This is a genomic window from Aeromonas sp. R6-2, from assembly GCF_040908155.1.
GTDB classification, from domain to species: Bacteria; Pseudomonadota; Gammaproteobacteria; order Enterobacterales; family Aeromonadaceae; genus Aeromonas; species Aeromonas schubertii.
Genome location: NZ_JBFODE010000006.1, coordinates 1 through 114,730 on the forward strand (window position 1 = coordinate 1; position 114,730 = coordinate 114,730).

Annotated in this window: 102 protein-coding genes, 1 tRNA gene and 1 riboswitch (1 of these 104 cut by a window edge); of the genes, 68 read left to right on the top strand and 35 right to left on the bottom strand. The window is 60.5% G+C overall.

The features are described from left to right. Positions 1-7: 7 nt before the first annotated feature. Positions 8-84, bottom strand: a tRNA-Pro gene (locus AB5Y48_RS00325). A 98-nt stretch (positions 85-182) separates the two neighbouring features. Then, positions 183-1,532 (bottom strand): dihydroorotase, encoded by a 1,350-nt coding sequence (locus AB5Y48_RS00330; RefSeq protein ID WP_368163398.1) that lies wholly within the window; start codon positions 1,530-1,532, stop codon positions 183-185. A 78-nt stretch (positions 1,533-1,610) separates the two neighbouring features. Here AB5Y48_RS00330 and AB5Y48_RS00335 point away from each other — a divergent pair, with 78 nt between their 5' ends. After that, positions 1,611-2,486 (top strand): 6-carboxytetrahydropterin synthase, encoded by an 876-nt coding sequence (locus AB5Y48_RS00335; protein ID WP_050667605.1) that lies wholly within the window; start codon positions 1,611-1,613, stop codon positions 2,484-2,486. 266 nt (positions 2,487-2,752) lie between these two features. Here AB5Y48_RS00335 and AB5Y48_RS00340 read toward each other — a convergent pair whose 3' ends face one another. The 6 genes from AB5Y48_RS00340 to elyC form a co-directional block, all read right to left on the bottom strand. Next, entirely contained in the window at positions 2,753-3,064 is a 312-nt protein-coding gene (locus tag AB5Y48_RS00340; RefSeq protein ID WP_368163399.1) for an AzlD domain-containing protein, read from the bottom strand. Beyond that, entirely contained in the window at positions 3,061-3,747 is a 687-nt protein-coding gene (locus AB5Y48_RS00345; protein ID WP_368163400.1) for an AzlC family ABC transporter permease, read from the bottom strand. Before AB5Y48_RS00345 ends, AB5Y48_RS00340 begins: the two co-directional genes overlap by 4 nt. A 31-nt stretch (positions 3,748-3,778) precedes the next feature. Then, positions 3,779-4,672: an AraC family transcriptional regulator gene (locus AB5Y48_RS00350; protein WP_368163401.1), complete on the bottom strand. Its 894-nt coding sequence runs from the start codon at positions 4,670-4,672 to the stop codon at positions 3,779-3,781. Positions 4,673-4,803: 131 nt separating this feature from the next. Then, complete coding sequence (pfkA, locus tag AB5Y48_RS00355; protein ID WP_050666942.1) at positions 4,804-5,775, bottom strand: 6-phosphofructokinase; 972 nt, start codon at positions 5,773-5,775, stop codon at positions 4,804-4,806. Between the two features lie 133 nt (positions 5,776-5,908). Beyond that, positions 5,909-6,664: a triose-phosphate isomerase gene (gene tpiA / locus AB5Y48_RS00360; RefSeq protein WP_060585990.1), complete on the bottom strand. Its 756-nt coding sequence runs from the start codon at positions 6,662-6,664 to the stop codon at positions 5,909-5,911. 137 nt (positions 6,665-6,801) lie between these two features. Further along, positions 6,802-7,572, bottom strand: coding sequence for an envelope biogenesis factor ElyC (elyC, locus tag AB5Y48_RS00365; RefSeq protein WP_058628309.1), 771 nt, complete (start codon positions 7,570-7,572; stop codon positions 6,802-6,804). Positions 7,573-7,668: 96 nt separating this feature from the next. Here elyC and cmoM point away from each other — a divergent pair, with 96 nt between their 5' ends. The 6 genes from cmoM to AB5Y48_RS00395 all read left to right on the top strand — a co-directional run bounded on the left by cmoM (position 7,669) and on the right by AB5Y48_RS00395 (position 15,999). Beyond that, positions 7,669-8,442: a tRNA uridine 5-oxyacetic acid(34) methyltransferase CmoM gene (cmoM, locus tag AB5Y48_RS00370; protein WP_058628308.1), complete on the top strand. Its 774-nt coding sequence runs from the start codon at positions 7,669-7,671 to the stop codon at positions 8,440-8,442. 36 nt (positions 8,443-8,478) lie between these two features. Then, on the top strand, positions 8,479-9,825 hold the full coding sequence (gene mukF, locus AB5Y48_RS00375) for a chromosome partition protein MukF (protein WP_058628307.1): 1,347 nt from the start codon (positions 8,479-8,481) through the stop codon (positions 9,823-9,825). Then, positions 9,806-10,525 (top strand): chromosome partition protein MukE, encoded by a 720-nt coding sequence (gene mukE / locus AB5Y48_RS00380; protein WP_058628306.1) that lies wholly within the window; start codon positions 9,806-9,808, stop codon positions 10,523-10,525. The genes mukF and mukE overlap by 20 nt, the downstream gene beginning before the upstream one ends. Positions 10,526-10,528: 3 nt before the next feature. Next, entirely contained in the window at positions 10,529-14,956 is a 4,428-nt protein-coding gene (gene mukB, locus AB5Y48_RS00385) for a chromosome partition protein MukB (RefSeq protein WP_368163404.1), read from the top strand. Between the two features lie 69 nt (positions 14,957-15,025). After that, a complete protein-coding gene (locus AB5Y48_RS00390) occupies positions 15,026-15,415 on the top strand; it encodes a septal ring lytic transglycosylase RlpA family protein (RefSeq protein WP_368163405.1) in 390 nt (129 codons plus the stop codon). A 122-nt stretch (positions 15,416-15,537) separates the two neighbouring features. Beyond that, entirely contained in the window at positions 15,538-15,999 is a 462-nt protein-coding gene (locus tag AB5Y48_RS00395; protein WP_368163406.1) for a hypothetical protein, read from the top strand. Between the two features lie 45 nt (positions 16,000-16,044). Here AB5Y48_RS00395 and AB5Y48_RS00400 read toward each other — a convergent pair whose 3' ends face one another. Beyond that, positions 16,045-18,051, bottom strand: a complete 2,007-nt coding sequence (locus AB5Y48_RS00400) for a methyl-accepting chemotaxis protein (protein WP_368163407.1) — start codon at positions 18,049-18,051, stop codon at positions 16,045-16,047. Between the two features lie 203 nt (positions 18,052-18,254). On the opposite strand from AB5Y48_RS00400, the gene hinT reads away from it, so the two are divergent. From hinT to secF, 7 genes are all read left to right on the top strand, one after another. Then, the gene (hinT, locus tag AB5Y48_RS00405) at positions 18,255-18,605 is read left to right on the top strand and encodes a purine nucleoside phosphoramidase (protein WP_050664790.1); all 351 of its coding nucleotides are present in this window, start codon (positions 18,255-18,257) and stop codon (positions 18,603-18,605) included. 121 nt (positions 18,606-18,726) lie between these two features. Then, entirely contained in the window at positions 18,727-19,305 is a 579-nt protein-coding gene (locus tag AB5Y48_RS00410) for a penicillin-binding protein activator LpoB (protein ID WP_060586005.1), read from the top strand. Next, positions 19,280-20,101 carry a choline/ethanolamine kinase family protein gene (locus AB5Y48_RS00415; RefSeq protein WP_368163408.1) on the top strand — a complete coding sequence of 274 codons (822 nt, stop codon included), beginning with the start codon at positions 19,280-19,282 and terminating at the stop codon, positions 20,099-20,101. Before AB5Y48_RS00410 ends, AB5Y48_RS00415 begins: the two co-directional genes overlap by 26 nt. Before the next feature lie 4 nt (positions 20,102-20,105). Further along, on the top strand, positions 20,106-20,945 hold the full coding sequence (locus AB5Y48_RS00420) for a DUF6279 family lipoprotein (protein ID WP_050664793.1): 840 nt from the start codon (positions 20,106-20,108) through the stop codon (positions 20,943-20,945). A gap of 73 nt (positions 20,946-21,018) precedes the next feature. Next, positions 21,019-21,441 (top strand): hypothetical protein, encoded by a 423-nt coding sequence (locus AB5Y48_RS00425; RefSeq protein WP_050664794.1) that lies wholly within the window; start codon positions 21,019-21,021, stop codon positions 21,439-21,441. 85 nt (positions 21,442-21,526) lie between these two features. Further along, positions 21,527-23,329, top strand: a complete 1,803-nt coding sequence (secD, locus tag AB5Y48_RS00430; RefSeq protein WP_368163409.1) for a protein translocase subunit SecD — start codon at positions 21,527-21,529, stop codon at positions 23,327-23,329. A gap of 3 nt (positions 23,330-23,332) precedes the next feature. Then, positions 23,333-24,241 (top strand): protein translocase subunit SecF, encoded by a 909-nt coding sequence (gene secF, locus AB5Y48_RS00435; RefSeq protein ID WP_060586011.1) that lies wholly within the window; start codon positions 23,333-23,335, stop codon positions 24,239-24,241. A gap of 40 nt (positions 24,242-24,281) precedes the next feature. Here secF and AB5Y48_RS00440 read toward each other — a convergent pair whose 3' ends face one another. Then, the gene (locus AB5Y48_RS00440; protein WP_050664797.1) at positions 24,282-24,872 is read right to left on the bottom strand and encodes a DUF924 family protein; all 591 of its coding nucleotides are present in this window, start codon (positions 24,870-24,872) and stop codon (positions 24,282-24,284) included. Positions 24,873-25,001: 129 nt separating this feature from the next. Between AB5Y48_RS00440 and AB5Y48_RS00445 the strand changes: the two genes are divergently transcribed. From AB5Y48_RS00445 to AB5Y48_RS00475, 7 genes are all read left to right on the top strand, one after another. Next, positions 25,002-25,910, top strand: a complete 909-nt coding sequence (locus AB5Y48_RS00445) for a DUF808 domain-containing protein (RefSeq protein WP_050664798.1) — start codon at positions 25,002-25,004, stop codon at positions 25,908-25,910. Between the two features lie 117 nt (positions 25,911-26,027). Then, positions 26,028-27,806, top strand: a complete 1,779-nt coding sequence (locus AB5Y48_RS00450; protein ID WP_368163412.1) for a M3 family oligoendopeptidase — start codon at positions 26,028-26,030, stop codon at positions 27,804-27,806. A 48-nt stretch (positions 27,807-27,854) separates the two neighbouring features. After that, positions 27,855-29,699, top strand: coding sequence for a M3 family oligoendopeptidase (locus AB5Y48_RS00455; RefSeq protein ID WP_368163414.1), 1,845 nt, complete (start codon positions 27,855-27,857; stop codon positions 29,697-29,699). 38 nt (positions 29,700-29,737) lie between these two features. Next, positions 29,738-30,277, top strand: coding sequence for an alpha/beta hydrolase YcfP (ycfP, locus tag AB5Y48_RS00460; protein ID WP_005358656.1), 540 nt, complete (start codon positions 29,738-29,740; stop codon positions 30,275-30,277). A gap of 79 nt (positions 30,278-30,356) precedes the next feature. Then, positions 30,357-31,649: an NAD(P)/FAD-dependent oxidoreductase gene (locus AB5Y48_RS00465; RefSeq protein ID WP_050664800.1), complete on the top strand. Its 1,293-nt coding sequence runs from the start codon at positions 30,357-30,359 to the stop codon at positions 31,647-31,649. Positions 31,650-31,778: 129 nt separating this feature from the next. Beyond that, positions 31,779-32,096 (top strand): heavy metal-binding domain-containing protein, encoded by a 318-nt coding sequence (locus tag AB5Y48_RS00470; RefSeq protein WP_050664801.1) that lies wholly within the window; start codon positions 31,779-31,781, stop codon positions 32,094-32,096. A 64-nt stretch (positions 32,097-32,160) separates the two neighbouring features. Next, positions 32,161-33,168, top strand: coding sequence for a S66 peptidase family protein (locus AB5Y48_RS00475; RefSeq protein ID WP_368163416.1), 1,008 nt, complete (start codon positions 32,161-32,163; stop codon positions 33,166-33,168). A 47-nt stretch (positions 33,169-33,215) separates the two neighbouring features. Here the strand turns inward: AB5Y48_RS00475 and AB5Y48_RS00480 are convergent, their stop codons facing one another. The 3 genes from AB5Y48_RS00480 to AB5Y48_RS00490 all read right to left on the bottom strand — a co-directional run bounded on the left by AB5Y48_RS00480 (position 33,216) and on the right by AB5Y48_RS00490 (position 35,895). Next, positions 33,216-34,193: an MDR family oxidoreductase gene (locus AB5Y48_RS00480; protein ID WP_368163417.1), complete on the bottom strand. Its 978-nt coding sequence runs from the start codon at positions 34,191-34,193 to the stop codon at positions 33,216-33,218. Positions 34,194-34,212: 19 nt separating this feature from the next. Beyond that, entirely contained in the window at positions 34,213-34,524 is a 312-nt protein-coding gene (locus tag AB5Y48_RS00485) for a DUF4377 domain-containing protein (RefSeq protein WP_082177858.1), read from the bottom strand. Between the two features lie 84 nt (positions 34,525-34,608). After that, positions 34,609-35,895 (bottom strand): citrate synthase, encoded by a 1,287-nt coding sequence (locus tag AB5Y48_RS00490; protein ID WP_050664805.1) that lies wholly within the window; start codon positions 35,893-35,895, stop codon positions 34,609-34,611. Between the two features lie 436 nt (positions 35,896-36,331). Here AB5Y48_RS00490 and sdhC point away from each other — a divergent pair, with 436 nt between their 5' ends. The 8 genes from sdhC (at position 36,332) to sucD (ending at position 45,818) form a co-directional block, all read left to right on the top strand. Continuing rightward, positions 36,332-36,721 carry a succinate dehydrogenase cytochrome b556 subunit gene (gene sdhC, locus AB5Y48_RS00495; protein WP_050664806.1) on the top strand — a complete coding sequence of 130 codons (390 nt, stop codon included), beginning with the start codon at positions 36,332-36,334 and terminating at the stop codon, positions 36,719-36,721. Next, on the top strand, positions 36,715-37,059 hold the full coding sequence (gene sdhD, locus AB5Y48_RS00500; RefSeq protein WP_005358676.1) for a succinate dehydrogenase, hydrophobic membrane anchor protein: 345 nt from the start codon (positions 36,715-36,717) through the stop codon (positions 37,057-37,059). The genes sdhC and sdhD overlap by 7 nt, the downstream gene beginning before the upstream one ends. Continuing rightward, positions 37,056-38,822: a succinate dehydrogenase flavoprotein subunit gene (gene sdhA, locus AB5Y48_RS00505; RefSeq protein ID WP_060586025.1), complete on the top strand. Its 1,767-nt coding sequence runs from the start codon at positions 37,056-37,058 to the stop codon at positions 38,820-38,822. The genes sdhD and sdhA overlap by 4 nt, the downstream gene beginning before the upstream one ends. 17 nt (positions 38,823-38,839) lie before the next feature. Next, positions 38,840-39,556 carry a succinate dehydrogenase iron-sulfur subunit gene (locus tag AB5Y48_RS00510; protein ID WP_050664808.1) on the top strand — a complete coding sequence of 239 codons (717 nt, stop codon included), beginning with the start codon at positions 38,840-38,842 and terminating at the stop codon, positions 39,554-39,556. Between the two features lie 106 nt (positions 39,557-39,662). After that, positions 39,663-42,473 (top strand): 2-oxoglutarate dehydrogenase E1 component, encoded by a 2,811-nt coding sequence (gene sucA, locus AB5Y48_RS00515; RefSeq protein WP_224163442.1) that lies wholly within the window; start codon positions 39,663-39,665, stop codon positions 42,471-42,473. Between the two features lie 32 nt (positions 42,474-42,505). Then, on the top strand, positions 42,506-43,687 hold the full coding sequence (odhB, locus tag AB5Y48_RS00520; RefSeq protein ID WP_050664810.1) for a 2-oxoglutarate dehydrogenase complex dihydrolipoyllysine-residue succinyltransferase: 1,182 nt from the start codon (positions 42,506-42,508) through the stop codon (positions 43,685-43,687). Between the two features lie 92 nt (positions 43,688-43,779). Beyond that, positions 43,780-44,946, top strand: a complete 1,167-nt coding sequence (gene sucC / locus AB5Y48_RS00525) for an ADP-forming succinate--CoA ligase subunit beta (RefSeq protein WP_050664811.1) — start codon at positions 43,780-43,782, stop codon at positions 44,944-44,946. Then, positions 44,946-45,818: a succinate--CoA ligase subunit alpha gene (gene sucD / locus AB5Y48_RS00530; RefSeq protein ID WP_042028888.1), complete on the top strand. Its 873-nt coding sequence runs from the start codon at positions 44,946-44,948 to the stop codon at positions 45,816-45,818. Before sucC ends, sucD begins: the two co-directional genes overlap by 1 nt. Before the next feature lie 79 nt (positions 45,819-45,897). Here the strand turns inward: sucD and AB5Y48_RS00535 are convergent, their stop codons facing one another. Next, complete coding sequence (locus AB5Y48_RS00535) at positions 45,898-46,803, bottom strand: DMT family transporter (protein WP_168929887.1); 906 nt, start codon at positions 46,801-46,803, stop codon at positions 45,898-45,900. Between the two features lie 524 nt (positions 46,804-47,327). Here AB5Y48_RS00535 and AB5Y48_RS00540 point away from each other — a divergent pair. The 3 genes from AB5Y48_RS00540 to AB5Y48_RS00550 all read left to right on the top strand — a co-directional run bounded on the left by AB5Y48_RS00540 (position 47,328) and on the right by AB5Y48_RS00550 (position 51,810). Then, on the top strand, positions 47,328-49,340 hold the full coding sequence (locus AB5Y48_RS00540) for an alkyl/aryl-sulfatase (protein ID WP_368163419.1): 2,013 nt from the start codon (positions 47,328-47,330) through the stop codon (positions 49,338-49,340). A 153-nt stretch (positions 49,341-49,493) separates the two neighbouring features. Next, a complete protein-coding gene (locus AB5Y48_RS00545) occupies positions 49,494-51,467 on the top strand; it encodes a methyl-accepting chemotaxis protein (protein WP_368163420.1) in 1,974 nt (657 codons plus the stop codon). 139 nt (positions 51,468-51,606) lie between these two features. Next, a complete protein-coding gene (locus tag AB5Y48_RS00550; RefSeq protein ID WP_136613487.1) occupies positions 51,607-51,810 on the top strand; it encodes a hypothetical protein in 204 nt (67 codons plus the stop codon). Between the two features lie 42 nt (positions 51,811-51,852). Here the strand turns inward: AB5Y48_RS00550 and AB5Y48_RS00555 are convergent, their stop codons facing one another. The 6 genes from AB5Y48_RS00555 to dcuC all read right to left on the bottom strand — a co-directional run bounded on the left by AB5Y48_RS00555 (position 51,853) and on the right by dcuC (position 59,596). Next, positions 51,853-53,223, bottom strand: a complete 1,371-nt coding sequence (locus tag AB5Y48_RS00555; protein ID WP_050664816.1) for an L-serine ammonia-lyase — start codon at positions 53,221-53,223, stop codon at positions 51,853-51,855. A gap of 261 nt (positions 53,224-53,484) precedes the next feature. After that, the gene (locus AB5Y48_RS00560; RefSeq protein ID WP_050664817.1) at positions 53,485-54,255 is read right to left on the bottom strand and encodes a DUF2927 domain-containing protein; all 771 of its coding nucleotides are present in this window, start codon (positions 54,253-54,255) and stop codon (positions 53,485-53,487) included. A gap of 3 nt (positions 54,256-54,258) precedes the next feature. Then, positions 54,259-54,753 (bottom strand): M48 family metallopeptidase, encoded by a 495-nt coding sequence (locus tag AB5Y48_RS00565; RefSeq protein ID WP_050664818.1) that lies wholly within the window; start codon positions 54,751-54,753, stop codon positions 54,259-54,261. A gap of 35 nt (positions 54,754-54,788) precedes the next feature. Next, on the bottom strand, positions 54,789-56,438 hold the full coding sequence (locus AB5Y48_RS00570; protein ID WP_368163422.1) for a hypothetical protein: 1,650 nt from the start codon (positions 56,436-56,438) through the stop codon (positions 54,789-54,791). Positions 56,439-56,524: 86 nt separating this feature from the next. Then, the gene (locus AB5Y48_RS00575) at positions 56,525-58,162 is read right to left on the bottom strand and encodes a bifunctional UDP-sugar hydrolase/5'-nucleotidase (RefSeq protein WP_368163423.1); all 1,638 of its coding nucleotides are present in this window, start codon (positions 58,160-58,162) and stop codon (positions 56,525-56,527) included. Positions 58,163-58,243: 81 nt separating this feature from the next. Next, positions 58,244-59,596, bottom strand: a complete 1,353-nt coding sequence (gene dcuC, locus AB5Y48_RS00580; RefSeq protein ID WP_136613491.1) for an anaerobic C4-dicarboxylate transporter DcuC — start codon at positions 59,594-59,596, stop codon at positions 58,244-58,246. Between the two features lie 205 nt (positions 59,597-59,801). Between dcuC and AB5Y48_RS00585 the strand changes: the two genes are divergently transcribed. Next, on the top strand, positions 59,802-60,395 hold the full coding sequence (locus tag AB5Y48_RS00585; protein ID WP_158453494.1) for a DUF922 domain-containing protein: 594 nt from the start codon (positions 59,802-59,804) through the stop codon (positions 60,393-60,395). A gap of 56 nt (positions 60,396-60,451) precedes the next feature. Here AB5Y48_RS00585 and mnmC read toward each other — a convergent pair whose 3' ends face one another. After that, a complete protein-coding gene (mnmC, locus tag AB5Y48_RS00590; protein WP_368163424.1) occupies positions 60,452-62,467 on the bottom strand; it encodes a bifunctional tRNA (5-methylaminomethyl-2-thiouridine)(34)-methyltransferase MnmD/FAD-dependent 5-carboxymethylaminomethyl-2-thiouridine(34) oxidoreductase MnmC in 2,016 nt (671 codons plus the stop codon). A 192-nt stretch (positions 62,468-62,659) separates the two neighbouring features. On the opposite strand from mnmC, the gene AB5Y48_RS00595 reads away from it, so the two are divergent. Both AB5Y48_RS00595 and AB5Y48_RS00600 read left to right on the top strand, forming a co-directional pair. Then, positions 62,660-63,904 carry a tyrosine-type recombinase/integrase gene (locus AB5Y48_RS00595; protein WP_362772017.1) on the top strand — a complete coding sequence of 415 codons (1,245 nt, stop codon included), beginning with the start codon at positions 62,660-62,662 and terminating at the stop codon, positions 63,902-63,904. A 334-nt stretch (positions 63,905-64,238) separates the two neighbouring features. Then, complete coding sequence (locus AB5Y48_RS00600) at positions 64,239-64,805, top strand: recombinase family protein (RefSeq protein WP_368163426.1); 567 nt, start codon at positions 64,239-64,241, stop codon at positions 64,803-64,805. Between the two features lie 130 nt (positions 64,806-64,935). Here AB5Y48_RS00600 and AB5Y48_RS00605 read toward each other — a convergent pair whose 3' ends face one another. Next, entirely contained in the window at positions 64,936-65,259 is a 324-nt protein-coding gene (locus tag AB5Y48_RS00605) for a hypothetical protein (protein ID WP_368163427.1), read from the bottom strand. Between the two features lie 1,086 nt (positions 65,260-66,345). Here AB5Y48_RS00605 and AB5Y48_RS00610 point away from each other — a divergent pair. From AB5Y48_RS00610 to fabB, 5 genes are all read left to right on the top strand, one after another. Next, a complete protein-coding gene (locus AB5Y48_RS00610; RefSeq protein WP_368163428.1) occupies positions 66,346-67,026 on the top strand; it encodes a Rha family transcriptional regulator in 681 nt (226 codons plus the stop codon). Positions 67,027-67,180: 154 nt separating this feature from the next. Next, positions 67,181-67,570, top strand: coding sequence for a hypothetical protein (locus AB5Y48_RS00615; RefSeq protein ID WP_368163429.1), 390 nt, complete (start codon positions 67,181-67,183; stop codon positions 67,568-67,570). Further along, the gene (locus AB5Y48_RS00620) at positions 67,567-68,010 is read left to right on the top strand and encodes a hypothetical protein (protein WP_368163431.1); all 444 of its coding nucleotides are present in this window, start codon (positions 67,567-67,569) and stop codon (positions 68,008-68,010) included. The genes AB5Y48_RS00615 and AB5Y48_RS00620 overlap by 4 nt, the downstream gene beginning before the upstream one ends. Before the next feature lie 76 nt (positions 68,011-68,086). After that, the gene (locus AB5Y48_RS00625) at positions 68,087-69,148 is read left to right on the top strand and encodes a hypothetical protein (protein ID WP_368163432.1); all 1,062 of its coding nucleotides are present in this window, start codon (positions 68,087-68,089) and stop codon (positions 69,146-69,148) included. Between the two features lie 241 nt (positions 69,149-69,389). After that, positions 69,390-70,601 (top strand): beta-ketoacyl-ACP synthase I, encoded by a 1,212-nt coding sequence (gene fabB / locus AB5Y48_RS00630; RefSeq protein WP_136613493.1) that lies wholly within the window; start codon positions 69,390-69,392, stop codon positions 70,599-70,601. A 48-nt stretch (positions 70,602-70,649) separates the two neighbouring features. Here the strand turns inward: fabB and AB5Y48_RS00635 are convergent, their stop codons facing one another. The 4 genes from AB5Y48_RS00635 to AB5Y48_RS00650 form a co-directional block, all read right to left on the bottom strand. Next, positions 70,650-71,090 carry a GNAT family N-acetyltransferase gene (locus AB5Y48_RS00635; RefSeq protein WP_082177861.1) on the bottom strand — a complete coding sequence of 147 codons (441 nt, stop codon included), beginning with the start codon at positions 71,088-71,090 and terminating at the stop codon, positions 70,650-70,652. Between the two features lie 144 nt (positions 71,091-71,234). After that, positions 71,235-71,519: a pyrimidine/purine nucleoside phosphorylase gene (locus AB5Y48_RS00640; protein WP_050664826.1), complete on the bottom strand. Its 285-nt coding sequence runs from the start codon at positions 71,517-71,519 to the stop codon at positions 71,235-71,237. Positions 71,520-71,645: 126 nt separating this feature from the next. Beyond that, complete coding sequence (locus tag AB5Y48_RS00645) at positions 71,646-72,839, bottom strand: class I SAM-dependent methyltransferase (protein ID WP_050664827.1); 1,194 nt, start codon at positions 72,837-72,839, stop codon at positions 71,646-71,648. 71 nt (positions 72,840-72,910) lie between these two features. Further along, a complete protein-coding gene (locus AB5Y48_RS00650) occupies positions 72,911-74,341 on the bottom strand; it encodes a methyl-accepting chemotaxis protein (protein WP_368163433.1) in 1,431 nt (476 codons plus the stop codon). Positions 74,342-74,428: 87 nt separating this feature from the next. Here AB5Y48_RS00650 and AB5Y48_RS00655 point away from each other — a divergent pair, with 87 nt between their 5' ends. Next, positions 74,429-74,701: an acylphosphatase gene (locus tag AB5Y48_RS00655; protein WP_060586060.1), complete on the top strand. Its 273-nt coding sequence runs from the start codon at positions 74,429-74,431 to the stop codon at positions 74,699-74,701. Positions 74,702-74,711: 10 nt separating this feature from the next. Continuing rightward, entirely contained in the window at positions 74,712-75,407 is a 696-nt protein-coding gene (locus AB5Y48_RS00660; protein WP_368163434.1) for a CHAD domain-containing protein, read from the top strand. Between the two features lie 34 nt (positions 75,408-75,441). Here AB5Y48_RS00660 and metG read toward each other — a convergent pair whose 3' ends face one another. Then, positions 75,442-77,475 carry a methionine--tRNA ligase gene (gene metG, locus AB5Y48_RS00665; RefSeq protein ID WP_368163435.1) on the bottom strand — a complete coding sequence of 678 codons (2,034 nt, stop codon included), beginning with the start codon at positions 77,473-77,475 and terminating at the stop codon, positions 75,442-75,444. Between the two features lie 166 nt (positions 77,476-77,641). On the opposite strand from metG, the gene apbC reads away from it, so the two are divergent. The 4 genes from apbC to AB5Y48_RS00685 all read left to right on the top strand — a co-directional run bounded on the left by apbC (position 77,642) and on the right by AB5Y48_RS00685 (position 81,694). Continuing rightward, the gene (apbC, locus tag AB5Y48_RS00670; RefSeq protein ID WP_224160060.1) at positions 77,642-78,721 is read left to right on the top strand and encodes an iron-sulfur cluster carrier protein ApbC; all 1,080 of its coding nucleotides are present in this window, start codon (positions 77,642-77,644) and stop codon (positions 78,719-78,721) included. Between the two features lie 110 nt (positions 78,722-78,831). Then, a complete protein-coding gene (gene udk, locus AB5Y48_RS00675; protein ID WP_050664833.1) occupies positions 78,832-79,476 on the top strand; it encodes a uridine kinase in 645 nt (214 codons plus the stop codon). A 17-nt stretch (positions 79,477-79,493) separates the two neighbouring features. Beyond that, a complete protein-coding gene (gene dcd, locus AB5Y48_RS00680; RefSeq protein ID WP_050664834.1) occupies positions 79,494-80,075 on the top strand; it encodes a dCTP deaminase in 582 nt (193 codons plus the stop codon). 149 nt (positions 80,076-80,224) lie between these two features. Continuing rightward, on the top strand, positions 80,225-81,694 hold the full coding sequence (locus AB5Y48_RS00685) for an inorganic phosphate transporter (RefSeq protein WP_224160061.1): 1,470 nt from the start codon (positions 80,225-80,227) through the stop codon (positions 81,692-81,694). Positions 81,695-82,225: 531 nt separating this feature from the next. On the opposite strand, the gene rne is transcribed toward AB5Y48_RS00685, so the two are convergent. Further along, positions 82,226-85,111, bottom strand: coding sequence for a ribonuclease E (gene rne, locus AB5Y48_RS00690; RefSeq protein WP_368163436.1), 2,886 nt, complete (start codon positions 85,109-85,111; stop codon positions 82,226-82,228). A 418-nt stretch (positions 85,112-85,529) separates the two neighbouring features. On the opposite strand from rne, the gene rluC reads away from it, so the two are divergent. After that, positions 85,530-86,474: a 23S rRNA pseudouridine(955/2504/2580) synthase RluC gene (gene rluC, locus AB5Y48_RS00695; protein WP_050664838.1), complete on the top strand. Its 945-nt coding sequence runs from the start codon at positions 85,530-85,532 to the stop codon at positions 86,472-86,474. A 246-nt stretch (positions 86,475-86,720) separates the two neighbouring features. Then, a riboswitch (cyclic di-GMP riboswitch) is annotated at positions 86,721-86,806 on the top strand. Positions 86,807-86,871: 65 nt separating this feature from the next. Further along, positions 86,872-88,287 (top strand): N-acetylglucosamine-binding protein GbpA, encoded by a 1,416-nt coding sequence (gene gbpA, locus AB5Y48_RS00700; protein ID WP_368163437.1) that lies wholly within the window; start codon positions 86,872-86,874, stop codon positions 88,285-88,287. Between the two features lie 81 nt (positions 88,288-88,368). On the opposite strand, the gene AB5Y48_RS00705 is transcribed toward gbpA, so the two are convergent. Then, positions 88,369-88,950, bottom strand: coding sequence for a nucleoside triphosphate pyrophosphatase (locus tag AB5Y48_RS00705; protein WP_368163438.1), 582 nt, complete (start codon positions 88,948-88,950; stop codon positions 88,369-88,371). 117 nt (positions 88,951-89,067) lie between these two features. Between AB5Y48_RS00705 and yceD the strand changes: the two genes are divergently transcribed. The 14 genes from yceD to AB5Y48_RS00775 all read left to right on the top strand — a co-directional run bounded on the left by yceD (position 89,068) and on the right by AB5Y48_RS00775 (position 100,711). Next, a complete protein-coding gene (gene yceD, locus AB5Y48_RS00710) occupies positions 89,068-89,589 on the top strand; it encodes a 23S rRNA accumulation protein YceD (protein WP_050664952.1) in 522 nt (173 codons plus the stop codon). 17 nt (positions 89,590-89,606) lie between these two features. Further along, positions 89,607-89,774 (top strand): 50S ribosomal protein L32, encoded by a 168-nt coding sequence (gene rpmF / locus AB5Y48_RS00715; protein WP_050664841.1) that lies wholly within the window; start codon positions 89,607-89,609, stop codon positions 89,772-89,774. A gap of 9 nt (positions 89,775-89,783) precedes the next feature. Further along, positions 89,784-90,803 carry a phosphate acyltransferase PlsX gene (plsX, locus tag AB5Y48_RS00720; RefSeq protein ID WP_050664842.1) on the top strand — a complete coding sequence of 340 codons (1,020 nt, stop codon included), beginning with the start codon at positions 89,784-89,786 and terminating at the stop codon, positions 90,801-90,803. An 8-nt stretch (positions 90,804-90,811) separates the two neighbouring features. Then, complete coding sequence (locus tag AB5Y48_RS00725) at positions 90,812-91,771, top strand: beta-ketoacyl-ACP synthase III (RefSeq protein WP_050664843.1); 960 nt, start codon at positions 90,812-90,814, stop codon at positions 91,769-91,771. A gap of 30 nt (positions 91,772-91,801) precedes the next feature. Continuing rightward, the gene (fabD, locus tag AB5Y48_RS00730) at positions 91,802-92,737 is read left to right on the top strand and encodes an ACP S-malonyltransferase (RefSeq protein WP_368163439.1); all 936 of its coding nucleotides are present in this window, start codon (positions 91,802-91,804) and stop codon (positions 92,735-92,737) included. Positions 92,738-92,751: 14 nt separating this feature from the next. After that, positions 92,752-93,486, top strand: coding sequence for a 3-oxoacyl-ACP reductase FabG (fabG, locus tag AB5Y48_RS00735; RefSeq protein WP_050664845.1), 735 nt, complete (start codon positions 92,752-92,754; stop codon positions 93,484-93,486). Between the two features lie 157 nt (positions 93,487-93,643). Then, positions 93,644-93,880, top strand: a complete 237-nt coding sequence (acpP, locus tag AB5Y48_RS00740) for an acyl carrier protein (RefSeq protein ID WP_005352645.1) — start codon at positions 93,644-93,646, stop codon at positions 93,878-93,880. 83 nt (positions 93,881-93,963) lie between these two features. Further along, the gene (fabF, locus tag AB5Y48_RS00745; RefSeq protein WP_136613504.1) at positions 93,964-95,205 is read left to right on the top strand and encodes a beta-ketoacyl-ACP synthase II; all 1,242 of its coding nucleotides are present in this window, start codon (positions 93,964-93,966) and stop codon (positions 95,203-95,205) included. A 65-nt stretch (positions 95,206-95,270) separates the two neighbouring features. Continuing rightward, complete coding sequence (gene pabC / locus AB5Y48_RS00750) at positions 95,271-96,080, top strand: aminodeoxychorismate lyase (protein WP_368163440.1); 810 nt, start codon at positions 95,271-95,273, stop codon at positions 96,078-96,080. Further along, on the top strand, positions 96,070-97,071 hold the full coding sequence (gene mltG / locus AB5Y48_RS00755; protein ID WP_368163441.1) for an endolytic transglycosylase MltG: 1,002 nt from the start codon (positions 96,070-96,072) through the stop codon (positions 97,069-97,071). Before pabC ends, mltG begins: the two co-directional genes overlap by 11 nt. Next, a complete protein-coding gene (gene tmk, locus AB5Y48_RS00760; RefSeq protein ID WP_060586096.1) occupies positions 97,071-97,697 on the top strand; it encodes a dTMP kinase in 627 nt (208 codons plus the stop codon). Before mltG ends, tmk begins: the two co-directional genes overlap by 1 nt. Continuing rightward, positions 97,682-98,629 carry a DNA polymerase III subunit delta' gene (gene holB, locus AB5Y48_RS00765; RefSeq protein WP_368163442.1) on the top strand — a complete coding sequence of 316 codons (948 nt, stop codon included), beginning with the start codon at positions 97,682-97,684 and terminating at the stop codon, positions 98,627-98,629. The genes tmk and holB overlap by 16 nt, the downstream gene beginning before the upstream one ends. 12 nt (positions 98,630-98,641) lie before the next feature. Then, positions 98,642-99,424 (top strand): TatD family hydrolase, encoded by a 783-nt coding sequence (locus AB5Y48_RS00770; RefSeq protein ID WP_368163443.1) that lies wholly within the window; start codon positions 98,642-98,644, stop codon positions 99,422-99,424. A gap of 258 nt (positions 99,425-99,682) precedes the next feature. Continuing rightward, positions 99,683-100,711 (top strand): site-specific integrase, encoded by a 1,029-nt coding sequence (locus AB5Y48_RS00775; RefSeq protein ID WP_050664852.1) that lies wholly within the window; start codon positions 99,683-99,685, stop codon positions 100,709-100,711. Here the strand turns inward: AB5Y48_RS00775 and AB5Y48_RS00780 are convergent. After that, positions 100,708-102,510: an amidohydrolase gene (locus AB5Y48_RS00780; RefSeq protein WP_368163444.1), complete on the bottom strand. Its 1,803-nt coding sequence runs from the start codon at positions 102,508-102,510 to the stop codon at positions 100,708-100,710. The two genes, AB5Y48_RS00775 and AB5Y48_RS00780, sit on opposite strands and share 4 nt — an antisense overlap. Before the next feature lie 226 nt (positions 102,511-102,736). On the opposite strand from AB5Y48_RS00780, the gene AB5Y48_RS00785 reads away from it, so the two are divergent. Further along, positions 102,737-102,985, top strand: coding sequence for a RepB family protein (locus AB5Y48_RS00785; protein WP_136614634.1), 249 nt, complete (start codon positions 102,737-102,739; stop codon positions 102,983-102,985). Between the two features lie 165 nt (positions 102,986-103,150). On the opposite strand, the gene rsmF is transcribed toward AB5Y48_RS00785, so the two are convergent. The 5 genes from rsmF to AB5Y48_RS00810 all read right to left on the bottom strand — a co-directional run bounded on the left by rsmF (position 103,151) and on the right by AB5Y48_RS00810 (position 109,271). Further along, positions 103,151-104,578: a 16S rRNA (cytosine(1407)-C(5))-methyltransferase RsmF gene (rsmF, locus tag AB5Y48_RS00790; protein WP_368163445.1), complete on the bottom strand. Its 1,428-nt coding sequence runs from the start codon at positions 104,576-104,578 to the stop codon at positions 103,151-103,153. Between the two features lie 86 nt (positions 104,579-104,664). Continuing rightward, the gene (locus AB5Y48_RS00795; protein ID WP_050664856.1) at positions 104,665-105,405 is read right to left on the bottom strand and encodes an ABC transporter substrate-binding protein; all 741 of its coding nucleotides are present in this window, start codon (positions 105,403-105,405) and stop codon (positions 104,665-104,667) included. A gap of 79 nt (positions 105,406-105,484) precedes the next feature. Further along, the gene (locus AB5Y48_RS00800) at positions 105,485-108,037 is read right to left on the bottom strand and encodes an MlaD family protein (RefSeq protein ID WP_368163447.1); all 2,553 of its coding nucleotides are present in this window, start codon (positions 108,035-108,037) and stop codon (positions 105,485-105,487) included. Positions 108,038-108,061: 24 nt separating this feature from the next. Next, on the bottom strand, positions 108,062-108,676 hold the full coding sequence (locus AB5Y48_RS00805; protein WP_050664858.1) for a paraquat-inducible protein A: 615 nt from the start codon (positions 108,674-108,676) through the stop codon (positions 108,062-108,064). After that, on the bottom strand, positions 108,669-109,271 hold the full coding sequence (locus AB5Y48_RS00810) for a paraquat-inducible protein A (protein WP_050664953.1): 603 nt from the start codon (positions 109,269-109,271) through the stop codon (positions 108,669-108,671). The genes AB5Y48_RS00805 and AB5Y48_RS00810 overlap by 8 nt, the downstream gene beginning before the upstream one ends. A gap of 151 nt (positions 109,272-109,422) precedes the next feature. Between AB5Y48_RS00810 and prpB the strand changes: the two genes are divergently transcribed. The 5 genes from prpB to AB5Y48_RS00835 all read left to right on the top strand — a co-directional run. After that, positions 109,423-110,316, top strand: a complete 894-nt coding sequence (gene prpB / locus AB5Y48_RS00815) for a methylisocitrate lyase (RefSeq protein ID WP_368163449.1) — start codon at positions 109,423-109,425, stop codon at positions 110,314-110,316. Between the two features lie 2 nt (positions 110,317-110,318). Further along, positions 110,319-111,443 carry a 2-methylcitrate synthase gene (gene prpC / locus AB5Y48_RS00820; protein ID WP_368163450.1) on the top strand — a complete coding sequence of 375 codons (1,125 nt, stop codon included), beginning with the start codon at positions 110,319-110,321 and terminating at the stop codon, positions 111,441-111,443. A 9-nt stretch (positions 111,444-111,452) separates the two neighbouring features. Continuing rightward, complete coding sequence (locus AB5Y48_RS00825) at positions 111,453-112,898, top strand: bifunctional 2-methylcitrate dehydratase/aconitate hydratase (protein WP_368163451.1); 1,446 nt, start codon at positions 111,453-111,455, stop codon at positions 112,896-112,898. A gap of 222 nt (positions 112,899-113,120) precedes the next feature. Next, entirely contained in the window at positions 113,121-113,846 is a 726-nt protein-coding gene (locus AB5Y48_RS00830; protein WP_224160075.1) for an ABC transporter substrate-binding protein, read from the top strand. Positions 113,847-113,870: 24 nt separating this feature from the next. Beyond that, on the top strand, positions 113,871-114,730 hold the 5' portion of the coding sequence (locus tag AB5Y48_RS00835) for a methyl-accepting chemotaxis protein (protein ID WP_050664863.1). It continues 667 nt past the right edge of the window; only the first 860 of its 1,527 coding nucleotides appear in the window; it begins with the start codon at positions 113,871-113,873; the stop codon falls past the right edge of the window.

Sequence of the window (114,730 nt, forward strand, 5' to 3'; positions counted from 1 at the left end):
GGAATGATGGTCGGCGTGAGAGGATTTGAACCTCCGACCCCTGACACCCCATGACAGTGCGCTACCTGGCTGCGCTACACGCCGACGTGGTCAGCTTGGCTGACGGGGGCAGAGTCTATGGGGATGGCCTCTGCCTGTCAACACGAAATCTGCCCCCTCGGTTCGTTTGCCTGCTTTGTGATCTATTGGCGATCAAAGGTTAATCGCTTGCCCAAAAGTGCATCGTTTACCTGGCCGCCCTGATAGGCGATCTGGCCGTTGACCAGGGTGGTGTCGATGCTGCTGTGGAAGCGATAACCGTTGAACGGGGTCCAGGCGCAGTGATAGAGGATGTTGTCATCGTTCACCACATAGGGCTTGCCCAGATCGAGCAGCACCAGATCGGCATAGTAGCCCTCGCGGATGTAGCCGCGGTCCTCGATTTCATAGCGCTCGGCCACCGCATGGGAGGTCTTTTGCACGATCTTCTCCAGGGTGAAGACCCCGTTGTGGTAGAGCTCGAGCAGGGCCAGCAGGGAGTGCTGTACCAGCGGCACTCCCGAGGGGGCCTTGAAGTAGCTCTGCTGCTTCTCCTCCCAGGTGTGGGGGGCGTGATCGGTGGCGATGATGTCGAGCAGATCATCGCGCACCGCGTCGAGCAGGGCGCGCTGATCGGCCACCATCTTGACCGAGGGATTGCACTTGATCTGGCTGCCCAGGGTCTCGTAGTCCTCCTCGTTGAAGAAGAGGTGATGAACACACACCTCGGCGGTGATCTGCTTGCTGCGCAGCTCTTTGACGTCGTGGCTCGGGGTGAACAGGGACAGCTCCTTGGCAGAGGTCAGGTGCAACACATGCAGCTTGGCCCCGTGCTCCTTGGCCAGCGCCACCGCCAGCGACGAGGAGCGATAGCAGGCCTCGTCACTGCGAATATGGGCGTGCTCGCGCATCGGCACCTGCTCGCCCCAGCGCTCGCGAGCGGCCTGCTCGTTGGCGGCGATGGTGGGCGTGTCTTCACAGTGAGTCACCAGCAGCACCGGGCTCTCGCGGAAGATGGCGGCCAGGGTCTCCTGATTGTCGACCAGCATGTTGCCGGTAGAGGAGCCCATAAAGATCTTCACGCCACAGTTGCGCTTGGGATCGAGGCGCTTGATCTCCTCGAGGTTATCGTTGGTGGCGCCCAGATAGAAGCTGTAGTTGGCCACGGAGGAGTGCTCGGCGATGGCGTACTTGGCCTCGAGCGCCTCGATGGTGGTGGTCTGGGGATTGACGTTGGGCATCTCCATGAAGCTGGTGGTGCCACCGGCGACGGCGGCGCGGGATTCGCTTCGAATGGTGCCCTTGTGGGTCAGGCCCGGCTCACGGAAGTGAACCTGATCATCGATCATGCCGGGGATGAGGTGCTTGCCCTTGGCGTCGATCACCACGGCGTCGGCGGGGGTCTCGATATGGGGGGCGATACGGACGATGCGCTCCCCTTCGATCAGGACGTCGGCGGCGTAGATCTTTCCTTCATTGACCAAAGTGGCCTGGGAGATAAGCAGCTTGTTCATGGGGGGTCCAGTTCCTTTGCAGAAGATCGCGCGTCATAATACCCGAAACCCGTTTACTGCTGTAGGCAAGAGATAGTGATGAAATTATTCGTAAGAGACCTCACCGTGATTGACTCCAGCTACCTGTGCGAGCGTCGTGGCATGGTAGGCGAGAGCTGGCTGGTGGATATAGAGCTCGGCGGTGAACTCAACGAGATGAGCATGCTGCTCGACTTTGGCCGGGTCAAAAAGCTGATCAAGGCGATCATCGATCGGGAGGTGGATCACAAGTTGCTGGTTCCTTCAGACAATGACCTGCTGCGCCGCGCCGAGGGTGCCCCGGGCGAGCTGACCGTCGACTGGCTGCGACCGGGGCGCTCTATCCACCTGCGTTGTCCCGAGCAGGCCTTTGCCTTCATCCCGGGTGATCAGGTCGACAGAGAGAGCCTGACGGCCTACCTGATGCAGATCCTGGCGCGAGAGTTGCCGGGTAACATCAAGGATCTCACTCTGACTCTGCGTCATGAGAAGATCGACGGCGCCTTCTACCACTACAGCCACGGGCTTAAAAAGCACGACGGCAACTGCCAGCGCATCGCTCATGGCCACCGCTCTCCCATCGAACTGCACGTGGACGGTGAGCGCGCCCCCGAACTGGAGGCCGCCTTCGCCGAGCGCTGGAGCGACATCTATCTGGGCACCGACGAGGACCGGGTGGCCCTCGAGAGCCTGACCCTGAGCCCTCATGCTGCCGTCGTGACGCCCGAGAGCCACATCGGTTTTGCCTATGAGGCGCCCCAGGGCCGTTTCGAGTTGGCCATGCCCCATGCCGAGGTGGAGATGATTGACACCGACACCACGGTCGAGTTGCTCGCCCACTACATCGCCCGTGAGGTGAAAAAAGAGGTGGGGGAGAAGTTTCTCAAGGTGGTCGCCTACGAGGGGGTCGGCAAGGGGGCCATCGCCTGGGCGTGACCCGGATTATTCAACGCTGGCCCAGGCGTTGGCCGCAACGTCATTTAGATAAGCACTATTTGACTGATTATTCATAAAGGCTACCTGAGTCGGGGAGAAAGGCTGTGCTAAGCCCAGCGTCTTCCAGTCCTTATAGGGGTGGCTTGTAATAGCAAGAGGGAGGCATCATGCCTCCCTCGTTTTTTAGCCCTGATGCAACGTGGGCTGGCACTCAACTTCCCTTAACTGAACAACGTTGCGGCCTTGGCCGGTTTTTTTCCGGGCCGCTAGAGGGCAACGTGCAGCAGCAGGAATAGAGAGAGGCTCGCCAGGGTCGCCAGTAGCACATGGCGGGTTCGCCAGGCGAGCAGTGCCGCACACAGGGCGCCCAGGAGATAGGGACTGGCCGGGCTTATGGCCAGCTCTCCCTCGGGCACAAACACGATCGGGCCCCACAGGGCGGTGAGTACCGCCGGCATGGCGTAGCCGAGCAACCGACGTGAGCGGGCTCCGAGGCGCACCGGCAGGGTTGGGGAGAGAAACAGGTAGCGGCTGGCAAACACCAGGGCGGTCATGGCGAGGATGGCCAGCAGGATCATGGACGTGCCTCCCCGGGCTCGGTGAGATAACCCACTACCATGGCGGCGGCGCTCGCCAGCATCATGGCCCCCTCCACTTGCCAGACGCTGAGCAGCACCGAGAGTACCAGGGCGGTGAGCATACACAGCAGCACTCCCCGATGCCTGATGGCGGGGACCGTGATGGCAATAAAGGTGGCGGCGACCACAAATTCCAGACCGAGATCCTTCATCCAGGGCAGCTGGCTGCCCGCCACCATGCCGAGCAGGGTAGCCAGGTTCCAGATGAGGTAGAAAGAGAGGCCGGCACCGAGGGCATACCAGCGATCGAAACGCTTGGGCCCATGGTGACCGCACAGGGCGAACAGCTCATCGGTGAGCAGAAAGCCGAGCGGCAGGCGCCAGCGCAGGGGCAGGGGGCTTATAGCCTCGCGCATGGCCAGGCTGTAGAGCAGGTGGCGTGAGGTAATAAAGAGGGTAGTGAGCAGCAGGGTGGCGATCCCGGCCCCTCCCTTGATAAGGCCCATGGCGGCGAGCTGGGCGGCGCCGGCAAACAGGATGGCCGACATGGCCTGGCCCTCCCAGGGGGTGAGGCCACACTCGATGGCAAACGAGCCGGCGAGGATCCCCCAGGGGAGCACGGCGACCGAGAGGGGGAGCATGGCCAGGGTGCCCTGGCGCAAGCGGATGGTGGGGTGGGTCATGATGGATCTCCTTGATAACCTCACCATCCTCTCAACCGCTGAGTCCCCTGCCTTGTACCTTATTGCTGGTGTGGATCGGCGCCCCCCGCAGCCCGTGCTGGGCCACATATTGGCCCGGGGTGATCCCCATGGCCTTCTTGAAATGCCGGTGCAGGTGGCTCTGATCGTGAAAACCGCATGCCTGAGCGGTATCGGCGATGGGCAGACCGGCGCGCAGCAAGCCGCGGGCTCGGCGCAATCGCACCTGGGTCTGATAGGCGTGAGGCGGCAACCCCACCTGCTTGCCAAAGCTGCGCACCAGGTGGTAGGGGCTGAGCCCCGCCAGCTCGGCGAGGCGCTGCAGGGCGATCTCCTCGGCCGGGTGGGCATCCAGATAGTCGCGCACCAGACGGATCTGGCGCTGGGCCTCGCTCTGGGGGGAGGGCCGGGCCCGGCCGTGGCGACACACCAGATTGACCAGAAAGCCATAGACAAGGCTCTCGCGCAGCAGCAGGGGCTGGCCCTCACCGGCCAGGGTGTCAAATACCAGGGTCAGTTGGGTGGCCAGGGCCGGATCGTGCACCACGGGTTCACGAAAGTAGGGGGGCATGCCATTGCCGAGTCCCAGGTCCCGGCCGATGGCGGCAAATTGCTCGGGCAGGGGGTACATGGCACGGTATGACCAGCCCCCTTCGCTCGCCGCATCCCCGGTGTGCACATCGTCGGCGTTGACCAATATGATGTGCCCTGTCGGTGCCAGGTGATCGGCGCCGCTGCGAAAGAAGCGCTGGGTGCCTCGCTCCACCACGCTGATGGTGTACTCCTCATGCACATGGCGCGAGAAGCACTGGGTCGCAAAACTGGCGTCGAGCAGGGGCAGGCCACCGAGTTCGTCGGTAACCCGATAGTGGGCGTGCTCGATGGGCGAGAGATCCTGATGGTGCATGGGAGTCGTGGCTGATTCGAAAATCACCACTCTATCAGCACAGAGGGGGCCGGGCTTGCACAAAATTGCGCTCCGGCCAAAAAGAAAACCACCGCCGAAGCGGTGGTTTATGAGGGTTCACATCACCTTGCTTAGAACAGGGTGGTGGAGAGGTTGTAGAGCTCCTGATCGAAGGGGCGCTTCATGTTCTCGATGCAGTCGATGATGTCGTGGTGCACCAGCTCGTTTTTCTGGATCCCGATGCAGCGGCCACCCTGGCCCTCTATCAGCAGCTCGACGGCATAGGCGCCCATACGGCTGGACATGATGCGATCGCGGGCAGTCGGGGCTCCGCCACGCTGGATGTGGCCCAGGATGGTAGCGCGGGTCTCGCGGCCGGTCATGGCCTCGATATCCTTGGCCAGGGCGTTCACATCGGTGACGTGCTCGCAGATGGTGATGATGGCGTGCTTTTTACCTTTGGCTTCACCGGCGCGGATCTGCTCGAGCAGCTGCTCCTTGTCGAAGGCCACTTCCGGCACGATCACATACTCGGCGCCACCGGCGACGGCGGCAGACATGGCCAGATCGCCGCAGTGGCGACCCATGATCTCGACCACGGAGATGCGATGGTGGGAGCTGCAGGTGTCACGCAGACGGTCGATGGCATCCACCACCACGTTCAGGGCGGTGTCAAAGCCGATGGTGAAGTCGGTACCGGCGATGTCGTTGTCGATGGTGCCGGGCAGACCGATGCAGGGGTAACCCATCTCGGTCAGCTTCTTGGCCCCCATGTAGGAGCCGTCACCGCCGATCACCACCAGGGCGTCGATACCGTGTTTTTTCAGGTTTTCGATCGCCTCGGCGCGCACTTTCTCCTCCTTGAAGGCGGGGAAGCGGGCGGAGCCGAGGAAGGTGCCGCCACGGTTCACCACGTCGGAGACGCTGTGGCGCTCGAGCTTGACGATGCGGTCCTGGTGCAGGCCCAGATATCCGTCCTGGATACCATAGACCTCGAGCCCGTGATGCAGGGCGGCGCGCACCACGGCGCGGATGGCTGCGTTCATACCCGGGGCGTCGCCACCGCTGGTCAGTACACCAATACGCTTGATCTGTTTGGTCATTGTCTGCCTCTGGATCTGAGTTTACGAATCAGGATAGCCTGTTTTTATTGGCTTCGGCTTTCCCATGGGTCAGTGGGGGAGGCCCATGGGGAAGCCGGCAAGAGGGGGCACAGGCCCCCTCTTTTATAGACGCTTACTTGGCAGCGCCGGCGATGATCTGGGAGAAGTCTTCCACCTTCAGGGAAGCGCCACCCACCAGGCCACCGTCGATGTCCGGCTGACCAAACAGGTCGGCGGCGGTTGCACCGGTTACGGAGCCACCGTAGAGGATCTGCACCTTGGCGGCGATGTCGGCGTCGAAACCGGCCAGGTATTGACGGATGTGGGCGTGCACGGACTGGGCGATCTCGGGGGTCGCGGTCTTGCCGGTGCCGATGGCCCATACCGGCTCATAGGCGATGACGGCGTTGGCGAAGGAGGCGATGCCGCAGCGATCGATGACGGCCTTGAGCTGGGTCTCGACGACGGTGTTGGTCACACCGGCTTCGAATTGCTCCAGGGTCTCACCGATGCAGAGTACCGGAACCAGGCCCGCTTTCTGGATGGCTTCGTACTTGGCGGCGACCACGGCATCGCTCTCGGCGTGCAGGGTGCGGCGCTCGCTGTGGCCAACCAGGGAGTAGGCGCAGCCAAACGCTTTGAGCATGACCGGGGAGTTCTCACCGGTGAAGGCGCCGGCTTCGTGAACGTCGGCATTCTGGGCGCCGTAGGCGATCTTGGTGCCGGCGGTCAGTTGCTCGACCTGGCCCAGGAAGATAACCGGGGGGCAGACGGCGACCTGAACGGAGGGGTGGGCGGCGGCGGCCGGGGCCAGACCCTTGATCAGGGCTTCTACAGAAGCCTTGGTGCCATTCAGTTTCCAGTTACCCATTACCAGATGCTGTCTCATTTCTTCTTCCTTCTGAGATGTTTGACTGCGGGCCATTATAAGAAGTGAACCGGAACCAAGATAGCCGCGTCGACGGCAATTGACGTAATTTTTTTTCGTTTTACCTGATCCAGGTCAGTTTCCAACCCCTTGATTGTTCACTCGTTGCTCTGTCCGCGCAGGCGGCTCCAGAGCTGACCGATCCACTCGTGCAGGGCCGCCTCCGAGTACATCAGATAGCGCCCCTTGGGGAGGTAACTATAGAGGGGAAGTGGCGCCTGGCTCTCCTTGGCGGTGAAGTCGGTGGGGGCGGGGATGGGGGTCATCCCCTCGGCCCGATAGAGGGCCAGGGCTCGGGGCATATGGGTCGCTGAGGTGACCAGTGCCACCTGCTGACCGGTCAGGGCGCGGGCGATGGAGACCGCCTCGTCGTGGGTGTCTTTGTTGTTTTCAAACAACTGCATTCGAGTGCGGGGTATCCCCAGACTCTCCGCCATACGGGCATTGACCTCGGCGTTGGAGAGGGGATCCCCTGCCGCATAACCCGAGAAGATGAGGGTTGCCTCGGGGTAAGCCTTGGCCAGACGCACCCCCTCCAGGGTGCGCGCCAGGGCGATATTGTTCTGCCAGCTGGTGAGGGGAATGGCCGGATCCGAGACATGGCCGTTGCCAAGCACCACGATGGCATCGATGCGGGGATGTTCGGCCACCGCGAAGGGAGGGTTGGCCTGCTCAAGGGGGCGGGCCAGCTCGACACTGACCGGGCGCAGGCCAAAGGTGGCGATCACCACCAGTGAGAGGGTCGCCAGCAGCTTGCCGCTCTTTTGAAAGCGGGTGAACCAGAGCAGCAGCAGGGCCAGCAGCAACAGGGAGAGGCCAAAGGGAAGCGGCATCAACAGATGACCTATCCATTTTTTGATGACGAACACGGGGTGGAGTCCTCGGGTTTTGACGAACCGCACGAGTATGCCAGAATAGCGGACTTTTGGAATTGGCCCGACCGGGCCCGTTTTCGAGTCAGTTTCTTGAAGCACGATCAGAGTTTCGACGGGCGCGCCGACAAGTTCGCCCGCAATATCTACGACTCCAGCAAGGGACGCATTCGCACCACAGTGGTGTGGAGCGATCTGGAGGCCTGTCTCGCTCGCCTTGGGGACCGCCCCCTGCGCATCCTCGATGCGGGCGGTGGCTTTGGTTTCTTTGCCCGCCGTCTGGCCGCCCTGGGTCATCAGGTGACCCTGTGCGATCTCTCCGCCGAGATGCTGGCTATGGCCCGCGTCGCCATCGAGGAGGAGGGGCTGACCGACAGGATTCGTCTCATTCACTGCCCCATTCAGGATCTCAAGAGCCAGGTGACCGGCCCCTTCGATCTGGTGCTCTGCCACGCCGTGCTCGAGTGGCTGGCCGAGCCGCGCCAGACCCTGCTCGGCCTGTTTCCATTCCTGGCGCCCGGGGGCATACTGTCGCTGCTTTTTTACAACCGCCACGGTCTCTTGTTTCAGAGCCTGGTGGTGGGGAATTTCGACTACGTGAAGGCGGGGCTTAGCAAGAAGCGCCAGACCGCCCTGACGCCCACCAATCCGCAAATCCCCGAGCAGGTCTATGACTGGGTCGGGCGCGGAGGCTTGAAGATCATCGGCAAGACCGGGGTGCGCGTCATTCACGATTACATGCGTCACAAGGAAGATCAGACCGGCAAGTTCGAGGACCTGCTGGCCATGGAGCAGCACTACTGCCGGCAGGAGCCTTTCGTCTCCCTCGGCCGCTACATCCATGTGATGGCCCAAAAGCCCCTGTGAGTGCGCATTGGCAAGATAACAACACGAGATGACCTCATGACCAGTACCACCCGCCTTTCGGCCGAGCCGGCTTACGCCGGTCGCTCCCTGCCCGACACGGTCGGCTGGGTGCGCCAGGAGGGGCTTGCGCTGCAGCTGCCGACCGACCGACTGGCCTTCCTCGTCGCCATCAAGACCCTCGCCGAGGAGGAGTCCGATCTCGGTGAAGCGGCCCTGCACGACGCCTTCGGCTATGTAAGCAGTGCCTTCGGCCAGATGGACGAGACCCTCTCGTCCCGGGCCAACAATGCCATCAACGATCTCATTCGCCAGCAACTGCTGTCGCGCTTCACCACGGATCCGGTGGCGGGCGAGAGCCTCTATCGCCTCTCACGCCTTGGGGTCGCCATCGTCGACTTCTTCCTGGAGAGCCGCCAGGTGGACTCCATCAAGCTCTCTATCTTGCTCGAGCACCTGGCCGCCGAGCTCGACAAGGCGCGCACCGCAGCGCTCGAGACCAACACCCGGGAGCAGTGGGAGGCCGAGGTGTTGCCGCGCCTGACCTTCTCGCTCGAGGAGACCATGGAGCGCATCGATCTCACCCAGCGCGCCATGGATGAGCAGCAAAGCAAGGTCAAGGAGGAGATCGCCGCCCTGTTGACCCAGGACTGGATGGACGCCATCCACAGCTGCGAGAAGTTGCTGCGTGAGACCGGCCAGACCCTGCGCGAGCTGCAAGACACCCTGGACGCCGCCGGCCACCGGCTGCAAGAGGGGCTGCTCAATATCCAGGAGGCGGCCCAGGGGCGCGACGATCTGTTCCATGTGGAGGAGCTGACCCACGCCCTGCAGGGGCGTTTGGACGTCATCACCAGCTGGGGCCAGCAGTGTATCGAGCTCTGGTCCCGCTATGACCGCCACGTGCACAAGTTTATCCGCACCGCCATCGACATGGACAAGAACCGCGCCTTCAGCCAGCGGCTGCGGGAATCCATCCGCCAGTTTGAGCAGCACAACTGGCTGCTGCGCATCGCCGAGGAGCCGCGCCTGCTGGAGCTGCGCGACGAGACCATCGCCATCCACGACGAGGAGGTGACCGGCGAGGTGCCTGCCGAGCTGGAGTTTCAGGAGGTGGTCGACATCAGCGCCGAGCTGGCCGAGCGTATCGGGCGCCATCTGGTGCGCTACAAGGCGTCGGGGCTGCCCCTCGATCTGGCCGAGGTGCTGCGCGAATACCTGGAGGAGTTCCCGGCTCACGCCCACTTCGATGTGACCCGCCTGCTGGTGGATCAGGCGGTGCGCCTCGGTCACAGCAGCGAGCTCACCCCCCATGCCCAGCCGGGCTGGAAACCCGTTAACCAACATGGATCCAAGGTTCAGGCCTATGTCATCGACCAATATTGATTTTCCCTTGCCGCTGCGACTGGCAGAGGCGATCGCCAACCCCTTGTTTCCGCGTATCGACACCGCCCTGCGCTCGGGCCGCCATATCAGTGCCGACGAGTTTGAGCAGCACAGCGTATTGATCGACTATCACCTGGAGTTCGAGCTCTTCTATGGCCGCTACCAGGTCGAGCTCATCAAGGCTCCCGAGGGCTTCTTCTACCTGCGCCCGCGCCCGAGCGCCGACATCGGCACCACGGTTCTCTCCGAGCTCGACATGCTGGTGGGCAAGGTGCTCTGTTACCTCTACTTGAGTCCCGAGCGGCTCGCCTCCGAGGGGGTCTTTGCCATGGCCGAGCTGCAGGAGGAGATCCTGACCCTCAGTGACGAGAAGCAGCTGCTGCGCATGGTGAGCAGCCGCACCGGCGGCACCGATCTCGACAAGAAGAAGCTACTCGAGAAGATCCGCACCTCCCTGCGTCGTCTGCGTCGTCTGGGCATGGTCACCGCCCTTGGCAACGGCGACAAGTTCAAGGTTAACGAGTCGGTGTTCCGCTTCGCCGCCGATGTGCGCAGCGACGAGGATCCGCGCGCCGTGCAACTGCGCATGATCCAGGAGGGGGAGGCCATCTTCCACGACGACGAGCTGCCCAGCAGCGAGAGTCTGTTTGAGGATGTCGAGGCGGATCTCGACGAAGAGCAACTGGATCTGGAGGTATAAGTCGTGCGCGGTAAGTTCAAATCCCTGACCATGGTCAACTGGAACGGCTTCTTCGCCCGAACCTTCGATCTCGACCAGCTGGTCACCACCCTCTCCGGCGGTAACGGGGCGGGCAAGTCCACCACCATGGCGGCCTTTATCACGGCCCTCATCCCGGACCAGACCCTGCTTCACTTCCGTAACACCACGGAAGCCGGCTCCAGCAGCGCCTCTCGCGACAAGGGACTCTACGGCAAGCTGCAGCGCGGCCACTGCTACTCCCTGCTCGAGGTGAGAAACAGCCGCGAGCAGCGTATCTGGGTTGGCGTGCACCTCGAGCAGGTGGCCAACCGGGACAACAAGGTCAATATCACCCCGTTCGCCCTGGTGGATGTGCCTGAAGGGCTGGCCCCGACCGATCTGCTGCTGGAAAAGCTCGAGGACGGCAAGGGGCGGGTGCGTGCCTTTGCCGATCTGAAAGGGGCTGCGGTGCAGCTGGGCTCCCTCAAGGTGGCCAAGTTCAATTCGGTGACCGATTATCACAACTTCATGTTCGAGTTCGGTATCACCCCGAAAAAACTGCGTGACCAGAAGGATCGCAGCAAGTTCTATCGCCTCATCGAGGCCTCCCTCTACGGCGGCATCTCGTCGTCGATCAGCCGATCCTTGCGTGAATACCTGCTGCCGGAGAACTCCGGCGTGCGCAAGGCGTTTCAGGACATGGAGGCGGCCATCTACGAGAACCGCCGCACCCTGGAGGCGATCAAGGAGACCCAGGGGCAGCGGGATCTGTTCAAGAACCTCATCACCGAGACCACCCACTATGTGGCCGCCGACTATGTGCGCAACGCCGCCGAGAAGGCCCGTCTCTCCGAGCTGGCCCTCAAGGCGAGATCCGAACTCTCGGACAAGCGCCGTCTGCTGGCCGAAGAGAAGCAGCGCGCCATCTATCTGGCCGACGAGGTGGATCAGCTCACCAACCGCGAGAAGCTCCTGACCGACGAGCTCGAGACCGCCGCCGAGCACCTGGGCAAGGTGATGGCCGCCGTGGCGCTCAAGAAGAAGATTGAGCTCTACCGCACCGATCTGCAGGAGCTGGTCGACAAACTCGAACAGCAAAGCGCCGTGGTCGAGGAGATCCAGGCCCGACTGCTCGATGCCGAGGAGCGCCGCGAGCGCGCCCTGGCCGAGGTGGACAGCCTCAAGACCCAGTTGGCGGACTACCAGCAGGCGTTGGATATCCAGCAGACCCGCGCCATCCAGTACCGCCAGGCGGTGCAGGCGATGGAGACCGCCCGCGAGCAGTGCGAGCTGGCCGATCTCGACGCCGGCAACGCCCATCAGCAGCTGGCCGCCCTGCGCGAGCGCGAGAGCCAGCTTACCCGCGCCGTGCTCGATGCCGAGCAGCAGCTGACCCTGGCCAAGACGGCCGCCAGCGACTACGAGCAGGCCCTGGAGCTGCTCCTTGGCGTGGCACCGGATACCGAGCGGGGCGACGCCTACGCCGTGGCCCAGCAGCTTGGCCGTCGCCTTATCGAGGAGCGTGCCCTGCTGGCGCAAGGGGAGGGGCTGCGCGCCGCCTTTGCCCGTCTCGAGAAGGAAGTGGCCGGCGCCGGGCAGCTCGGCAAGCTGGTGGCCCAGCTGGCCGAGAGCGGTGCCCGGGTGGAGGATGGCGACGAGCTGGCGCTGCTGCTCGAGGGGCTGCGCGCCCGCCGTGAGGAGCTCGACGACGAGGCCGAGGGGATCGCCCAGCGCCGCTCCGAGCGCCGCCACCAGAGCGAGCAGCTCGAGCGCGATATCAAGGCCCTCACCGCCCTGGCCCCGCGCTGGCTGCAGGCGAGCGACAAGCTCGAACAGCTGCGCGAGCAGAGCGGTCTGCCTCTTGCCTGTGCCGAGGAGATCTCCCTTGGCATGAGCCAGGTGCTGGCCGACGAGCGCCGCTTCGAGCAGGAGAGTCGCGACATACAGGGGCGCAAGCAGGCCATCGAGCGGCAGGTCAAAAACCTGCAACTGGGGGCCGGCGAGGCGGATTCGCGCCTGTCGCGCATCGCCGAGCAGGTGGGGGGCGTGCTGCTCTCCGATGTCTACGACGACATCTCCATCGACGACGCACCCTACTACTCCGCCCTCTATGGCCCGGCCCGCTGCGCCCTGGTGGTGCTGGATCTGGAGGGCGCCATCGAGCGTCTCAAGGCCCTCGACGACTGCCCCGAGGATATCTACCTCATCCAGGGCAATCCCGACTCATTCGATGAGGATCTGGTCGAGGCCGACGAGCTCGGCAACGCCGTGCTGGTGCGCACCAGCAAGCGCCAGGTGCGCTACTCCCGCTACCCCGAACTGCCCCTGTTTGGCCGTGCGGCGCGGGAGAAGCGCATCGAGCAGCTGGAGGTCGAGCGCGACGCCCTGATCGAGGCCTACGCCAAGGCGGCCTTCGAGCAGCAGAAATTTCACCGTCTCTATCAACACTTCAGCGACTTTGTCGGCGCGCACCTCGGCATCGCCTTCCAAGACGATCCCGAGCTCGAGATCGAGCAAAAGCAAGCCGCCCTACGCCAGCTGCAAGGGGTCGTGGGGGAGAGCGAGCGCGAGCTGCAATCCCTCAAGGGGGCCCAGGCCCAGGTCGCCCGTCAGCTGCAGTTGGCCCAGGCCATGCTGCCGCTGGCCCACCTGTTTGGCGAGCCGGTGGGTGAGAAGCTCGAGCAGGCGCGCGCCCAGATAGACCGTCTCGACGCCGCCCGCGACTTCGTGGCCCGCCACGGGGTTACCCTCGAAAAACTCGAGGCCCTGAGCCAGGCCCTGCGCCAGGATCCCCAGGGGCTCGCCGAGCTGCAGGCCATCTTCGATCGGGAGCACGGGGCGCTCTCCGAGCAGAAACGCCGCTGCTACCTGCTCGATCAGGTGGTGGCCCGCCTGCCGCACCTGGCCTATCAGGATGCCCAGGACCTGCTCGGCAAGGCCTCCGAGATGAGCGAGCATCTCAAGGCCAAGCTCAAGACCGCCGAGGTGGATGCCCGCGCCGCCGCTGAGCAGCACAAGCAAATCAGTGCCCAGCACACCGAGGCGCTGCAGGTGCGCACGGCCCTCAATTCCAGCGTCGAGGCCAAGGGCGAGACCCTGCGCGAGTTCGAGCAGGAGCTCGGCGCCATGGGGCTGACCCTGTCGGATGACATGGAAGAGAAGGCCCGCAGCCACAAGAAGGAGGTCGAGGAGTTGCTCATTCGCACCCGCTCCCGTCGCACCAGTGCCGAGGCCCAGCTGCAGGTGACCAAGCGCGAGATCGAATCCCTCGGCGGTCGCCTCAAGGTGGAGGGCAAGGACTACTTCGGTGCCCGCAAGGCCCTGGTCGGCCACAAGGCGAGCTGGTCGCGCGTGGTGCGCCTGGCCCGCGAGACCGACGTGGAGAAGCGCCTCAATCGCCGCGAGCTGGCCTATCTCGATGCCGACGACCTGCGCTCCATGTCGGACAAGGCCCTCGGCGCCCTGCGGGTGGCGGTGGCGCACGACGAGGACTTGCGCGACGCCCTGCGCCGCTCCGAGGGCAACCGCAGCACCGAGCAGAAGGTCGCCTTCTACGTGCAGGTCTACCGCTATCTCAAGGATCGCATCCGCAACGACATCATCCGCTCGGACGATCCGGTGGAGGCCATCGAGGAGATGGAGATCGAGCTGGCGCGCCTGGCCGACGAACTCAAGCAGCGGGAGAACCACCTGTCGCTCTCCTCCCATGAGGTGGCGGCCAAGATCACCAACATCATCCGCCGCGAGCAGAACCGCATCCGGGTGCTCAACCAGGGGCTGCAGAACATCGCCTTCGGTCTGGTGCGCGGGGTGCGCCTCAACGTCAACGTGCGTGAGGCTCACACCCGGTTGCTGACGGCACTCGCCGATCAGAGCGCCATGCACAACGATCTGTTCGCCGACAAGGAGCTCACCTTCTCCGAGGCGATGGCCAAGCTGTTCCAGCGCCTCAACCCGCAGGTGGAGCAGGGGGAGCGCAACTACCAGGTGATGGGGGATGTGCTGCTCGATTACCGCAACTACCTGGAGCTGGAGATCGAGGTGCTGCGCGGCGCCGACGGCTGGCTGCGCGCCGAGAGCGGCGCCCTCTCCACCGGCGAGGCGATCGGGACCGGTCAGGCCATTTTGCTGATGGTGCTCATCAGCTGGGAGGAGGAGTCCCGCCGCCTGCGTGCCAAGGACATCGCCCCCTGTCGCCTCCTGTTCCTCGACGAGGCGGCGCGCCTGGATGCCAAGTCCATCGCCACCCTGTTCGAGTTGTGCGAGCGCCAGGACATGCAGCTGCTTATCGCGGCGCCCGAGAACATCAGCCCCGAGAAGGGCACCACCTACAAGCTCATCCGCAAGGTACAGGGCAAGCACGAGCACGTGCACGTGGTGGGGCTGCGCGGGTTTGGTTTCACCGACGAGGCCGCCAGGCTCAGCGCCTGACGGGAAGTGAAATGATGCGGGGGGCCTTGGCCTCCCGCAGCGTTTGGGTAGCGCAACGAGGAGGAGAGGATGAGAGACGCGAGAGCCTGGCTATTGCTGGGCCTGTGTACGCTGCTGGCGGCCTGTAGCAGCAGCTACGACGAGGCCCACGGCGGCAGCTGGCGCGGTTATAGCGAGACCGGGCTGGCATCGTATTACGCCGATCGCTACCACAACCGGCGCACCGCCAGCGGTGAGCCCTACCGCAAGGAGCGCAGCACGGCGGCCCATCTGGTATTGCCCTTCGGCAGCCGGGTGAAGGTGACAAATCTGGCCAATGGCAAGAGTGTGCTGGTGCGCATCAACGACCGCGGGGCCTTCCCCGAGGGGCGTGTCATCGATCTCTCCCGCTCGGCCTTCTCTGCCATCGGCAACCCGGCGGACGGGCTGCTGCGGGTGCGTCTCGAGGTGATGGAGTAGGTTTCATTACAGGCCATTTCCGTTTGAATCAAGCATCCCATCGGGGGGAGAGGGGGGGAGTGGGGTTTGTTACCATGGGCAATACCCGCAGGATGGCGGGTAAGAATCCATAAGGAAGCCACATGCACCGTTTACTGCTCTACCCCCTCGCGGCCCTGTTGCTGGCCGCCTGTAGCTCGCCCGATCAGCGCTACGTCAGCCCCCCCCCCACCCTCAACGGGGAGCCTGTGGTCATCGAGGAGAGCGAGCTCGCCCGCTACTGGCTGGGTCAGACGCCCGATGTCTTCACTATCCCGACCAAGATGTTTCCCAAAGAGAAGATAATGACGAGCGGCAGGGTGATCATTCGCCCCCTGCTCGATGGGGCGGGGCAGCGACCGGCCGGCAACTACGTGGTGATCCGTCATCTCATCGACTCCAAAGGGGTGGCCTATAACCCCGAGTTTATCGACTCATCGGACAAGCGCCTGGAGTGGGTGGCCCTGAGCATGCTCTCCAAGCGCCACTATCAGGCGGCCAAGGAGAATCCCCGGGCCACACCGGTCATCGTCGATACCTGCTTCGAGATTGTCTACGACGAATGAAACGGGAGGCCTTGGCCTCCCGTCTGCTTCCTCCCCCCGGGTTTGTCAGGCAATGAGCCTGAAGCGGCTGACCAGCTCCTGCTGCCGCTCGGCCAGCTGATCGAGCTGCTGACTGGTTCCGGCCACCTGATCGATGCCCCGGTAGTTGAGATCCGAGATATCCGAGATGTGGTTGAGATTGGTCGCTATCTCGGCGCTGGTGGCCTGCTGCTGCTCGGCAGCGGCCGCAATCTGACTCGCCATGTCGTTGATCTGGGTGACGATCCCCTGGATCTCCTCCATGGCGCCGTTGGCATCGGAGCTCTGCTGCACACTCGCCTCCATCTCGCCGGAGCACTCTTCCATCTCCTTGACGGCGCGGGAGACCGCCTGTTGCAGCCCCTCGATCATGGCGTTGATCTCGCTGGTCGAGTCGCTGGTGCGCGAGGCCAGGTTGCGCACCTCGTCGGCCACCACCGCGAAGCCACGACCCTGCTCACCGGCCCGGGCGGCCTCGATGGCGGCGTTGAGGGCCAGCAGGTTGGTCTGCTCGGCGATACCCCGGATCACCTCGAGGATGTTGCCAATCTTGTTGCTCATGGTGCTCACCTCGGCGATCACCTGGCCCGCATGCTGAAGCTTCAGGGCCAGCTGGTGAGTGGTGGAGATGTTGCCGGCCATCACCTGACGCCCGATGCGCGAGGCGCGCTCGACCTCCTGCACCTGCTCCAGGCTCTGGTGCGCCGCCATGGCCACCTCGCGCACCGAGGCTTCCATCTGGGTCATGGCGGTGGCCACCGAGGCGGTCTCGGCGCGCTGGCGCTCGAGCTCGCCGCGCACCTTCTCGGCGGTGTGGCGGTTACTGTGGGCGGTGTCGGTGAGCTGGGTTGCGGCGCTCGCCAGCTGTCCCAGCACATCACCCATCTGGCTTATCAGCAGGTTCACCTGGCGGGCCAACTGGCCAAACTCGTTATGGCTCTGGAAGTGGACCCGGGCTGTCATCTCCCCCTGGGTGACGGCACCCAGGACGCTTAGCAGCTCTTGAAGCGGGCGGCGTATGGCCTTGCCAAGGCCCCAGGCGACCAGCAGGGCCAGCACAATGGCGGCGGCGATGGCCATCCCCTGGGTGATCCGGCTCTGGCTGAGAACCCCATCGGCGGCGGCGATACTCTGATCCATGATCTGGCGGCTCTCTCTGTCGACGCTGGCCAGGGTCTGCTGGACGGCGACCACCTGCTCCCCGGCGGCGCTGCGTTGGGCCTGCATGGCCGCCTGCTCGCGCATCAGGGCGAGGTATTGCACCAGCAGCCCCTCCTCGGCCGTGGTGTCACGCACGAAGGCGCGCACCTGGTGACCCAGATCGTTGTCGAAGTCGGGCAGCTCGTTTTCCAGATCCTTGACCGTGGCGTTAAACCCCTGGATCTGCATCTTGTTACGCTTGAGGGCGGCCTCGATGGCGCCGGTGGCGCTCTGGTTGAGGGCATCCATGGTGGAGAGTTCGATGGTCGAAAGCTGGGTGGTGAGCTTCTCGGCCAACATCTTGATGAAGCTGTCGTCGATAGTGATCATCATGTCGGCCAGGTTCTTCTTGAACTGGGGCAGGGTGACCTGAAACTGTCCCTTGGCCCGGTTCACCTTGGTCAGGCGCTCCAGCATGCTGCGGCGTTTCTCTGGCAAGGGGGCGGTCTGGCTCAGGTACTGCTCCAGCTGATTGGCAAGGGTCGCCAGGGGGGCGCCCAGTTGGGGATGGCTGGCGGCGGCCTGTTTAAGCTCGGCCAGAGCTGCCTGGGTGGCCTCGCGCTCCCGGGTGAGCCGGCTTATCTCCTCCTCAAGCACCTTGGGATCCGATTCGGAAAGGGTATCGCTCAGCCAGCGATGGGCCTCGAGCAGCACGATCTGGGTGCGAGCGCTGGCCTGCACCAGGGGCATGGATTGATCCGTGACCCGGGTCAGGGCGCCCTTGAGCTGCCCCTGGCTGAAGAAGGTGAGCGATGAGGCGCCGATCATCACCAGGATGAGGATGGCAAAGCCCAGATAGATGCGTTGCAAGATAGAAAGATTATTCAGTTTCATTATTGTGTTGTCCCGCTGTCACTGTGTCCCTGTCAGGGTTGTCGTTGCGACTATCGGCATTTTTAACAGTAAATCGAGCAGAAGTGACAAGGCTTGTCGCAGAAAGGGGGGCCAGGTCACACTTGCCCGAAAAGGTGGCGTCACAAGGCGCTTTCCTTTACCCTCACTGCACTGCCAACCCTTTGTTTTCAAGGAGTCTATCCATGGCCGAGGAAACCATTTTCAGCAAGATCATCCGCAAGGAGATCCCCGCCCAGATCCTCTATCAGGACGATCTGGTCACCGCCTTTCGTGACATCAGCCCCAAGGCACCGACCCATATCCTGATCGTGCCCAATGTCCTCATCCCCACCGTCAATGATGTGGAGCCCGAGCATGAGGCCGCCCTCGGCCGTCTCTTTACCGTCGCCCGCAAGCTGGCCGCCGAGGCTGGCATTGCCGAGGATGGCTATCGCCTGGTCATGAACTGCAACCGTCATGGCGGGCAAGAGGTCTATCACATCCATATGCACCTGCTGGGGGGCAAGTCCCTGGGAGCCCTGGTGAGCTGCTAAGGCAGCTCCTGTCGCCCCGCCTCTGGCAGGCGGTCGATCCTGTGCCGGCTTTTGCCCTAGCATAAGCACTCATGGCGGGGCAGTGGCTCCGCCATCTGTTTTTTACCAGGAGAGTAGGCAAATGAAGATGCGTCCCCTGATGCTGCTGACGGTCCTTCTGCTGGGGGGCTGTAGCGTCAACCCCTACAGCTGGCCCGGCAGCGAGAGTCAGCCACCGGCCCCGGTCAAGCCACTGCCCGGCAAGCCGCAACCCCCCGTTCAAAAGCCCGAGGTGAGCAAGCCCGCGCAGGCACCGACGGCTCTGGCACTGGCCATGGCCGACAGCTTTGTGCAGGCCCCCGAGGTGCAGCAGCTGGCACCGACCGCCCCTCTCTTGCTGCTTACGCCGCCCCAAAACGGTACCGGTGAGGCGGTCGATACCCGACTGATGGCCGACACCATGAGAAAACGGATCGCCAGCCGCACCGCTTTTCGCTTCGTCGATCCGGGGCAGGTGGCGGCCATCACGGGTCAGCTTGAGTATCAGCAGGGGGGGATGAATCCGGCCTCTCTGGTGCGTCTCGGGCGTCAGACCGGTGCCGGCTTCATGCTCTACGGGGACCTGGCCCGTGACGCAGGGCACTATCGCCTCACCATGAGCCTGATGGATCTGCGAAGTGGGGAGCTGCTCTGGAATGGCAGTCGTGCCGCCAGCCGCTGACTCTTTGCCGGCCGGACTGCCAGCCCCCTGGGATAAGGCCAGCGCCGCCCCCCTTGGCGGCGGGTTGACCAACCGTAACCTGTGCCTGCAGGCCGCCGATGGCCGCCGCGCCTTCTTGCGCATCGGTCACCCCTCGGCGGCGAACCTTGGCATAGATCGCCACCAAGAGTGGCGCCTCTATCGGCAGGCAGCCCAGGCGGGATTGGCGCCACCTTGCCTGTTTGCCGAACCCGGGAGGGGAATCCTCTTGCTCGAGTGGTGTGACGAGCCGAGCTGGGCCGAGTGCTCCCCGCAGCAGGCAGAGGCAACCGCTGCCCTGGCTCAACTGCTGGTGCGGCTGCATCGCCTGCCTCGGCCGAAGGTGCATATGGCCGTGCGTCCCCACGCCGAACGCTATCGCCATCAACTGCTTCGGATACCCGACTGGTTACTGGCCCTGGAGCGGCCACTATTGGCCTGCCACGAGCCCGATGAGTGCCGCTACGCCTGTCATCACGATCTCAACCCGGCCAATCTGCTTGGGCCGCGTCCCTGGGTGGTGGACTGGGAGTATGGCGCCGCGGGCCATCCGGGCTTCGAACTCGCCTCCATCTTGCGCACCCATGGCTGGAGCGAGGAGCGGGGCGACGAGCTGGAGGCTTGCTATCTGGCCGCCGGCGGGTCATGTTCTGAGCTCAGGTTTCGCCCCTTCTTGCCCTGGGTGGACTACATCGCCCTGCTCTGGGCTCTGGTGCGTCAGCAGCAGGGGGAGGCCATGAGCCACTGGATTGATAGCTATCGTCAACGACTGGAGTGATCCCATGACGCGAACCCGGGCCTGGCTACTTGGTCTGCTCTGCTTTCTGCTGGTCGGCTGCTCGACCCGTCTCATCTACTACTGGCTCGATTGGGCCATTGTCTGGCAACTGGATGATTACTTCTCCCTGACCCGGGATCAGCGCAATGCCCTTGATCGAGAGGTGCGTGGCCTGATGGCGTGGCATCGCAAGTCGGAGATCCCCGCCTACGGCGCCCAGCTCAAGGCCCTGAGCGAAGCAGTGGCGAGCCCCATGACCACCGCCCAGGTCGACAAGCACCTGGCCGCCCTGGAGGGGGATCTGGACCGCCTGATTGGTGATGCCTTGCCGAGGGCCGTGCGTCTGGGAGAGATCCTGAGCGATGCCCAATTCGAGCGTTTCCTCAAGGAGCGGCGACAAAAGCTGGCCCAAAAGCGGGAGGAATTTCGCCGCAGCCCTCGGGATAAGGAGCTCAGCGACTTCACCGAGAAGATGAACAAGCGCCTGTTGTTCTGGATTGGTGAGGTCAAGCCGGCCCAGGCGCCCCTGGTCGCCCGCTGGGTAGAGTGGCAATACGAGCTCTACGGCCCCTGGCTCGACTATCAACTGCACTGGTGGGATGAGCTCGAGCAGGTGTTAAGGCTCAAGGGCACCCCTGAGTTTGCGCCGGCTCTCGAGCGTCTGCTCGCCAGCGGCGATAACCTGATGGGGGGACGCTACACCGGGTACACGGCCCAATCTCGCCAGCGAACCGTGCAGTGGCTGTCGGACTTGAGCACGAGTCTCGATCTCTCCCAGCGGGCCCATCTCTATGGCTTGCTCAAGGGCTATGCCGATGATTTTATGGGGATGGCGCGCCGTTAAGGCGTGACCTGCCTTGTGAGGGGGGAGGGGCCATGGTATGGTTTGCCCCTCTTTACCGCCCATGAGACGACCCTTGCGCTTTTCCTGGCTGAAAACCCTGCTTCTGGGGAGTGTGCTCTCCCTTGTTCTGTGCTCCTCCCTGGGGGCCGGGATGGGGGTATCCGCCCATCAGAGCGGAGCCTCGGTTGTCAGTGTCAGCCAGCCACTGCAGGATAACCTCGAGGGGGCTCTGACCCACCAGAGCCACCTGCTGCGGCTCGAGCAGGGGCTGCGCAGCGATGACGAGCCGGCCGACGATATTCGGTTCCTGCTCGTCGAGTGGTCGCAGGGCGAGATCCTGTTGCTGCTCTGTGGCCTGCTGTTTTTCCCCGGCATGGCCTATCTCAGGTTCTCGTTTCGCGATCGCTTCAGCCGCGATGATCGGCGAAGACGAGTCCGCCCCCATCTTCTCTACCGCTTCCTCCAGCGCCGTCGCGCCTTGCCGCTGACGGCCTGACGCGCACTCGCGCAGACAGGCCCAACCTTCCGTAAAGTGGGCTTCACCCCGGTGAAGCTGCCGTTTTCTCTATTGGGGTTCTGTCATGACCAACCATACCCGCCGCCGTGCCAAGCATGGCGTAATGAACCGCATGAGCCGCTGGAGCTATGCCCTGCTGCTGCTCATGCTGGTCACCTTTACCTTCTACTCCCTGCCCACCTTCTTCGGTGAGCAACCCTCTATTGGGCTGCATGGCCAGACGGCCCTGAGCGATGCCCAGGCGCGTGCACTGGCCGAACGCCACATAGCCCCCAGGCTTGTTATCGCCGATGCCGATCGACTCGAGCTGGTGTTCGCCAGCCAGGATGAGCAGCAAGGTGCCAAGCAGGTGCTCGACGCCCTCGGGGCCAGCACCACCCTGGAGTTTCACGCCAATGCCCCGGCCTGGCTCAAGGCCCTGGGCGCGGCCCCCATCAAGCTGGGGCTGGACTTGCGCGGGGGCTCTCAGCTGCTGATCGCCGTCGATACCGACTTCGTGCTGGAGCGCCAGAGCAGTAATCTGGTCGATTCGCTGCGCGCGGCCCTGCGGGAGGCCCGCCTGCGCGGGGCTCAGGTGCAGCGTGACGGGCTAGACCAGGTGGTGGTGACCCTGCCGGCCGGGGAGCCGGCCGCATCCTATCTCGCTGTGGTACGTCACGAGCTCGGCCAGGGTCAGTGGCAGCTGACGCGAGGCGACGGGCGGCTCATCTTGACGCTCTCTGCCAAGGAGCGCAGCGAGCTCATCAACAATGCGGTGAGCCAAAACCAGAAGATCTTGCAAAAACGGATCAATGAACTTGGCATCGTCGAGGCGGCGGTCCAGCGTCAGGGCCAAGGCGCCATCCGTATCGAGCTGCCCGGGGTGCACAATCCCAAGCAGGCCAAGGAGGTACTGGGGGCTACCGCCTCCCTTGCCTTCTACGAGGTGGTGCCCGAGGGAAGCTTCAAGGTGGCCGATCGCAGTGGTCGCCCCATCGCGCTCGCCCGAAAGCCGGTGCTGACCGGTGAGCACATCGTCGATGCCCGTGCCAGCATGGGGGAGAGTGGCCAGCCCCAGGTGGGCATTGTGCTCGATGGGGCCGGTGGCAGCGTGATGAGCCGTTTTAGCCGTCAGCACGTGGGCAAGCCCATGGCCTCGCTCTTTACCGAGTACAAGAGCAATGGGGAGGGCAAGCTCAAGGCCCACAGCGAGGTGATCAACGTCGCCACTATTCAGACGGCGCTGGGCAGTCAGTTTCGTATCACGGGGCTTGCCAGCATGAGCGAGGCGCAAGATCTCGCCATGTTGCTGCGTGCCGGCGCCCTGACCGCCCCGCTCAAGATCCTCGAGGAGCGCTCGATAGGGCCGACCCTGGGGATGCAAAACATCGAGGCGGGCTTTAGCGCCCTGGCCTTTGGCATGGCCGGCATGGCCCTCTTTATGATCCTCTGGTATCGCAAGTTTGGCTGGGTGGCCATCACGGCTCTGGTGGCCAACCTGCTGATGCAGGTGGGCATGCTGGCGCTGCTTCCCGGCGCCGTGTTGACCCTTCCCGGCATCGCCGGTCTGGTGTTGACGGTGGGCATGGCGGTGGATACCCATGTGCTTATCTTCGAGCGTATCAAGGACAGGTTGCGGGAGGGGGGAAGCCTGGCCAATGCCATCGATTTTGGCTATCGCAGCGCGTTTCGCACGATTTTTGATGCCAATATCACCACGCTCATCAGCGCGGTGATCCTCTACTCGGTGGGCTCGGGTCCGCTGCAGGGTTTCTCCATCACCCTGATCCTCGGCCTTCTCTCCAGCATGATCACCGGGATCTGGGGGACGCGCGCCATCATCAACCCACTGTGGGGACAGAGTTCCCTGACGCTTTCGAGGGTATAAGTCATGATCAACCGTCTGATCGCCAATCTGACGCGCCTGCGCTATCTGGGGCTCTTTATCTCTGTGCTGCTCACCGGTTACTGTGTCTGGTTGCTGGCTCATCACGGGCTACAAATGGGGCTTGATTTCACCGGCGGCTCCCTGCTGGAGTTTCGCATCGACACCCTGCGCTCGGCTCAGGATCTCAATGCCTTGCTGACGCCGCCGTTAAAGGGGGCCATCGAGCTCCATTCGGCCGGCGCACCGGGGGAGTGGCTCATCAAGTTGCCCGAGCACGCCCTGGCCTGGAGCCCTCAGGAGCTCGGGGTTATGTTGGGCGAGCAGCTTGGTCTGCCAGTCGAATTGCTGCGCACCACCCAGGTGGGTCCCCAGGTGGGGGCCGAGCTGCTGGAGCAGGGGATGTTGGCCCTGCTGGCCGCGTCGCTGGCTATCAGCGCCTATCTCGCCTTTCGCTTCGAGTGGCGCCAGGCGCTGGGGGTACTCGCCTCGGTAGCCCACGATGCCCTGGTGGCGCTGGGGCTGATCGCCATGTTGGGGATCGAGTTTGATCTCAACGTGATCGCCGGGCTGATGGCGGTGATCGGCTATTCGCTCAACGACAGCATCGTCATCTCGGACAGGCTGCGGGATATCCTCTGCTCGCGTCAGCCCCCCTCGATCCATGAGTGTACCGACCGGGCCGTGGTGGCGACCTTCAGCCGCACCCTGATCACATCGGGTACCACCCTGTTTACCGTAGGGGCTCTGCTACTGCTCGGCGGAGAGGCGCTGCACGGCTTTGCCTTTACCCTGTTTGCAGGGGTGTTGACCGGAACTCTCTCCTCCATCACCATCGCTACCCCTGTTCAGGAGCTGCTGGGCTTGAGTCCTGCCGCTTATCAGAAGGAGATGGTGCTCCCGGAGGGGGCCTGATGGCCGGTCGGGCAGAGGGGAAACCCTCTGCCCGTCGCCGTCAGAATGAGGAGCCCGGCTCTTCGAGAAAGGCCAGCTCGCTCTCGCTGCTTTCGCGGCCGAGGATGGCGTTACGATGAGGGAATCGGCCGAAACGGGCGATGATATCCCGGTGACGGCGAGCAAAGTCGAGGTAATCCCCAAACGGAGCGTGGGGGTGGTGCTCAAAGAGGCGTTCAAACAGGGCGACACTGAGATCCTGCAGCTCCAGACTCTCCGCATGCTCCAGTGGCAGATAGAAAAAGAGGCGCTCAATGGGAAGGAGGTGGGTGTCATGGCCGTGGGCCAATCCCTCCAGGCAGAGCTGCTGGGCGCGGCCATCCTGGGCGAACGCAGCAGGCTCCCCCCGGCAGGTGTTGCGCGGCAGCTGATCGAGCAGCAGTAACAAAGCGAGGCAGCTTCTCGGTTGCCAGCACCAGTCGTCCAGCTCCCCCTCTGCGGCTTGCCTCTGCAGCGCTCCAAACCGCTCAGCGAGCTGCCTGTCTACCGCTTCATCCTTACTCCACCAGAGTGCAGCCTGGCGCCGGGCCAGGGTGGCGGCATCGGCCGGCTCACCAAACCAGGTGTCTAACAGGGGATTCCATGGATCCATCGGTGGCTCCTTTTAGCCGTTGAACTTCCCACTAGGGTAGCATTTGCCCCCCCATGCTGTGTATGGCGGTTGCCGTGCGGGTCACATGGGGTAGACTATTGCCTCTTTTTTACAGTTGGAGTGATCCGGATGGCCGGAACCAGTTTGCTGGCACTGCTCGATGATATCGCCGCCGTGCTCGATGATGTTGCCCTGATGACCAAGGTGGCCGCCAAGAAGACGGCGGGTGTGCTGGGGGATGATCTCGCCCTCAATGCCGAGCAGGTGAGCGGCGTGCGCGCCGAGCGTGAGCTGCCCGTGGTGTGGGCGGTGGCAAAGGGCTCCTTTCGCAACAAGCTGATCCTGGTGCCGGCCGCCCTGCTGATCAGCGCCCTGGTTCCCTGGCTTATCACGCCTCTGCTGATGCTGGGGGGCGCCTACCTCTGCTTCGAGGGGGCCGAGAAGCTGGCTCACAAGTTTATTGGCCATGAGACGCAGGATGAGCACGCGGCCGACCCCATTCCCGACGATCTGGTTGCCTACGAGAAGGAGAAGGTCAAGGGGGCCATTCGCACCGACTTTATCCTCTCGGCCGAGATCATCGTCATCGCCCTGGGCACGGTCCAGGGAAGCAGCTTCCCGGTACAGGTGAGCGTGGTGGCGGGGATCGCAGTGCTGATGACCATTGGGGTCTACGGCCTGGTGGGGCTCATCGTCAAGCTCGACGACATCGGTCTGCACCTGGTCAACAAGGGGGAGGGGGGAACCCTGGCTGCGCCGCGTCTGGCACTGGGCCGCGCCCTGGTGGTGGTGGCGCCCAAGCTGATGCATCTGCTGGCGCTGGTGGGCACCATCGCCATGTTCATGGTGGGGGGCGGCATACTGGTACACGGCCTGGCGCCCCTGCACCATCTCATCGAAGGGGTGGCCCAGAGCCTGGCGCCGCTCTCGGGCCTGCTCGCGGCCCTGGTGCCGAGCCTCTTGTCGGCCCTCTTCGGGGTCGTCGCCGGCCTGGTGCTGGTCGCGGCCATGAGTGCCATCGGGCGCCTGCGCGGCTAACCCTCAGCGGTACTGGAGAGTGCCATTCGGGAGTGGCAGAGGCTGGCCACTCCCGTCATACTGACCAACCCGCCCACCCCGGGCGCAGGAAGCAAACACCATAACAAGGAAGAACCCATGACCTATCAGACCATCTGGCGTGACGAGCACATCTTCACCGCCCCGGACGCCCCCGAGGTAGCCCGGACTCTGGCCCACTGCCGGGAAGGCATCGCCACCCTGGCCGAGGCGGCCAAGGGACTCGTCGCCGCTGATGAGGCCATGCTGGCCGAGCGGCTTGTCGCCCTGCGTGAGCAGGGGGATTCCCTTCACCACGCCATCGCCAACCTGGGTACCTACGCCTATAACCGTCTGAGCCGCAACGGTAAAGAGAGCGCATCCCGCGAGCTGCTGTCGCGTGCCATGCAGCTTGACGCCGAGCTTGCCATGGCCGAAAAACCCGTTGAGCTGTTTTGGGCCCGGGCCGATCAGGTCCTGGTCGACAAGCTGCTGGCTCATCCGGCCCTGCATACCCTCGCTTACCGCGTTTCCCATCAGCGGCTCCTCTCGGATCAGCTGCTCTCCCTCGAGAGCGAGCAACTGGTCGAGGGGCTGGGGGTCGACGGGCTGCAGGCCTGGGGCAATCTCTACGATACCCTGGTGGCCAAGCTGCAGGTACAGGTCGGTGACGAGACCACGGGGCTGGCCCAGGCGGCCAACCTACTGTCACACCCCGAGCGTGCCCGCCGCTACGACGCCTGGCACGGCATCTATCAGGCCTGGGGCTCTGAGCAGGAGACGGTGGCGGCCATTCTCAATGCCATCAACGGCTGGCGCATCGAACTGGCTCGTCAGCGCGGCACTGCGCGCCAGCTCGATGCCCTCGAGATCTCCTGCCATCAGTCCCACATCGAGCGTGAGACCCTGGATACCCTGATGGCCCAGGCGTTTGAGCACAAGGAGCTGGGGCGGCGCGCCCTGCGTGCCATGGCAAGGGTGCATGGGGTGAGCGACTTTGGCCCCTGGGATCTCTATGCCCCGGCCCCGGCCGAACAATCCCGCCACTATGGCTTCGATGAGGCCATCGAGCTGGTGGCCGAGGCCTTTGGCGGCTTCGATCCCGAGATGGGGGCCTTTGCCCGCATGATGGCCGAGAAGGGGTGGATCGATGCCGACCCCACCGAGGGGCGCCGCACCGGTGCTTACTGCACCGAGTATGCCGATCCCGCCGAGCCTCGGGTCTTTATCACCTTCGAAGGGACCATGGACAACGTCATCACCCTGGCTCATGAGCTGGGGCACGCCTGGCATAGCTGGCTGCTGCGCGATCAATGCCGTGAGCTGCGCAACTACCCCATGACCCTGGCCGAGACCGCCTCCATTTTTGCCGAAACCCTGGTGCGTGAGGCCCTGATGGGGCAGGCCCAGAGCCGTGAGGAGCGCCGCGCCATCGCCTGGATGGAGGCCGACAGCGCCGCCGCCATGTTGGTGGATATCCCGTCCCGCTATGACTTCGAGTGTCGTCTGGTCGCGGCCCGCCATCAGGGGCACGTGGGGGCCGAGCGGCTTCGTGAGCTGATGCAAGGGGCGATGGAGTGCTGGTATGGGGATACCCTCTGCCGTCACAATGATCTCTTCTGGGCCAGCAAGGGGCACTTCTCTATCGCCGAACTCGGCTTTTACAACTACCCCTATCTGTTTGGTTACCTCTTCAGCCTGGGTGTCTATGCCCAGCGCGCGCGCCTTGGCAGCGATTTTGCCGCCCGTTATCGGGCCTTGCTGGAAGATACCGGCGCCATGAGCGCCGAGGCCCTGGTGCAAAAACACCTGGGGGCCGATATTGGTCACCCCGACTTCTGGCGTGCCAGCCTCTCCCTGGTTGCGGGGCAGATCGAGCGCTTCGAGTCGCTCTTGTGATCCCGGGGCGGCATGGCCGCCCCACTTATTTGCTTAAACGGTAACCCCATGACGCACGCTGTCGGCAGTTGGGACTTCTCCCGATTCTACCCCTCCCTCGACGATGAGCAGCCGCAGGCCGATCTGGCGGCGGCCCGGGGGGAGCTTGTCCCCCTCGCCGAAGCGGTGGATGAGCTGCGCAAGGCGCAGCCCCTTTACCGCCTTGCCGAGTTGTTGAGTCAGATCCGCCATCGTGCGACCGGGATCCGTGAGCTGGGGTGGAATCTTTCGGTGCGCGCCGCCTGCGCCTTAAGCCAAGAGGGGGGGAATGGGAAGGCGCAGCACCTTGCCAGTCGCGCCCGTGCCCTCAACGTGGATCTTTTCAAGACCCTGGCGCCGGTAGAGGCGTTCTGGTTGTCGTTGCCACAGGCGTCGTTCGAACGACTGATGGCAGAGCCCCTGCTTGGGGAGGAGTGTTTTCGCCTGGAGCGGTTGCGGGCGCTCGCGGATCAGCGGCTCCCGCTGCAAGGAGAGCAACTGGTGACGGGGCTCGACGGGGCACACCCCTGGGGAGCCCTCTATCGTGACCTGGCGGCCCGGCTCAGGGTGGCGTTGTCCGGCCAGTCCCTGGGGCTGGCCGAGGCGATGTCCGAGCTCGAGAGTCAGGACCCTGATCGCCGCCGGGAGGCCTGGCAGGGGATCGCTCAGGCCTGGGGCCGTGAGGCAGAGACGGTGGCCGCTATCTTGTGCGCCATTCAGGGGTGGCGCCTCGAGCTGCTGCGTCAGCGGGGGGCCGTCAGGCGGCTCGAGCCCCTGGATCTCGCCTGCCATCAGGGGCACATAGCGCGCACCACCCTCGATACCCTGATGGCCACAGCCTACGAGTACCGTGGCCTGGGGCAGCAGTTGCTCACCCTGATGGCCCGCAGGCTCGGTCATGAGCGCATGCCCATGGCCGATCTCCAGGCTCCCCCCCCTGTACCAAGCCGGATGCACCATACCTTTGCCGAGGCGATAGGGCTTATCGCCGACGCGTTTGCCAGGCTCGACCCCGAGATGGGGGCGTTTGCCCGGATGGCGGCCGAGCGGGGATGGATCGACATCGGACCGGGCGCCGGACGCAGCAGCGGTGCCTATTGCACCAAGTTTGCCCGGCCCGCCGAGCCGAGGGTCTTTGTCAACTTCAGTGGCACCCCTGCCAGCGTCCTGACCCTGGCCCATGAGCTCGGCCACGCCTGGCACAACTGGCTGGTGCGCGACCTTCCGCTGTGTCAGCGTGCCTATCCCATGACCCTGGCCGAGAGTGCCTCCATCATGGGCGAAACCCTGGTGCGCGAGGCGCTGCTGGCTCGTTGTGACGGCGATGATGAACGCCTCGCCATCCTGTGGCAGGCCTCCCGGAGCGCCGTCACCTTCTTGCTCAATATTCCGGTGCGCTTCGAGTTTGAGTGTGCCCTGGTGGCCGGGCGTCGCCGTGGGTCACTCGATGCCGCCGAGCTTGACCGCCTGATGACATCGAGTTGGCAACGCTGGTACCAGGGGACGACCCGGGGGGCTGATACCCGGCTGTGGGCCAGCAAGGGACACTTTGCCAATCCGGCCCTGGGTTTTTACAACTACCCCTATCTGTTTGGCTACCTGTTTAGTCTGGGGTTGCTGGCCAGGCGCGAACAGTGGGGGGCGTCTTTTGTCCCCCGTTATCGCGCCCTGCTGCGCGACAGTGGCGTGATGAGTGTCGAAACCTTGGCCAGACGCCATCTGGATGTGAGTCTCGATGGCCCCGGCTTCTGGCGCCAAAGCCTGGGGGAAGTGGTCCGACTGGTCGCCGAGATGGCCCGTTTGTGCCCGGCTTTTGGTGATCCAAAGCAAGAAAGTATCAATCGGCAGTGGCAGGAGTCGTCGTCCCTGGGGTAGGGTCGACGGATGCACTGCCAGAAGTAAGGAAGCAAGCGATGATCATCTATCTGCATGGGTTTGACGCAACCAGCCCGGGCAACCATGAGAAGGTACTGCAGCTGCAGTATATCGACGACGATGTGCGCTTCGTGCACTACAGCACAGTGCATCCCCGTCACGACATGAGCCACCTCCTCAAGGAGGTGAAAAAACAGCTCGACATGAGTTCCGATCCCAAGCCCCTCATCTGCGGGGTTGGCCTCGGCGGCTACTGGAGCGAGCGGATCGGTTTTCTGTGCGGCATTCGTCAGGTGATCTTCAACCCCAACCTCCATCCGGAGGAGAACATGCAGGGGAAGATCGAGCGTCCCGAGGAGTATGTGGACATCGCCACCAAGTGTGTAACTGAATTTCGTAATAAAAATTCAGGAAACTGCCTGTGCATCCTTTCAGTCCAGGACGAAGTGCGAGATAATCGGGACACTGAACGTGAACTGAAGAACTATTACGACATCGTCTGGGATGAGCGAGAGACTCACAAGTTCAAGAACATCTCGCATCATCTGCAGCGGATGAAGGCCTTCAAGGAGGCCTGATCCCATATCACGCACGATTCGACTTTGGGGAGCCTCGGGCTCCCCTTTTTGCATTTAGAGAAACGTTAGGAAAAACAACATGATTAATATCGTCGTCGTAGGTGGTGGTGCCGGCGGTCTCGAGCTCGCGACCAGTCTGGGCCGCAAGCTGGGCAAGAAGAACAAGGCCAAGGTAACCCTGGTCGATCGCAACCGCACCCACCTCTGGAAGCCCCTGCTGCACGAGGTGGCCACCGGCTCCATGGATGCGGGCATCGATGCCCTGAGCTATCAGTCTCACGCCAAGAACCACGGTTTCGACTTCCAACTCGGCACCCTGACCGACATCAGGCGTGACGAGAAGCGCATCGTGCTGGCGCCCATCGTCGATGACAAGGGTGAGGTGGTGGTCCACGAGCGCGAGCTCCCCTATGACTATCTGGTGATGGCCATCGGCTCAGTCTCCAATGACTTCAACACCAAGGGGATCAAGGATCACTGCATCTTCCTCGACAGCCCCTCCCAGGCTCACCGCTTCCACAACAAGATGATGAACCGCTTCTTGCAGTTCGCCACCGAGTACAAGCCCGGTGACACGGTCAAGATCGCCATCGTGGGCGGCGGTGCCACCGGCGTCGAGCTCTCTGCCGAGCTCTATAATGCCGTGGAGCAGCTCTATGCCTATGGCTTTAAAAACCTGACCACCGACAGCCTCAAGGTGACCCTGGTGGAGGCGGGCCCCCGCATCCTGCCGGCCCTGCCGGAGCGCATCAGTGGCGCCGCCCATCAGGAGTTGGTCAAGCTGGGTGTGGACGTGCGCACCGGCACCATGATCACCGAGGCCACGGCCGAGGGGTTGCACACCAAGGATGGCGAGCTGATTGAAGCGGATCTCATGGTGTGGGCGGCCGGTATCAAGGCGCCGGACTTTATGAAGGATATCGCCGGGCTTGAGACCAACCGCATCAACCAGCTGGTGGTGAAAGAGACCCTGCAGAGCACCCGCGACGATCATATCTTCGTTATCGGTGACTGCGCCGCCTGCCCGCAGCCGGATGGCAAGTTCGTGCCGCCGCGCGCCCAATCCGCCCACCAGATGGCAACCCAGGCGTTCAAGAACATCCTGGCCATGATGAACGGTGGCGAGCTCAAGCCCTACCTCTACCATGACCACGGCTCGCTGGTATCCTTGAGCCGCTTCTCCACCGTGGGCAGCCTGATGGGCAACCTGATGCGCGGCTCCATGATGGTGGAGGGCTATATCGCCCGCCTGGTCTACATCTCCCTCTACCGGATGCACCAGATCGCCCTGCATGGCTACATCAAGACCGGCCTTATCATGCTTGTGGGCCGCATCAACCGGGTACTGCGCCCGACCCTGAAGCTCCACTAAGGGGGCAGGGTGATCAGCAAGGAGAGGCCAGTGCCTCTCCTTTCTTTTGGGCGCTCTTGCGCCGGCCCGGGGTGTTCCGTGCAGGGGCTTTGAGGTAGTCTGAAACCTGTTTTCACTCAAGGAGCCATCATGATCCTCTCAACGACCCCCACCCTGGAAGGCAAGACCATTCGCGAGTACCGCGGCATCGTGGTGGGTGAAGCCATCCTCGGCGCCAACGTCTTCAAGGATCTGTTTGCCGGGATCCGCGATATCATCGGCGGCCGCTCCGGTGCCTATGAAAAAGAGTTGGCCCGGGCCCGGGAGATCGCCTTCCAGGAGCTCAAAGATCGCGCCGCCGCCCTGGGGGCCAACGCCGTAGTCGGCATCGATATGGACTATGAGGTGGTGGGCCAAAACGGCAGTATGCTGATGGTGAGCATCAGCGGCACCGCCGTCGTCGTCTAACTTCTTGTTCCCGCAGGCACAATGCGGGTAGGGTAGGGGCATGGATCTGTTTCATGGAGCGTGCATGCCCCCACTTCTTCTTCCCCCTCTGCTCAGGCCCGGGCAGACCATCGGTTTTTTTTCCCCCTCGAGTGCGGCCACGGCCTGGGCGCCGACCCGCTTCGAGCGGGCGCGTACGTTTCTCGAGGGAAAGGGGTTCAGGCTAAGGGCCGGCTCTCTGACCGGCAAGCGGGACCACTGGCGCTCGGGCTCTATCGCCGAGCGTGCCGAAGAGCTCAATACCCTCATCCGCGATCCCGAAGTACGGGCCATCATGTCGGTCATCGGTGGTCACAACTCCAACTCCCTGCTGCCGTACCTCGATTACGAGGCGCTAAAGCGCGATCCCAAGATAGTCATCGGTTATTCGGACGTGACCGCCCTGCTGCTCGGGATCCACGCCAAGACCGGGTTGGTCACCTTCTACGGCCCGGCCCTGGTGGCCTCCTTCGGTGAGCTCGAGCCCCTGGTGGGACGTACCTTCGATTACTTCTCGCGCCTCTGCGTCAGTGGCTGCGCTCCGCATGTGCTGCCAACCCCGACCGAGTGGAGCGATGAGCGTCTCGACTGGGAGAGCCAGAGCCGGCCCAAGTCGTGCCTGGATAACCAACTGGTGAGCGTGGGACGGGGGAGGGTGAGCGGACGCCTTATCGGTGGCAATCTCAACACCATGGCGGGACTCTGGGGCTCCCCCTATATGCCGGCCATCGAGGCCGGGAACATCCTCTTTATCGAAGATTGCCTCAAGAGTGCCGAGGTGGTAGAGCGGTCGTTTGCACACCTCAAGCTATGTGGCGTGTTCGACCGAATTGGCGGGCTGGTGCTGGGCAAGCACGAGCAGTTCGACAGTCAGGGCAGCGGCAAGCGGCCCCTCGATATCCTGCTCGAGGTGGTGGGAGTGCCAACCTTCCCCATTCTGGCGGAGTTTGACTGCGCCCATACCCACCCCATGCTGACCCTGCCCATCGGCGTACAGGCCGAGCTGGATGTGGATCGCGCCACCCTGACCCTGCAGGAGCCCTGGTGGCAGTAACGAGCGGGCCCGCACAGTGGCGGGCCCGAGAGTCAAGTGCGACAGAGTCAGGCGATATTGACCACGACGCGACCTCTGAGCTTGCCCGCCATCAGGGCGTGGGCTGTCTCTATCACCTGATCCAGGGTGATATCCCGGGCGATGAGGCCAAGGAGTTCACCGTCTACCAGGCGTGAGAGCTTCTCCCAGGCCAGGATGCGGCGATCCCGCGGGCACATGACGCTGTCGACCCCGATGAGGCGTACCCCACGCAGAATAAAGGGGGCGACCGAGGCGGGCAGGTCGAGCCCCTGGGCCATGCCGCAGGCGGCCACGGCGCCACCGTAGTGCAAGCCGGCGCAGACGTTGGCCAGGGTATGGCTGCCGACCGTGTCGATGGCGGCCGCCCAGCACTCGCGGGCCAGCGGCTTGCCCGGCTCGCTCAGCGCCTTGCGATCGATCACCTCGCTCGCCCCCAGCGCCTTGAGATATTCCGCCTCCTCCTGCTTGCCGGTGGAGGCCACCACCTCATACCCCTTGCGCGCGAGCAGGGCCACCGCAAAGCTGCCGACGCCGCCGCTGGCGCCAGTGACCAGCACAGGACCTGCCTGGGGGCGAATGCCGGCTTCTTGCAGGGCCATGACGCAGAGCATGGCGGTGTAGCCGGCGGTGCCGATGGCCATGGCGTCGTGGGCGGTGAGCTCCTCTGGCAGCGGGATCAGCCAGTCTCCGTTTAGTCGACACTGCTCGGCCAGGGCTCCCCAGTGCTTCTCGCCCACCCCCCAGCCGTTGAGCAGAACCCTATCACCCACCCGGTAGGCGGGGTGATCGCTGTGGGTCACCACACCGGCGAGATCGATCCCCGGCACCATGGGAAAGCTGCGCACCACGGGGCCGCGCCCCGTGATGGCCAGGGCATCCTTGTAGTTGAGGGTTGAGCTGTGCACCGCGACGGTGACATTGCCTTCGGGCAGGGCGTGCTCGTCCACCTGGCTCAGGTTGGCCTGATAGTGTCCTTCGGGTTTGTCGATGAGAATGCAACGCATGAAGGGGCTCTCCGGGTGCTTAGCGCACCGGTTGTTTATCGATGACTCGCACCAGTTGATAGTGCAGTGAGGAGCCGTCGGCCGGCGGGTTGTCTACCTGACTGACCGCCACCTCGAGTCGATAACGGTAGCCTGGCTCAAACTCGAAGCCGTCGATCTTCTGATAGAAGAGCTGCCAGGGCGCATCGTCTTGCTCGCGCACCTGCATGCACTTCATGGGGGCGACCCCGACGCAGTGGGCCAGTTGACTGTTGACTTCCATCACCTTGTTGGCGGGACCTTGGGCACAGCCTGCCAGTAGCAGGGCACCCAGTAGCAGAGAGGATTTCATGAAGACTCCTTCTGAGAGAAAGGGGGTCATTAGAGCGCGAAAAAAAGGGGGCAGTCAATGACTGCCCCCGGCTTGTCGCTGTGATCAGCGTTGATCGATGGGGACGAATTCGCGCTGGGGCTCGCCGATATAGAGCTGGCGCGGACGACCGATCTTGCTGTCCGGATCGGAGTGGAACTCGTTCCAGTGGGCAATCCAGCCGATGGTACGGGCGATGGCGAAGAGCACGGTGAACATGTTCATCGGGATGCCGATCGCCTTCATGATGATGCCGGAGTAGAAATCCACGTTCGGGTAGAGCTTCTTCTCGACAAAGTAGGGGTCGGAGAGGGCGATACGCTCCAGCTCCATGGCCACATCCAGCAGCGGATCCTTGATCTGAAGCTCCTGCAGCACTTCGTGGCAGGTCTCGCGCATCACCTGGGCACGGGGGTCGTAGTTCTTGTAGACCCGGTGACCGAAGCCCATCAGACGGAACGAGTCGTTCTTGTCCTTGGCCCGGGCGATGTACTCGGGGATGCGATCCACAGAGCCGATCTCTTCGAGCATGCGCAGGCAGGCCTCGTTGGCACCACCGTGAGCCGGGCCCCACAGGGAGGCGATCCCTGCGGCGATACAGGCAAACGGGTTGGCGCCAGAAGAGCCGGCCAGACGCACCGTTGAGGTCGAGGCATTTTGCTCGTGATCCGCATGCAGGGTAAAGATGCGATCCATGGCGCGTTCAACCACGGGGTTGACCTTGTACTCCTCGGTCGGCACACCGAACATCATGTGCAGGAAGTTACCGGCGTAGGAGAGGTTGTTGCGCGGATACATGAAGGGCTGGCCGATGGAATACTTGTAACACATGGCCGCCAGGGTCGGCATCTTGGAGAGCAGGCGGAAGGCGCAGATCTCGCGATGCTGTTCGTTGTTGATGTCGAGGGCATCGTGGTAGAAGGCGGAGAGGGCGCCGACCACACCGCACATGATGGCCATGGGGTGGGAGTCACGACGGAAGCCGCGGAAGAAGAAGGCGATCTGCTCGTGCACCATGGTATGACGGGTCACGGTGCGCTGGAATTCGGCAAACTGGGCCTTGGTGGGGGCCTCACCGTAAAGCAGGATGTAGCAGACTTCGAGGTAGCTCGACTCCTTGGCCAGCTCGGCGATGGGGTAGCCGCGATGCAGCAGAACCCCTTGATCACCGTCGATATAGGTGATAGCCGACTTGCAGGAGCCGGTGGCCATAAAGCCGGGGTCGAACGTGAAGTAACCGTGGGCGCCGAGCTTGCGCACGTCGATCACGTCGGGTCCGATGGATCCGGAAAGGATGGGTAGTTCAACCGGATCCTGACCGGGTAGATGCAGGGTGGCTATCTTATCAGCCATAGCACGTCTCCTTTGCTCTTTATTTATATTTTGTGTCCAAGCCCCACTCTATCCCGAGAGAAGGGATACTGGCAAAGGGTGAAACACCCTGCCAGGGCAACCGGGCGGTTTGGAGTGCCCTATTTGAACCAGAACCCCCCTTCATTGTCAATTTTGCTGATTGTTGGTTAATGAAGTGTGAAATCGGTTATGGGATCTGGTTTGCGGTTTTTGTAAAAGTGTGTAGGCATTTGATTGTCATTGGTTAACAGCGCCGATATACTGCCGCTCGTGGGTGATGGACGTCGGTGTTTGAAACGCTTTCGGAAACTCTGGGATACACCCAATCTGCTGGATTTTGGCTTTATGACGCAGTTTAGTTACAAAAGCCTTACAAACCCGCCCAACGCCCATCAGCGATTGTCAAAACAATAACTAACGTGCTCAATGGAGCTGAGTGGGCAAAGCCGTGAAAAAGAAAGAGAGACCGGTCAACCTCGACCTGCAAACGATCAGCTTTCCTGTCACTGCCATCGCATCCATCCTGCATCGGGTGTCTGGGGTCATCACCTTCGTGGCCCTCTCCATCCTGCTGTGGATGCTTGGTACTTCACTCTCCTCGCCGGAAGGCTTCGAGCAGGTGATGTCCATTCTGGACAACTTCCTGGTCAAGCTGGTGGTCTGGGGGATCCTGACCGCGCTGGCTTACCACATCGTCGGTGGTATCCGTCACCTGATCATGGATCTTGGCTATTGTGAAGAGCTGGAATCCGGCAACCAGAGTGCCCGTGTGGCCTTTGTGATTACCGCTGTTCTGGCTGTGCTGGCGGGAGTGCTGGTATGGTAACCAATTCTGCAACCTTCGGGCGCAGCGGCGTTCACGATTTCATCCTGATCCGCGCCACCGCCCTCATCATGACCTTCTATACCCTCTATCTGGTGGGTTTCATCGCCTTTAACGACATCACCTATGAGGTGTGGGGTGAGTTCTTCGCCTCCACCTTTACCCGGGTGTTCACCCTGTTGGCTCTGCTGAGCGTGCTGATCCACGCCTGGATCGGCCTGTGGCAGGTGCTGACTGACTACATCAAGCCGGTTGGTCTGCGCGGTGCCCTGCAATTTGTGGTGGTAGTGGTTCTGCTGGCCTATCTGATGACCGGCTTCGTCGTGTTGTGGGGGGTATGATGATTCCTGTTCGTGAGTTTGACGCCGTCGTGATCGGCGCCGGCGGCGCCGGTATGCGCGCCGCCCTGCAGATCGCCCAGTCCGGCAAGAGCTGTGCACTGCTTTCCAAGGTTTTCCCGACCCGCTCCCATACCGTGTCCGCCCAGGGTGGTATTACGGTCGCCTTGGGCAACGCCCACGACGATAACTGGGAGTGGCACATGTACGATACCGTCAAGGGCTCCGACTACATCGGGGATCAGGACGCTATCGAATACATGTGCAAGACGGGCCCGGCCGCCATTCTCGAGCTCGAGAACATGGGGCTGCCCTTCTCCCGTTTCGATAACGGTCGCGTCTATCAGCGCCCGTTTGGCGGCCAGTCCAAGAACTTCGGTGGTGAGCAGGCGGCCCGTACCGCAGCCGCTGCCGACCGGACCGGTCACGCCCTGCTGCACACCTTGTACCAGCAGAACGTCAAGAACCAGACCACCGTCTTCTCCGAGTGGTATGCCCTGGATCTGGTAAAGAACCAGGATGGGCACGTGGTCGGCTGCACCGCCATCGACATGGAGAGCGGTGAGGTCGTCTACTTCAAGGCCAAGGCCACCGTGCTGGCCACCGGCGGCGCCGGTCGTATCTACCAGTCCACCACCAACGCCCACATCAATACCGGTGACGGCGTCGGCATGGCCCTGCGTGCCGGTGTCGGTGTACAAGACATGGAGATGTGGCAGTTCCACCCGACCGGCATCGCCGGGGCAGGGGTACTGGTGACCGAAGGGTGCCGTGGTGAAGGCGGCTATCTGCTCAACAAGGACGGCGAGCGCTTCATGGAGCGTTATGCGCCGAATGCCAAGGATCTGGCCGGCCGCGACGTAGTCGCCCGCTCCATCATGATCGAGATCCGCGAAGGGCGCGGCTGCGACGGTCCCTGGGGCCCGCACATCAAGCTCAAGCTCGATCACCTGGGTAAGGACGTGCTCGAATCCCGCCTGCCGGGCATCTGCGAGCTATCCCGTACCTTTGCCCACGTGGATCCGGTCAAGGAGCCCATCCCCATCATCCCGACCTGCCACTACATGATGGGCGGCGTGCCGACCAACGTGAACGGCCAGTGCCTGACCCAGGACAAGGACGGCAACGACGTCCCCGTGGTCGGCCTGTTTGCAGTGGGCGAGATCGCCTGTGTGTCGGTGCACGGCGCCAACCGTCTGGGCGGCAACTCGCTGCTGGATCTGGTGGTCTTCGGTCGTGCCGCCGGCATGCACCTGGTCAATACCCTGGGCGAGATGGAGCATGGCCGCGAGGCCTCCGAGTCTGATCTGGATGCCGCCCTGGCCCGCTTCAACCGCTGGGAGAACACCCGCAGTGGCGAAGATCCGGTGCAGATCCGCAAAGACCTGCAGCGCTGCATGCAGAACAACTTCTCCGTGTTCCGGGAAGGCAAGGCGATGGCCGAGGGGCTCGAAGAGCTTAAGGTCATCCGCGAGCGCCTCAAGTCTGCCCGCCTGGACGACACCTCCAGGGAGTTCAACACCCAGCGCATCGAGTGCCTGGAGCTGGATAACCTGATGGAGACCGCGTTTGCGACCGCCGTGGCAGCCAACTTCCGCACCGAGAGCCGTGGGGCCCACTGCCGCTTCGACTATCCGGACCGTGATGATGCCAACTGGCTGTGCCACAGCCTCTATCATCCGGACACCGAGTCCATGACCACGCGCAGCGTCAACATGACGCCCAAGACCCGTGAGGCGTTCCCGCCCAAGGTCCGGACCTACTGATTGCGGAGCAGCCCCAAATGAAAGTCACATTCTCGGTCTATCGCTACAACCCGGATATTGATAACGCACCGCACATGAAGGATTATCATCTTGATATTCCTGAAGGTTCCGACATGATGGTGCTCGATGCCCTGATCCTGCTCAAGGAGCAGGATCCCACCATCGCCTTCCGGCGCTCCTGCCGTGAAGGGGTCTGTGGTTCCGACGGTATCAACATGAACGGCAAGAATGGCCTGGCCTGTATCACCCCGCTCTCCGATCTGCTCGGCAAGGGGGAGAAGGTGGTGATCCGGCCGCTGCCAGGCCTGCCGGTCATCCGGGATCTGGTCATCGACATGACCCAGTTCTATACCCAGTGGGAGAAGGTCAAGCCCTTCCTCATCAACAACGATAAACAACCGCCCGTGCGTGAGCACCTGCAATCCCCCGAAGAGCGCGCCAAGCTGGACGGTCTGTACGAGTGCATACTCTGTGCCTGCTGCTCCACCTCTTGCCCCTCCTTCTGGTGGAATCCGGACAAGTTCATCGGTCCTGCCGGCCTCCTGGCCGCCTATCGCTGGCTCGCCGACAGCCGCGACAGCGCCACTGCCGAGCGTCTGGGCAATCTGGACGACGCCTTCAGCGTCTTCCGCTGCCACGGCATCATGAACTGCGTGAACGTCTGTCCCAAGGGCCTTAACCCGACCAAGGCCATCGGCCATATCAAGTCGATGCTCCTGAATCGGGCCGTGTAAGCCCAACGGGCTCTGGCCCAACCTCCGGATAGCCATCCGCCGTGTAGGATGGCTATCTGTTACACCCTACAAGCTGCTAGACAGAGAAGAAGTACAAGGGATCGAAATGCATAACGGCGTGATGAAGGCCTGGTTGGAGTCATCTCACCTGGCTGGTGCGAATGCAAGCTACATTGAGGATTTGTACGAATCCTTCCTCGAAAATCCCGACTCCGTTGCCGACGAGTGGCGCACCCTGTTTGCGGGGCTCCCTCAGGTCAATGGCCATGCAGTCGAACAACCCCACTCCCGCGTCAAGGATTACTTCCGTCGCCTCGCCAAGGATACCTCCCGCTTCAGTGCGCCCGTCTCTGACCCCGAGGTGGATGCCAAGCAGGTTCGCGTCCTGCAACTCATCAATGCCTACCGCTTCCGTGGTCACCAGAATGCCAACCTGGATCCGCTTGGTCTCTGGCAGCGTGACACCGTTGCCGAGCTGGATCCGGCGTTCCACAACCTGCAGGGGGCCGATCTCGACGCCACCTTCAACGTGGGCTCCTACGCCATTGGCCGTGAGACCATGGTGCTCTCCGATATCGTCTCCTCCCTCAAGAAGACCTACTGCGGCAGCATAGGCGCCGACTACATGCACATCACCTCGACCGAGGAGAAGCGCTGGTTGCAGCAGAGGCTCGAGTCTATCGAAGGGAAGGGGAGCTACACCCTCGAGGAGAAGACCCGTTTCCTCGAGAGCCTGACCGCCGCCGAAGGGCTGGAAAAATATCTGGGGGCCAAGTTCCCCGGTGCCAAGCGTTTCTCCCTGGAAGGGGGCGATGCCATGGTGCCCATGCTCAAAGAACTGATTCGCCGCGCCGGTGAGCAGGGTTGCAAAGAGGCCGTGATCGGTATGGCCCACCGTGGCCGCCTCAACGTGCTCATCAACGTGCTGGGCAAACGCGCCCAGGAGCTGTTTGATGAATTTGCCGGCAAGCACGGTGAGTCCTGGGGCACGGGGGACGTGAAGTACCACATGGGCTTCTCCTCCGACTTCGCCACCCCGGGTGGCAACGTCCACCTGGCGCTGGCGTTCAACCCCTCTCATCTCGAAATCGTCAACCCTGTGGTCATCGGCTCGGTCCGTGCCCGTATGGATCGTCGCGGTGACAAGGATGGCTCCAGTGTGTTGCCCATCACCATCCACGGTGACTCCGCCATCGCGGGTCAGGGGGTGGTGGCCGAGACCTTCAACATGTCCCTCACCCGTGCCTATGGCGTCGGCGGGACAGTGCGCATCGTCATCAACAACCAGGTAGGTTTCACCACCTCCTACCACAAGGATCTGCGCTCCACCGAATACTGTACCGACATCGCCAAGGCGGTGCAGGCGCCGGTGCTGCACGTCAACGGGGATGACCCGGAGGCCGTGGTACTGGTAACCCAGATTGCCCTGGATTACCGCAACACCTTCAAGCGTGACGTGGTGATCGAGTTGGTCTGCTATCGCCGTCACGGCCACAACGAGGCCGACGAACCCAACGCCACCCAGCCCTTGATGTATCAGAAGATCAAGCAGCACCCGACGCCGCGCAAGATCTACGCCGATCAGCTGGTGGCTGAGGGGGCCCTGAACCAGGAGGCAGCCACCGCCATGGTCAACGACTACCGCGACGCCCTGGATCGGGGTGAGCGTGTGGTCAACGAGTGGCGCCCCATGGAGCAGCACTCGGTCGACTGGACCCCTTATCTCGGTCACAGCTGGGATATGGCCTACGACCATAAGGTCCCCATGGAGACCCTCAAGCGCCTCGGCGAGCGGGTGACCCAGTATCCTGCCTCGCATGTGCTGCAGCGCCAGGTCGAAAAGATCTATGAAGACCGCCGCCTGATGGCCGCCGGTGAGAAGCTGGTCGACTGGGGCTTCGCCGAGACCCTGGCTTACGCCACCCTGGTGGACAAGGGATCCCGTATTCGCTTTACCGGGGAAGACTCGGGTCGTGGCACCTTCTTCCACCGTCACGCCGTGCTGCATAGCCAGAGTGACGGCAGCACCTATACCCCGCTTTGCAACATTCACGAGAAGCAGGGGCCGTTCGAAGTCTATGACTCTGTGCTGACCGAGAATGCGGTACTCGCGTTCGAATACGGTTACGCCAGCGCCGAGCCGGCTGGTCTCACCATTTGGGAGGCCCAGTTTGGTGACTTCGCCAACTGTGCCCAGGTGGTCGTGGATCAGTTCCTCTCCTCCGGTGAGCAGAAGTGGGGGCGTATGTGCGGCCTGACCATGCTGCTGCCCCACGGTTATGAGGGCCAGGGTCCCGAGCACTCCTCCGCCCGTCTCGAGCGCTATCTGCAGATGTGTGCCCAGCACAACATGCAGGTGGTGGTGCCCTCGACCCCGGCACAGGTGTTCCATATGCTGCGTCGTCAGGTCGTGCGTCCGATGCGCCGTCCGCTCATCGTGATGTCGCCCAAGTCTCTGCTGCGCCACCCCCTGGCGGTGAGCAAGCTCGACGAGCTGGCCGAAGGCACCTTCCAAAATGCCATCGGCGAGGTCGATCCTCTGGATCCGAAAGCGGTCAAGCGGGTGGTGTTCTGCTCTGGCAAGGTCTACTACGACCTGCTCGAAGCCCGTCGCAAGGCCGAGCAGAAGGATGTGGCCCTGGTGCGGATTGAGCAGCTCTACCCCTTCCCGGAGGCGGAAGTGCGCGCCATCCTGGCCGACTATGCCCACGTCACCGATTTCGTATGGTGTCAGGAAGAGCCGCAAAACCAGGGCGCCTGGTATAGCACCCGTCACCACTACGACGGCGTGCTGCCCGCTGGTGCCACTCTTAACTATGCTGGCCGTCCCGCCTCCGCCTCACCGGCGGTGGGTTATATCTCGGTTCATATGAAACAGCAGAAGGCGTTGGTAGATGACGCCCTGACCCTGGCCTAAGCCACAGGAAGAAGTAAAAGGAATCAAGCAAGATGACTATCGATATCAAGGTGCCCGACCTGCCGGAATCTGTGGCCGATGCCACCATCGCCACCTGGCACAAGAAGCCCGGTGACATGGTGACCCGTGACGAGGTCCTGGTGGACATCGAAACTGACAAGGTGGTACTGGAAGTGCCGGCGCCGGACTCCGGTGTGCTGGCCGAGATCCTCGAAGGGGAGGGAGCTACCGTGCTGGCCCGCCAGCTGATCGCCAAGATCAACCCGGCCGCCGTGGCAGGGGAAGAGACCAAGGCCAAACCGGCCGAGCCGGTCGAGAGCGATGAGGCCCTGAGCCCTTCGGTCCGTCGTCTGGTGGCCGAGCACGGCATCGATGTGAGCAAGGTGAGTGGCAGCGGCAAGGGCGGTCGTATCACCAAGGAAGACGTGGAAGCCTTCATCAAGGGTGGTGACAAGCCGGCAGCGGCCCCCGCGCCGGTCGCGGCCGCGACCGCGACGGTTGCCCCCCTGGCCGGCCGCAGTCAGAAGCGCGTGCCCATGACCCGTCTGCGCAAGCGTATTGCCGAGCGCCTGCTCGAGGCCAAGAACACCACGGCCATGCTGACCACCTTCAACGAGGTCAACATGAAACCCATCATGGAGCTGCGCAAGCAGTATGGCGAGATCTTCGAGAAGCGCCATGGCATCAAGCTCGGCTTCATGTCCTTCTACGTCAAGGCCGTGGTGGAAGCGCTCAAGCGCTATCCCGAGGTGAATGCCTCCATCGACGGGGACGATATCGTCTACCACAACTACTTCGACGTGAGCATCGCCGTCTCCACCCCCCGTGGACTGGTGACTCCGGTGCTGCGCGATGCCGACGTGCTGAGCCTGGCCGACATCGAGAAGGCCATCAAGGAGCTGGCGGGCAAGGGCCGCGACGGCAAGTTGACCGTCGAGGAGCTGACCGGTGGCAACTTCACCATCACCAACGGCGGCGTGTTTGGCTCTCTGATGTCGACCCCCATCATCAACCCGCCCCAGAGCGCCATCCTGGGCATGCACAAGATCCAGGACAGGCCCATGGCCGTCGACGGCAAGGTGGAAATCCTGCCGATGATGTACCTGGCCCTCTCCTACGATCACCGTCTCATCGACGGTCGCGAGTCGGTCGGCTTCCTGGTCTCCATCAAGGAGCTGCTGGAAGATCCGACCCGCCTGCTGCTGGACGTGTGAGCACAACGATAATGAGGGGCCGCCAAGGCCCCCTTCACGGGGATTGAGAAACACCCCATACGGAAATACCTACAAATACGGATAGAGCATCTATGAATCTGCATGAGTATCAGGCAAAACAGCTGTTTGCCGAATATGGCCTGCCGGTCTCCGAAGGCTACGCCTGCGCTACCCCGCAAGAAGCCGCCGAGGCTGCCGACAAGATTGGCGGCAATACCTGGGTCGTCAAATGCCAGGTCCACGCCGGTGGCCGTGGCAAGGCTGGTGGCGTCAAGCTGGCCAAGAGCAAGGACGAGATCCGTGCCTTCGCCCAGCAGTGGCTTGGCAAGAACCTGGTGACCTACCAGACCGACGCCAACGGTCAGCCGGTCACCAAGATCCTGGTCGAGTCCTGCACCGACATCGCCAAAGAGCTCTATCTGGGCGCCGTGGTCGACCGTGGCACCCGCCGTGTGGTCTTCATGGCCTCGACCGAGGGTGGCGTGGAGATTGAGAAAGTCGCCCACGAAACCCCGGAGCTCATTCACAAGGCGACGCTGGATCCCCTGGTGGGCCCACAGCCTTACCAGGCTCGCGAGCTGGCCTTCAAGCTGGGTCTGGTGGGCGATCAGATCAAGCAGTTCACCAAGATCTTCATGGGCCTGGGCCAGATGTTCCTGGATTGCGACTTCGCATTGCTGGAAATCAACCCCCTCGTCATCACCGACAAGGGCAACCTGCACTGCCTGGACGGCAAGATCAACATCGACGCCAACGCCCTCTATCGCCAGCCCAAGCTGCGCGAGATGCATGATCCCTCCCAGGATGACCCCCGCGAAGCGCACGCCGCCCAATGGGAGCTGAACTACGTGGCGCTGGATGGCAACATCGGCTGCATGGTCAACGGTGCGGGTCTGGCCATGGGTACCATGGACATCGTCAATCTGCACGGCGGCTCTCCCGCCAACTTCCTGGACGTCGGCGGTGGCGCCACCAAGGAGCGCGTGACCGAGGCGTTCAAGATCATCCTCTCCGACAGCAACGTCAAAGCCGTGCTGGTCAATATCTTCGGCGGTATCGTGCGCTGTGACATGATCGCCGAAGGCATCATAGGTGCCGTGAAGGAAGTGGGGGTCAAGGTCCCCGTGGTGGTTCGCCTTGAAGGCAACAACGCCGAGCTGGGCGGTATCAAGCTGGCCGAGAGTGGCCTCAACATCATTGCGGCCAAGAGTCTGACCGATGCCGCGCAGCAAGTCGTTAAAGCAGCGGAGGCCAACTGATGAGCGTTCTGATCAACAAAGATACCAAGGTGATCTGCCAGGGCTTTACCGGCGGCCAGGGTACCTTCCACTCCGAACAGGCCATCGCTTACGGCACCCAGATGGTCGGCGGCGTCTCCCCGGGCAAGGGTGGCACCACCCACCTGGGCCTGCCGGTGTTCAACACCGTCCGTGACGCCGTAGAAGCCACCGGCGCCACCGCCTCCGTCATCTATGTGCCGGCGCCGTTTTGCAAGGACGCCATCCTGGAAGCCATCGATGCCGGCATCAAGCTCATCGTCACCATCACCGAAGGCATCCCGACCCTGGACATGCTGGATGTGAAGGTGAAGCTGCAGGAAACCGGCGTGCGCATGATAGGGCCCAACTGCCCGGGCGTCATCACCCCGGGTGAGTGCAAGATCGGCATCATGCCTGGCCACATCCACAAGCCGGGCAAGGTGGGCATCGTGTCGCGCTCCGGCACCCTGACCTACGAAGCGGTCAAGCAGACCACCGACGAAGGTTTTGGCCAGTCGACCTGTGTCGGTATCGGTGGTGACCCCATCCCGGGCTCCAACTTCATCGACATCCTGGAGATGTTCCAAAACGATCCGCAGACCGAAGCGATCGTCATGATCGGCGAGATCGGCGGTAACGCCGAGGAAGACGCGGCGGCCTACATCAAGGCCCACGTCACCAAGCCGGTGGTCTCCTATATCGCGGGGGTCACCGCGCCTCCCGGCAAGCGTATGGGCCACGCCGGTGCCATCATCTCCGGTGGTAAGGGGACTGCCGCCGAGAAGTTTGCCGCTCTGGAAGATGCCGGTGTCAAAACCGTGCGCTCCCTGGCCGATATCGGCAAGGCCCTGCGCGAAGTGACCGGTTGGTAACTTGCTCCAGGTCTGAGTATGCCGCCCCTGTGGGCGGCATTTTTTTGTGTGATTAAGCGCAGGCACACTTGAACACGGCTCACTGCTTGCAAGCGTGCTTCTCGCCGCCAGGGCTCTGGCCCTGTGCCTTTGGTGGCTGGATCAAGTGATAGATACCTCCCGCCAGTGGCAGGGCGAAGAGCAGCGAGTAGGGGGAGAGGGCTCTCTCCATCAGCATGGCCTCGAGGGCTATTGCAATCACAGGAAAGATCAGAAAGCACAGTGAGGCTCGAAACGGGGAGACCAGAGCATTGAGCCTGAAGTAGGCGACGATGCCTCCGACACCGGCCACGCCGCCGAGATAGAGAACGGCGAACACAGAGGCAGGGCGAATATCGGCGATGACCGTCGATTCCATACTCAGCCCGGCGATAAGCAGCAAGATGGCAGCGATCCCGCTGGGAATGGCGCTAAAGGTAAGCACATGAACATCGCCGAGCCGCAGGGGCTTGATGATATAGATTGCTCCGTGCAATAACACGGCTCCCATCAACAGCGAGATGCCAAGCAGATAGTCACTGCCTGAGATATCCGATTCGATAGAAATGATTGCGACCAGGCTGAGCAGGGTTACCAGCAGGGCCGATATTTGTTTGACCGAAAATGGTTGTCTGGTAGTGAAATAGGTGAGGAGCATGATGGTGATAGGCATATAACCAAATAGGATGGCTGCCAATCCGGATGAAATATATTTTTCGCCCTCCAGCATAAACCAAAATGGAATGGCAAAATAGAAGATAGCGACCAGAGGCATGTAGTGTCGTTTCTCTTTTGGAAATAGCAGGGGTACCTTCTCCCTTCGAGCTATCAGGATCAGCAGGGGAGACATTACCAGAAAGCGAAAGGCCGTCGCCGTGAGTGAAGGAATCGTCTCTCCGGCGATTGCCATCGCCAGCCAGGTCGTTCCCCATATCAGACAGACGGAGACGAACAAGGTTTTTTTCATAAGGCATCTCTCCATGACATAACATAAATATTTGCAGGAGGAGGCTAAACCTTTATCCATACCCCAGGGTCAATCATGATGTTGTGACAAGTTGTGAGCGACTGTGTTAATTGTGTCGAGTCAGAGGAAGGGAGCTGCGTTTTAATTTTAATGCGGATATTTGCTGTGAAAGCACAGCCAGGTGGCTTGTATCAACCCATGATAAATGAAATAACACACCTCTGGTGTTGAGCATCGATCACAAGAGCGTGGCTGTGTGATGACAATCGATCCCCCTTATGGCCTCTTCCACCGATTTCCCTTGTGCATTCCCACTACTCGATGACGCCATCTGTGATCCTGCACACAGGATATAAAATCCATCGGCTGATAATAGAAATGTTTGTAATGGGCTTCGTTCCGGGCCTTGTGTGGTGCTGGCTGATCATCGCCTCATCCGCTTGTGCCTGCCCTGGAGGGGCTCATCCCGGCGGTAGCATTGAGCGGCTAACGCTTTCATAGTCGAACGACAAGGAGTCAGTGGAATGAAGATGGGAAACGGGTTTGCTAGAGTCAGCCTTATCGCAATGGCCGTCGCCTCACAGATGGCGATGGCCTATGACTACAACACCCAGGCCAAGGAGGCCACTGCCTTTACCAAGGCGGCGAATGAGAAGGTCTATCAGGAACTGGATTTTGACAACAAGAGCGCCTTCGAAGATGCGGATCGCGGCTTTATTGCCCCCTTGCTCAACCAGGGAGATATCGCCGGGGTTTTCAGTGCCACCGCCATGAACTATGTGCAAAACAGCAAGGCTCCGGCCTCGGTTAACCCCAGTCTGTGGCGCCACGCCCAGCTGGTCAACCGGGGGGGCCTCTACAAGGTCAGCGAGCATATCTATCAGGTGCGTGGTCAGGATCTCTCCAATCTCACCATCATAGAGACCGACAAGGGGATGGTCTTTTATGACGTGGAGTACTCTGGCAAGGCGCTCAAGGCCTCTATCGAGCTCTATGAGCAGCATCGTGGCAAACGGGCGCTGAAAGGGGTGATCATCTCCCACAGCCATGCGGATCACTTCGGTGGTTTTGGCGGTATTTATGAGGCGGGGCTGGCCACTCCCGAGGATGTGAGCAGTGGCAAGTTACCCGTGTTGGCCCCGGAGGGATTCGTGGAGGAGGCGGTCAGTGAGAACGTCATGGGGGGTAACATCATGGCCCGCCGTGCCGGCTATCAATATGGCAACGTACTCAAGGTCAACGAGAAGGGGATAGTCACCAGCGCCCTCGGCCCGGCCCTGGCCAACGATGCCTCTTCCTTGCCCATTCCGAACCACTTCATCACCAAGGAAAATGAGACGGTCACCATCGACGGCGTCGATTTTGTTTTCAATTTGGTCCCCCATACCGAGGCCCCCTCCGAGATGGTGATGTTTATCCCCAAGTGGGGGGCGCTCTCCATGGCCGAGGATGTGAACCACCTGCAGCACAACGTCTATACCCTGCGTGGGGCCCAGATCCGCGACTCCGCCGCCTGGGCGAAATATATCAACCAGGCACTGGGTCGCTGGGGTGAGAAGGCCCAGGTCCATTTTGGACCCCATACCTGGCCGGTCTGGGGTAATGAGAAGGTGGTGGAGTACCTCAAGAACCAGCGGGATCTTTACCAGTCCCTCTTCGATACCACCATGCGCTATGCCAACTACGGCTATGGCCCCGATGAGATTGCCGAAAATGCACTGCTGCCCAAGTCGGTGTTCAACAACTGGGACAATCGCCCCTACTACGGCAACCTGAAAAATAATCTCAAATCGACCTACATCCGCAATCTGGGTTGGTTTGATGGCAATGCGGCCAAGTTGGCGCAGTATCCCGATGATGAGCGTGGCAAGCGGTATGTGGAGGCGTTTGGTGGGGAGGATAAGGTACTGGAGGCCGCCTTAAACAGTGTCAACAAGGGGGACTACCGCTTCGCGGCCGAACTTCTCAACAATATCGTCGCCTCCAATCCCGCTAATCAGAAGGCCGTGCTGCTGATGGCCGATGCACTCGAGCAACTGGGCTATCAGGACGAGACGACGCTGACCCGTAACCTCTATCTGTCGGGGGCCCAGGAGCTTCGCATGGGGGGCAATGTCCCCAACCAGCTCTCCACCACCTCGCCGGAGGTGATAGCGGGTCTGCCTGGCGACATGCTGATGCCCTACCTCGGTATGGTGATGGATCAGGTCAAGGCCGAGCAGGTGGGTAACCATGTCATCAACCTAATCTTGCAAGGAGACAAGCCGTTCGGGATTGACCTTCATAACGGGGTATTCAACAGCCTGAGCGATTACCAGGCCAGTAAAGCCGACGTTACTCTGGAGATAGCCAAGCCCGAGCTGCTCGCCTTCCTCGCCGGCAAGGTCACCATGGATGCGCTGCTCAATGAGGGTAAGGCTAAGGTGAGCGGAGATGCCAAGGTGCTGGAGAAGCTTCCCGGCCTGTTTGATCTCACTATCAAAAACAACATGAACCTGGTGTTGCCGCTGCAACAGGAGAACCGGATCAAAGAATGATGTGATGATGAGTTTGTCACTTAGACCAAATGCCGGCGTTCTGCCGGCATTTTCTTATGGCTCCCCCCACTTGGTTAAGCACAATGAAAGATTCATATGGGCTTTCTATGCTCTGGTGTCGCCGATTGCGACCCAATCCAGCAGGAGAGCCCCATGGAGAAGCTTATCCCCTCGTCTCTTGTTCCCTGGTCCCGCCTCGGGATCCGAACCCGTCTCGTGGCAAGTATCACCTTGCTTCTGATCCTCAGTATCGCCGTTGTCACCCTGGTGCAGGAGCACCTCTCCCGGGATCAGGCCCAGGAGCGAATTGAGCGCTTCGAGTTACCCAGCAGTGTCGAGCGGATCGCCAACCAGCTCTCGGCAGATCTGGTGCGCTATCTGACCGAAGCCCAGGCCCTGGCCAGTAACCCCTACCTGGTGAGTTGGTTGGAGCAGGGGGCTCCCGAGCAGCAGTGGCCGTCTCTTGAGGCCTACCTGACCAGCGTACAGCAGCGACTGGGGGGAAATGTCTTCATCGCGCCCTTGCACAGTGCCACCCTGATCAACCTGAGCCAAAATGGGGCGGCGAGCAAGGCATTGAACCGTCAGGATCCCAAGGATGAGTGGTTCTACGGTTTTCTCGAGCGTGGCAAATCCTATGAACTCAATCTCGATATCTCGGATTTTGACCACAAGGCCTCCCTCTATATCAATACGGCCGTCACAGCGGCGGGACGTACAATCGGTGTTGCCGGCACCTCGGTGGATATGTCCCGCCTGGCAACCTTGATCGGCGGGTATCGCATCGGCAAGAGTGGCCGGGTCTATCTCGCGGACATGAGCGGCAAGATTGAGATCCACCCCGAGGGGAAAGAGGATCTCAAGGCGGCTCATCATCAGGCTGCCTTTGGGGATGAGGTGCAGCGTCTCATCCCGGCTTCTCGTGAGGGCGTCGCCATCGGTAATGTGACCCTGGGTGATCGCCATTTCCTGCTGGCGGTGCGCTATCTGCCGACCCTTGATCGGGTCTTGATCGGGGAAATTGATCAGGGGGAGCTGAACGAAGGGATGGCCGCTGCGCGCCAGCAGGTGATCCTGGTGTCGCTCGGGATTGGGGTGCTGGCCATGGGGATCGCCATCTGGCTGGCTCACACCATCAGTCGCCCGATCCGTCGTGCCGCCGACAGCATGCGTCACATCACGGCCGATCGGGACCTGGGTACCCGCCTCGAACATTATGACGGGGCCGAGCTCGGTAACATGGCCGATAACTTCAACCGCCTGATCCAGACCCTCAACCAGAGCTTTGCCCATTTTCAGCACTCGGGCTCGGCCCTCTCGGCACAATCCTCCCAGACCATGGCCCAGTCCGAGGCTTTGGCCGCCGAGGCGCAGCAGCAGGCGAGCAGCATTGTCGAGCTCACCCGGGTGATGGACAGCATAGATAATACCGCCCGGGCCATTGCCGAGCGTGCCGAAGGCGCTAACGAGCAGGCCCGCAGCGCTGCCCTCAGCATGCTGGGCATCGAGCAGGATGTGCAGCGCAGTGCCACCTGCCTCGACACCCTGAGCGGCAGCATCAACCGCTCCTCCACCATTCTCGATAAGTTGGTGGAGGAGACCCACAACATTACCCTCATTATGAACCTTATTCGCGAGGTGTCGGATCAGACCAACCTGCTGGCGCTCAATGCGGCCATCGAGGCGGCCAGGGCCGGTGAGCAGGGGCGCGGTTTTGCCGTGGTGGCCGACGAGGTGCGCCAGTTGGCGGTGCGCACCCAGAGGGCGACCCAGGAGGTGCAGGCGCTTGTCTCGCAACTGCAAAAGGGCTCTCAGGAGGCCAGCGAGGCGATGGCGGGGTCCCGCGCACTGGGCCAGGAGAGCCAGCAACTGATGCACAGTGCCACCGCCACCCTGCTTGCCACCAGCCGGCAGATGGGGGAGGGGGCAAACGGCATGAATGCAATGGCTGCCTTGGCCAGCAACCAGTGCTCACAGATGACGGCGGCGCGTCAGGCGCTCGATGAGCTTGCCGTGGTGGCGACGCATCAGGAGCAACACGCCAGACAGAGTCAGGAGGCGAGCCGGGAGCTGTTCGAGCTGGCCAGGGTCATCGAGGCGCAGATCCGTCAATACCGGATCCGCTGAGTGGCCATTGTGCGAGGCAAATTGGGAATGATCTCGGCGTCTATGGCCGAGCTATTCTCAACTCGTTGATTTAACAGTGAGGTGGGATTGGCTTGAGGCTTGCACTCTCTGGGAATGGTAAAGAGCAAAGGTGTATCCCATGAAGCAAACCGATAGCCTCTCTCTCTGCGTTCGGGAGGGATTAACGCTGATGATAGGTGCAAATCTGCTACTCCTGGCAACCCTGCTGTTTGCGGCCTCCCTCAGTGGTATGCCTTGGCCCTGGATGGCGCTGATTGCACTCCCTCCCTCATTGGCGGGAGCTCTGTTGTGTCAGTTGCGCCAGCGGGAGGGGAAGGAATAAAAAAAGGCGGGGATTTTCCCGCCTTTCTCATGTCGGCTTGCCTTATTCGCAGGCGACCTGCATCACCTTGATGGCCAGGCCACCGCGCGAGGTTTCGCGGTACTTGGAGTCCATGTCCTTGCCGGTCACGTACATGGTCTCGATGACCTTGTCCAGGGAGACGCGCGGCTTGGAGGTGCGGCGCAGGGCCATGCGAGAGGAGTTGACCGCCTTCATGGCAGCGATGGCGTTACGCTCGATGCAGGGCACCTGTACCTGGCCGGCGACAGGATCGCAGGTCAGACCCAGGTTGTGTTCCATGGCGATCTCGGCGGCCTCGCAGACGTGCTCGGGGCTGCCTCCCATCAGCTCGGTCAGACCGGCGGCGGCCATGGAGCAAGAGACACCGACCTCACCCTGACAACCCACTTCGGCGCCGGAGATGGAGGCGTTCATCTTGTAGAGGATGCCGACGGCACCGGCCGCCAGATAGAAGCGGGTGTAGTCGTCACGGCCTACCGGCTGGATGAACTTGTCGTAGTAGGCCAGCACGGCCGGGATGATACCCGCGGCGCCGTTGGTCGGTGCGGTGACCACGCGGCCACCGGCAGCGTTCTCTTCGCTCACGGCCAGGGCAAACATGTTGACCCAGTCCACGATGTTCATGGGATCGTTGGAGAGGTTCTCGTTGGTGGTCAGCTGGCGATAGAGAGGAGCCGCGCGACGGGGAACCCGCAGCGGGCCGGCCAGCACGCCTTCGGTGCGGCAGCCGCGCTCGATCCCTTCACGCATGGTGTTCCAGATCTTGCCGAATTTCTTGTAGATCTCTTCCGGTGTATTGAAGCACTTCTCGTTCTCCATCATCAGGGAGGAGATAGAGAGACCGGTCTGACTGCAGTGGGCCACCAGCTCGGCGGCGCTCTTGAAGGGGTAGCTCACCGGCATGTCGCCGCTGTCTGCCTTGCCAAAGTTCTCCTCATCGACGATGAAGCCACCACCGATGGAGTAGTAAGTCTTGGCATAGGCCAGCTGGTCTTCGATAAAGGCAGAGATTTTCATGCCGTTCTCGTGCAGGGGCAGGGCCTCATCGTGGAAGACCATGGCCTCGCGCGGGAAGCTGACGGTATGGCAGTGCAGCCCGATAGGCAGGCGGCCGGTCTGCTCGACCCGGGAGATAAAATCAGGAATGGCATCGATATCCACGGTCTCGGGCAAGTTACCGGCCAGACCCATGATGATGGCGGTATCGGTGTGGTGGCCCTTGCCGGTCCAGGAGAGGGAGCCATAGACATCCACCTGAATGCGGGTGATGTCGCGGATCTTGCCGCCGGCACGCAGTTCGTCCACAAACTGCTTGGCCGCCTTCATGGGTCCCACCGTGTGGGAGGAGGAGGGACCAACACCGATTTTGAAGATGTCAAAAACGCTGATCATGTATTCAATACCTCAGGGTAGGGGCAGGCGAGGGCCTGCTCACCGGTTCTGTTACGGGCGACCCGCATCGTTGGGCCGCACCGGTTTTTTTATCAACTGCGGCCCAGTGTAACCGTTCCAGACTTAAAAAAAGTTGAAATGGATCTATTTTTGTTGAGTTTGGGCGCGGAGTATAAAATTATTTTTGGCTCACCGCCAATTTGTTAAGGGACTATCAACAAAAGCGGGAGCAAAAGCCCGATGCCTGTGCCCAAGGGGGAACTAGAGGCCGGCCCACTCACGCAGGCTACCGGCTCTGGCCAGACGCGGAGCCTGGTTGATCGCTCCCTCGCGGGCCAGTCGCGTCACTATGGTCGGCAGTGTGGCGGCGACGTCTTCCCTGTGCATCCCGCTCTTGAGCTCGGGGGCATAGAGGATACGCAGCAGCAGGTAGTCAAGAGGGGTGATGAAGTGATCGACACTGTGGTCATTGAAGATGGAGGGAAAGACCCGATCCGAGTCGTTGGGGAGCCCCATCACCTGGGTCAGCTCCTCCACCACACAGTCGAGAAACTTCCCCTTGTCCCTGGCCCTGTCGGTGGGGATCAGGACGGCCGCCGTGTCGATGGCACCGCCCCGGGTGGTGAAGTTACCCAGGCACAGACCATCGGCGAGGGCGGCGGGCAGCTCCTCGCTCTTGCCTATCAGAGTGTGGGCCCAGCCTTCGAGCGCGCTCTGCCGGGTCATGACGATCACCAGATTGGCCTCCTGACGCGCCGCCACCCGCGTCGCCTTGACACCCGTGATATGGGAAAGGTGGCTCATCTGTACCCGGACCAGCTCCGTCTGGAGAGGGCGATCACCACTCTCGTTGATCAGATGATATCGGATGGGCTTCTCCCAGCGACTCAAGGGGAGCTTTTTACCCGGCGAATACTCCCGACGCAGGGCGATCTCGAGAAAGCTGCTGGTCAGGTAGTCGGTACGCTGCCAGGGCTCGGCCGCCCAGAGCAGGGGAGCAAACAGAAGCAGTAGCCATGCCAGTGGATGCAAGGGTCACTCCTTGGTGAGGTCACGCCAGGTGAGCCACAGACGCAGATCGAACTCCCATTGATGATAGTTGGGGCAGAGATGGCAGCAGAGTTGGTAAAACCCCTTGTTGTGTTCCTTCTCCTTCAGATGAGCCAGCTCGTGCACCACTATCATCTCGAGAAACTCCGGGGGGGCCTCCTTGAACAGGGCCGCGATGCGGATCTCGTTCTTGCTCTTGAGGCGGCTGCCTTGCACCCGACTGACATAGGTGTGCAGCCCAAGGGCATCGCGCACTATGTTGATCTTGCCGTCATAGACCACCTTGGAGAGGGGGGACGAGCTTTTGAGATAGCGGCTCTTGAGCCCCTGTACATAGTCGCGCAGGGCCCCGTCGCTCTGGATCTGATGGCGATCCGGATAACGTTTGGCCAGCAGGGGACCGAGACGCTCGCTGCGGATAAGGTCGCGGACCTGCTCCTTGAGAGAGTCTGGGTAGCCGTTGAGATAGGGTAATTGCATGGGATCCCGGATAGGGGCCCGAGGGCCCCGTCAGATTAACGCCGTTGATAGAGACCGTCGGCCACCTGCTCGTAGTGATCCAGCAGATAGAGGTAGAAGGCCTGGGTCGAGGGGGGCTGCTTTTGCAAGTTGGCTATCAGGTCGTTGATGCGCGCCTGCTTGCCGATGATGAAGCGGGGTTGCTTGGCCTTGAGGTCGGCCAGGGTACGCTCGCGCACGTCGTAGGGGGGATTGACGTTGGCAAAGAAGAGGTAGGCCGAGGCGGGGGGGCGATCGGTCCAGAGATAGTACTGAGGCCAGATCCCGTCGACCCAGATGGTGTCATCCGGCTTGCTCTTGGCGAGGATCTGCTCGACACGCACCGCGGCGGGCTCGTTGAAGGGGCGTCCCTTTTGGGTGCCGTCCCAGGCGTTGTCGAGCATCACCACCAGCATGGCTAACGAGGCTATCCAGGGGGTGACATTGCGCACGTCCCAGGCTCGCCACAGGGGCAGCAGCAACAGGATCGGCAGGGCCCAGAGCAGGCTCAGACCCAGCACTTCACGCACTCGCTCCAGGCTCCACTCCTTGTTGCTCCAGCCAAAGCCCAGCTGCTGGGCCAGCAGCCAGGCGGCGGTGAGGATCACGCTGCCAACGCAGAGCAGGGCGAGGTTGTCCCCCTGCTCCTTGCAGCGATCGAGCAGGCAGGCAAGGGGCAGCACGCCGAGCTGCAGATAGAGCACGTCGTAGTGATCGAACACGTGTCCCGATACCGAGTTGGCGACCAGGGTAAAGAGTACCCCCAGCAAGGTGGCAGCCAACACCGGCATGCTCCAGTACCAGCTGCGGCTTAACATCAGCAGTACAAAGGCCGGTAACAGCATGACAAGACCGGTGCGAAACAGTCCCACAGCCCCGACGGCCAGTGAGGTGCCATTGCCGTAGCTCCCCTCGAAGAAGATGGAGAAGGAGTAGTAGGTAAAGGCTTCCATCACCTGGTGGTACTGGAAGTAGGCCAGCAGTGGCCCCCCCACCAGCGTGAGGCCACCCAGGCTGGAGAGCAGCAGCAACAGGGCACTGCGCCACTGCCCCTGGGTCAGCCAGAGCAGGAACAGGGTCAGGTACCAGGCGCCCCACAGGGCGCCGTTGTTGAGCCGCATCCAGGCGATCAGGGCAAAGGTGAGGGCCGCCACCAATGCCGGAAAGAGGCGAAAGCGACCATCGAGCAGCAGGGTGATGAAGGCCCACTGACCGATGAGGGCGAGGTGGAAGGTCCAGTCCTCGGTCATGTTGCCGTAGTAGTAGCGGGTACCGTAGAGGGCCAGGATGGCGAGCAAACTGCCCAGCCGAGCCCGGGTAGAGAGCCCCAGCTGCTCCAGGGCATGCCAGCTCGCCAGCAGGCCCAACCAGCAGGCCAACCACTCCAGTCCCCAGATCCCGCGAAATCCGCCGAGCAGATAGCCCAGGGCATCGAAGGCGAAGATCATGGGCCCCTTGATGTCGATCATGTCGCGATAGAGGACACCCCCATCGGCCCACATCTTGCCCATCACGGCAAACAGCGAGGCATCAAAGCCCGGGGCCATGCCATAAAAGAGGGGGTTGCGCAGACAAAACAGCAGAGCCATCAGGGCGGTCAGCAGCACAATAGCGGGGGTGAGCTGCGGATGGTGACGGGGAGGCGCGAGGCGCATCGGACGATTCATGGGTATGGATAACTGAGGCTGAACAGGATGCGGGTATCTTGCCGATCCCGGCCCCTGCTGACAATGGGGCCGGTGTGATTTATGACTCAGGGATGCGGCTGCATCGTGATGCGCGGGGGCTGTACGACCAGCTCGGGCTGCTGACGGGCCCAGCGGATAAAGGCATCGGCCAGGGTAATGCCAAGTTCCCGGCGCTGGTGGTGCAGGGTACGGCGCAGCGCCGTGTATCCCTCCTTGCCCGAGGCCGTATAGGCACTCGAAACCCCGCGATAGAGGGCCTGGGGAGCAACCCGCTGCCAGCCCTGTGCGCTTTTTATCTCGAGGCGGGTGATGCGCCACCCGAGGGGGGCCGCGGCGTCATAGGTGTAACGCATACCCGCCACATAGGGGAAGCTGCCACTGCCATTACCCACCACACCGTTATCGGTGGCGTTGTTGATGGCGCCCTCCAGGGCATCGGCCAGCTCTTGCCCATACACCTCGTAGAGGATGAGCGGAATGGCGAACGGAAGCAGCCGCCCGGCCACATCCGCTTCTGTGATGGCGCCCGCCTCGAAGGAGCAGCGAACCCCACCTGCGTTATGCAGGGCAAAGTCCACCGGTCCGCACTGCTCCCGGGTGGTGTGCAGCATGGCGCTGGCTACCAGGGGAGCGAGCTCGCTGCCGTGTGGATAACGCTCATCCGGCAGGCGTTGGTGATGCAAGGGGGCGGGCAGGTGGGTCAGGGGATGGCGCCCCATCTCGCTCAGCACGCTGCGGTAGTGGTGGGCCAGGTGGTGCTCGATATGCGGGTCTGCGAACACGACGGGGAAGCGATCCAGACCGGGTAGCGGCTCCCATGGGAGCCATTGGGTCTCGCCTTTGGCCGCGATGACTCTGCCTTGTTCATCGAAGTCGAGGCGGCAGTGCCCCAGCGTTTGGGCGCTGTGTCCGGCGTGAAACAGGGGCACGCCATGGTGCCAGAGAGGGTAATGCTCGGCGTGCTCGATCCCCAGATGCTGCAGATCCCCGAGCAGGGTATGGGTGTGTCCACCGACGATGAGGCTGATCTGGGGAAAGCGCTCGGCGATGCGTTTGTCCTGCTCTATGCCCAAGTGGCTCAGGAGGATGATATGCACGATCCCGGCGGCTGCAATGTGTTCCAGTACGGCGCCGAGCGTCTCCATCACAGGATGAAAACGGGTACAGGGATCGGGGTTGGCGATATCGGCCATCTGGGAGAGTGTGATCCCGAGCAGGGCGAAACGCACCCCGCCCAGGCTCTTTTCGAGCCAGGGATGCTCGTGATCGAAGAGGTTGGGGTGGCCTCTGAGGGGAGCCTGGCAATCGGCCGGCTCGTGGCGGTTATCCATGTTGGCCGCCAGCACAGGAAAGGGGACGTGGCGAATAAAGTGGGAGAGGGCCTCGTTGCCGAGATCAAACTCATGGTTGCCGAGCACCATGGCGTCAGGGGCAAGCAGGGAGAGCAGCTCGGCGTTGGCCCGCTCGCGAAACCGGTTGAAGTAAAGAGAGCCCTGAAAGGTATCTCCCCCGTGGACGAAGAGCAGCGGCTCGCCCTGGCGGTTTGCCTCGGCACGCAGCTGGTCCAGCCGGGTACGAATACGCCCGTAGCCACCGCACTCGGTGACCTGGCTCTGGCCATCGGGGAGCTGGAAACGCAGGGGGGCGCCATCGAAGTGGGAGTGACAGTCACTCATATGAACAAGATGAAGGGCAACAGGCATAGGGCCTCCTTCGAAGCGGGAAAGGGAGAGTCTAGCGCAGGGGAAGAGGGAGGACCAGCCTTGCCGGTCCTCCAGATACTATCAGGCGGGAACCATGATCTGGGTGGCGATGATGACCACCAGCAGGCCGACGGCAACCGGCAGGCTGGTGCGTTTGACCACCTCAAACGGGGAGAGATTGGCCATGCCGGAGCAGGCCACCACCACCCCTGAGACCGGGGAGATGGTACGACCCAGGTTGGAGGCTTGCAGCATGGGGATCACCAGATAGGCCGGGTTGATCCCGAGACTGCTGGCCAGATTGGGGATCAGCTCCACGAACGCATAGAAGGGGGCATTACCCGAGCCGGTAGTGAAGGCCGCCAGCGTGGTGATCACCACCAGAGAGAGCATCATGATCATGCCGCCCGAGCCGAGATCCTGAGCGTGGGCCAGCAGGGTGTCGATAAAGCCGATGGTCATCAGTCCCTGGGCAAATACCCCGGCACCGACCAGCAGCATCACCACGCCGGCGAAGGCATCGGCCATGCTGCGCCAGCACACCTGCAGGCCATCAAGCAGCTGCTTGCCGTTGCGAATGCGCACCAGCTCGAGCAGCGTGGCCAGCACCATGCAGATGACGATGATGGTGACGATGTCGAGCTGGGGAGCCCATTTTCCGTCGAAGATCAGCACGCCGATGATGGGGGTAAAGGGGAGGATGGCATAGAAGGCCGGCGCCGTAGTCTTGAGCTCGCTCGGCGCGACCGGGGCGTTGTGCTCGCCCGCCTTGCGATCCAGATAACGCTGCCAGAAGAAGTGGGTCGCTGCCATGCAGGCGATCGCCACCAGTGAGATGGGCAGGGTCAGTTTGAAGGCAAAGTCGAGCAGGGGCATGTTGGCGGCCTGAGCGGCCATCACCACGTCACCCGAGGTGGGAGCCAGGATGATGGCGGCCGGAGAGGCGCACACGGCAGCGGCAGCGCCACGGGAGATGCCCATGTTGACCATCAGCGGGAACAGGGTGGCCATCAGCAATACCCCAAGACCGGTTGCCGAGCTGACCGCCAGGGACATGGCGCAGGCCACCAGATAGGCCGCGACCAGCAGCACATAGGGGGATTTGATGATCTTGAGCGGGCGACTGGCGAGCTTGACCAGTATGTCATTGGCACCGATATGGCTCATGTAGCCGGCGAAGCCGCACAGCACCATGATCAGCATCCCCAGTCCACCCCCGCGATCGTTGAGCAGGAAACGAACGTATTCGAAGATATCGGTCGCAATAAAGCCGGTGCTGGTGACCTTGGAGGGCAGAACCGGCTTGCCAAGCAGGGCCGTGATGGTGAGCAGCAACAGGCCACCGCCGAGCAACACACCGGTTGCCGAGTAGCCCTTGAAGATGGCGCGCCCGACCAGCAGGGTCACGAGCGTGCCGATAATCAGCTCTATCATGTTGAGTATCCTGTTATGAGTAAGTGCGGGGGGATTCTATTCCCAAGGTGGTAGTGGTACGAGCAAAAAGCGGACCGATTGTGACACAAAGCATTATTTGAATTTAATCATCGTATTGCGCAGGGTTGATCATGCACATAGGCTAGAGAGGATGGGGTTTTGCGGGTGGGTCATGGCAGAAAAGGTTCGGCGTATGAGGGGTTCGATGAAGCGATGGGGAGCAGGTTGCATGCTGTTGCTGCTCTCCCCACTTACCTATGGCTCGATGGCACGCCCGGCGGTGTTGCCCGAGACCGTCATCAATGTCAGGTTTTATGATGTGAGTGCCCCCGATATGGGGGCATTGCCGTCGGCGCTTGACCGGGTGGCGCCCCGGGATCAGGGAAAGGTGGCCCTGGGCAAGGCCAGCTATCGTCTCGACTGGCGCCTTGAGCTCGAGCAGGGAAAACAGGGGTGCGCCATTCGCCAGATCGTTGTCTCCACCGATGCGACCCTGCTTATCCCCCGTTGGCTGGAGAAGGGGAAGGCTTCTCGCCAGGAGCGCCTGCGCTGGGAGCGAATTACCGCAGGCCTGCTCGACTACGAGGCGCGTCACAAGGAGATGGTGCTGCAGAGTGCGACCCGGATCGGGATCGCCCTGGCCGACCTGCCTGCCGAGCCGAGCTGTGACGCCCTGCGTTACAGCGCCTGGAAGGCGGGTATGAAAGAGCTTGAGCAGGGGCAGAGGCGCATCGACTCGTTTCAGCGTCAGACCCGGCACGGGGAGATGTTGGGCCTGCGTTGGCCCGGTGAAGGGTAGTCAGCGTGCATTGAAAAGCAGGGCCGCCATCAGGCGGCCCTGCTCGTTACCGGGGACTAGAGGCCGAGGGGTTTTCCCTTGAGCAGCTTCCGGCTCCAGTAGCGGGCCGGATGGAGGGCATCGAGCAGCTCTCGATCCAGTCCGAGAGGCTCACCGCAGATCTCGGCGGCGAGCAGCTCGCCACACAGGGGGGCCGAGCACAGGCCCCGCGAGCCGAGGGCCCCGAGGACGAACAGTCCTGGCCAGGTCGGCAGTGACCACTGTGGATCGGCGTCATGATCGCGCCATCGTTGTTCCAGACTCTCCAAGACTGCTACCGGCCCCATGACGGGCAGGTGATCCCGACTCGCCGATCGCACCCCGACCCGGGCCTCCCGATCCGAGAGATCGACCCCGAGTGGCCACTCTTGCTCGGGCAGGCAGGCGATTAGCCGCTCCCGGTTGCTTGCCTGTTCCTCCTCGCGGTAGTCAAGCCCGGTTTGATTGCGGCCATAGCTGGCGCCGATGCAGTGACGACCCTGATGGCCAGGGGTGAGGTAGCCGTCGTAACAGAGTACCTGCTTGAGGCGCGATAGCGCCGGGTTGGTCCTGGCGTGGCTCACCTGGCCGCGCACCGGATAGAGGGGAAGGGCTGCAAACGGGATAAGCTCAGGCAGGCGATGGCCTGCGGCCACCACCAGATTCGGGGCTTGCCAGCGGCCGCTCGGCCCTTCGGCAACCCACAGCTCCCCGTGCTGCGACAGGTGGGTAACCTCGGCACCATAATGCTGGGTCAGCAGACCGCTGGTTGCCGCCTCTGCCAGCGCGGCGCGGGTGAGATCGGCCGGACAGAGCCAACCCCCCCGGGGGTAGGCAACACCGGCGCAGCCGGTAGGAAGACCTAGCTCCGACGCCATCTCGATGGCCGGGACGGCGTAAACCAGCTCGGCGGGGAAGGGACCGGTCAGCAGCTTGGCGATCTTCTGGGTCGATTTGTCGTCATAGGCGAGCTGGGTCACCCCACAGAGCTCGAAGGCCACCTCATGGCGGGCGGCCAGTTCGACAAGGCGTTCGCGAGCATAGGGAAAGGCCGCAGCATAGAAGCGTGACAGGGTGTCGTGTTCGCCCCCCAGCAGGGGATAGAGTGCCCCCTGGCGGTTACCCGAGGCGCCGCCGGCGGGCGCCGCATCGGCGCACAACAGGGTCACGGCGCGGCCACGGCGAACCAGGGAGAGGGCCGTCATGGCCGAGGCGATCCCCCCGCCGACAAGAAGCACTTCCCCTTCGCGTCCCGCCGGGCGTGGATACGCGCGCTGCAGGCCCGAGCAAGGCGTCTTGTCCCGGCGCGTTCCGGCCAGCATCTCGCGTTTGCTGCCGTATCCCTTCACCTTCTCCATGGCCCAGCCCGCCTCGATGAGGCCGCGGCGCACGAACCCGGCGCAGGTGAAGGTGGCCAGGGTCGCGTCGGCACGGGCCAGGCGGGCCAGTGCGGCAAAGAGTTCGGGAGTCCACATCTCGGGGTTCTTGGCCGGGGCGAAGCCGTCAAGAAACCAGGCGTCGACCAGACCGTCCTGACCATGGGGTACCCGGGGCAGGTTCTCCTTGATGTCGCCAAACCAGAGATCCAGGGTGACGTGCCCTTCATCAAACAGCAGTCGATGGCAGCCGGGCAGCGCCAGGGGCCACTGGGCGACCAACTGTTCGCTAAAGTCCGACAGCTCGGGCCAGGCGGCCAGGGCCTTGGCCAGATCGGGGCGGGTCAGGGGGAATTTTTCGAAACTGGTAAAGTGCAGGCGGCGTGTTCCCGTCTCGCGGGTGGCGAGATGAGCCGCGAAGGCTTGCCAGCTGGCCAGAAAGTTGAGGCCGGTGCCAAAGCCTGTCTCAGCAATCACGAACTGGTCGCGATCATGGCGGGAAAATCGCTCAGGTAGTCGGTTTTGCTGCAAAAAGACGTAGCGTGTTTCGTTTAGCCCATTATCATTGGAAAAGTAGACATCCCCGAACTCACTGGAGACCGGCGTGCCCGCCTCATTCCACTCCAATCGGGCATGATGTAGCGATGTTTGGCTCACGTTGACTTCAACTCCCGTCACAAAACGCGGGCATTCTACGTGAATTCCAATCCTCAGCGAATAGCCATTGACGTAACTACCCGCCGTTCTTCTACCGGAAAGTCCTTCGTTCGGATGCGATGCGGTTCAAAGTGGTCAGTCTCACAGGCCATCCCCAGTGGTGAAGATGTAGAGCTAGTACGTCAGTTCATCAATGAGAGAGTTAAACCCATCATGAAAGCCTATGCCGTCACAGTCTCCGATAAATGGGACGCTCTGACCCTGCTGAATCGTCTTCTCTTGGCTCGTGGTTATGGTGAAGACCGAGCCCTTGCCGTTATTGCTGAATGCGAACAAAGGGCACAGAGAGGCCCACAGCGTCAGACCTCTAGGGACTGGATGGACTTGATCACTGAGGTCGCCCCTGAGATTGAACCTGATGTGACCACTCCAGTTGAAGCCCTTGTAAAGACCTCGGGTAATAACACAGAGGAGGCAGCCGCTAGAGACCAAGGGCCGACAGTGGGTCAAGTCTATGAACGCTTCTTACAACTTCGTCTCCCTGACTGGAAGAAAAGCTCGGCAGGGGCTTATAGGACAAGCTTTACCAAGCTCAACTCTTTGGGCCTAGCGTCTTTACCAGTTGCTGACTTGAAGCGAGCCACATTGGATACAACCCGACAGGGTATGATTGATGATGGTATGAAAGCTGGGTCTATCAATCTTGTGTTCAGACATCTATGCCAAGCACTCCGAGAGGTTGAGCAGGTCTATGGGGAAGACGAGGGGCTCGATTTCACGAAAGCCATTAAGCATCTGACCGGATTGAAGCCTCTAAAGGATGAATCTAAGACGGTTGACCGAGCATGGCCCGCTGAGGCAATTACCGAGGTATCCGCTAAGTTAGCCGACAAGATGAACTCTCCGCACCTCTCCGAGGCTAACAGAGTCAGACGCTCAGGGGCCTATTGGCAACTCTGGTTGTCTCTCGCTACAGGTTGCCGAAAGGGTGAAGCCGAGGCCATGCGGAAAGGCGACATAGTGAGGGAAGGCTCATTGATGGGTATCCATATCAAGGGAACCAAATCAAAGGCAGCTGACAGAATGCTCCCGCTTGTGGATGGTCTGAATGGTTTCAACCTGTCAGAGTTCGAGGCATACCTTGAGACCCTGCCCAGTGATGACACTCTGCTATGTGGTGGCGGGTCATTGGAGAACCTCAGCAAGACCGAGAGAGCAGCCTTCCAGATGAGTAATGGTGATGGCCTGACCATTCATGGATTACGTCACACAGCGGCTACCACCTTGGCGACTTTGGGTTTAGACCCTGTGCTTCTCTCTCAGTTTATGGGGCATGCCCAAGCGGTAGCAGGCTCAGAGGTGACGCAGCGTTACATCACTGGGGCCATTGAGGCACGTAAAGGGGAATGGTTGAAGCTGCATCAGGCCATCTCTGAGTTGCTGCACAAGGACGGGTAAACAGTGGCATAAGGGGGTCTCGATTAGAAATTGTCATAAATTTATGAGACCCCATGTAATTGTATATACCTACAAAACACCCCCTCATGCCCTTCTGATTCAGTCACTTAGTCGCGTCCCTGTGTGAAAACATAGGGGCAGACATCTTGCTTGTTCTACTAATCTTGCGTAGCTGTGCGAACCATTCTCATTTTGTTGGTGTCATTAAACAACCGTTAGGTGATACCAGAGGGCAGGGTTATTTGTTGGTGTCATCAAAATAGGTTTTGACAATAGTTGATACCGTTAATTATGATGATACCAGTTTATGATACCACCGAGAGATTGAAGCATAATGTCCCGCACCTTCGCTTACTGCCGAGTGTCTACCGTTGAGCAGACCACCGAGAACCAAGTCCTTGAGATTGCCAAGCGGGGATACACTGTAGAGCCGCACAGGGTCGTCACTGAGACCATATCGGGGTCAACCCAAGCCAGTACACGTCCTGAGTTCAGGAAGCTGCTAGAGCGTATGGAAAGCGGTGATACCTTGGTTGTCTTGAAGTTGGACAGATTGGGTAGGGATAACATTGATGTGCAGACCACTATCACCAGCCTGACCGAGAGAGGGATCAAAGTGGTGTCTCTTGATTTGCCAGTGTCTGACTTAACATCACCAGAGGGTAAGCTCATGTTGCAACTCATGGGGGCATTCGCTGAGTTTGAACGTAATCGCATCAGGGAGCGTACACAGGAGGGGCTACAACGAGCTAAGGCCGAAGGTAAGGCGCTGGGTAGACCCGTTGCTGTAGACACCACTGAGGCCGTTCAGAGAGCCAAAGGGGAAGGGCTGAGTCAGAGCAAGGTAGCGGACAAGCTGGGAATCTCACTGGCTACCGTTAAGAGACATTGGAACAAGTAGATTTGCATCACGTTCAGTGAAAAGGGAGGCCATGTGTCTCCCTATCTGTATATGTCCGAGTGATAAACCTCATGGTATGAGCTATTTCATGGCCTCTCGTGATGCGCCTGATAACCACGTCAGATGAGACTTACAGCGATTCAACCACGCATTTGCGATATGCAAACTCTTGGGCTTTGGGTAATGCCTCTTGGAATTGAGATTTTTCTTTTTGGTCGGCCAAAAATTCATCAAGGCGAGGTTTGTGCTGCTTATAGCTGTATTCCGTTCTTTTGATATCTTCCTGACACAATTGAACTGTCGTGCCAAGAAACAGGGCACTTTCAACTCTTGCACAAGTCACCCGCTCAGAGACCATTTTACAATATTGATGAACATGCCATTTCTTGTAGCACCAAGGAACGGATATCACCAACACGGTTGCAGCCACAATACAACAGACCCATGCCTTCACAAAATCGCCCTCATTCAAAGAATACCGCGTAATAATACTCCTCCAAATCTCACAGTGAAATCTCAGAGCATCATAAATTGAGCTAATTCAATAAGTTTGTATGCCTGATAGCGTTCTGGATTTAACATTTATGAAATAACCCTGACTATAGGAGGAGGATGCTCCTCACCAATTCATTTATTCCATCACCAATCATCATCTGAACCCAGTGAGCCATCATGTCACCGAGCTACTACCTTAGTTGTTATCGTGACCTCTCATTGCTCAATCTCTGGGTTAACACTATGCACGTCTGAAAGGATACCCTTGGCGGGGTCTCTGGGGATGACTATTAGGCTGGGCAGAATGATAAATCATTAACGTACTCTTTGGGTTTCAGGCACCCATCATGGAGGAATTGACAATGGCTATGATTACGAAATAGCAAGTAGGAGACTACGATTATGGAGACCATTATTCATGGAGACCATTGGCTACGATTACAGGCCAGTCCTTGATAAACATTAAGATGAACTTTGAGATATTGCATCATGTTTCCTATGGTGTGAGCATTGAGACAATACTCAGTGTGAAGACCATAGGGATTGATGATGACCATTCTCATTGTTAAGGATGGATATTGTAATAATAAATATCATCCTATCTCAGTGTTAGACGTTAATGATGGTCATTAAGATAAGGCTTAGTGTCTCGCCTAATGCCCCCTCAATTTGAGGAGCTACAAAATCGAGACCCAAAAGGGGGGGGCGCAATACGCGATACCCTCTAAGATTTAACATTTATGAAATAACCCTTACTATAGGGAGAGAGGCCCACCGACACCACACTCAGGTAAAACTAGATGCTATCAACTACTGGGATTCCCTAGTGGTGTGTGTGTGTCTCCTCCCGCCTTTCACTCTGGTCTATCACCAAGACCATCAATCATCTGCAAATTTGCAGAAGGTCAATCAATCCAATCCAGCCGCTTATTGTCGGTGTCCTTTTGTCTTGCCTGTCCGGTTAACCGTTGGTTGTTTCTCGGGGCTGGAGGCTGAGACAGGGGGTGACCTGACAAGAGGGCATCGACAATAGGAGAAAACAATCATGAATATTAACCTGTCCAATATCTTGTCCACCATTAAGTTCAATCAGGGTTATATGCCGACCCATGAATTAGCGATGATGCTGGGTAAGCGTCACGATAACCTTGTGCGTACCCTTGAGTCTCAGATTCCAGATTGGCCCCTCAATGTGAGGAGCCAAAAAGTTGAGACATCTAGCGGCAAAGGCCGTGTCCAGACCTACGATTCCTACCTACTCAACGAGCGCCAAGCCGTAGCCCTTGCGATGTCCTATGACATGAAACTTGGGATGATGGTCTGGGATGCCTTCAAGGCTGCCCTAGAAGTAGTCGATGCGGTCAACGCTGGGGAAGACCCTGAGACCATCGCCAAGAAGGCCGAAGATGCCGCTTATGAGGCACTATCGAGCAGCGTTAAGCATCTGGTCTGCCCTACCTCCAAGATTACCACCAAGAAGCTCAAGGAGCTTATGGCGCTGTGTGTCAGGGTGGCGGCTGTTGAAATAGGTGGAGTGCATAGCGCATTGTCTAGTATCACCGAGTTTCACAAAGCATTCGCCATTCAGGCTGAACTCCGCGGTCTACCATTGCGGTCTCACTGGTCGAAGGAAGCCCAGCGGATTATCAATCCGGCGTTTGGCATTGAGGAAGACAGTAAACGTGCTCGCCTTGCCTTTGATAATAATTTCTCTAGCTGGGAATAACTCCCGTAGAGTTTAGCGCCGGAATTTTTTCCGTGGCTGAATCTGAAAGTTTGGTCTCCTAAATTTTTTAGACCATATCTTCTACCTATATCGACCGACTTCTATCACCACTATTAACAACCACCGCCAACCACCAACATAAGGAGGATTCACTATGTCCAATACTCACGCCCACTCATATACATCCCGCGGTCGAATCAACCAACCTAAATATCGTTTCTCTGAACAAATTCGAATTATGCGCAAGCAACAAGAGGTCTTGCGTAAATGGAGCGACCCAGCATCAATCGAAGCGCTCCAATGTATTGAACGTATTCTTCAAGGTGAACGAGGTGTTCGTTATTCCGCTGCGGCTAAAGGTAAACAAGAAACGTCATTTATCTTGGCTCGCAATATGGTCAAACAAGAAGATGCGGCCCTTGAACTAGAAAAGGCACAGGAGGCCATCGAATGGGACAATTATCAGAGCGCTACTTTATGCGCCCATGATGTAGCGCGTTATGTCAGTAAACATGGAATTAGCATCAAGGAGGTTATGGCATGAGTGTTACCAATATTTATGACATTGAAATCAACGCTGATAACAACACTGCTGTTTTCCTTGGTCAAACTGTCACTCTTGATTACCTTGCTCATTTCATCCTGCCATCACTCATAGAGCAAAACTGGTCTGTTTCCGCTCTGGTCGCCTCTATGGAACGGGCTGGGGTTCCCTCTCGTTATCCGGTATGGCGACACCCGAAGATTCAACGTTTCCTCATTGAGCGCCTAGAGGCCCAGCAGAAGGCTGAGCAAGAAGCCCGAGAGCATGAAGAACGCCGCCGCGCTATGTTCCCGACCCCCGAGGAAATCAAAGAAGACCAGCGCAAGCGAGCGGAACGCAGGGCCCAAGCTGAGAAGGTAGCCGCAGAGATTCGCCAGCAGCGAGCCTCATCTGGTCGCCGTAGGGATATCCCCGAAGGTCTGAACATTCTGGCCCTGTAATCGGGGCCATTTCACCACAGCTAGGTTACTGGCACAGGAGCAATCACCACCACCAAAACACAGGAGGAGCCTTTTTATGCAAACCGCAATGAACACCACCAACATCCAAATCATCGACCGTGGTAGCGAACCATGTTTCTCAGGCATCGTGTCTCATACCAACCCCGAGAATGGCCAAATTCATAACATGGAAGTGACCAACGCAGGCCCATCGACCAGTTATATCTCGATGCTGGCATCCCGTATCGACCGCATCATGAACAGTGTTGAGTACAAAGAGTGCATGGGTATGGAAGGTGAGGGGCTCTTTGCTTTCCACCGCGATACTGACGCCCCGACACCCATCATTGTCCCGAGCCTGACGAACCGCTCTGTGACCGTGAACATGAAAGACCCCTACAGCAACAACACCATGCCAAGCAAGCTGACCATCCTTCAAGGGGAGAGCATCGTGTCCAAGCCCGCTGCTGATGCCCTGCTGTTGTCCTTCGCGCTGGAGCGTGGTGATTCTGAGGTTGATGGCACACTGACCGAGCTGACACTGCATCAGGAGTTCATGCGCTTGGTTGAGTCTTTGAACTTCGAGACAACTAACGCCATTGTGAAAGCTGTCAAAGAGTCCCCGAAGAAAGCCGCCCTGATGGTATCTGAGACCGTCACCCTGAATGGCGGTGCAGGTGTTAACCCCAAGGTTGAAGCCGCTGAGGATGCACTAGACAAAGCGACAAAGGCTCTGGACATCATGGGTCAGTCTATCGAGGACTTTTCCGTATTGATGACCCCTGCACTACACAAGGCGTTTGCCCGAGTGGCTCGCCGTACTGGTGTCAGCAGTGTGAATCACTTTGTTGGTACTGAGGTCTCCCTCTACAACGACCCTGATGGCCTTGAGTTTGGCCTTATCGTTGCCCCCAAGCGGGCTATCTGCATCTCTTTTCGTGAGCGTGAGGATGGCGAGGTGTTCAAATGCATGGTCACTCGCAAGCCTGATACACAGAGCACAGCTTTGGAGATTGTGGCAGTAGCTGACCTTTTGATGGAAGGTTTCACCAAGGCCAAGCGTGAGGATGGCTCCATTGTTGAGGTGGCATTGCCGCTGATTCGGGAGTTTACCTTTACCGAGGGCACAGCACCTTAATCAGTCGTTGTCACGCTGTTGTCACTTGTCAGATGTAAATCAATCAAGGGTCGCCCTAGCGGGTGGCCTTTCTTTGCGATTTAACCCTGACTATGTGTTAACGCTGACACCAAGAAGTCACCATGATAAACTCACAGTTCAACCATAAAGGCACCATTTCTATGCTCTACGTGAAAGCAGACCAGTTTGGCAGCCGAAAGCGGGTAGACTCGGTGCCAGTTTTACCAGACGAGATGGATTAATGAGAAGAGCAGTGATCACCGGTATCGGCGTCATCTCCAGTATCGGCAACAATAAGGAAGAAGTACTGGCCTCCCTGAAAGCGGGCAAGTCCGGCATTACCTATTCCGAGCAGTTCGAGCAGTACAACCTGCGCAGCCGTGTCTGGGGCAACATCAAACTCGACCCGTCCGAGCTGATTGACCGCAAGGTCATGCGTTTCATGGGCAACGCCTCTGCGTATGCCTACCTCTCCATGCAGGAGGCGATCGCCGACGCCAAACTGACCGACGACATGGTGTCAAACGATCGTACCGGTATCGTGGCGGGCTCCGGTGGCGCCTCTGCCAAGAACCAGCTGGAAGCGTGTGACATCGCCCGTGAAAAGGGCGTCAAGCGTGTCGGTCCCTACATGGTGCCCCGTACCATGTCCTCTACCGTCTCTGCCTGCCTCGCCACTCCGTTCAAGATCCGTGGCGTTAACTACACCATCAGCTCGGCCTGTGCCACCTCTGCCCACTGCATCGGCCACGCGCTGGAGCTGATCCAGCTCGGCAAGCAAGACATCGTCTTTGCCGGCGGCGGCGAGGAGCTGGACTGGTCCATGACCACCCAGTTTGACGCCATGGGCGCCCTCTCGACCAAGTACAACGACACCCCGGAAAAGGCCTCCCGCACCTATGATGCGGATCGCGACGGTTTCGTCATCTCCGGTGGCGGCGGCATTGTGGTGGTCGAGGAGCTCGAGCACGCCCTGGCCCGCGGTGCCCACATCTATGCCGAGATCACCGGTTACGGTGCCACCTCAGACGGTTACGACATGGTCGCCCCGAGCGGTGAAGGCGCCATCCGCTGCATGAAGATGGCGATGGCCGGTGTGGAGAAAGTCGACTACATCAACACCCATGGCACCTCGACCCCGGTCGGTGACGTGAAGGAGCTGGAAGCGATCCAGACCCTGTTTGGTGCCAACGCGCCCAAGCTCTCCGCCACCAAGGCGATGACAGGTCACTCTCTGGGCGCCGCCGGCGTGCATGAGGCGGTCTACTCCCTGCTGATGCTGGAGCACGGTTTCATCGCGCCTAGTATCAACATCGAGACCCTGGACGAGAAAGCCATCGGTCTGCCCATCGTGCACGAGACCGAAGAGGCCTCCCTCGACACCGTCATGTCCAACAGCTTCGGCTTTGGCGGTACCAACGCCTCTCTGGTGTTCAGCAAGTTCAAAGGCTGAGCCGGATCCGGTTGAAAAGAGGGCGCCATCAGGGCGCCCTCTTCATTTCTAGCCCAGTCTGAGCTTCATAAACTGGGCATCCTGGCCATATTCGGCCAGACACTTGCCGGTAGGGCTGGCGACAAACCCCTGGCGGCGCCAATAAGCGGGCGCATCCTGTACCGCGATCAGTGCCACTTCATCGTAGCCATCTTCCCTGGCATGGCTGAGCGCCGTGTCGATGAGACGCTGTCCGACACCGAGACCACGGGCGCGATCCGAGATGGCGAGGTCATGCATATAGAAGAGATCATCCCCGTCCAGTTGTTCAATGGGGCGTGACAGCGAGGGGGGATGCCCATGGTGCCAGGGGTGGCAGAGCAGGTAGCCCAGCACCTCGCCACTGCGTTCGGCGACCCAACAGGTGTCGGGAGAGAGCTGCGCCTTCTGTTGCAGGATGGGCAAGGGCTCCGGGGTGACATCGTGGTAACACTGGGCCTGGATACGCATGATAGCGCACCAGTCATCATGGCGGATATTCCGTATCGAAACAGTCATAATTCCTGAGTTTTTGCTGCAAAAAACACCAAGTGCAACGCCATGCTAACAAAAAGCAGCAGAAAAGATAAGGGGCCTTTCGGCCCCTATTTATCATCAATCGAGAAACTCGCAGAGGTAGGCTGTCGCCAGTTTGACCTCCAGCCTGAAGCTGGAGTGACCGGGTACGGCAAACGCCTGGCCTGCCTCATAGGTGTGCCACTCGTCTTCATCCTTGAGTTGAATGATGAGGGCGCCCTTGATCACCGTCATACGCTCGGGGGCGGCGGTGTTGAACTCGTAGTGACCGGGGGCCATGACGCCGACAGTCGCCTTCTCACCCTTCTGCTCGAAGCCGATGGATTTGACATTACCGTCAAAATATTCATTGCTTTTCAACATCTTTACATCCTTGCATTGGCACAGTCCCTGGCACGTTAGCACGGGGGATTCTGGCTGTCATGAAGATTGTGAGCGGGGCAGGGAAGGGACGAAAAAGGCGCCCCGAAGGGCGCCGACGAAGAGGGGTTAGCGGGCTCTGACGACCAGCCCCTTGAGGTAAAACCCTTCCGGGTAGGCGGTGCCAATGGGGTGATCCGGGGCCTGGGAGAGGCGCTCGAGGATCTGGGCATCGCGACCTGCATCCAGTGCGGCATCGGCCACAATTTTCTGGAACAGATCCGCCGGCATCAGGCCGGAGCAGGAGTAGGTGAGCAGGATGCCGCCCGGGGCAAGCAACTGGAATGCCAGCAGGTTGATGTCCTTGTAGCCGCGGCAGGCGCCGTCAAGCTGGGCCTTGCTCTCGGCAAACTTGGGCGGATCGAGCACAATGACGTCAAACTTCTCACCCTTCTCCCGGTATTCGCGCAGCAGCTTGAACACATCCTGACGCAGGAAGTGGGCGCGGGAGAGATCCAGACCGTTGATCTCGGCGTTCTGACGGGCCGTGTCCAATGCCGGCTGGGAGACATCCACGTTGACCACTTCGCTGGCCCCGCCTTTGAGGGCGTAGACACCAAACCCGCCGGTGTAGCAGAAGCAGTTGAGTACCCGTTTGCCTGCGGTGTACTTGGTGGCGGCCTGGCGGTTGTCCCGTTGATCCAGGTAGAAGCCGGTCTTGTGGCCTCCCTGGATATCGACCAGGATCTTGACCCCCTGGTTCTCCTCGATCACCACAGGCTCTGCGGGGGCTTCACCATGGAGTACGCCCACAAACTCCTCAAGCCCCTCTTTCTTGCGCACCGCGACATCGGAGCGCTCGAAGATGTTACAGGCGGGGAAGAGGGTGCGCAGGGCCTCGACGATAAGCGGACGTTGATAGTCGGCACCGGCCGAGAGCAGCTGGCACACCAGGAAATCGCCGTAGCGATCGATGGTAACCCCGGGCAGGCCGTCGGATTCGGCGGCACACAGGCGATAGCCGGTGAGCCCCTGGCGGGCGATCAGATCGTCGCGAGCGGCCTGGGCATCGCCCAGGCGGCGCAGGAAGAAGGCCTGATCGACGGCTTCGTCCCGGTTGAAGGTCCAGATCCGCACCCGGATCTGGGAGCTGCCTGACCAGGCGCCGCGGCCGAGCCATTGACCGCTTTGGGCAAAGACATCGACCGTCTCACCGTTGACGGGTTTGCCCTTGACCTTGTCGATGGCCTTGGAGAAGACCCAGGGATGACGGCGAAGCAGGGATTTTTCCCGTCCGCCGACGAGGATGATGGATGCGCTCATGGTGACAGCCACTTAGCAGATATGAAAAAGGGGCCACATTTTAGGTGGCCCCTCGCTAAAAGACAAACCGCTCAGATCTTCAGCCCCTTGAGGGCGCCCGAGAGCTCGTCGGCCGTGGTCTTGAGACCCTGGGTGCCGGCGACCGAGGCAGAGGCCGACTCTTCCACCGAGCTTGCTTCACCACGAACCAGCTCGAGGTTGTGGGCGATGTCGGCCGCGACCGAGCTCTGCTGCTCGGAGGCGGTGGCTATCTGGGCGCTCATCTCGAAGACGCTGGCACTCACCTGGCTGATCCGCTCAATATCGGCGCCAACCTGAGTGATGAGCTCGCGGCTGTCGGCGGCACGGATCACCGTCTTTTCCATGATCTCGTTGAGGGTGGCGGTTCCCCCCTGCAGGGACTCGATCATCTGCTGGATCTCGACCGTGGCCTGTTGGGTGCGGCCGGCCAGGGTTCGTACCTCGTCAGCCACTACCGCAAAGCCACGCCCCTGCTCACCGGCGCGGGCCGCTTCGATGGCGGCGTTGAGCGCCAGCAGGTTGGTCTGCTGGGAGATGGCGTTGATGACGCTGACCACCTCGTTGATACGGTTGGCGTTGTCGGTGAGCTGCTCGACGGCGCTCGACGCATTGGCAATCTCGTCGGCCAGGGTACGGATGGAGTCGATGGTCTTGTGCACCCGGGCTGCCCCCTTGGCGGCCTCGTCGCTCGATGCGCGGGTCTGGCTCAGGGTATCGGCCGCATTGCGGGCCACCTCGCGGATGGCAGCCGACATCTGCTCCATGGCGGCGGCCAGTGAGTCCATGTGGCTGCGTTGGGAGAGGGCCAGTTGCTGACCCTGACGGGCGTGATCGCGAAACTCATCGGCGGCCATGTGGAGCGCCTCGGCAGACTCCTCTACCAGTTGCACTATCTTGTGTTGGCGATCGGTGAAGCGATCGATGCTGCCGGCCAGCACCGAAAACTCGTCCCGTACCGGAAAGAAGTTGAGGCGGAAGGTGAGATCGCCGTCAGCCACCTGTTGCAGCGCCTTGTTGGTGGAGTAGAGCGCCCCCGAGACGAAGGTCATCAGGTAGTGGGTGATGAGAGCCATCACGGCCGCCAGCAAGGCGATCAGCCCCAGCATGGGTCCCTGATCGTCCCACATGGAGTAGGCGGCGCGATCCAGGCTTCCCACGACCATACCCGCATCCCCGGCCCGGGCTGCGTAGAGGACCTTGTCTCCCTGCTCAGAGAGGCCTTCACTGGCGTAGGGCTGCAAGGAGAGGTGGGCAGGCAGGGGGAGTGCAGGCTCCTTGGCCACCAGGGCGGCAACCGTATCGACCTTCTCGCGCATCAGATCGAGTCGCAGGCTCATCTCCTGCTCGTGACTGGCGCGTAGCAGGCTAAACCCGAGCAGGGCGATCACCAGCAGGGGGAACCAGAAGGTGATCATGAACTTTTCGGTGATGGTGAGGTGAATGAGATAGCGGTCAACCCATCTGAACTTGACTTCTTTCATAATGATTAGTGTTCCTACAGCAATCCGTTGAGCGGGTGTCAGCATTATCGACGAGAGCCGGCCAATCTTAATGACAAGGGTGTAAAAATGGGAGAGCAATCGTTTGTCGTTCGCGTCTATGGTGTCGTTCAGGGGGTCGGGTTTCGCTATTTTACCCGGGAGCAGGCTATGCGCCTGAAGTTGCGGGGTCATGCCTATAACCTGGATGATGGCTCGGTCGAGGTGTGGATCGCCGGACCCGGCGCGCAGGTGCAGAGCATGCTGAGCTGGCTCGAACGGGGTCCACGTACCGCTCAGGTCTCGCGGATCGAGGTGTGTGAGACGAGTGAGCTGCCGCCGCCCGGTTTTCACACCAACTGAGGCCAGCTCCATGGAGCATGAGCTCAGTGTCATACGCGCCTTTATTAAGGCGGCCGGCGTCTTGCGCCAGGGGGCCGATGAGGCGGCGGTCCATGGTTACCGCATCGCGGCCAGGCGGGTGGAGTCGTTGCTCGCCTTGTGGCGACCTCTGGTTTATCAGCCCCGCCTCGAGAGGCGGCTGGCCTCGGCCATCAAGAGGCTCTCGCCCCTGCGGGATGCGCAGGTACACGCTCTCCATTTCGGCCATGGGACCGGGGCTGTGCCGAGAGTGCGGGTGGTTGAGCTCGAGCCTGCCCTGCTTGCCTGGTGGCAGCGGCGTGAGGAGTGGGGTGCGCAGCCCCAGTTGGCCAGACTCTATGCCATGAGCCTTGGGGCAAATCTGCTCGAGCGGCTCGATGTGGATGGGCCCATGACCCTTCATCAGTGGCATCGCTTGCGACTGGCCATCAAGGGGAGCCGCTATGGTGTTGAGCTGTTGCTGGCACAAGGGGAGGTGCCCATCGGCTGGCTGGCCGAGTTGACGCAGTGGCAGGAGCTGCTCGGGCAGTTGCAGGATCGCCGTCAGTGGCGCGAACGCTTCGAGCAGGAAGGGGAGAGCGGGGCGGTCGACAAGTTGAACACTCAGCTTGCACAGCGGCAGCGACAACTGGAGCGGCGGCGACCGGTGCTGCGCATGCTTGCCGTACGCATGGCACAACGGGCATGAAAAGAGAGAGGGACCCGAAGGTCCCTCTTGGTGCTTACTTGACTCGCATCCCTGGCTGAGCGCCCTCCTGGGGCTCCAGGATCCAGAGATCCTTGCCGCCGGGGCCGGCGGCCAGCACCATGCCTTCGGACATGCCAAAGCGCATCTTGCGCGGGGCCAGGTTGGCCACCATCACGGTCAGCTTGCCTTCCAGATCCTCCGGGTTGTAGGCGGACTTGATGCCGGCAAACACCTGACGGGTCTCGCCGCCGATGTCGAGCTGCAGTTTCAGCAGCTTCTCGGCTTCCGGTACCGCCTCGGCCTTCTTGATGAGGGCCACGCGCAGGTCAATCTTGGCGAAGTCGTCATAAGTGATGGTCTCGCCGATGGGGTCATCAGCCAGCGGGCCGGTCACTTTCGGTGCCTGCTCCTTGGCCAAGTCTTCCTTGGAGGCGTCGATCATGGCTTCAATCTTGGCCGGCTCGATACGGGAGAAGAGCGCCTTGAACGGGGCAACGGTGTGGTCGACCAGCGGGGCGGCGATACCCTCCCAACTGAGGGTCTCGGCCAGGAAGGCCTCGGCGCGCTCGGCCAGGAGCGGCATGACGGGTTTCAAGTAAGCCATCAGCACGCGGAACAGGTTGATGCCCACCGAGCAGACCGCTTGCAGCTCGGCATCCGCCCCTTCCTGCTTGGCGATGACCCAGGGGGCCTTGTCGTCCACATAGCGGTTGGCCTTGTCGGCCAGGGCCATGATTTCGCGGATAGCGCGGCTGAACTCGCGGCTCTCGTAGGCCTCGGCAATCGCGGTGCGGGCATTGGCGAACTCGGCATAGAGTTCGGGTTCGGCGCAGGTTGCCGCCAGCTTGCCGCCGAAGCGCTTGGCGATAAAGCCGGCGTTGCGCGACGCCAGGTTGACCAGCTTGTTGACCACGTCGGCGTTGACGCGCTGCACGAAGTCTTCAAGATTCAGGTCCAGATCGTCGATGCGGCTGTTGAGCTTGGCGGCGTAGTAGTAACGCAGGCACTCGGGATCCAGGTGGTTCAGATAGGTAGAGGCCTTGATAAAGGTGCCCTTGGACTTGGACATCTTGGCGCCGTTGACGGTCACATAGCCGTGCACGTTGACCTTGGTCGGCTTGCGGAAGTTGGCACCTTCCAGCATGGACGGCCAGAACAGGCAGTGGAAGTAGGCGATGTCCTTGCCGATGAAGTGGTAGAGCTCGGCCTTGGAGTCCTTGTTCCAGAAGCTGTCGAAATCGATGTCACCGCGCTTGTTGCACAGGTTCTTGAACGAGGCCATGTAGCCGATGGGGGCGTCCAGCCAGACGTAGAAGTACTTACCCGGGGCGCCCGGGATCTCGAAGCCGAAGTAGGGGGCATCGCGGGTGATGTCCCACTGCTGCAGGCCGCTTTCGAACCACTCTTGCATCTTGTTGGCCATCTCTTCCTGGATGGCACCGGAGCCGCGCACCCAGCCGGAGAGCCAGCTTTCAAACTGCGGCAGGTCGAAGAAGAAGTGTTCGGAGTCTTTCATCACCGGCGTGGCGCCGGAGACGGCGGATTTCGGATCGATGAGCTCGGTCGGGCTGTAGGTGGCGCCGCAGCTGTCGCAGTTGTCGCCGTACTGATCCGGCGACTTGCACTTGGGGCAGGTCCCCTTGACGAAACGGTCCGGCAGGAACATCGCCTTTTCCGGGTCGAACAACTGGGAGATGGTACGGCTACTGATCTTGCCGGCCTCCTTGAGGCGGGTATAGATGAGGCTCGCCAGCTCGCGGTTCTCGTCGCTGTGGGTCGAGTGGTAGTTGTCGAAGCTGATGTTGAAGCCGGCGAAGTCCTGTTGGTGCTCTTCGCTGACGCGGGCAATCATCTCTTCGGGGGCGATCCCCATCTGCTGGGCCTTGAGCATGATCGGCGTGCCGTGGGCATCGTCGGCGCAGATGAAGTGGACCTGGTGACCGCGCATTCGTTGATAACGGACCCAGATATCGGCCTGGATGTGTTCCAGCATGTGACCGAGGTGGATGGAGCCATTGGCATAGGGGAGGGCGCAGGTAACCAGAATTTTACGGGGATCAGTGGCCATAATGGGTTCTTGATATGCTGATTGGAGTGTTAGAGTGCCGTGCATGTTACCCGAATCAGGCCGGATCTGCCTAGCCTCGAGACTCGCCCGTGCTGGCACGGCTCGGAACCGTGGCGGGTAATCGCGGCGGGATTTGAGAAAATCACAACTCAATGGGGTTTTTACAGTGTTAGATGCAGTAAAGCGTATATTGGCCGAATTTAAACCGCGTTTTTGGCAAGGTAACCTGGTTGAGTCGGGTTTTGTTCATTCCCTCTCGCTGGAGGCCGGTGTGTTGACGGTGGGAGTGCGTCTTCCTTTCGCCGGTGAGGGCTGGTTTGAACAGCTGCGTGATGAACTCGACGGGCCGCTTCGCCTCGTGGAAGGGGTGCAGCAGATCCGTTGGGATTGCGATATGGAGATCGCCAGCCTGCCCCGCGCCGGTGGCCTGCCGGCCTTGCAAGGGGTTCGTAACATCCTGGTGGTGGCCTCGGGCAAGGGAGGGGTGGGCAAGTCCACCACGGCGGTCAATCTGGCACTGGCGCTCAAGCAGGAGGGGGCCAGAGTGGCCCTGCTCGATGCGGATATCTATGGCCCCTCGATTCCCATCATGACCGGCACCCGCAATGAGCGCCCCGTCAGCCACGACGGCAAACTGATGGAGCCTGTCATGGCCTGTGGCATGCCCAGTAACAGCATTGGCTATCTGGTGGGTGAGCAGGATGCCACCATCTGGCGTGGCCCGATGGCGAGCAAGGCGCTGTCACAGATCCTCCACGAGACCCGCTGGGGCGAAATTGACTATCTGGTGGTGGATATGCCCCCCGGCACCGGCGATATCCAGCTCACTATGGCCCAGCAGGTACCCACCACGGGGGCTGTGATCGTCACTACCCCGCAGGATGTGGCCCTGGCCGATGTGCGCAAGGGGGTTGCCATGTTTGAGAAGGTGGGGATCCCTGTGCTCGGTGTGATCGAGAACATGAGCTATCACATCTGCAGCGCCTGCGGGCACCATGAGCCGCTCTTTGGCACGGGGGGAGGGGAGAAGATGGCCGAGCAGTTTGGCATCAATCTGCTGGGACAGTTGCCACTGCATATCGACGTTCGCCAGCACATGGATGATGGCTGCCCTATCGTCTTCCATTCGCCCGATCACGCCCTCTCGTTGAGCTATCTCAAGCTGGCTCGCAACCTGGCCGCTGCACTCTATTTCAGCGGAAAACCGGTTGCGACCCCCCTCTTTACCCGTCAGCTGGATGAATAGTGGCCGAACGTGAGGCGCGACGCGCTTTGAGGGTGGGCATGGCCCACCCTTTTTCTTATAATGGATCGGTTTACATTCATTCCAACCGCTCTTCTTTTTAGGTATTTGTCATGTCTGATACTCAACGTTCGTGTGTGATCATCGGGATTGCCGGGGCTTCTGCCTCGGGCAAGAGTCTCATTGCCCAGACCATCTATGAAGAGCTGGTGGCCGAGCTGGGTGCCGGTGAGATTGGTGTGATCTCCGAAGACTGCTACTACAAGGATCAGTCGCACTTGACCATGGAAGAGCGGGTCAAGACCAACTACGACCACCCCAATGCGATGGATCACAGCCTGCTGGTTGAGCATCTGGACTCCCTCTCACGGGGTGAAGGGGTGAGCATTCCCCAATATTCCTACACCGAGCACACCCGTATGGCCGAGACCGCCGATTTTGCGCCGCGCAAGGTGATCATTTTGGAAGGGATCCTGCTCTTGACCGATCAGCGTCTGCGTGAGCGTATGGATGCGACCATCTTCATGGATACTCCGCTCGACATCTGCCTCATCCGCCGTCTGGTGCGTGATGTGCAGGAGCGTGGCCGTACCATGGAGTCGGTGCTCAAGCAGTATCAGAAGACGGTGCGACCCATGTTCCTGCAGTTTATCGATCCCTCCAAACAGTACGCCGATGTGATCGTTCCGCGTGGCGGCAAGAACCGTATCGCCATCGACATGCTCAAGGCCCGTATTCGCCACATGCTGGTGGGTTGAGTTACCAAGGAGAAATCATGCGCCTTTGTGATACCGACATAGAACGCTATCTGGACGAGGGAAAGATTGTCATCGAGCCTCGCCCCACTCAGGAGCGTATCAGTGGAGTCAGCGTCGACGTCCTGCTGGGTAATGCCTTTCGCGTCTTTCGCGATCACACCGCGCCTTATATCGATCTCGGTGGCACCAGCGCCGAGATGGCCGATGCCATCGACAGGGTGATGAGTGAAGAGATCCATATCCCCGACGGAGAGGCTTTCTTCCTCCACCCGGGTGAGCTGGCCCTGGCCGTCACCTATGAATCGGTCACCTTGCCGGCCAACCTGGTCGGCTGGCTGGATGGACGCTCCTCGCTGGCTCGCTTGGGGCTCATGGTGCATGTGACGGCCCATCGGATCGATCCGGGTTGGTCCGGCCGCATCGTGCTGGAGTTCTACAACGGCGGCAAGCTGCCGCTGGCCTTGCGCCCCAAGATGAAAATTGGTGCGCTGAACTTTGAAGTTCTCTCCGGTGAGGCCGCGCGCCCCTACAACAAGCGTGAAAACGCCAAGTACAAGAGCCAGCAGGGGGCGGTGGCGAGCCGGATCAGTCAGGACTGACGAGAATAATTCATCGCAGACCACCCCGAATGGCAGATGCTGACGCATTTGCCATTTTTTTTTCGTCAGAAAATATTTAGCGCCCGGCTATTCAGCTTTTCTTCATCTGGCATAATCCGCGCACTTCATTAACGAGGTGTACCTTTGTAATGCTAACTATCTTTGAAGGGATGAATGCGTGGCTGGCCATCGGGCTGGTGCTCTCCGTAGTTTTCGTGCTGGCCTATGAGTTCATCAACGGTTTTCACGATACGGCCAATGCGGTGGCGACGGTGATCTACACCAAAGCCATGCCGGCTCATATGGCCGTTGTGGCCTCTGGCATCTTCAACTTCTTTGGCGTCATGCTGGGTGGTCTGGGAGTCGCATACGCCATCGTGCATCTGCTTCCTATCGATCTGCTGCTGGGGATGGACTCCAGTCAGGGGTTGGTGATGATCTTCTCACTGCTCTTCTCCGCCATCGCCTGGAATCTGGGTACCTGGTACTTTGGCATTCCGGCCTCCAGCTCTCACACCCTGATAGGCTCCATCCTGGGGGTGGGCGGAGCCTATGCCTGGTTGGTCAACAAGCCGCTAAACGAGGGGATCAACGTGGGCAAGGCGATCGATATCATGCTGTCGCTCATCGTCTCACCGACCGTTGGCTTCATCTTCGCGGCTCTACTGCTGTTTGCCATCAAGCGAGTCTGGAGTGGTCCCAAGTTACACAAGACCCCGGAAGAGCGCCTCAAGGTTGATGGGAAGAAGCATCCCCCTTTCTGGGCCCGGCTTACCCTGGTGGCCTCGGCCATGGGGGTCAGCTTTGTGCACGGATCCAACGATGGCCAGAAGGGGATCGGTCTGCTGATGCTGGTGCTTATCTGCATGGCACCGTCTCATTATGCTCTCGATATGAGCAGCAGCCCTTATCATCTCGATCGAACCCAGGATGCGGCCAATCGTATCGCCGAGCTCTATCAGCGTAACCAGGAGATGGTAAGTGGCCTGGTGGATTTCAATCGAGAAGTAAAGGTCTCTGCCGAGCTGATGGATCACTGCGCTGCCGGAGATACCCTCTCCAATATCGCAACCCTCGACAATCGTCTGGGCAAGGTGCGCTCTTACAATGAGATGAGCGTTGCCGATCGCCGTGAGGTGCGCCGTCTCCTGCTCTGCATCGACGACACGGCCAAGAAGGTCTCCAAGTTGCCGCTGCCTGCCAAGGAGCTCAAGGATCTGGCCGTATGGCGTAAAGATCTGGTCTCGACCGCCGAATACGCACCTTACTGGGTCATCGTCTCCATTGCCCTGGCCCTGGGGTGTGGCACCATGATCGGCTGGCGTCGCATCGTGCATACGGTGGGGGAGAAGATTGGATCCAAGGGGATGACGTACAGTCAGGGGATCGCCGCACAGATCACGGCGGCCAGTGCCATCGGTATTGCCAGTGCGACCGGTATGCCGGTATCCACCACCCACGTACTCTCTTCCGCCGTGGCAGGGACCATGGTGGCAAACCGCTCCGGGCTTCAGACCCAAACCATCAAGACCATACTGATGGCCTGGATTCTGACCCTGCCGCTGACCATGCTGCTCTCGGGTGGGCTTTTCTTGCTGGCCCACGCTCTGTTTGCCTGAATGTATTGAAACGATGAGAGCCGGTGCCATGCACCGGCTTTTTTGTCCCTCAATCCCGCACGCCGGTATGCGATACGCTTGCCACTCCAGCCTTCGACACCCTGTTTTCGAGAATGTAATCCAGCGCTGTGTATTTTGTCGTTAGCAAGCCTGGCCCTCCAGCTATCGCTATTGTGTTCATGCCACACCTTAACGGTCATACATCTCTGGTCTCTGTTGAGAATGAACCATCAAATATATGCCATCACACTAATATAGGGTCCTAAATATTGAGCAATAGCAGGTCCCCCGGCTTATTAACCTGTTTGTAAGAGGAAGAGCCATCAGTGGGAATTCAAGGGGATATATGCATGGAGGCTGTAATAGGGTCTGGTATCGATGGGAGAGGGGAGACGCTCGCTGGTCTACTCTTGCAAACGGTTCGAAGCCGCTGATAGATGCACGAGACTTGTTGAAGATATGCATACCGAGCAATAAAAAAATCCCCGAGACTGGCTCGGGGATTGTGTACTCAGACGCTTTCAGCCTGGTTTAGGGACGGCCGGCCGGGCTGGTTGCCTGGTGGTCGGCGGCGCTGCGGCCACCGTGGCGACCGGAGCGAACCACTTCGGCGCGCTCGAGCGGCGGGTAGTCAACAGCTTCGCGTGTTGGCAGGGCCGGTGCCGGCTCGGGCTTGGTCATGGGCGCGGTAGCGCGGCGGGCTCTGGCCAGGACTCCAGTCGCACCCTGGTTGGCCGGTCTGGATTTGACCTGGGCTTGAACCTTGGGCTCGATGGCCGGCTCTGCTGGCACGGTGGCCACTACCTCAACCGGCAGCACCTCGACGGTGACAGCGTTGGCCACTTCGGCTGTAGCGGTGACAGGCTCAACGACAGGCTCAACGACAGGCTCGGCAGCCACGACCACCTCAACGTTAGATACCGGCTCTGAGCTCTGAGCAACCGGCTCCTCTTCGCGCTGGCGGCGGACATCTTCGTTGATACGCTTGCGGCGCTGCTGTCCTTCACGGGGGGCTCGCGGTTCACGCTGGCGGCGGGGACGAGCATCGTTCTCTTCCTCGGTCACGACAGGTGCCGGTACGTCAGCCTGTACATGAGCCTGGGTACCCAGTACCGGCTCAAGCTCGGGCTGGAACTCCCGTACGGTTTCGGTTGCGATGACCGGAGCCTGCTCTACCACGGGAGCCGCGACTACGGCCTCTACCGCCTGAGCTACCGGCTCGGTGATGGCTGCGGACTCGCTGACCTCGACACGAACCTGCTTGCGCATCTGTCGACGCTCGCGGCGCTCGGCAACGCGCTGCTCTTTTTCAACCCGTACGCTCTGCTCTTCGCTCACGCCCTGGGTCGTTTGTTGCACCGGCTTTTCTGCGCGGGGTTCACGCTCCTGGCGGGGGACGCGCTCGGCACGAGGCTCACGCTCCTGACGCGGTGCACGCTCAGCGCGGGGCTCACGGGGCTGGCGCGGTTGGCGCTCCTCACGAGGTTCACGCTCTTGACGGGGGCGCTTGTTGCGCTCTTCGCGGTTAGCTTCGCTCTTTTGCTCATCGCTTGGACGGGCAGGGCGCTCGTCACGACGACGGTCACGGCGTTGCTCGTTGCTGCGCTCACCGCGGGACTGACGCTCTTCGCGTGGCTGACGACGACGGGTATCCCCCTTCTGATGGGCCTTCTGCTCCGGCTCGGCAGCCGGGACGGCAGTCTCGGCTTGCGCCTTTGCGGTGCCAAACAGAGAGCCAAACAGACGACTCAGGAAACCGGGCTTGGTCTGCTCGGCGTCCACCTTGGCCGGGGCAGCCGCAACAGGAGCTACAGGGGCCGGCTTGGACGGCTGGCTAAAGCCTTGCAACAGCGGTTGATCGCGTTCGACAACCTGCACCTGACGGGGTTGGTAGGTCGGCTTGACCACCTCGGTCTTCAGCTCGTAGCTGGCTGCTTCCGGGATCTCGTTCTTGCGGATCCGGGTCACCTCGTAGTGTGGGGTCTCCAGATGCTGGTTCGGGATGATATAGACACGCACATCGTTACGCTGCTCGAGGCTGGCGATGGCGGCGCGCTTCTCGTTGAGGAGATAGGCGGCAACATCGACCGGCACCTGGCCATGCACCTGCTCTGTGTTGTCCTTCATCGCCTCTTCTTCGATGAGACGCAGGATGGAGAGTGCCAGTGACTCGTTGTCGCGGATCACGCCCTGACCCTGGCAACGGGGGCAGATATGGCTGCTGGACTCGTTGAGAGAGGGGCGCAGACGCTGACGGGACATCTCGAGCAGGCCGAAGCGGGAGATGCGGCCCAGCTGGATGCGGGCGCGGTCCTGGTGCACGGCCTCGCGCAGGCGATTTTCCACCTCGCGCTGGTGACGCACCGGGGTCATGTCGATGAAGTCGATGACAATCAGGCCACCCAGGTCACGCAGGCGCAGCTGGCGGGCTATCTCGTCGGCTGCTTCCAGGTTGGTCTGCAGGGCCGTCTCCTCGATGTCACCACCCTTGGTGGCGCGCGCCGAGTTGATGTCGATAGAGGTCAGCGCCTCGGTCGGATCGATGACGATACTGCCGCCGGAGGGGAGGCGCACTTCACGTTGGAAGGCCGACTCAATCTGGCTCTCGATCTGGAAGTGGTTGAACAGGGGGACTTCACCCTTGTACTGCTTGACCCGATTGATAAAGTCGGGACGCACCAGCTCGATGTGGGCTTTGGCACGCTCGAATACGGTCGGGTTGTCGATCAGGATCTCGCCCACATCGCGACGCAGGTAGTCGCGAATGGCACGCACGATGACGTTGCTCTCCTGGTGGATGAGCACAGGTGCGGCCACGTTTTCGGAGGCCTTGCGGATCGATTCCCAGTGGTTCAGCAGGACGTTGAGATCCCACTCCAGCTCTTCCTGGGACTTGCCCACACCGGCGGTGCGCACGATGAGGCCCATGCCGTCCGGCACGGTCAGCCCGTTCATGGCTTCCTTGAGTTCGGTCCGCTCGTCACCCTCGATGCGGCGGGAAATACCACCGGCACGCGGGTTGTTCGGCATCAGCACCAGGTAGCTGCCAGCCAGACTGATAAAGGTGGTGAGGGCTGCACCCTTGGTGCCACGCTCTTCCTTGTCGATCTGGACGATCACTTCCTGGCCTTCGCGGACCACTTCTTTGATGTTGGGACGACCTTGGTAGGAATAACCGGAGGGGAAGTAAGTGCGGGCGATCTCCTTGAGAGGCAGGAAACCGTGGCGCTCGGCGCCGTAGTCGACAAAAGCAGCTTCGAGGCTGGGCTCTACGCGGGTGATTTTGCCCTTGTAGATGTTGGCTTTCTTCTGCTCGTGTCCCGGACTCTCAATATCGAGGTCGTAGAGCTGTTGTCCGTCAACCAGCGCTACGCGCAACTCTTCTTCCTGAGTCGCGTTGATTAGCATTCTTTTCATTGAGTTCTCATTGTTGTGTCATGTGTGTTCCTTCACACGCTCCTGTCCTGCGCCGGCCTCGGGTCTGCAGCATACGGTGGCAACCTCCCGGTTGGGGTACGCATGAGGCGCAACAAACTTGGGCGCATCGGTCATGCCCTGATGTAGCAGGGATGAAAAGGATTCCAGTGTGAAGACAAAACGGTTTTGTGCACTGCGCTCACCCTGCTGCAACATCGCTCCTTGGCACAGGGACTTCGCTTGGCCTGACGGGCGGAATGGGAGATGAAACGCCCACGTTGTACAAGGCTTGAGCGGTCTTACAAAACCGTCGTTATTATCCCATTTAAATCGGTTTCATAGCAAGGCAGCAATTTTCACGCTTTTTGCAAAAACAGGGCAGCCAAGGGTGGGGGGAGGGTGCTAGAATTCGCGGCCTATGACACAGATCACACAACAAGTGCAGCTGCTCACCATCGAGGCTGAGCATGAAGGGCAGCGCATCGATAATTTCCTCAAGACTCAGCTTAAAGGTGTCCCCAAGAGCCTGATTTATCGCATCCTGCGCAAAGGCGAAGTTCGCGTAAACAAAAAACGCGTCAAGCCCGAGTACAAGCTGGAAACCGGAGATGAGGTGCGTGTGCCGCCCCTTCGGGTTGCAGAGAAAAATGAGCTGCCATCGGCCAACCTTGGCAGCATACAGCGTCTCGAAGGTCAGATTCTGTTTGAAGATGATGCCATCATAGTGCTCAACAAGCCTTCAGGTATGGCGGTACACGGTGGCAGCGGGCTGAGCTTCGGTGTCATCGAAGGACTGCGGGCCCTGCGTCCCGAGGCCCGCTTCATGGAGCTGGTACATCGCCTGGACCGTGACACCTCGGGCGTGTTGCTCATTGCCAAGAAGCGTAGCGCCCTGCGCAGCCTGCATGAGCAGCTAAGGGTCAAGACCATGCGTAAGCAGTATCTGGCGCTGGTCCGTGGCTGTTGGCAGTCCCACGTCAAGGTGATCACTGCGCCGCTCAAGAAAAACGAGCTGCAGTCGGGCGAACGCATCGTGCGTGTCAGTGCCGAGGGTAAGCCCTCCGAGACCCGTTTTCGCATCGTGCGCCAGTTTGCCGAGGCAACCCTGATGGAGTGCAGCCCCATCACGGGACGTACTCACCAGATCCGCGTGCATACCCAGCACGCCGGTCACCCAATCGCCTGTGATGACAAGTATGGCGAGAGGCAGTTTGACGAAAAAATGCGTGAAAAGGGGCTCAATCGCCTGTTCCTGCACGCCTGGCGCCTCACCTTCGCTCATCCGGCCGACGGGCGGGAGATCAAGGTCGAAGCCCCTCTTGGCGAGTCACTGGACGCCTTCTTGAATACTCTGGAGCGATAACCGCTCGCTTGCGCTCCCCACCGCCCCCGGTGGGGAGTCGTTTCTCATGGGGCGTTATCTGCCCTTCTGCACTGGCCGTATGCCGCACCGAATTCCCAAAATGTCAGATTTGGTCATAACAAATCAGTCAGTTATGGCTATATTACCGGTTTCGTCCTGCGCTGTTATATCTGTCATTGATTAAACGATCGCACATGAGATGCTTCGTGAGTCGAAGAAAGTCGATCCCCGACGTTTTCGATCACACAGGTCATTTGGCAAACTGACTCGAAAGGTCAGGACGCAAAGCCTCCGGTCTAACGGCACATGCCCATGATAGCGGGGTTGCCATTGGTGCTTTGGCGCCAGTGCGAAAGCCAAGTGACTGTCTTTCAACTCATGTTTTTGCGAGGAGTGTATGACAGCCACCCATCTCAGAGCCCTGGCTCTGCTCTGTACCCTTGGTGCCAGCAGTGCCGTAGTCGCTCACGGTTACATCAGTACCCCCGAATCGCGCAATGCCTTGTGCAAGAGCGGCGGCAATATCCAGTGCGGCGCCATTCAGTGGGAGCCTCAGAGCCTGGAGGCGCCATCGGGATTTCCTCAGGGAGGGCCGCCGGATGGACAGATCGCCTCGGCAGGTCACCGTCAATTTGGCGAGCTCAATGCCCAGACCAGCGATCGCTGGACCAAGCGCGAGGTGAGCGCCGGCCCCTTGGCGATCACCTGGACCTTTACCGCCAACCACGTCACCCGAAACTGGCGTTACTACCTGACGCGCCCCGAGTGGGATCCCAATCGTCCACTGACCCGCGACGCCTTCGAACCCACCCCCTTCTGTGTCATCGATGGGGGTATGAAACAACCTCCCAAGGTGATGACCCACGCTTGCACCTTGCCAGAGCGCTCCGGCTATCAGCTGATCCTGGGGGTATGGGAAGTGGGGGACACCAGCAACAGTTTCTACAACCTCATCGATGCTCGCTTCCGAGGTGGTGAGCCGCCTTCCTCGCCCTGGCAGCAGGGGGGGGCCATCTACCCCTCACTGGATCTGGAGATGGGAGACCGGGTATTGACTCGGGTCTTCGATGCAAATGGAGAGCGCGCGGATCTGCAGACCACGCTCACCATCGCCAGTGAAGAGCAGGGGCAGAAGAACAACTGGGCACATGCACTGGCGAGTCGCATCAATGCCGAGCAGGTCAATATTCGGGCTGGTCAGCAGGGCAGCGATGGCACCTTCAATCCGGTGTATGGGCAGAACCTCCTCTATCTCAAACAGGGAAGCGGTCTGGAACGCGTCGAAATCCAGGTTGAGCAGCAGCAACCACCCCTCGAGCAGAGTCTGTCGATTGGCACTCTGCCGAGCGATCATCTGCTCAATGAAGGCAAGTTGACCCTGGATTTTATCGTGACGGTGCGAGGGGAGATGACGGTAACGGCCACGCTGTATGATCACGGTGGTGTTGCCCGTGGTGAGGTAAGCCAGGAGCTCTCCAATGAGCAACGTACCTTGAGCCTGGCGCTTGAGGGACTCAGTGCCGGCCATCATCAGTTGGTCGTGAAGGGGATCCCCAAGAAGGGTGGGGATGCACTGCAGCAGACCGCCGATCTGATGTTCAGCGAGGTGGGGCAGAGTTACGACTACCGCTTCCCGGAGGGACTCAAGCGCTATGAGGCGGGGACCCGGGTGCTGCAGCCAAAAGATGGTCAAATCTACCGCTGCAAGCCCTTCCCCTATAGTGGTTATTGTACCCAGTGGACCAGCAGCGCCACCCAGTATGAGCCAGGTAGCGGCTCCCATTGGCAGAGCGCCTGGGACAAGGTGAATTGACCCGTATCAAGAGACGCAATGAAAGGAAAAGAGGCCGTCAGGCCTCTTTTCCATAATTCGCAAGGGGTAGCCTCACCCTTGTCAGGGGAGGGCGAGTCCGTGGCGCTTGAAGAGCTCCACCAGGCCGATAAGGGGTAGCCCTATCAAGGCATTGGGATCGCGCCCCTCGAGTGCACTGAATAAGGTGATCCCCATGCCTTCACTCTTGAAGCTCCCGGCGCAGTCATAGGGGGTCTCGGCCAGCAGGTAGCGGGTCAGGGCGGCCTCGTCGAGGGTGCGAAAATGGACGGTAAAGGGCTCTACCAGAGAGTGATTCTCACCGCTGACTGCATTGATCACACACAGGCCAGTGTAGAAGATCACGCGGCTTCCCTGGGCCGCCTTGAGCTGGGTCAGGGCGTTGTCGAAATTGCCGGGCTTGCCGAGGATGCGTCCATCGCAGACGCACACCTGATCAGAGCCGATCACCAACCCATGATCACGACCATCGGCCACCGCCTGCGCCTTGCTGATGGCCAGTCTGAGTACCAGCTCGGGAGCCGTTTCTCCGGGCAGAGGCGTTTCATCAACACGGGGTGCTTCGGTGTCAAATGCCATCCCAAGTTTGGCCAGCAAGGCCGCCCGATAGCGAGAAGTGGAGGCGAGGATCACTTTTTCTGGCATACTGTTATTCCGATGAGGGCAGGTCCCGGCATTCTAGGGAGTTGTGCGTTAAAAATCATCGCAATAAATGGTTTTTCCTTTGACTATAACCTCTTGGAACTATATCATTCGCGCCCTATGCAAAAGGTGAAGTTGCCCGTTAAGGTTGATCCAGTCCGTAGTGCCTTGAAGCTCCTCGATTATGTCGGGGTTGTGGAAAAGTCGCAGATGCCCAGGCTGGAGGAATCAACCGCAGGCTTGCTCGGTGATGTGGATGTGTCACTGCACTTTGGTAAAGATGTCCAGAGACTGACCGTTATGAAAGGCACTGCCCATGCCGAGGTCAATCTGGTTTGCCAACGTTGTGGAGAGTCATTTGCCCACCGTTGCGAAGCCGAATTTGTCTACACTCCGATGTTCGAAAGAACTGACGAGGAAGAGCTGCCGGAAGCTTATGAGCCCATTGAGTTGGATGAAAATGGGGAGATAAACCTGCATCAGATCCTCGAGGATGAACTCATCCTCGCCCTGCCTCTGGTACCCATGCACCCTGTGGATGAGTGCCCGAGAGGGAAGATGGAGATGAGCTGGGGTCATATCGAACCTGCTGATGAGCGCCCGAATCCCTTTGCAGTTCTTGAAGAACTCAAACGTAAGTGAATTAGGAGTTAGCCTAAATGGCCGTACAACAGAACCGTAAAACCCGCTCCAAGCGTGGCATGCGTCGTTCCCACGATGCCCTGACCGCTGCTGCCCTGACTGTTGATCAGACCAGTGGTGAAACCCATCGTCGTCACCACGTGACTGCCGATGGTTTCTACCGTGGCAAAAAGGTTATCGCCTAAGGCGAGCCCTTGTCTGCGCTCACCGTTGCGTTAGACATGATGGGGGGAGACAACGGCCCCCCGGTTACAGTGCCTGCCTCCGTGCAGGCACTGTCGCTTATGCCCCAGTTACACCTTGTGCTGGTTGGGGATCTCTCACGTTGTCATGATCTGCTCTCGCGGCACGGTTTGCTTACCCACCCCCGTGTGCGCCTTCTCCATGCCAGCCAGGTGGTCAGCATGGGAGACAAGCCTATCCACGCATTGCGTCACCTCAAAGACTCCTCCATGCGCCTGTCACTCGATCTGGTCAAACAGGGAGAGGCATCGGCCTGTGTCAGCGCTGGTAACACCGGCGCTCTGATGGCCATGGCCAAGTGTGTGCTCAAATCACTGCCCGGTGTTGACAGGCCGGCTCTGGTCAAGGGGTTACCCCATATCCAGGGGGGACGCACCTACCTGCTCGACTTGGGCGCCAATGTCAGCTGTGACGCCGACAGCCTGCTGCAGTTTGCCGTTATGGGATCCGTGGTGGCCGAGCGGGTGGAGGGGATAGCCAGACCCAGAGTGGCGCTGCTCAACGTGGGGGAAGAGGAGATCAAGGGCAATGACCTGGTGCGCCACAGCGCCGAGCTTATCGGCCAGTGCCCGGCCCTCAACTACATCGGCTATGTGGAGGGTAACGAACTCTTCACCGGCAAGGCGGATGTGATCGTCTGCGATGGTTTTGTGGGTAACGTGGCCCTCAAGACGGCCGAAGGGGTAGCCCGGATGATGGGGCGCATGGTGGGCGTTGAGGGTTCGAGACGCACTTTTATTGGCCAACTCGCCTCATTTCTGCTCAAACGACGCTTTAAAACCCTGAACCCCGACCAGTATAACGGCGCCAGTCTGTTAGGATTGCGCGGTATTGTGGTAAAAAGTCACGGCAGCGCCAACGAGCGCGCCTTATGTCACGCGATCATGCTGGCTGCGGAAGAAGTCAAAGCACAACTCCCTGCCCAAATAGCCGATCGCCTGGAAACTGTCCTCTCCGACAGGGATCAATAAACACACATATGCATAGCAAAATTCTGGGAACCGGCAGCTATCTGCCCGCCTCGGTGCGCACCAACGCCGACCTTGAACAGATGGTGGAAACCAGTGACGAGTGGATCGTGGAGCGTACCGGTATTCGCGAACGCCGCATCGCCGACCAGGGTGAAACCGTCGCCAGTCTGGGCTGCAAGGCGGCTCAGCGCGCCCTCGAGGCTGCCGGACTGACCCCGGCCGATCTCGACATGATAGTGCTGGCCACCACCAGTGCCGAAAACGCCTTTCCCGCTGCCGCCTGCGAGCTGCAGGCCATGCTGGGCGTGACCAACATTCCCGCCTTCGATGTGGCCGCTGCCTGTGCCGGCTTCACTTATGCGCTCGCTATTGCCGATCAGTTCGTGAAATCCGGCGCTGCCCGTCACGTTCTGGTGGTCGGGGCCGACGTATTGTCGCGCATGTGCGATCCCAGCGATCGCGGCACCATCATCCTGTTTGGTGATGGGGCAGGGGCCGTGGTGATCGGCCGTTCCGATACGCCAGGCATCCTCTCGACCCATCTGCACGCGGATGGTCGCTACGGGGATCTGCTCAAGCTGCCGCAGCCACGTCGTGGCATGAGTGGCAGCGAGTTGGAAGCCTACATGTACATGAAGGGCAACGACGTCTTCAAGGTGGCGGTGACCCGACTGAGCGAGATCGTTACCGAGACGCTCACGGCAGCCGGCATTGCGCCATCCGAACTCGATTGGCTGGTGCCGCACCAGGCCAACTTCCGTATCATCAGCGCCACCGCCAAGAAGCTCGGCATGAGCCTCGACAAGGTGGTGTTGACCCTCGACAAGCACGGTAATACCTCCGCCGCCTCCGTCCCGATCGCCCTCGACGAAGGGGTTCGTGACGGTCGAATTCAGCGCGGCCAACTGGTGTTGCTTGAGGCGTTCGGTGGCGGCTTTGCCTGGGGCTCTGCCCTGGTTCGCTTCTGATCCCGCTTTCCTCTTCGTAAGGAGTTTGAGATGACTCAATTCGCTATTGTCTTCCCGGGACAGGGCTCCCAGTCTGTGGGTATGTTGGCCGAGCTGGCCGAGCAGCACCCTCTCATCAAGGAGACCTTCGCCGAGGCCAGCCAGGTGCTGGGCTACGACCTGCTCGAACTGGTGCAGCAAGGCCCGGCCGAAGAGCTCGGCAAAACCTGGCGCACCCAACCGGCTCTGCTCACCGCCTCGGTCGCCCTGTGGCGCCTGTGGCAAGCCCAGGGCGGTGTGCAGCCGGCCGTGATGGCCGGTCACAGCCTGGGTGAGTACTCGGCGCTGGTGTGCAGTGGCGCCCTGGCCTTTACCGATGCAGTGAAGCTCGTCGAGCTGCGTGGTCTGGCCATGCAAGAGGCCGTACCGGAAGGCACTGGCGCCATGGCCGCCATCATCGGTTTGGACAACGACACCATCGCCGCTAACTGCGAGCAGGCGGCCGAAGGGCAGGTGGTCTCTCCGGTCAACTTCAACTCCCCGGGTCAGGTAGTCATCGCCGGTCACAAAGAGGCTGTCGAGCGTGCCAACGTCCTGATGAAGGCCTCGGGTGCCAAGCGGGCGCTGCCGCTGCCGGTCTCCGTTCCCTCCCACTGCGCCCTGATGAAGCCGGCGGCCGAGAAGCTGGCTGCCGCCCTCGAGCAGATCCAGGTGAAGGCCCCGGCCATCGCTGTTATCAACAACGTAGACGTGGTCCGCGAGAGCGATCCTGCAGCCATCAAGCAGGCGCTGGTACGCCAGCTCTACAGCCCGGTGCGCTGGAGCGAGAGCGTGGTGGCCATGGCCGATGCCGACATCGCCCTCACCATCGAGATGGGCCCGGGCAAGGTTCTCACCGGCCTGGCCAAGCGCTGTGATGCGCGCGTCGAAGGGATCCATGCCAACGATCCCGCCTCTTTCGAGGCGGCGTTGGCCAAGGTTAATTAAGCAGGAGTAACGAGATGAGCTTTACTGACAAGGTCGTTCTGGTGACGGGTGCCAGCCGTGGTATCGGCCGCGCTATCGCCGAAGCCTTTGCCGAGCGTGGCGCCAAGGTGGTGGGAACCGCCACCAGCGAGAGCGGTGCCGAGGCCATCAGTGCCTATCTGGGTGACAAGGGTTGCGGGCTGGCGCTCAACGTGACCGATGCCGGCTCCGTTGAACAGGTGCTTGCGACCATCAAGGAGCGTTTCGGTGATGTGGATGTTCTCATCAACAACGCAGGTATCACTCGTGATAACCTCTTGATGCGGATGAAAGATGATGAGTGGAATGACATCATCGAGACCAACCTCACATCTCTCTATCGCCTGAGCAAGCCGGTGTTGCGAGCCATGATGAAAAAGCGCTATGGTCGCATCGTCAGCATTGGCTCCGTGGTGGGTACCATGGGGAACGCAGGGCAGACCAACTATGCTGCCGCCAAGGCTGGTCTGGTGGGTTTCACCAAGGCGCTGGCCCGTGAAGTGGCCTCCCGTGGTATCACCGTCAACGCGGTGGCACCCGGCTTTATCGAGACCGACATGACCCGTGCCCTGAACGATGATCAGCGCGCTGGCATCATGAACCAGGTACCGGCTGCCCGCCTGGGCGATCCGAAAGAGATTGCCGCCGCCGTGGTTTTCCTGGCATCCAGCGATGCAGGATACATCACCGGCGAAACCCTGCATGTTAACGGCGGGATGTACATGGTGTAACCATTTTGTCGCGAGTTCTGGCCAAAATGGCGATTTTACGACGACGTTCGCGTATTTTCGTGGTTTGACCAGAAGCAAGTTGCTTGCAAACTCACGTCAATTGAATAAACTACTGCAACCAGACGCAATTGCGTATTTTTAAAGGAAAATTCAGGTCATGAGCAACATCGAAGAACGCGTAAAGAAAATCATCGTCGAGCAGCTGGGCGTTAAAGAAGAAGACGTCAAGAACAGCGCTTCCTTCGTCGACGATCTGGGCGCTGACTCCCTGGACACCGTTGAGCTGGTAATGGCCCTGGAAGAAGAATTCGATACCGAGATTCCTGACGAAGAAGCCGAGAAGATCACCACTGTTCAAGCGGCTATCGACTACATCAACGCCAACCAGGAGTAATCTCTCCTGTGTTGCGAGAAGCGGCCTGAGGGCCGCTTCTTTTATCCAGCTTTCCCCAAAATTCCCCCTCGGAGACTACCTCAGTGTCTAAACGCAGAGTCGTGGTGACCGGCCTGGGCATGCTTTCCCCGGTAGGCAACAGTGCCGAAACCAGCTGGCAGGCCTTGCTTCAGGGCCAAAGCGGTATCAGCCACATCGAACACTTCGATACCACAGATTTCCCCACCCGTTTTGCCGGCCTGGTCAAGGATTTTGATGCTGAAGCCTATGGCATCAGCCGCAAGGATGCCCGCAAGATGGATCTCTTCATCCAGTACGGTATCGCGGCTGGATTGCAGGCCATCGAAGATGCTTCCCTCGAGATCAATGAGAGTAATGCCGAGCGGATCGGTGTGGCTATCGGCTCCGGTATCGGTGGCCTCGGTCTTATCGAAGTGAACCACGACAGCCTGGCCAAGGGGGGTCCCCGCAAGATCAGTCCCTTCTTCGTGCCGTCCACCATCATCAACATGGTGGCGGGTCACCTCTCCATCATGAAGGGGATCCAGGGGCCCAACATCGCCGTGACCACCGCCTGTACCACCGGGACTCATGCCATCGGCATGGCCGCCCGTATGATCGCTTACGGCGATGCGGATGTGATGGTCGCCGGCGGCGCCGAGAAGGCCTCGACCCCGATGGGGATGGGTGGCTTTGCCGCTGCCAAGGCCCTCTCCAGCCGTAATGATGAGCCTCAAAAGGCGAGCCGTCCGTGGGACAAGGATCGCGATGGTTTCGTGCTGGGGGATGGTGCCGGAGTCCTGGTGCTGGAAGAGTACGAACACGCCAAGGCGCGTGGCGCCCGGATCTATGCCGAGCTGGTTGGTTTTGGCATGAGCGGTGACGCGCACCACATGACAGCGCCGCCCGATGATGGCAGCGGCGCCGCCCGCGCCATGCAGGCCGCCATCAGGGATGCCGGCATCGATGTGGCCCAGATTGGCTATATCAATGCTCACGGCACCTCCACCCCGCTTGGGGACGTGGCCGAGCTGCGCGGTGTGAAGAAGGTGATGGGTGAGCATGCCGGCCGGGTGATGGTCAGCTCGACCAAATCGATGACCGGTCACCTGCTCGGAGCCGCCGGCGCCATTGAGGCCATCATCACTGTGCTGGCCTTGCGCGACCAGATAGCGCCGCCGACTATCAATCTGGATAACCCGGATGATGAGTGCGACCTCGATCTGGTCCCTCATGTGGCCAAGAAGGGGGAGTTCGACTATGCCCTCTCCAACTCCTTTGGCTTCGGCGGCACCAATGGCTCGCTGATCTTCAAACGCGTATAATCGTCCCGGGGCGATCACCATCAAGCCCGATACCCCTGGTATCGGGCTTTTTTATCGGAGGCACAATGTCACTGATCAATGGCAGGAAGCTGGATCACGTGGAGATATCGGATCGCGGGTTGGCCTATGGTGATGGCCACTTTACCACCATGAAGGTGGTGGATGGTCATGTGGAACGCTGGGAAGCTCACCTGACCAGACTGCAAAAAGGGTGTCTGCGCCTGGGGATCACTGAACCCGATTGGTCCGCACTCACCGTCTCGTTGCAGCGGGAGATCGCCGGTATTGAGCTCGGTTGTGCCAAGGTGATGGTCACCCGAGGTAGGGGAGGCCGTGGTTATTCGCCGGCCGGGTGTCATGATACGCGCTGGATCCTGACGCTCTCTCCCTTTCCCGATCACTATCCCAACTGGCAGCAGCAGGGGATTGAGGTGGTGGTCTGCCGGCAACGAGTCGGGGATCAACCCATGCTGGCCGGGCTGAAAACCCTCAATCGGCTCGAGCAGGTGTTGCTGCGACAAGAACTTAACGACGCGAATGCAGTCGAAGGTGTAGTACTCAACACTCGCAACGTGTTGGTTGCCGGGGTCAGTGCCAATCTGTTTTGGCGTCGTGACAAAACGGTCTTCACGCCGGATCTCTCTCATGGAGGCATTGACGGAGTGATGCGGCGTAGTGTCATGGGGATGCTCAAAGAGATGAGTATTGAGCTGCGCACGGTCGAGGCTCCACTGGAGTCGCTGTGGCATGCGGAAGAGGTGTGGCTGACCAATGCCCTGATGGGGGTGGTCCCGGTAACCCGCGTTGCCCAAAAGAGCTATTCGATCGGTGCAGTGGTTCGCTATTTACAGGAGCGTTTATTAATTGACGTCTAAACGACTCAAGGGGCTCGCCACTGCGGCCTCTCTGTTGTTGGTCCTCGGTGGTGGTTATGGGTATCGAGAGTACAGAGCCATCGAGCGAGCCACGATCGAAGGTCCCACTCGCCTCTTTACGGTGGAGAAGGGGGATCATGCAAGCCGGATCATCGAGACGCTGGCCGAGGAGCAACTCGCCGACTGGGCGGTGCGCCTCTGGCTGCGTTTTCACCCGGGTCTGGTACAGATCAAGTCCGGTACCTATGAGGTGAAAGAGGGGACGCGGCTCACCGAGGTACTCTCCCTGTTTGCCTCGGGTAAGGAGTTTATGTTCAACCTCACCTTCGTCGAAGGCTCCCGTTTTGAAGAGTGGCGCAAGCAGCTCAATTCGGCACCCTATCTGGAGCGGGTCAGCCGTGATCAGAGCGATGAGGAGTTGGCCCGCGAGCTCGGCATCGAGAATGGCAAACCGGAAGGGTGGTTCCTTCCAGAAACCTATGCCTACACAAGCCATAGTTCGGATCTGGCAATCCTGAGGCGTGCCCATCAGGAGATGGAGAGCTTTCTCGAGAGTGCCTGGCAAAAGCGTCAGGCCGACCTCCCTTACAAGACGCCCTATGAAGCCTTGGTGATGGCCTCTATCATCGAGAAGGAGACGGGACAACCCCATGAGCGTCCCCTTATCGCCTCTGTCTTCGTCAACCGGTTGCGTCTGGGGATGAGGCTGCAGACGGACCCGACGGTGATCTACGGTGTCAAAGATCGTTACGACGGTAATATTCGCAAGTCGGATCTTACCGACAACAACCCGTTTAATACCTATGTGATCAACGGCCTTCCGCCAACGCCTATCGCCATGCCGGGTAAGGCCTCCATCGAGGCGGCACTCAATCCGGTCAAGAGTGACTATCTCTATTTCGTGGCCAAGGGGGGAGGGGAGCACTACTTCTCCAAGACCCTGGCCGAGCATAACCAAGCCGTACGCAAATACATTTTGAAGAAGTCCTGATGTCGAAATTTATCGTAATCGAAGGTCTGGAAGGGGCTGGCAAGAGTTCAGCCGTGGCCTATGTCACCGACTGGCTCGAGGCCAGGGGAATCGCCGATATCGAGTGCACCCGGGAGCCAGGTGGTACACCGCTTGCCGAGCGAATGCGCGCCATCGTCAAGGAGCCCCATGACGAGCAACTCACCGTTGAGGCCGAGCTGCTCCTGATGTATGCCGCTCGGGTACAGCTGGTTGCCAACCGGATCAAACCGGCATTGGCACGCGGTGCCTGGGTGGTAGGGGACAGACACAACCTGTCGTCACAAGCCTATCAGGGGGGCGGCCGTGGCATCCCTGCCGATCTCATCGACGGGATCAAGCAGGCGGTGCTTGGGGAGTTCAAACCCGATCTGACCCTCTATCTCGATATCGATCCGGCTCTGGGGCTCGCCCGTGCCCGTCATCGTGGCGAGCTGGATCGCATAGAGCAAGAGCAACTCCCCTTCTTCGAGCGAACGCGAGAGCGTTATCTCTCACTGGCCGCCGGTGATGCATCGATCCGGGTGATTGATGCCAGCCAGCGTCCCGAGCTTGTGAAGGCCGCTATCGAGGCCGAGCTAGAGCGCGCCCTATGTATCCCTGGTTGATCCCCCAGTGGCACTCCCTGTTGGACGTTGCCAGAGCCGGTCGATTGGGGCACGCCTGGTTGCTACTCGGTGATGAGGGGCTCGGCAAGGAGCAACTGGCCGATGCTCTGGCCCAACGCCATCTCTGTCAGCAGTTGCAAGATGAGAACCCTTGTGGACACTGCCACGCCTGCCAACTCATGGCCAAGGGGCATCATCCCGATCTTGGTCGGGTGAGCCGTGAGGTCAAGAGCATAGGGGTGGACCAGATCCGCACGCTCTGCCAGCGCCTGGGGGAGAGCCCCCAGCTGGGGCGTGGCAAGGTGGTTATCATCGAGCAGGCGCAGAGGATGACCGAGGCCGCTGCCAATGCCTTGCTCAAAACATTGGAAGAGCCTGCAGGCAACAGCCTGATCCTGTTGCTGGCCAGTCAGAGCAGCCGCTTGCTCCCCACCATACTCAGCCGCTGTAACAAGCATCTTTGCCCCATTCCCCCTGAATCACTCACCCTGCGTTGGCTCGAGGAGCAGGGGATCAGGGCTACGCCGAGTCAGGTCCGCCTGTGTCAGGGAGCTCCGCTTCGGGTCAAGGCTTATCTCGAAGAGGGGGGAGACGACGAGCGCCGCTCATTGCTTGAGCAGTTATGCCGGCTCTCCCTTCATCCGGTCGAGTTACCCGCGCTGGCCAGCCGCATCGCGACCGATCTCGAGCGTCACCTGCCCTGGTTGCAGTTGCTGATTGGCGATGCCCTCAAGCTGCAGGCACACTGCACGAGCGACCAGCTTGCCATGCCCGATCTTGTGACGCCCCTGTCCGAGCTGGCAGAGCGTCACTCCAGCGAACAACTGCTGCACGCGCAGGAGACCTTGCTTCGGGTTCGGGAAACTTGCCAGCCCGGTCAGTTGGTCAATCCCACCATTCATCTTCACAAGTGGCTAGGCCACTGGTTGTAAAGCGAAATTTTCATGTTACTCGTCGATTCACACTGTCATCTCGATCGCCTCAGTTATGGGGACAAACAGGTCGATATCCCCACCGTACTGGCCAAGGCAAAGGAGCGCGGGGTCGGTTATTTTCTCTGTGTCAGCGTGACTCAGGATCAATTCCCCTCCATGATTGAGGCCATCTATCCCTATTCCAATGTCTTCGCCTCCTGCGGTGTTCATCCACTCAATCAGGAGCCCGGCGTTGATGTGGAGCGGCTGCGTCTCCAGGCGGCAGATCCCAGGGTAGTGGCCATCGGTGAGACCGGGCTCGATTACTATTACTCACCGGAGAACAAAAGCGTTCAGCAGGCCTCGTTTCGCGAGCATATTCGTGTCGCCAGAGAGCTGAACAAACCTCTTATCATCCATACCCGAGATGCTCAGGTCGATACCTTGCGTATCATGGCCGAAGAGGGGGCCGATCAGGTGGGAGGGGTGCTCCACTGCTTTACCGAGTCCCTCGAGATGGCCGAAGCGGCCATGGCCATGGGCTTCTATATTTCCATCTCAGGTATTGCTACCTTCCGAAATGCCAAGACGTTGCAAGAGGTGGTACGAGCCTTGCCTCTGGAGCGACTGTTGGTCGAAACCGATGCCCCCTATCTGGCACCGGTCCCTCACCGAGGGAAGGAAAATGAACCCGCCTTCGTTCGGGACGTAGCCCAATTCGTTGCGGATCTGAAAGAAGTGTCATTGGAGAGCCTGGCTCAACAGACGACCCATAACTTTTTCGAGCTGTTTCGCCTCGCGAAACAGGATTAATAGAGGAGGCTGTATGCCTCCTCGTTTTTTAACGGTGGAAGATTAAGCTCAGGCACCGTTTTCCATTTCGTTATCTCTCACCTCTTTCCTTTCCTGTGGACCTGATACCGCTTTCGTACTGCTGATTGAGCGGCAGGGGAGTCGCCGATGAGTCATCTGCATGATGTCTTTAGTATCGATAATATTCATTATCGCTAGTTGATCTTCTCTTTCGATCCGGTAGGATCCTTTAAACTCTCAGCAAAAACATGATGTTAGATGTCTTCATCACATACCGTTGCCACTCGGGAGAGGGGATTACAGAGCGTCTTCGATCCCGGCCTTAACGAGCGCGCCCGTCGCTTTCTACGCAGTGCAAAAGCCGATTCCACCCTCAATGCCTATGAGGCAGACACCCGTATCTTTGTGGCCTGGTGTCAGCGTCATCGCCTCGATCCCCTGGCAGTGAGTCATCTCGACATCATGAATTTTCTCGCCGATCAGGCCGACGGGGTGCTGGCCCACTGGGTTTGGCTCGACAAGGCGAGAAGTCAAGGAGAGCTGCGCAGTGGTGCCCCGCGCAAACCCGCCACCCTGGTCAGGCGCCTGGCCGGGATCCGCTATGCCTTTCGCCAGAAGGGAGTGCATCCACTGCCGACCGAGCACAGCGATATCAAGGAGATGATGCGTGGTATAGTGCGGCTGGGTGACACCCGGAAGGTCAAGACCGGAGCCCTGACAAGGGAGCCCCTGACCCGAGTCCTCGATGCCATCGATACCCGAAGTGTCGGAGGATTGCGTGATTACACCCTGCTGCTTTTGATGTTTGCCGGCGCACTGCGCCGCTCGGAGGCTGCGCGTCTGACGCTCGATGATCTGCACTTCACCCGTGATGGCGTCGTCTTGAGGATCAAGCCGAGCAAGCATCAACTCAAGGAGAGTGAAATAGCCCTGGTGAGGGGAGGGCGTCACTGTCCGGTCATCGCATTGGAGCGCTGGATCCGGCTGGCCAGGGTGACACAGGGTCCGCTCTTTTGCCGGTTAACCCGGTGGGGTGAGCTCACGGCCGACGCCCTGGGGCCACAAGGCATCAACCTGATGATAAAACGGCGCAGTGCGATCGCCGCTGGTGAGCTGGAGGTTAGCGGTCACAGCCTTCGCCGCGGTTTTATCACCTCGGCCGTGACCGCAGGCAAGCCCTTGAACAAGATTATCGAAGTGACCCGCCACCGGGACATTCGTACCCTGCAGGAGTACTTCGACCAGGCGGATCGCTTCCGCGATCACGCCATGGAGGGATTACTCTAGTGGGCATGCTGGAGCATTCCAGAAGCCATCATGGCCGTGGTGGCTACCTGACTGCATCGAGGTGAGTCGATGCAAGCTATGCGTGACGATGCCACCGGACCATTCTGATAGACAGTCCGTCCCTCCTTGATCGTGGCCTCGATGGCGATGTCAGCCAAGGCTTGTGGGCTGACCTTGAGGGGATTGGCCGACAACACCACCATGTCAGCCAATTTACCCACCTCCAACGAGCCCTTGTTGCTCTCCTCTTTATACTGGATAGCCGCCCAGAGCGTCTGAGCCTTTAACCCTTCCAGTGACGAGACTCGCTGGTCCGGTCCAATCGCTCGACCGGTTCGGCTGACACGGTTAACGGTCGCCGAATAGACGCGCATGGCGTTGGGGAAGGCGACGGGGGCATCGTGGTGAGAGGTGAAGATCATGCCCAGCTCACGTGCCCATCCTGTGGGAGAGATGTTGTCAGCTCGGGGTTTTCCCAGCACGGAATCCGTATGCCAGTCTCCCCAGTAGAAAGTGTGCATTGGGAAAAACGAGGGGAAGATACCCAGTCGTTTGAAGGAGACGACCTGATCCTTGCGTGCGGTCTGGGCGTGGATCGCCACAAAAGCGCGATCGCTCTTGCCATGGCGCTTCTCACTCGCTTCAACCCCCTTGATAAGTTGATCGATCGCCGCATCGCCATTGACGTGAGTCAGTAATTGCCAGCCGTTTCGTTGCGCCTTTTCTATGTACTCCTCAGCCTGCTCATCACTCATGCTGGGATAGCCCTTGTAGCCGGCGGCCTGGCCCGCTGGTGGGATCAGATAGGGTTGGGTCAACCAGGCGGTCTTGCCTTGGGGCGAACCGTCCAGATTCAGCTTTGCACCGGCAACCCGAAATCCGTTGGTATAGCGGCTGGAGTAGTAAGGAGCGGTGATCACATCGCTGGCGATCTGGATATCGGGATAGGCCGCCACATCGATGGGTAGTTTCTCCTGTTCGGCCAACTGATACATGGTCTTGACGGCAGTCGAAGAGGCTCGTCCTTCCTGGGCTGTCGTGTATCCATAACGGGCGTAAAGCGCCATACCAGCCTTAAAAATCACCCGATTTTCTTGCGGACTCAACTTGGTAAACAGGGGAAGCAGGGTAGCGAAGAAGGCGGTCTCTTCCAGTACACCGCTCGGGGTTCTACCGTCTTGCTCGCGGCGGATCTTACCTCCTACCGGGTCGTTGCTGGTCGCATCGATTCCCGCAAGGGCCAGCGCCTTGGTATTCAAGGTCGCCAGATGTCCCGATTGATGGATGATGATGACCGGAAGCGTGGTTGACACCTGATCCAGCTCCTGCCGGGTAGGGTGGCGCCCCTCTTGCAACTGTGAGTCATCGTAACCGAAGCCGAGTATGATACCGTGCTGCCGATTCTCAGCGTCAGATCCCCATGCCTTGAGTGCCTGCTGCAAGGTCGTAATATTGGTCACCCCTCCATCCGGTGGCGCTAGCAGATTGGCCGAGAGTGCCTGGATCCCGCTATTGAATACATGGCCATGAGCATCGATAAAACCAGGAATGAGGGTCTTGCCGGCGAGATCGATGATCTGTGTCTGCTCTCCCTTGAGCTTCATGATCGCCTCCTTCCCGCCGAGGGCAAGGATCCGCCCCCCCTTGACGGCCAGCGCTTCGACCGTGGGGGCCGCATCATTTACCGTCACTATGTCACCCCCCAGGTAGATAAGATCGGCACTGGGTTTGGCGGGGCTCACCGCCTGGCTCAAACCGGCAGTGAGTAACAGAGCCAGGGGGAGAGGGGCTGGTTTCATATACGCTTCTCCAATATTGGTCACGTTCGAAGCCAATATCATAAGCCATGACGACCAGGCGGGTTGCGAGTGCTCTCGCAAAACCGGTGAGAGAGGTCCGGGGTCTAATCTCGCAACGGTAAATATTATGGTAAATTGCAAATCATTGAATATAAGAGATAATCGCCAGTCGATAGGGGAGTGCCCCATTAGAGCTCATCACAGTGAGAGATAACAGATGGAAGAGATGACACTCGAGCGCAACCAGACTCAGGAAACCTCGCCCCGAGAGGCTCTCGACAGCGCGACCCGGCAACGCCTTCACGTTCGGCGCAAGCAAGAGACCCATGCCCGTCTGCAATGCTGGATCAGCCGGCGCCATACCGAGCGGCTAACCGAGCTGGTCGGGCTGCTGGAAGATTCACAGGCTTCCTTGATAGAGCAGGCAATCGATCTGCTCTATGCCCAGGAGTTTCCCAATGAGGCGGAACAATAACAGAAACACAAAAAAAGCCAGGCACGAAGTCCATGTACCTGGCATAGGGGAATTGGCTCCTTGCAGAGCCGTGCGCTAACTGGATGTTCGGGACATCATTAACGCAAGCATAGCCAGAAGAGGTGAGATTGCCACTTTCGCTGCATTTTTAAACTGACGTTGCAATCACTGCTCGAACAGATTGCCATCCCGAACCAGATCGCGCGGCAGACCATTTTTCAGGCGGTTGCCCACCCACTTGCCAAGACCCAGGGCATGACCCTGATAGCGGACCACCACCTCGCCCTGACCCGTTTCCCCTTCGGGACGCACATCGCGCCCCATCATGTATTCCCGGGCCAGCTCCACGTCGAGCTCCAGCGTGCCCCGGCTGGCCCCATCCCCATAGGCTAGTGCCCACTCGTGAGTGAGGCGATAGCCCTTCTTGAAGGTCTCGGCCAGCTTGAAGCCGATACGGTCGAAACGGATCTTGCCGATCACCTGCTCAACCGGCTCGGGGAAGAGCCAGATCTCACCGTCACGGCCATAGAGTTTACCGCGCAGGGTGACCCCATAGGCCTGCTCAATCTCCTGGCGCAGCGTGTCGCCTTCCTTGGGCGAGAGGGGAGAGAAGGGGAACTTGCCGAGTTTGCCCGGCTTGAAGATATCGTTGGGCACGCTGGCGTGTTTGCGAAGCCGCGCCACGAAGAAGCCTTCACTGTCGTAGATCTGCGGCCAGATGTGCAGGTAACCCTCGGCGGTGCAGGAACGCTCGGCCCCCGGGAAGAGATCGGCAAGGGATTCAAAGGTGAGGGCATCGCCAAAGCGTGCCTTGATATGCTCGCACACCTCCTGATTCTCCTGATGGCTCAGGGTACAGGTGGAGTAGACGATGACGCCGCCTGGCTTCAAGGCGTGGAAGGCGCTTTCAAGCAAGGCCTTTTGGGTGGCGGCAATGTCGTTGATGCTCTCGATGCTCCAGTTACGCAGGGCATCCTCATCCTTGCGCAAGGTCCCTTCCCCTGAGCAGGGGGCATCGAGCAGGATCGCATCGAACGTCTCGGGCAACCACTGACCAAACACTCTTGCATCGAAATGGGTGAGGGCCACGTTGGTGACCCCACAGCGCTGAATGTTGGAGAAGAGGCCCTTGATACGACTGGCCGAAAATTCGTTGGCGATCAACATGCCACGATTACCCATGAGGGCCGCCATCTGAGTGGTCTTGGAGCCGGGGGCCGCCGCCGCATCGAGCACCATCTCGGCGTTCTCGAGGGCTTCCTCAAGGGCCGTGACCGGCATCATGGAGCTCGCCTCCTGAATATAGAAGAGCCCGGCCAGATGTTCGGCCGTGTTCCCCAGAGGCACCGTTTCGCTCTCGGGACGGGTCAGCCAGAACCCGGTATGACACCAGGGTACCGGCTCCAGAGTCCAGCCGCGGGCCTGCATACGCTCGACAAAGGCCTCGACCGGGATCTTGAGGGTGTTGACCCGAATGCTGCGGCGCAGAGGGGTGCGACAGCTGGCCAGAAAATCCTCCATCAAGAGGTGACTGGGCATGATCTTGGCGATATGGGCGATGAAAGCGTCGGGAATATAGCTGTTCTGATGCACGAGTCCGGCTCTTGTTGATGCGTCACAGGGCGCAAAATTCTAGCACAGGGGGTGGGGGCAACAAACCGAAAGCTTACCGGTCAGGATCACAGGCCGTAGGCCGCGACAATGCGTTGATAAGTGCCATCGGCATGCATGGACTTCAAGGCCTTGTCGAAGGAGCGGCGCACCGACTCGAGATGGCGCCGCTTGCTAAACGCCAGATAACTGGGGATGCGCTGGATCTCGGGCCTCAGTGCCCGTACTCGGGTGACCAATCCCAGGCGTTCCAGAATAAAGTGGGCACCACCGCTGTTGCTCACCAGAATATCGAAACGGCCTCTCACTAACTTGTTGAGATTCGCCTCACCCGTATGACTAAGATCACGGGCTATTTCAGGATGTCGGCTCAACCAGCCATCGAAACGCTCTCCGTAGCTGACATTACGCACTACTCCAAAGCGAAAGGGGAGGAGGGTATCGAGCTCTCCGTTGAACTCGATGGTGGCATCATGACGCACGAACAGTGAGATGGACTGCTCCAGTAACACCTCCTCACTGAAGTCGGCAAAGCGCTCTCGTTCCGCTGTTTTAAACAGGGTGAAGATTCCGTCAGCCTCACCGTTTTCGACAAGCTGTAATGCCCGCCCCCAAGGGAGCAGACGCACCTCTAGCCCATAGCCGCCACGACGAAATGCCTCTTTCACCAACTCAAACGCTACCCCCCGGATCTCCCCCTGCTCTTCATAGACATAGGGAGGATATTGAAGGGTGACCAGTTGCAATGTGGCAGCCTGAAGGGGTAACCCTATCAGGAACGCCAGAAGCCAGCTGCGTATCCACCCCATGGACCTATCACCTCACTCATCCCGTCCCAAGATTGAGTGTAGGTGTAAAGAGAGAGGGAATCGGGCTCCCTCTGCTCTCTCAAGGCTTGATATTGGGCTGCCACATCAGCCACTGGGCCTCGGCTTCGGGATAGAGGGTAAAGCGGGCTCCGGATGCCGCCTTCGCGCCCATGCCACTCTCGGGGGTGTTAAAGGCGATGCCTCCGGCCAACAGGCTCTGCACGGTTTCCACTTCTATGGTGCCGCCGGTCAACCCCACGTCCGCCTTCAACCCGGAAACATTCCAGAAGCGGCTGTGGGTGCGAACCAGATGGGCGTACTCGGGCGCAATGATGACCCGGGTCTCGACCCGGCTACCATCCCTTGCCAGTGCCACAGACTCGACCTCTCCGACGGCAACCTTGCGAAACAGCACCGGAGCCCCCACGCTGACCCCGCGCAGATCGGGACTGGTGAGCAGCAGCCGCAGCCCGGCCGCCGGAGTGGTCAGCAAGGGAAAGTGATCGACCAGTGCGCCGCTCCCCGGTGCTGCCTCTACATAGGCACCCTTGATAAGGGTATCGAGGTGGGCGGCACCGGTCAGAGCCAGCTTGGCTTGCACCAGTTGGTAATCGGCCCCGCTTCGCAAGAAACGATCCCCGTAGCGCTCATCGATACGTCCCTGAAGCTCCACGCGACCGAGCCCGGGTGAGAGACCAACAGAGGTGATCTCGCCTATGGTGACGCCACGATAGCGAATAGGCGTCCCGGCGCTGAGACCCGGGTTGCTGTCGGTGGTCAAACGAACCATGCGACTGGTCGTGGAGGCCTCGTCCCGGTTGGCGTAAAGCTCATCATTGCTGCGCCGGGTGCCCGGTAAATTGGCAAACTCGATGCCGCCGCGCAGCAGGGTCGAGAGGTTACCCATCTTCACCTTGACGCCATCACCGCCGAGGCGCGCATCCACTGCGGGCAGACGCCAGAAGCGGGTATGCTCTCCCAACAGGGGGGCGAAGGGGGAGGAGATCTCCACCGTGACAGAGACCCCCTTGCCATCCCCTTTGAGGGCCTTCACCTTGCCGGCCTCGATACCGAGATAGTAAAGGGGAGTACCGATCCCGATGCCCTCTGCGTGGGCGGCACGCAGCGTCCAACTTCTGGCCGCTCGTCCGGGGCTTGCCAGGGTTGCCAGTTCACGGCTCGGATAGAGGGTATCAACGCGCGCCCCCTTCACTTGCACCATCTTGATGCCGCCGCCAATCCAGCCGCTGGCGGCGGTGCTGTCGACCCGGATCCCGGAGAGATCGGCTTCAACCTGGAGGGGGGCCGCCTTGTAAAAGCGGGCCCCCTCGAGCAGGGCGCGATATTCGCCCGAGAGCTTGACGATCACTGCGGCCTGGCCCTGTCGGTTCAGGGTCAGGTGCTCGATGCGCCCGACAGGCATCCCCTTGAACCAGAGGGGAGCGCCTTCCGTGATCCCGGAGAGATCGTCGGCACTCAGGGTCAAGGTGGGGCCATCGAGGGGGGGGCGTCCCACTACGGTAATGGTATCGCTGGGTTTGCCCGGCAGACTATCCAGGCGCAAAACGGGACCCGTTAACAGGCGCTCCGCATGGGCGACTCCTGACAGTGAGATGTCGGCCCCCTCGAGCACCAGCGTGCTGCGCTCGGTAAAGCGCCCCTTCTGTTCCGGGGCAATCAAGGCATAAAACTCACGCCCCTGCTCCCCCTCTGTCGGGGCCAGTACCCGGCCGATCTCGAGGCCGTTGTAGAGGATGGACATCCCCTCCCTGACCGCCAGCTCACCGGCTTGCAGCCTGATCCGCTCACCTCGCTCGGCGGCCACCAGATTGGGATAGAGCTCGAAGCGCTGTTCCCGGGAGGCAATCGGAGAGTCTGCTGGTGCATCGAAGGCAATCCCGCCACCGAGAATCGTGGCCAGATTTCCCATCTCGACTTTGACGCCAGCCGGACCAAACCCTGCACGGATCCCGCCGACACTCCAGAAGCGACTCTCTTTTTTCAGCAGATGGGCATAGCGGTTATCGATCACCAGATCGAGCTGAACCCGACTATCTTTATCGGCCAGTTGAGTGTTAATGACACTGCCCACCTCGAGGCCACGGTAGAAAACCTTGGCCCCGTTGGCGGCGCCGCTCAGGGTATCGGTGAGCAGGCGAACTATCCGGCCATCGGCTTGCCAACCCGGGGGAGGGAGGCTGAGGCCATCGAAGTGGGAGGCTTCAGGAGCCTTCTCGCTACCGGGGAGCAGGTTGATATAGTTACCGGAGACCAGAGTCTCGAGACCGGAGATCTCGGTCAGCGAAGCCTTGGGACTAACCAACCAGAACTGGGCACCCTTGCGGATGAGGGCCCGGGCACGCTTGTCAATCTTGACGATGACGGCAATCTTGCGACCGTCATCGGCAAGATCGAGCTCGCTGACCACCCCGACGGCCACCCCCTGATAACGCAGCTGGGTCTTGCCGGGCAGAATGCCGTTGCCTTGCTCAAAGTCGATCTGGACGAGCTGACCCGCATGCTGGTACTGCTGATAGAGAAAGCCGGTGGCGAGCATGATAGCCAGGGCTGGCAGCAACCAGACCGGCGATAGCCAGCGGCGACGATGAACAACGGGCTTGGCCCCAATCATAATGACTCCTTAAACGACGGGCCCTCAGCGGGCCGCCTTGTCCCACAGCAGACGGGTGTCGAGCATCTTGGCCGAGAGCATGGTCAAGACCACCACACCGGCAAAGGCGGTGGCTCCGGGACCTGCACTCACATCGAGCAGGATCCCCCGATCCACCAGCGCCACCATGAGAGAGATGACAAAGAGATCGAGCATCGACCAGCGGCCGATGAAATCGATGATACGGTACATGCGCAGCTGCCGTTTGCGACGCACCGGCTTGGGGCGCTGCAACTGCAGGCAGATCCAGGCCAATCCGACAATTTTCATAATGGGCACCACGATACTGGCGATGAAGACAATGCAGGCGATGCCCGTCATATGGCTCCGCACCAGGGCCTGGATCCCGCTAAAGATGGTATCGGCCTGGAGGATCCCCTTGTTGTAGAAGAGGGTAATGGGCAAGAGGTTGGCAGGTAACAGCATAAAGGTTGCCAACGCCAGCAGCCCCCAGGTCCATGCCAGGGAGTTGGGGATCCTTTGATGCAAGGCGCTGCCGCAGCGCGGGCAGTCGTGGTGTGGAACATATTTCACCAGCAGACCACAGGTATGGCAGCGGCAGAGCCCGGCATCGCGGGCGCTTGGCAACGACTCACTCATAGGAGACCTTCTGCCAGTAGGGCTCGGGGTCAAACAGGATCAGCAGGGTGAGGTTAAGCAGCATCAGGATCCCGAGGCTGAGCAGGCCGCCCCCCAAATGGGTCTCTGCAATATCGACCAGCTTGAACAGGGCCACCAGAAAGCTCACCAGATAGACCTCCAACATGGCCCAGTGACGAAACACCTCGACCGCCTTGAGGGTGATGGGCAGTATGCGCCAGCGTTTCGCAATGCCGGAGGCGAGCACAAAGATGCCCAGCAGCAACCCCACCGGCGCCAATACGGCGCACCAGAGCACCAACCCGGCCACCCAGGGCTCATGCTCGATGAAGAGGATTCGGATCCCCTCGAGCAGGCTGGCTTGAGAGTTCACGCCCCCAAGACGCATATAGAGCAAGGGCTCAAGCAGGGCGCTGGGCAGCAGCAGCAATCCCGTGAGAGTGAGGGCCATCAACTGGGAGGGGCGAAAGGAGTAGCGGCCGTAGAGGTGTTGGCGGCAGCGGGGACAGTGGGCATCCCGGCGCAGGGGAAGCTCGGTGCGCTCGATCAGCAGATCGCAGGATGGGCAGGCGATAAAGCGCGGTGATGGGGGCATGGTGTGCATGTCAACCGATTGAACTGTCCAGCAAATTTATACTAAAGCGGTTTCATTGTCTCCCAGAGTACAACTGTTAACCAAAAGTTGAATTGACGTTAACGTCAACGTGAGGTTAGATCACTCCAGTCACAGCGTGAAAGGAGTCATGATGTCCAGCCTTACCCCATCGGCCGGCAAGCGTTTTCGCCAGGCTATCGCCCAAGAGCGGCCCCTGCAGATCGTCGGCACCATCAACGCCTACATGGCCTTGATGGCCGAGCGCAGCGGCTTTCAAGCCCTCTATCTCTCCGGTGCCGGGGTGGCCAACGCCTCCTTTGGCTTGCCGGATCTTGGCATGACCAGCCTCAATGACGTCTTGACCGATGCCGAGCGCATCACGGCGGCGACCCGCTTGCCGCTCTTGGTCGATATCGACACCGGCTGGGGCGGGGCCTTCAACATCGCCCGCACCGTGCGCGCCTTCGAGCGTGCCGGGGTGGCCGCGGTTCACATGGAAGATCAAGTAGCCCAGAAACGCTGTGGCCACAGGCCCAACAAGGCGGTGGTGTCGCTGGAGGAGATGTGCGATCGCATCAAGGCAGCGGTGGATGCCCGCGAGAATGACGAATTCGTCATCATGGCCCGCACCGACGCCCTGGCGGTGGAGGGGATCGGCAGCGCTCTTGAGCGCGCCGCGGCCTACGTGACGGCCGGCGCCGACATGATCTTCGCCGAGGCGGTGACCGAACTCGGGCAATATGACCTGTTCGCCCAGGCAGCCGGGGTGCCGGTGCTCGCCAACATGACCGAGTTCGGCAAGACCGATTTGTTTGACAAGGAGCAGCTTGCCGCCCACGGGGTGGCCATGGTGCTCTACCCCTTGAGCGCCAGCCGCGCCGCCCACCAGGCTGCGCTCAACGTCTACCAGCACATTCGTCGCGATGGCCATCAAAGAGCCGTGGTCGACACCATGCAGACCCGGGAGGCGCTGTACGACTTCCTTGGCTACCACCACTACGAGCAGACACTGGATCGTCTGTTCGATCGCAATGAGGGAGAGTAACCATGGTTCAGAAAGCATTGGGGGGGGCCGGCCTGCGCGGCCAGAGCGCCGGCGAGACCAGCATCTGCACGGTCGGCAAGAGCGGCACCGGGCTCACCTATCGGGGCTATGACATCAAGGATCTGGCCGAGGGAGCCGACTTCGAGGAGGTCGCCCACCTGCTGCTCAAGGGCCATCTGCCCAGCGCTCAGGAGCTCTCTGCCTATCGCACCCGGCTGCGCGGTCTGCGAACCCTGCCACCGGCACTGCTCGAGGTGCTCGAGCTCATTCCGGCCGACGCTCACCCCATGGATGTGCTGCGCACCGGCTGCTCCATGCTAGGGGATCTCGAGCCCGAAGATGGCTTCGAGCACGAGCATGAGGTGGCCGACCGACTGCTGGCCGCCTTCCCGGGGATCCTGCTCTACTGGTACAAATTCAGTCACGAGGGGGTACGCATCGCCCTCGACACCGACGAGGAGTGTATCGGCGGTCATTTTCTGGCCCTGCTGCACCAGCGAGCCCCGAGCGAGCTGGCACGCCGGGTGATGCACGTCTCCCTCATCCTCTACGCCGAGCATGAGTTTAACGCCTCGACCTTCGCCGCCCGGGTCTGTGCCTCGACCCTGTCGGACATGTTCTCCTGCGTCACCGCCGCCATTGGTACCCTGCGCGGCCCTCTGCACGGGGGCGCCAACGAGGCGGCCATGGCGCTTATCGAAACCTGGCAGGATGAGGCTCAGGCGCGCCGCGAGCTGCTCGCCAAGCTGGCGGCCAAGGAGAAGATCATGGGCTTTGGTCATGCGGTCTACCGTACCTCGGATCCGCGCAACGTCATCATCAAGGGGTGGTCCGAGAAGCTGGGTCAGGCGGCGGGGGATGATCGTCTCTACCGGGTCTCCTGTGAGGCGGAGAAGGTGATGTGGGAGGAAAAAGAGCTCTTTCCCAATGCCGATTTCTTCCACGCCAGCGCCTATCACTACCTGGGGATCCCGACCAAGCTCTTCACCCCCATCTTCGTCTGCTCCCGGGTCACCGGTTGGTGCGCCCACATCATGGAGCAGCGCGAAAACAACCGCATCATCCGTCCGAGCGCGGATTACGTGGGGCCGGCGCCGCGCCCCTTCGTCTCACTGTCACAACGATAAGGAAATCCGATGTCTGCCAACGTCGACGTCAACCACAGACCCGATCCGGATGAAGTACTGGTCCAGATCGCCGACTACGTCTGCAATCACCCCATCACCAGCCGCGAGGCCCTCGAGACTGCCCGCTACTGCCTGATGGATACCCTGGGCTGCGGCCTGTTGGCCCTGCGCTTCCCCGAGTGCACCAAGCACCTTGGGCCCATCGTCCCCGGGACCGTGGTGCCGCACGGGGCACGGGTGCCGGGGACCCAGCTCTGCCTCGATCCGGTCAAGGCTGCCTGGGACATCGGCGCTATCATCCGCTGGCTCGACTACAACGACACCTGGCTGGCCGCCGAGTGGGGTCACCCGTCCGACAACCTGGGCGGGATCCTCGCCACTGCCGACTGGCTGTCGCGCACCCGGGTGGCGCAAGGGGAGGCGCCGCTCACCATGGGCGAGGTGCTGGTCGCCATGGTCAAGGCCCACGAGATTCAGGGGGTGCTGGCGCTGGAGAACTCTTTCAACCGGGTCGGACTCGATCACGTGGTGCTGGTGAAAGTCGCCAGCACTGCCGTGGTGACCCGTCTGCTCGGGGGCAGTCGCGAGCAGGTGATCGACGCCGTCTCCCAAGCCTGGGTAGACGGTCAGAGCCTGCGCACCTATCGTCATGCTCCCAACGCGGGATCGCGCAAGAGCTGGGCGGCCGGCGATGCCACTTCACGCGCCGTGCGCCTGGCTCTCATCACCCTGAGCGGTGAGATGGGTTATCCGGGGGTGCTAAGCGCGCCCAGGTGGGGCTTCTATGACGTCCTGTTCAAGGGCAACCAGTTCGCCCTGAGCCAGCCCTACGGCAGCTATGTGATGGAGAATGTGCTGTTTAAAATCAGCTACCCGGCCGAGTTCCATGCCCAGACGGCGGTGGAATGTGCCCTCAAGCTGCACCCCCAGGTGAAGGAGAGACTCGACGAGATAGACCGCATCGAACTCACCACCCACGAGTCGGCCATTCGCATCATCAGCAAGGTGGGCGCCCTCAACAACCCGGCGGACAGGGATCACTGCCTGCAGTACATGGTGGCGGTGCCGCTCATCTTCGGTCGGCTGGTGGCCGAGGATTACGAGGATGCGGTGGCGGCCGATCCGCGTATCGATGCCCTGCGCGCCAAGATGGTGGTGCAAGAGGATGCGCGTTACAGCCGTGAGTACCTGGAAGCGGACAAGCGCTCGATTGCCAACGCCATCCAGATCTTCTTCAAAGACGGGACCCACAGCGCCAAGGTGGAGGTGGAGTACCCGGTCGGCCATCGCCGTCGCCGCGAGGAGGGCATACCGCTTCTGGTCGAGAAGTTCGCCGCCAATCTGGCGACCCGTTTCCCGGCCAAGCGCGCCGAGGCGATCCTGGCCCTGTGTCAGGACGAGGCGCGGCTCGCCGCCACCCCGGTGCACGCCTTCATGGATCTGCTGGTGATTTGACCCGCTATCGACCGGAGCCCCAGGGCTCCGGTTTCAATTTATCCCCCCGGTTTGACGCACGCCCTCCTTTGGCCTTAGCTAAACAACAGGCTGTCCAAGTGTGGTTGGTGTAGCAAAGCCTGGATCCTGCTCCCCTTATCACCTCCTTGTACATCCCGTGATCCCGACTGAAACGGTCTGTGCTGTACAGATCCAAGACTCGCATCATCCAAGGAGAGTGAGATGAAACGCATCGCGCTGTGGCTACAAGGTCTATTGGCCCTGCTTTTTCTGGCTGCCCCGCTTCAGGCTGCCCCGGTCAAGGTAATGACGGAAGATTACCCTCCCTTCAACATGGCAGGAGAGGGGGGCAAGGTCGTGGGCCTGTCGACCGAGGTGGTCGAAGAGCTGTTCAAACGGGCCGGGGTCGAATATACCCTGACACTGATGCCCTGGAAGCGGGCCTATGAAGATACCCTGAGCACCCCGGGGACGGCGCTCTTCTCGACCACCCGCACTCCTGAGCGCGAGGCCCTCTTCAAGTGGGTCGGCCCCCTGGTCACCAATAACTGGGTCTTCTTTGCCAAGGGTGATGCCACCATGACCATCAACTCCCTTGAGGAAGCCAAGGCCTATTCGGTCGGTGGGTACAACGGCGATGCGGCAGCCGAGTATCTTGCAGCCCAGGGATTTGGCAAGCTGCAACTGGCCGCCAACGATGCCGCCAATGCCAAGAAGCTCGAGGCAGGCAGGATCGACCTCTGGGCCACGGGTGAATACCTGGCACCCTATCTCGCCAAGAAAGAGGGAGCCGCAGCCCCCAAGGTCGTCTTCAAGTTCAAGGAAACCCAGATGAGCCTGGCCTTCAACAAGGAGACACCGGACGATCTGATCCAGAAACTCAACGATACCCTCAAGGGCATGGTGGACGATGGCACCATGGCCAAGATCAGTGCCAAATATCAGTAACGCGAGCAGCATCAGGAGGTCACCATGAGCTGGAACAGCCTAATGGTCAGGATTGCGCTACTGACGACGCTGTCGGTCAGCCTGCTGTTGGTGATCTTCGGCGGCTACGACTATTACACCACTCATAACGAGAGCTATGAGCGTCAGGCCCGCTTGGTCGAGCGGGCCGTCGGCCGTTTGCAACTCTCACTGCCGGGGCCGCTGTGGAATTACGAAACCGGCTTTGTCACTGCCGCACTCAAGTCAGAGCTGGGAGACTCGGCGCTTGATGCCCTGATCGTGAAAAACAAGGAGAAATGGGTGGCGGGTTTTGGCCGTGATGAGGCCGGGGAGATAGTTCCGCTGACCCAGGACCCCGATGATCTGGCCACCCTGGCCAAACACGAGATCCTCTATGATGACGGCGGCAATCAGACTCCGGTGGCTCAGTTGTATGTCAGGGAGAGCGATGCGGCCATCAAGGAGCATCTGCGCAAGCAACTCATGGCCAGCATTGTGAAGATCGTGATCCTCGATCTCTGCATCATTGGTCTGCTGGTGGTGCTCATACACGGCAATGTACTGCGTCCCCTGAATCGGATGAATCAGGCGGTCTTCGACATTGCCCAGGGGGAGGGGGATCTGACCCAGCGCCTCACCATCGCCCGGCGTGACGAGATGGGGGAGCTGGCAGGCAACATCAACCGTTTCATCGAGAAATTGCAACAGATGGTGGGGCGCATCAACCAGCTATCCGTCAGCGTCTTGCAAACGGCCGATCAATGCAGCGCCCTCTCCTCCGAGAATCGCCAGGGGATTGGCGAGCAGCAAGCCGAACTCGATCAGGTCGCAACAGCCATCACCCAGATGAGTCATGCGGTTGAAGAGGTCGCCGGCAATGCGGT

Excerpts from the sequence above, each read along its gene's own strand:
- AB5Y48_RS00330 (WP_368163398.1), bottom strand. The coding sequence starts at position 1,532 with ATGAACAAGCTGCTTATCTCCCAGGCCACTTTGGTCAATGAAGGAAAG.
- AB5Y48_RS00335 (WP_050667605.1), top strand. The coding sequence starts at position 1,611 with ATGAAATTATTCGTAAGAGACCTCACCGTGATTGACTCCAGCTACCTG.
- AB5Y48_RS00340 (WP_368163399.1), bottom strand. The coding sequence starts at position 3,064 with ATGATCCTGCTGGCCATCCTCGCCATGACCGCCCTGGTGTTTGCCAGC.
- AB5Y48_RS00345 (WP_368163400.1), bottom strand. The coding sequence starts at position 3,747 with ATGACCCACCCCACCATCCGCTTGCGCCAGGGCACCCTGGCCATGCTC.
- AB5Y48_RS00350 (WP_368163401.1), bottom strand. The coding sequence starts at position 4,672 with ATGCACCATCAGGATCTCTCGCCCATCGAGCACGCCCACTATCGGGTT.
- pfkA (WP_050666942.1), bottom strand. The coding sequence starts at position 5,775 with ATGACCAAACAGATCAAGCGTATTGGTGTACTGACCAGCGGTGGCGAC.
- tpiA (WP_060585990.1), bottom strand. The coding sequence starts at position 6,664 with ATGAGACAGCATCTGGTAATGGGTAACTGGAAACTGAATGGCACCAAG.
- mukF (WP_058628307.1), top strand. The coding sequence starts at position 8,479 with ATGACCAGTACCACCCGCCTTTCGGCCGAGCCGGCTTACGCCGGTCGC.
- mukE (WP_058628306.1), top strand. The coding sequence starts at position 9,806 with ATGTCATCGACCAATATTGATTTTCCCTTGCCGCTGCGACTGGCAGAG.
- AB5Y48_RS00390 (WP_368163405.1), top strand. The coding sequence starts at position 15,026 with ATGAGAGACGCGAGAGCCTGGCTATTGCTGGGCCTGTGTACGCTGCTG.
- AB5Y48_RS00395 (WP_368163406.1), top strand. The coding sequence starts at position 15,538 with ATGCACCGTTTACTGCTCTACCCCCTCGCGGCCCTGTTGCTGGCCGCC.
- AB5Y48_RS00400 (WP_368163407.1), bottom strand. The coding sequence starts at position 18,051 with ATGAAACTGAATAATCTTTCTATCTTGCAACGCATCTATCTGGGCTTT.
- hinT (WP_050664790.1), top strand. The coding sequence starts at position 18,255 with ATGGCCGAGGAAACCATTTTCAGCAAGATCATCCGCAAGGAGATCCCC.
- AB5Y48_RS00410 (WP_060586005.1), top strand. The coding sequence starts at position 18,727 with ATGAAGATGCGTCCCCTGATGCTGCTGACGGTCCTTCTGCTGGGGGGC.
- AB5Y48_RS00415 (WP_368163408.1), top strand. The coding sequence starts at position 19,280 with ATGGCAGTCGTGCCGCCAGCCGCTGACTCTTTGCCGGCCGGACTGCCA.
- AB5Y48_RS00420 (WP_050664793.1), top strand. The coding sequence starts at position 20,106 with ATGACGCGAACCCGGGCCTGGCTACTTGGTCTGCTCTGCTTTCTGCTG.
- secD (WP_368163409.1), top strand. The coding sequence starts at position 21,527 with ATGACCAACCATACCCGCCGCCGTGCCAAGCATGGCGTAATGAACCGC.
- secF (WP_060586011.1), top strand. The coding sequence starts at position 23,333 with ATGATCAACCGTCTGATCGCCAATCTGACGCGCCTGCGCTATCTGGGG.
- AB5Y48_RS00440 (WP_050664797.1), bottom strand. The coding sequence starts at position 24,872 with ATGGATCCATGGAATCCCCTGTTAGACACCTGGTTTGGTGAGCCGGCC.
- AB5Y48_RS00445 (WP_050664798.1), top strand. The coding sequence starts at position 25,002 with ATGGCCGGAACCAGTTTGCTGGCACTGCTCGATGATATCGCCGCCGTG.
- AB5Y48_RS00450 (WP_368163412.1), top strand. The coding sequence starts at position 26,028 with ATGACCTATCAGACCATCTGGCGTGACGAGCACATCTTCACCGCCCCG.
- AB5Y48_RS00455 (WP_368163414.1), top strand. The coding sequence starts at position 27,855 with ATGACGCACGCTGTCGGCAGTTGGGACTTCTCCCGATTCTACCCCTCC.
- ycfP (WP_005358656.1), top strand. The coding sequence starts at position 29,738 with ATGATCATCTATCTGCATGGGTTTGACGCAACCAGCCCGGGCAACCAT.
- AB5Y48_RS00465 (WP_050664800.1), top strand. The coding sequence starts at position 30,357 with ATGATTAATATCGTCGTCGTAGGTGGTGGTGCCGGCGGTCTCGAGCTC.
- AB5Y48_RS00470 (WP_050664801.1), top strand. The coding sequence starts at position 31,779 with ATGATCCTCTCAACGACCCCCACCCTGGAAGGCAAGACCATTCGCGAG.
- AB5Y48_RS00475 (WP_368163416.1), top strand. The coding sequence starts at position 32,161 with ATGCCCCCACTTCTTCTTCCCCCTCTGCTCAGGCCCGGGCAGACCATC.
- AB5Y48_RS00480 (WP_368163417.1), bottom strand. The coding sequence starts at position 34,193 with ATGCGTTGCATTCTCATCGACAAACCCGAAGGACACTATCAGGCCAAC.
- AB5Y48_RS00485 (WP_082177858.1), bottom strand. The coding sequence starts at position 34,524 with ATGAAATCCTCTCTGCTACTGGGTGCCCTGCTACTGGCAGGCTGTGCC.
- AB5Y48_RS00490 (WP_050664805.1), bottom strand. The coding sequence starts at position 35,895 with ATGGCTGATAAGATAGCCACCCTGCATCTACCCGGTCAGGATCCGGTT.
- sdhD (WP_005358676.1), top strand. The coding sequence starts at position 36,715 with ATGGTAACCAATTCTGCAACCTTCGGGCGCAGCGGCGTTCACGATTTC.
- sdhA (WP_060586025.1), top strand. The coding sequence starts at position 37,056 with ATGATGATTCCTGTTCGTGAGTTTGACGCCGTCGTGATCGGCGCCGGC.
- AB5Y48_RS00510 (WP_050664808.1), top strand. The coding sequence starts at position 38,840 with ATGAAAGTCACATTCTCGGTCTATCGCTACAACCCGGATATTGATAAC.
- sucA (WP_224163442.1), top strand. The coding sequence starts at position 39,663 with ATGCATAACGGCGTGATGAAGGCCTGGTTGGAGTCATCTCACCTGGCT.
- odhB (WP_050664810.1), top strand. The coding sequence starts at position 42,506 with ATGACTATCGATATCAAGGTGCCCGACCTGCCGGAATCTGTGGCCGAT.
- sucC (WP_050664811.1), top strand. The coding sequence starts at position 43,780 with ATGAATCTGCATGAGTATCAGGCAAAACAGCTGTTTGCCGAATATGGC.
- sucD (WP_042028888.1), top strand. The coding sequence starts at position 44,946 with ATGAGCGTTCTGATCAACAAAGATACCAAGGTGATCTGCCAGGGCTTT.
- AB5Y48_RS00535 (WP_168929887.1), bottom strand. The coding sequence starts at position 46,803 with ATGAAAAAAACCTTGTTCGTCTCCGTCTGTCTGATATGGGGAACGACC.
- AB5Y48_RS00540 (WP_368163419.1), top strand. The coding sequence starts at position 47,328 with ATGAAGATGGGAAACGGGTTTGCTAGAGTCAGCCTTATCGCAATGGCC.
- AB5Y48_RS00545 (WP_368163420.1), top strand. The coding sequence starts at position 49,494 with ATGGAGAAGCTTATCCCCTCGTCTCTTGTTCCCTGGTCCCGCCTCGGG.
- AB5Y48_RS00550 (WP_136613487.1), top strand. The coding sequence starts at position 51,607 with ATGAAGCAAACCGATAGCCTCTCTCTCTGCGTTCGGGAGGGATTAACG.
- AB5Y48_RS00555 (WP_050664816.1), bottom strand. The coding sequence starts at position 53,223 with ATGATCAGCGTTTTTGACATCTTCAAAATCGGTGTTGGTCCCTCCTCC.
- AB5Y48_RS00565 (WP_050664818.1), bottom strand. The coding sequence starts at position 54,753 with ATGCAATTACCCTATCTCAACGGCTACCCAGACTCTCTCAAGGAGCAG.
- AB5Y48_RS00570 (WP_368163422.1), bottom strand. The coding sequence starts at position 56,438 with ATGAATCGTCCGATGCGCCTCGCGCCTCCCCGTCACCATCCGCAGCTC.
- AB5Y48_RS00575 (WP_368163423.1), bottom strand. The coding sequence starts at position 58,162 with ATGCCTGTTGCCCTTCATCTTGTTCATATGAGTGACTGTCACTCCCAC.
- dcuC (WP_136613491.1), bottom strand. The coding sequence starts at position 59,596 with ATGATAGAGCTGATTATCGGCACGCTCGTGACCCTGCTGGTCGGGCGC.
- AB5Y48_RS00585 (WP_158453494.1), top strand. The coding sequence starts at position 59,802 with ATGAAGCGATGGGGAGCAGGTTGCATGCTGTTGCTGCTCTCCCCACTT.
- AB5Y48_RS00595 (WP_362772017.1), top strand. The coding sequence starts at position 62,660 with ATGAAAGCCTATGCCGTCACAGTCTCCGATAAATGGGACGCTCTGACC.
- AB5Y48_RS00600 (WP_368163426.1), top strand. The coding sequence starts at position 64,239 with ATGTCCCGCACCTTCGCTTACTGCCGAGTGTCTACCGTTGAGCAGACC.
- AB5Y48_RS00610 (WP_368163428.1), top strand. The coding sequence starts at position 66,346 with ATGAATATTAACCTGTCCAATATCTTGTCCACCATTAAGTTCAATCAG.
- AB5Y48_RS00615 (WP_368163429.1), top strand. The coding sequence starts at position 67,181 with ATGTCCAATACTCACGCCCACTCATATACATCCCGCGGTCGAATCAAC.
- AB5Y48_RS00620 (WP_368163431.1), top strand. The coding sequence starts at position 67,567 with ATGAGTGTTACCAATATTTATGACATTGAAATCAACGCTGATAACAAC.
- AB5Y48_RS00625 (WP_368163432.1), top strand. The coding sequence starts at position 68,087 with ATGCAAACCGCAATGAACACCACCAACATCCAAATCATCGACCGTGGT.
- fabB (WP_136613493.1), top strand. The coding sequence starts at position 69,390 with ATGAGAAGAGCAGTGATCACCGGTATCGGCGTCATCTCCAGTATCGGC.
- AB5Y48_RS00635 (WP_082177861.1), bottom strand. The coding sequence starts at position 71,090 with ATGCGTATCCAGGCCCAGTGTTACCACGATGTCACCCCGGAGCCCTTG.
- AB5Y48_RS00640 (WP_050664826.1), bottom strand. The coding sequence starts at position 71,519 with ATGTTGAAAAGCAATGAATATTTTGACGGTAATGTCAAATCCATCGGC.
- AB5Y48_RS00645 (WP_050664827.1), bottom strand. The coding sequence starts at position 72,839 with ATGAGCGCATCCATCATCCTCGTCGGCGGACGGGAAAAATCCCTGCTT.
- AB5Y48_RS00650 (WP_368163433.1), bottom strand. The coding sequence starts at position 74,341 with ATGAAAGAAGTCAAGTTCAGATGGGTTGACCGCTATCTCATTCACCTC.
- AB5Y48_RS00655 (WP_060586060.1), top strand. The coding sequence starts at position 74,429 with ATGGGAGAGCAATCGTTTGTCGTTCGCGTCTATGGTGTCGTTCAGGGG.
- AB5Y48_RS00660 (WP_368163434.1), top strand. The coding sequence starts at position 74,712 with ATGGAGCATGAGCTCAGTGTCATACGCGCCTTTATTAAGGCGGCCGGC.
- metG (WP_368163435.1), bottom strand. The coding sequence starts at position 77,475 with ATGGCCACTGATCCCCGTAAAATTCTGGTTACCTGCGCCCTCCCCTAT.
- udk (WP_050664833.1), top strand. The coding sequence starts at position 78,832 with ATGTCTGATACTCAACGTTCGTGTGTGATCATCGGGATTGCCGGGGCT.
- dcd (WP_050664834.1), top strand. The coding sequence starts at position 79,494 with ATGCGCCTTTGTGATACCGACATAGAACGCTATCTGGACGAGGGAAAG.
- AB5Y48_RS00685 (WP_224160061.1), top strand. The coding sequence starts at position 80,225 with ATGCTAACTATCTTTGAAGGGATGAATGCGTGGCTGGCCATCGGGCTG.
- rne (WP_368163436.1), bottom strand. The coding sequence starts at position 85,111 with ATGAAAAGAATGCTAATCAACGCGACTCAGGAAGAAGAGTTGCGCGTA.
- rluC (WP_050664838.1), top strand. The coding sequence starts at position 85,530 with ATGACACAGATCACACAACAAGTGCAGCTGCTCACCATCGAGGCTGAG.
- gbpA (WP_368163437.1), top strand. The coding sequence starts at position 86,872 with ATGACAGCCACCCATCTCAGAGCCCTGGCTCTGCTCTGTACCCTTGGT.
- AB5Y48_RS00705 (WP_368163438.1), bottom strand. The coding sequence starts at position 88,950 with ATGCCAGAAAAAGTGATCCTCGCCTCCACTTCTCGCTATCGGGCGGCC.
- yceD (WP_050664952.1), top strand. The coding sequence starts at position 89,068 with ATGCAAAAGGTGAAGTTGCCCGTTAAGGTTGATCCAGTCCGTAGTGCC.
- rpmF (WP_050664841.1), top strand. The coding sequence starts at position 89,607 with ATGGCCGTACAACAGAACCGTAAAACCCGCTCCAAGCGTGGCATGCGT.
- AB5Y48_RS00725 (WP_050664843.1), top strand. The coding sequence starts at position 90,812 with ATGCATAGCAAAATTCTGGGAACCGGCAGCTATCTGCCCGCCTCGGTG.
- fabD (WP_368163439.1), top strand. The coding sequence starts at position 91,802 with ATGACTCAATTCGCTATTGTCTTCCCGGGACAGGGCTCCCAGTCTGTG.
- fabG (WP_050664845.1), top strand. The coding sequence starts at position 92,752 with ATGAGCTTTACTGACAAGGTCGTTCTGGTGACGGGTGCCAGCCGTGGT.
- acpP (WP_005352645.1), top strand. The coding sequence starts at position 93,644 with ATGAGCAACATCGAAGAACGCGTAAAGAAAATCATCGTCGAGCAGCTG.
- pabC (WP_368163440.1), top strand. The coding sequence starts at position 95,271 with ATGTCACTGATCAATGGCAGGAAGCTGGATCACGTGGAGATATCGGAT.
- tmk (WP_060586096.1), top strand. The coding sequence starts at position 97,071 with ATGTCGAAATTTATCGTAATCGAAGGTCTGGAAGGGGCTGGCAAGAGT.
- holB (WP_368163442.1), top strand. The coding sequence starts at position 97,682 with ATGTATCCCTGGTTGATCCCCCAGTGGCACTCCCTGTTGGACGTTGCC.
- AB5Y48_RS00770 (WP_368163443.1), top strand. The coding sequence starts at position 98,642 with ATGTTACTCGTCGATTCACACTGTCATCTCGATCGCCTCAGTTATGGG.
- AB5Y48_RS00775 (WP_050664852.1), top strand. The coding sequence starts at position 99,683 with ATGTCTTCATCACATACCGTTGCCACTCGGGAGAGGGGATTACAGAGC.
- AB5Y48_RS00780 (WP_368163444.1), bottom strand. The coding sequence starts at position 102,510 with ATGAAACCAGCCCCTCTCCCCCTGGCTCTGTTACTCACTGCCGGTTTG.
- AB5Y48_RS00785 (WP_136614634.1), top strand. The coding sequence starts at position 102,737 with ATGACACTCGAGCGCAACCAGACTCAGGAAACCTCGCCCCGAGAGGCT.
- AB5Y48_RS00795 (WP_050664856.1), bottom strand. The coding sequence starts at position 105,405 with ATGGGGTGGATACGCAGCTGGCTTCTGGCGTTCCTGATAGGGTTACCC.
- AB5Y48_RS00800 (WP_368163447.1), bottom strand. The coding sequence starts at position 108,037 with ATGATTGGGGCCAAGCCCGTTGTTCATCGTCGCCGCTGGCTATCGCCG.
- AB5Y48_RS00805 (WP_050664858.1), bottom strand. The coding sequence starts at position 108,676 with ATGAGTGAGTCGTTGCCAAGCGCCCGCGATGCCGGGCTCTGCCGCTGC.
- AB5Y48_RS00810 (WP_050664953.1), bottom strand. The coding sequence starts at position 109,271 with ATGCCCCCATCACCGCGCTTTATCGCCTGCCCATCCTGCGATCTGCTG.
- prpB (WP_368163449.1), top strand. The coding sequence starts at position 109,423 with ATGTCCAGCCTTACCCCATCGGCCGGCAAGCGTTTTCGCCAGGCTATC.
- prpC (WP_368163450.1), top strand. The coding sequence starts at position 110,319 with ATGGTTCAGAAAGCATTGGGGGGGGCCGGCCTGCGCGGCCAGAGCGCC.
- AB5Y48_RS00825 (WP_368163451.1), top strand. The coding sequence starts at position 111,453 with ATGTCTGCCAACGTCGACGTCAACCACAGACCCGATCCGGATGAAGTA.
- AB5Y48_RS00830 (WP_224160075.1), top strand. The coding sequence starts at position 113,121 with ATGAAACGCATCGCGCTGTGGCTACAAGGTCTATTGGCCCTGCTTTTT.